The organism is uncultured Mailhella sp., from assembly GCF_944324995.1.
Taxonomy (GTDB): domain Bacteria; phylum Desulfobacterota; class Desulfovibrionia; order Desulfovibrionales; family Desulfovibrionaceae; genus Mailhella.
In genome coordinates, this window is the sequence record NZ_CALUYL010000003.1 from 1 (window position 1) to 115,343 (window position 115,343).

Below are 115,343 nucleotides of genomic sequence, written 5' to 3' on the forward strand. Positions count from 1 at the left end.
CGCGTTTTCGAGTTATGCCCATTTACCCCCGACTTGTCAAACACTTTTTTGCGATTTTTTCATTCTTTTTTCATTTTCATTTGTAACATATCGAGAATACAGCATAAAAAAATCGGGCAAAGATGACTCTCCGCCCGATTTTTTGAGCCTTCCCCGGCGTTTTCTCCCTCAAAGGCCCATTTTTCGGCTTTTTCGAGCTGAAAAACGGAGCAGGCGCGTTGTTCCGGCTTTTTTCCCGCCCTTTTGGCACATTTCTCTCGGTTTCGGCGCGCGAGTTGCCCGGCGTCACGCGCCATCGCGGGCCGCAGGAGCCGTGACCACGCCCTGCTCCGCCGCCCAGAGGCAGACATCCTCCTTGCGGATGGCGGCCGCCATCATGCCCGGAAAGATGTCCGGCGTGCAGGCAAAGCAGGGAATGCCCAGCGCCGACAACTTTCCGGCCAGCGCCCTGTCGTAAAAGGGACTGCCCTCGTTGCTCAGCGCCAGCAGCGTGATGAACTGCACCCCCGACTGCACAAGCTCGTTGGCCCGCTGGAGCAGATTCCGCTCCACGCCGCCTTCGTACAAGTCGGAAATCAGCACCATGACGGTGTTGCGCGGATCGCTGATGAGCGACTGGCAGTAGCCCACGGCCCGGTTGATGTCCGTGCCGCCGCCGAGCTGCACGCCGAAGAGCACGTCCACGGGATCGCGCATTTCGTCGGTAAGATCGACCACCGAGGTGTCGAACACCACAAGGCGCGTCTTCACGGCAGGCAGCGACGCCATGACCGCGCCGAAGATGCTGGAGTACACGATGGAGTTTGCCATGGAGCCGCTCTGATCGATGCAGAGTATGACCTCCCGCTGCGGACGGCGCGCCTTGCGTCCGTAACCGATGAGCGATTCCGGAACCAGCGTGTGATATTCCTTCTGCCAGTGACGGAGATTGGCCTGAATGGTGCGGTTCCAGTCTATTTCCGCATAGCGGGGACGACGACTCCGCACCGCCCGGTTGAGTGCCCCGCTCACTGCCGTGCGCATGGGTTCCTCAAGCTGTTTCAGAAGCTCGTCCACGACCTTGCGCACCACAAGCCTTGCCGTTTCCCGGGTTTCCGGCGGAATGACGCCGTTCAGACTCATGAGCGTGGAAACCAGATTCACGTCCGGCTGCACGGACTCCAGCATTTCCGGCTGCAGAAGCATATCTTTAAGATAGAGGCGGTCGAAGGCGTCCTTCTGCATGGCCCGCACCACCGTGGACGGAAAGTATTTGCGAATGTCGCCGAGCCAGCGCGCCACGCGGGGAGACGACGCGCCGCTGCCGCCGCGAAGCCCTTTTCCGTCGCCGCCGTGATCGTAGAGCAGAGAAAGCGCGTCGCTCATGCCCGCGTCTTCCTCGCTGAGCGTCACCTCCGGGCAGGAACTTCTGGCCTCGTCGCCGAGCGCCAGCACCCAGCGCCGCATGCGTTCCTTTTCAAGGTCGTTATTCATGAGCACCTCGCTCGTTTTCCCCCGCGTGAGGCGCGGCAAGTCCGAGAATCTTCCGCAAAAAAGGCAGCGGAAGCGCCGCGCGAGCCTCGTCCCGGTCGAAAGACTGCGCCGCTCCCGCCCCTCCGCTTCCCGGAGCCCGCCGGGCCCGCTCCGCAAGCTGCCGCCGTTCCGGCGCGGAAAATTCCGTGAACGTGCGGCGAAGCATGGGCAGCACCGACTTGAAGCGTTCCGCAGGAAGCGTCGTCAGCCACTGATCCACAAGGGTCCACAGCATGTCGTCGTGCAGCAGCACCATGGCGCTCTCGCCGAGAAACGACGACAGCCACCCCGCCGACTCTTCCGGCTCCGACGCGGGAGAAAGCGCAAGACTCATGAGCGACGCCACCTCGTCGAGCGAAAGAGACTCGTCGTCGAAAAGAAGCCGGGCGGCCAGACCGCGAAGCACGGCATGCACGCCGCTCTCTTCCGCAAGCAGTCGGCGCAGCGCCTGACGCCACATGAGCGCGAGCTCCTCCCGTCCGGACAGGCGTATGGCCTCATGCGCCGCGCGCAGCGGCGCGGCCAGTTCCGCCGAACTTTCGGCGTTGAGCCCGGAGAGCGCCGCATGAAGTCCCACGGCCACGCGCGGAACCATGCCGTCCACCAGCGCAAGCACCATGCCCGTGTCCGTGCTGCGCACGTCGCCGTAACGAGCCACGCGCACAAGCTCCGGCAGCGTGCGGAGAAGCTGGAGCGTGTCCGTGGTGAGCGCGGCCAGATTTTCCAGCGTGCGCACCAGTCCTTCCACCGCTTCCCCGAGATCCGCCAGAAGCGCCGCGTCCATCAGGGCGGCAAGCTCGGGCAGATTCGCCCGGGAAGCGCGATCCAGCGTGCGGCGCACCGCAGCGTCGAGCAGCGTGCCGCCCCACACGCCCGCCTGAATGATGTCCACAACAAGCTTCGGCTCCCACTGAAGCTGCCACACTTCGTGGAACGTGCCCTTGCCCCCGCCTTCGCGTCTGTCCGTTCCCCAGGGAATGTCCAGCAGGTTCATGCGGTGCAGCATGCGGCTGCGCTCCAGATCCACTTCCTTGCGCAGATCGAGATCCAGCGTTTTCTGCGAGGCTTCCGGCTTGAGCCGGAGCTTTTTCTGCAACCGTTCGATGTCCCGCTGAAGCGGAACCGCAGGCACGCCTTCCGGCACGCGCCCCAGCTTCTCGCCGGTGATGAGCCGCCGCGCAATGAGACGCATGGGCGCTTCCTCGCCCATGCAGACCACGGCCTGCAACGCCTCGCACAGCTCGTGAAGCCCCGCGCCCGGACGATGACGCAGCGCCGCCAGAGACTCGGCCAGCCTCGCGGATTCAATGACGTGCGCGGGCGAGCAGTCCAGCCCTTCCTCGCGAAAGAGCCGGGCCGCCGATGCAAGCCAGCTCACGGCCCGGGATTCCGCCGTTTTTCCGCGCCACAGATGCTCGTACCACGCCGGAGACTCCACCCCCGCGCCGTAGCCGCTCCGCACGCTGAGCCCCGCGTAGGTCCACGGCGCCCAGGTGGCGACCGCCTTCATTTTCGGCAGTCCCTTCAAAAGCGCGTTGTCGTCCCTGGCGGCCACCTTCGCTTCCAGCGCAGGCACATGCCACGCGCCGCACACCACCGCAATGCGCAAAAAGCCTTCCTTCTTCGCCTTGCGCAGGCATGAACGCATGTGCGCCTCGCGCAGCGCCTCCAGGCCCGAAACGGCTCCGTCGCGCTGCTCGCGTTCCTGACGAACGGCCGTCATGGCCTCGCGGATGGCCTCGAAGAGCTCAAGCCCGTCGAGCCGCTCCTCCACCATGTGATTCCACCAGCTCTCCCCGCTTTCGTAGCCTGCGGCTCGGCCCAGCCAGTCCAGCGGATCGGCGACGTCGAACGGAACGCTCTGCTCCTGCTCTGCGGTCTGCTCCCCGTCGCTCCCGGGTTCTTCCGCTCCCGCTTCATGCGACGCCGTTTGCTCCGCCCCGGTTTCGTCCGGCGATACCTTCTCCGTCGTCGCTTTCTCCGGCGCTTCAAGCTGCGCCGTCCGCGTTTCGCCTTCCTGCGCCATCTCCGGCGATTCGCCGTCCGCCTGCGCAGAAGCGTTTTCAGCCGTTTCAGCCGCGATTCTCTGCGCTTCTTCCTCCCTCTTTTCCAGCGCAAAGCGCACGGCCGCCGGCAGATCCATGAAGCGAACCGGAACGCCTTCGGCAAGCGCATAGCGCAGCGCCTGCCATTCGGGAGAAAATTCCGCAAAAGGATAAAACGCCGCGCGCCGGGCATCTTCCTCCGCATACACGAGCAGCGCCACCGGCGGCGTCATGCCTTCGTCTGCGGCCAGCGGCAGCACGCTCTCGCCCTCGGGCGGACCTTCCACCAGAATCACGTCCGGCCGCCACTGCTCAAACGCCCGCACAAGGCTGCGGGCGCATCCCGGCCCGTGATGCCTGATGCCGAATATGCGTATCTGCAAGGATTCGTCCATGGTCATTCCACGTCGCGGCAGGCGCGGTAAAGGTCTTTCCAGTCGCTCCGTTCCTTCATGACGGTTTCAAGATATTCATGCCAGATCACGCGGTCCTGCACCGGATCCTTGACCACCGCGCCCACAAGACTGGCCGCCACGTCGGCCGCGCGCAGGCAGCCGTCGCCGAAATGGGCGGCCAGCGCCATGCCGCTGTTGACCACGGAAATGGCCTCCGCCGTGCTCAACGTGCCGGAAGGCGTTTTCACCTTGAGCTTGCCGTCCTCGGTTCTGCCGTTGCGAAGCTCGCGGAAAATGCGCACCACGCGGCGCACTTCGGCAAGCGCAGGCGGTTCGGCGGGCAGTTCCAGGCTCCGCCCCATCTCCCGCACGCGCTTTTCCACAATGGCCACTTCCTCGTCTTCCGTGGCCGGAACAGGCAGCACCACCGTGTTGAAGCGACGCTTGAGCGCGGAGGAGAGCTCGTTCACACCCTTGTCGCGGTTGTTCGCCGTGGCAATCACGTTGAAGCCGCGCACGGCCTGCACTTCCTCGCCGAGCTCGGGCACGGGCAGCGACTTTTCCGAAAGAATGGTGATGAGCGTGTCCTGCACGTCGGCGGGAATGCGGGTCAGTTCCTCCACGCGGGCGATGCGTCCGTCTTCCATGGCGCGCATGAGCGGGCTTTCCACCAGCGCCTGCCGCGACGGCCCCTTGGCCAGCAGCTCGGCGTAGTTCCAGCCGTAGCGCATCTGTTCCTCGCTCGTGCCCGCCGTGCCCTGAATGATGCGCGTGGAATCGCCGCTCACGGCCGCGGCCAGATGCTCCGACACCCACGACTTGGCCGTGCCCGGCACGCCGTACAGAAGCAGCGCGCGATCGGTGGCCAGCGTGGCCACGGCGATTTCCATGAGACGACGACTGCCGATGTACTTGGGCGTGACCTCAAAGCCGTTGTCGAGCCGGCCGCCCATGAGATAGGTACACACGGCCCAGGGCGACATCTGCCAGTTCTCCGGGCGCGGATGCGAGTCGGCCTTCTTCAGTTCTTCCAGCTCTTCGGCAAACTGCTGTTCGGCGTGCTGACGCAGCACGCGGGCGGAGTCTTTGGAATCTACGGTGCTCATGCAATGCCCTCAATGGTTGACGGTCAGGAAAAATACGCATCCATCGTCCTGCGCTGCAGGGCGACAGAAGAAAAACGATCGAAAATTTCGCGGTTCGGGGAATCCTCCGGCAGCGCGGCCAGAACCTGAAGCGCCTTGTCCAGACGATCCGACGGCAGCGTCATGGCGAGCTCGGCGACAACATAGGACAGGGCGTAGTCCCGACGAGAGGCCGACGCCAGCCGCGCGCCGAGCGCCTGAACGGCCTTGTCCGCCAGCGCGGAAGACATGCGGTAGTCGAGCTCCTGACGGCTGCGCACGTCCTCCAGAAACGCCGTCAGCGTCTCTCCGGAAAGCAGGGATTCCCACGCCCTTTCGCGCTCCTCCCTGTTCAGCAGACCGGCCAGGTAAAAAACGTCGAGCCTGCCGGACGAAGACGGCCACACGTCGCCCTTCTTCATGAACTTCAGCATGGCGCGCGCCCAGTCTTCGTCGCCGAAGCGAAGCTCCGCATCGCCCCAGGCCATCTGCAGAGGCTTCTTCCACTCCGAACGGGCGGAGAGCGCAATCAGCTCTTCCGGCTCTCTTCCGGTGCGCTCCGTCCACCACGACGGCGGCATGACGCAGGCCATCTGATACAGCCATCCGGCGCGCAGCCCGAGCTGCGGAATCGGCGATTTTTCCGCGATGAGATCCTCCGCCCAGCTCTTGTCGTAGCTCTCGGGCGGCGCAATGAAGTCTGCCTTGTCCGCCATGCCCACGGCGGCAGCCGCGGCGCGGAAAAGACCGGAGAGCGCCGACGGCTTCGGCGCAGACAAAAAGCCTTCCATGCAGGCGGCAAGGCGCTCGCCCATGCGCGAAAGATACGCGCTCTTCGGCAGGCGGGAAAGCAGAAGCGCCGCGGTTTTCTTCACCTCGCGGCTGCGGTCCTTTTTGAGCAGCCGCTCCAGCAGCTCTTCGTCCCCGCCGGACAGGCCGTGCGAAAAAAAACCCAGCAGCGCGGCGCGCTCCGAAGCGTCCATGGAAGCCATGTCCTTTTCAAAGAGCTCCCTCGCCTGCGCGGGATCCTTCGTGCGCGCGGCAAGAAAAAAGGCCTGCCGCTGCATGGGACGGCCGTGTTCCCAGGCGTCCTGATCCGGCTCTCCGTCGGACGAGGCGGCAAACATGCGCCAGTCGGGGTTCAGCGAGGCAAGCCACAATCCGCGCTCGCCCGCCGTGCGCGCAAGCAGCGGACGCAGCGCAGGCGCGCCGCGCCCCATGACCAGCGCAGGCACGAGCAGCGAATGAGGCAGCACCATGTTTTTCTTCTCAAGATGCGCAAGCGCCTCCCACTGCAGCCGCAGCGGCCCGCCCCGAAAAATTTCTCCCATCACGTCCGTCACCGGAACGCCTTCCGGCAGAGATGCGCGCGTTTCTTCCGGGCACGGCCGGGGCGTCTCCGGCGCGCTTTCCATGGATGCGGGGCGATGCCCCGCCAGATTGCACACAAAGAGCGCTCCCGCGCCGCAGAGCAGCACGCGGGAAAGCGCTTCCGGCGAAGCGTCCGAGGCGTCGGCAAGCTCCCGGATCAGCGAGCCTGCGGGAAACTCGCTCTCGGGAAACGACGGCAGGCGACGCGACGCGCCGATGAGGGCCAGGGAGCCGAACAAACGAAGTCTGGGGTCCATGATGCCTCCCCTACGATGCCGTCTGAGGAAAAACGCCCGCCGGAACCAGCGCGCCGCCGCTCCATTCACCGCAGACAAAGAGCGGGCGTCCGCCGCATGCGGCCAGCATGTTCCAGGCCGCGGCGTCGTCGAGCACCAGCGGGATCAGCCGATTGCCCTCGCACACAAGCTGCCAGCCGCTCTCGGCGCGCGTCAAATTCGCGCCGCCGAAAAACAGCGGCAGCGGCCTCTGCCACGGATTGGCCGCCACGCGCGCAGCCATGTCGGAAAGCGCCTCGTCGAGCGTGCGCTGCGGCAGCGCTCCGCCGGGCTCGGACACAAGATCGCCTGCCACGACGGCCCGAAGCGGAGACGCTCCGGGATAGAAGGCAAGCGTCATGCGAACATGATCGCCCGGCAGAAAGACCGGCTCAAACGAACGGGAGCCGTGGGAGAAATCCAGAACCAGCGCCGTGCGCCCGCTCTGCTTCCCGTAAAGCCACACCCGGCGACGCCACAGCCTGTCCTCTTCCGCCACGCTCACGCCCATGACGCTCCACACGTCGGCAACCGCATCGTTTCCGGCAAGCACGGCCGCCTTGTCGGGAAGAAGGCCCAGCGCGGCGCGCACGTCGGCCTGCTCGGCCGGAGAGAGACCGTCCATGCGGGAAAACGCCTCCGCCAGAAGCTGAAGCTCGCCCATGCGACCGAGCATCTCGGCGGGCCAGTCGTCGCCTGCGTCCGTCAGTGCGGAAAGCTCCCGCACCCTCGCGGCCACGCCGGGCATCTGCGCGTCCACCATGCGGGCGGCCAGCCGGTTCCACTCGTCGTAGCGCCCGGAAAGAGACGACAAGCCCTGACGCACCTGATCGTTCATCCAGCGGACAAGCTCGTCGAGTCCCGCGCGCATGCGCTCAAGCCTCGCGGCCTCCTTTTTGGCAGAAGGCGCGGCGCTCTTTTTGGCGCTCGCTCCCGCTTCCTTTTTCGCGGCCCGCTGCTGCCGGCCTTCCAGCCACTCGCTCACCCAGTCGGGACGGCCGCCCTCCGCAAACGCTCCCTTCTGCTGCGCCAGAAGCAGAAGCAGCGCCAGCGCGTGCTTGCAGGGAATCTTGCGGCTCGGGCAGGAACACGAACACGCAGGCCCCGAAAGGTCCACCTTCGTCTGATAGGGTTTTGATCCGCTTCCCTGACAGAGGCCCCATGCGGAAACCTCGTCAAAGCCGAGCGTCTGCCATTTGCCGGGCGAGGCCAGAGAGCGCGCAGCCTTGACGGAGGCGTCGTCCGGAGCCAGGGCAAGTACAGCGTCCACCGTGATGTCCATATGCTCTTCTCCCGAAGAATGCCGCAGCAAATGCGCGGCTGACAGTCCACATAATATCCATCTGTAACGACAGGGAATTCCTGCGTCAAGCGGGAACGGCGCACACGAGCTCACGTTTTTTGCGCCGCGGGGAGAAAAATCATCTTGTTCCATTCCGGAACAATGGGTGCAGGCTTTACAAGGCCCGCCCCGCCCGGCTACACCCTGAGGATATCGGACGCCGCACGACGGCAGAAACATTCAGGAACGCCCGGCGACACTGCCGACCGTCTCCGCGTCGAAGCGGCTCCGCCGTCATCATTCTTTCACTTCTTTCGGACGCATCATGGAAAAGTCACCGGAAACTCAGAAGGCTCTGGCCGTTCTTGAAAAATTCACCAGCGATCAGTGCTGCGGCAAATGCATTTCCTGCCGGGAAGGCACAAGGCAGATGCAGCAGATTCTCTCCGATTCTCCTCTTCCCTCCCCCTCCCCGGAAGACCTGGCCCTGCTCACGGAGCTCGGAACGCTCATCGATCACACCGCCCGCTGCGGTCTCGGCAAGAGCATCGCACGGCAGGTGCTCTCCGTGCTGGAGCATCAGGGCGGCGAGGAACGCGTCATCGAAGAGTACCTGCCCGGCCCCTATCAGGAACTGATATTCTTCCACATCGATCCCAAGCGCTGCAAGGGATGTTCCAGATGCGCGCGCATCTGCCCGGTACACGCCATCACCGGCGTGGTGAAGCAGCCCTTCGTCATCAACCATGAAATCTGCATCAAGTGCGGCACCTGCATGATGAACTGCAAGTTCGGCGCCATTTCCATCAAGGACTAACCATGGGCAGCATGATCATCGACGGCATCCGCGTCGAATTCACCGATGAAACCAATGTGCTGACGGTCATACGCAACGCGGGCATCGACCTGCCCACGCTCTGCTACGTTTCGGAACTTTCCGTGTACGGCGCCTGCCGTCTCTGCACGGTCAAGGACGAGGAAGGCCGCTATTTCGCTTCCTGCACGGTGCGCCCGCGCGACGGCATGAACATTCAGACCAACACGCCGGAACTGAGACAGTACCGCCGCACCCTGCTCGAACTGCTGCTCGCCTCCCACGACCGCGACTGCACCGTGTGCAACAAGAACGGCGACTGCCACCTCCAGAACCTCGCCGAACGCATGGGCGTGCGCAACATACGCTTCAAGAGCGCGCAGGAACATCACGAGGTGGACAACAGTTCCAACTGCATCGTGCGCACGCCGAGCAAGTGCATACTCTGCGGCGACTGCGTGCGCATGTGCGACAACATTCAGTCCGTGGACGCCCTCGACTTCGCCGGCAAGGGCGTAGCCACGCTGGTCACGCCCGCCTACAACCGCCGCCTCGCCGAAACCGACTGCGTAGGCTGCGGTCAGTGCCGCGTGGTCTGCCCCACAGGAGCCATTTCCATCAAGAGCACCGTGGATCAGGTATGGGCGGCCCTTGCCGATCCGAAGAACAAGGTGGTCGCGCAGGTGGCTCCGGCCGTGCGCACGGCCATCGGCGACAGATTCGGATTCCCCGCCGGAAAGAACGTCATGAACCGCCTCGTCACGGTGATGCACCGCCTCGGCTTCGAGGAAGTGTACGACACCGCCTTCGGCGCGGATCTCACCGTGGCCGAGGAAAGCCGCGAGCTCGAAAACCGCCTCGCCTCGGGAGAAAAGCTGCCGCTCTTCACGAGCTGCTGCCCCGCCTGGGTACGCTTCTGCGAAAAACGGCATCCGGACTTCATTCCCAACCTGTCCAGCTGCCGCTCGCCCATGCAGATGTTCGGCGCAGTGCTGCGCGCCTGGGACGACGAAAAGCCCGACGAACAGGGACGCCGTCTCGTCTCCGTGGCCATCATGCCCTGCACGGCCAAGAAGGACGAAATTCTCCGGCCCGAATCGCGCACCAACGGCCGCCAGGACGTGGACTTCGTGCTCACCACGGAAGAGCTCATCGGCATGATTCAGAGCTACGGGCTCAACCTGAACGGCGCGGACAAGGACGCCGCCGACATGCCCTTCGGCATCACCTCGGGCGCGGGCCTCATTTTCGGCGCGAGCGGCGGCGTCACCGAGGCCGTGCTGCGCAACTTCATTGCGGGGCACAACCGTCAGAAGCTCGACGATCTCAAACGCGTGGGCGTGCGCGAGGAACAGGGCATTCGGGAATTTTCCTTCCATCACAACGGCAGGGACATCCGCGCGGCCGTGGTGAGCGGTCTGCGCAACGCCGACACGGTGCTGAACGCCATCCGCAACGGCGAAAAAAGCTACGACTTCGTGGAATTCATGGCCTGCCCCGGCGGCTGCATCATGGGCGGCGGGCAGCCGGTTTCCTCCTCGGGCAGCATGTTCCGGGCCCGTCGCGATTCCCTGTACGAAACGGACATCAACATGCAGATCAAGAAAACCAACGAGAACCCCCTGCTCGACACGCTCTACGCCACGCTGCTCAAGGGCCGGGAGCACGAGCTGCTGCATCGGAACATGGGCGGCCACTGAGTCCGGTGATCTGAACCAGCAACGAACCTTGAAGGGCCGGGAAGACTCCCGGCCCTTTTCTTCTTCGCCTCACCGAAAAAAAGACCCGCTTCCCACGAGAGGAAACGGGTCTTTGTCGTTCAGAAGCGACGCCTGCAAAAACAGGCTTCGCTTTCTAGTTCTTCAGAAAGCTCGCAAAGGGCGAAATCTTGCGCAGTTCGCTCACGATGTTGGGCATCACTTCGATCACGCGGTCGATTTCGGCTTCGGTGTTGTAGCGGCTCAGGCTGAAGCGCACGGAGCCGTGGGCGTAGTTGAACGGAACGCCCATGGCGCGCAGCACGTGGGAAGGTTCGAGGCTGCCGGAGGTGCAGGCGGAACCGGAGCTTGCGCAGATGCCGTACTGATCGAGCTGGAGCAGCAGGGCCTCGCCTTCCACGCCTTCAAAGGAAATGTTCAGCGTGTTGGGCAGGCGGTGTTCCTGATCGCCGTTGATCTTGCAGTGCGGAATGGCGGCCAGAAGTCCGGCCTGCAGGCGATCGCGCAGCGCGGCGACCTGGGTGCGTTCCTTTTCCATGTTGGCCGCGGCGAGCTCGCAGGCCTTGCCGAGACCGATGATGTAGGGCACGTTTTCGGTGCCGGCGCGACGGCCGCGTTCCTGATGACCGCCCTTGAGGTAGGGACGGAAGCGCGTGCCGCGACGGATGTACAGCGCGCCGATGCCCTTGGGGGCATGCAGCTTGTGGCCGGAAAGCGCCAGATAGTCGATGGGCAGCTTCTTGAGGTCGATGACTTCCTTGCCCACGGCCTGCACGGCGTCCACATGAAGCTGCACGCCGTGAGACTTCACGATTCTGGCCACGTCCGCGATGGGGAAGACGGTGCCGGTTTCGTTGTTGGCGAACATCATGGACACGAGCGCCGTGTCCGGACGGATGGCGCGGTCGAGTTCCTCAAGGTCGAGACGGCCCTTGTCGTCCACGCCGAGCCAGGTCACTTCGTAGCCCTTGTCCTCAAGGTAGTGACCGTAGGCCAGCACCGCGGAATGTTCCACCTTGGTGGTGATGACGTGCCGCTTTTCCGGCTGGGTTTCCGTGGCGGAATACCAGGCGGAGTTGTCGGACTCGGAACCGCAGGAAGTGAAGACGATCTCTTCCGGATCCGCATTGAGAATGCCGGCCACCTGCTCGCGGGCCTTCTGGATGTAGTGGCCCATCTGGCCGCCGAAGGTGTGCATGCTGGAAGCATTGCCGTAAAGCGGGCCGAAGGCGGGCATCATGGCTTCCACCACTTCGGGAGCAACCCGCGTGGTGGCGTTGTTGTCAAGATAAATCACATCAGTACGGTCGGCCATGTTACGCCTCCACAACATTGATGGCGGGATCCACCTGCTCGCGCAGCGTCTTTTCCACCAGGTTCTTCAGCGTCAGCTGGCTGGCAGAGCAACCGGAACAGGCGCCGCGCAGAGCCACCACAACGGTGGTTCCGTCCACATCCACAAGCTCGATGGTGCCGCCGTCAAGGGCGAGGCGCGGAGCAATGTCTTCATTAATGATGGTCATGACCTTCTGCATGCGCTGCACGTTGGTCATGCGGGGCACGGGGCGGATTTCCTCAAGCGGCTTTTCCATGGCGTGCAGCTTGTCGAGAATGGACTGAATGTCGTCCTTGCAGCTGCCGCAGGCGCCGCCGGCCTTGATGAAGTCGGTGACTTCCTCCACCGTGGTGAGGTTGTTTTCCCTGGCCACCTTGATGATCTGCAGATCCGTCACGCCAAAGCACTTGCACACGAGACGGCCTTCTTCCTCCTTCGCCTTGGAGGGAAGTCCCTTCCAGTGACGGACGGCGTCTTCCAGGGCCTCTTCGCCCATGACGGAGCAGTGCATCTTTTCCTTGGGAAGACCGCCGAGATACGCGGCGATTTCCTTGTTCGTGAGCTTGGCGGCCTCGTCCATGTGCTTGCCCTTGATGAGCTCGGTCAGCGCGGAGCTCGAAGCAATGGCGCTCGCGCAGCCGAAGGTCTGGAACTTGACGTCTTCGATGATGCCCTGATCGTTGACCTTGAGCATGAGCTTCAGAGCGTCGCCGCAGGCAAGGCTGCCAGCCTCGCCGATGACATTGGCGTCTTCAAGCACGCCCGCGTTGCGGGGATGCAGGAAGTGGTCACGGACAGTCTCGGTATATTCCCACATGGTTGTACTCCTGATAATGCGAAGTCGGCAACGGTCGTCTTCGCGTTTTCGTCTGGTTTCGCAGCAAGGTTAATCACTTTCCGGGCAATGTCCAGAATCGCCGTCACAAGTTCCGAAAATCTTCCGCGCCCTTCCCATGCCGGAACGCCGGACGAGAAAGGGCGGAGCCGCCTTTCGACGACTCCGCCCCACAGCGAAAAATTTTTTCCGCTACGATGCTGCTTCCCACACCATGTCCGTTTTGCCGAAGCACTTTTCCAGCGCCTTGAGGCAGCGCTTGATCCGCTCCTGCTCCACGGGACAGGGCGCCGTGGCGCGCATGACGAGCGCGAGACCCTGAGCGCGCCGGACGAACGATGCGGACACCACGGCCTGCCGGTGACTCTTGTCCATGGCTTCCGCCAGGGACAGAAACAGCGAAAGATATCTCGCGTGCTCCTGCCAGTCTTCGGCAAGTGTGGCGCAGACCTTGTCCTTGCGGGAATAGCCGTAGCGGTGAAACAGCGCCAGTGCGGCCATGAGCGACACTTCCTTCTGCGTAAAGCCGAGCATCTCGCTGTTCTGGATGAGGTAGTGGCTGTGAACGTTGTGTTTGGTGAAGGAAATGAAGATGCCGATGTCGTGCAGCAGTCCCGCGTAGTGCAGCAGCTCGCGCATGCGCGCGGGGCCGCGGTACAGACCGAGTTCCCGGGCGGAATCGAAAAGCATGAGGGCAAGCTTTGCCACGTGCCGGGAATGCGTTTCTTCAAAGCGGCACAGCCGCGCCAGACGCAGCACGCTCTCGTCGCGCACGGAAAGCCGCCCCTTTTCGGGAAACAGCCGCTCCAGATAGTCGGCCAGCGCGCCGTCGCGCAGTCCGCGGCCGGACACCCGCACGGAATCGAAGTCCAGCTCCTCCATGATGGTCTGAAGAATGGCCGCGCCCTGAATGAGTATGCCCGTGCGGCGGGGATTCATGCCGGGCAGCGACATGCGCTCTTCCTCGTTGCGTTCGCAAAGCGCCTTCACCACGCGCCTAAGCGAGCTGTAGCTGAGCATTTCAGCGGTGTCGCCCGTTTTTTTCCCGCTGTCTCTGGCCATGGCCACGGCCATTTCCGCAAGGCTCTGAATGGTGCCGGAACTGCCCACCAGCTCGCCCGGAGCCTGCGCCTCCATGCGCTGGAGGGGCAAGACCGCGTGATCGCGCACGTACTTCTGCATTTCCGCGTAGCGCTGGGAGCTCACCGGACCGGAACCGGGGAAAAGCCCCGCCAGACGCACCGCGCCGAGCTTGAGCGACTCCAGTTCCAGAATGTTCGAGCCTTCCGCCACGGAAAGCTCGGTGCTGCCGCCGCCGATGTCGATGAACATGCGCTTTCCGGCAAAGGGTTCCAGCGCCACCGACACCCCGCGGCAGATGAGACGGGCCTCTTCCCTGCCGGAGATCACCGTGAAGTCCACGCCGGTTTCCCGGCGCACCTCGTCCATGAATTCCTGACCGTTGGCGGCGTCGCGCACGGCGGCGGTGGCCAGCGCCACAATCTCGTCCACGCCGTAGGAACGGCACATTCCCGCAAAGCCGCGCAGCGCGGCAATGGTGCGGCGCATGGGTTCGGGCTGAAGCCTGTGTTCCCCGAACGCGCCCTCGCCGAGCCTGACCATCTGCTTCACCTGATTGAGCACGCTGGTCACGCGGTTTTCACCGATGCGGACGATCATCATGCGCAGGGAGTTCGACCCCAGATCCATGATGGCGACGGTGCGCCCTCTCCCCGCAGGATTCTCAACCGGCATCCCTGTCACCTTCCTTTCCCTGCGCGACCTCCAGACGTCCGCCGTACAGGTCTTCAAAAAGATCTCCCTTCTTCAGCGCGCGGCGGCATTCGCGTCCGCAGGGCTCCGAGCCGAAGCAGACCAGACGCGCCGCGTGACGGCGAAGACTCACCCGCACCTCTTCCACCGCGCCCTTGTGACGGTAATCCAGGGCGTCGGCTATTCTGAGGATGGCGGATGCCGCGCGGAGCGCCTTGCGATCCTCACGGCAGAGCGCGGCAAAACGCCGATGCCTCATGCTCGGCCAGGCGCGGCGATGATAGCGGGCCAGAAGCGCGACCAGCGGGCGATCCTCCTCCGTCAACCCAAAGGAAAGCGACAGAAAAACGTTTTCCTCGATGATTTCCATGCTGCGCTTGTGATGGCGGCGGCGTCCGCCCGCGGCAAAGCCGAGGTCGTGCCACAGCGCGGCCTGCGCCAGCATTCTTGCCCAGCGCATGTCCAGAGCAAAGCGCGGGGCAAGAGGCTCGAACAGCGCCAGCGCAAGCGCAGCCACGTGACGGCCGTGATGCACGGCCTCAAGCAGCGCCGCGCCGGAAAGCTCCGCTTCTTCCCCGCCGTCCGCGCCGCTCTGCGGGCGCTCCTTCTTCCACTGAAACATCTGCTCCACGGCGGCCTGTTCCAGATCTTCCGAAAAAAGCGCCCCGCGCAGCATGTCGAGCTCGCCGGGAACGCGTTCCCCGGCGGAAGGCTCAGGACGGCATGCAGTCTCAGTCTCCAGAGAGCATGCCGCGGAAGGCTGTTCGAAAGCGTCTTCCAGAGCCTGTTCCGCATCCGGCAGCGCGGTCTCTTCCGGCGCGCGTTCCGCGCCTTCGGGCAAGGCCGACTCTTCGGCGACATCGTCGCACGGCGCGGCCTCTGATGCTGCGTTTGCCGCAGCGTCAGGCGCGGCGTTTGCCGCGTTCCCTTCCGATGCGAAGTCCGAGACGGCGTCAGGTGCGGCGTCCGAGACCACATCCGAAGCAAACTCCGGCGCGGTCTTCTGCGTCACGGTCTGCGCCTCGACGGCATTCGCGACCGCAGCTTCCATGATCCCGGAATCGCTTCCGGCACCCGGATCTTTTGCCGCGGACGCCTCCGCAGGCGTCTGAGCCTTTCTCTTCTCGTCAACGGAAAGAGTCGTCTCCACAGCTGCGACTTCGGCAGCTCTGCCGCGTCCGGCTCTGCGTCCGCCGCCGGATCTGCGCGTTCCGCCGTTCTTTCCTGCCGATCTGACCATAGTTCCTCCCTGAAGAATGCTTCTTCAGCGCTTGAGAAGAATTTCCTGCGAATTGACGGGCTCGCTTCCTTCCGCAGGGGAAAGGCGCACGTATTCGCCGTTGCCGCGCAGCTCCCAGGCCTGCATGTTGTCGGCAAGCTGGAGCCTGAGCACCTCAAGCAGCGTGCGACGTATGTTTTCGTCGAGCACGGGCGTGAGCACTTCGATGCGCCTGTCCAGATTGCGGGACATCATGTCCGCGCTGCCCATGAACATGCACGAGCTGCCGCCGTTGCGGAACCAGTACACGCGGGCGTGTTCCAGAAAGCGCCCCACGATGGAATGCACCGTGATGTTCTCGCTCACGCCGGGCAGTCCGGGCAGCAGACAGCAGATGCCGCGCACGATGAGCCGCACCTTCACGCCCGCCATGGACGCCATGTACAGCGCGCGGATGATCTTTCTGTCCACAAGCTGATTGCACTTCATGATGATTTCGCCTTCGCCTCCGCGGGCGCACACGGCGATTTCGTTCTGAATCTGCTCGATGAGACGGCGGCGCATGGAATTGGGCGAAACGAGAAGTTCGCGATAGTTGTCCTTTTCCGCATAGCCGGTCATGACGTTGAAAAGATCGGCCATGTCGGCGCAGATGTCGGGCTGGCAGGTCAGAATGCCCATGTCGGTGTAGAGTCTCGCCGTGGAGGCGTTGTAGTTGCCCGTGCCTATGTGGGCGTAGCTCACCACGCCTTCCGCCTCGCGGCGCACCACAAGGCAGAGCTTGGCGTGAATCTTCATGCCCACGAAGCCGTACACCACGTTCACGCCTTCGCGCTCCAGCTCCTCGGCCCAGGTGATGTTCCGCTCTTCGTCGAAACGGGCCTTGAGCTCCACCACGGCCGTCACCTGCTTGCCGCGACGGCGCGCCTCGATGAGCGACCGCACGATGGGCGAATCGTTGCCCACGCGGTAAAGCGTCTGCTTGATGGAAATGACGTCCGGGTCTTCGGCGGCCGTCTGCACGAAGTCCAGCACCGGAGAAAAGCTGTCGTAGGGATGGTGCAGAAACACGTCCTGCTTGCGGATGATGCGGAACAGGCTGTCGGTCTGAAGCACCGGGGGAATGGCGGGACTGTGCCCCGGAATCTTGAGGCCGGGCCTGTCCAGACCGTAGAGGGACATGAACTGCGCAAAGGCCAGCGGGCCCTTCACGCGGTACACCTGAAAGGGCTTGAGCCCCAGGCGCTTGATGAGAAATTCCGAAAGATCGGACGACATGCCGCGCGCGGTCTCAAGGCGCACCACGCCGCCGAAGCGCCGCTGCTCCACCATGTCCTGCACGGCTTCGAGCAGATCTTCGCTCTCGTCCTCGTCGATGTCCACGTCGGTGTTGCGGGTGATGCGGAAGAGGCCGTAGTCCACCACGGTGTAGCCCGGGAACAGCAGGCCGAGATGCTCGCCGATGAGTTCCTCAAGCAGCAGAATGTCGGCGTCGCGCACGTTGGCCTTCAGGCCGAGGGAGGCGTAGGTCTTGGCCTCCTTGTTGCGCGGAATGAAGATGAAGCGCGACACGTTGCTCGGACAGCGCAGTCTGGCGAAGCGGGCAATGCCGTCCCTGCCCTGGAGCCGGATGATGAAGTTCAGGCTGAGATTGGAAATGGTGGGAAAGGGATGCCCCGGGTCAATGGCCTGCGGCGTGAGCACGGGATAAATTTCGTCGCGGAAGTAGGACAGCAGAAAACGACGCTGCTTTTCCGTGAGTTCGTCGTAGTGGACGAGATGAACGTCCCGTTCGCGAAGCAGGGGCACGAGCTTCTTCTGCCAGTGCTCGCTTGCCAGAGACAGCAGCGACGAAGCCTTGCGGCGAATCTCGGCAAGCTGACGCGAAGGGGTCATGCGGTCGGCCTCGCAGCTTGCCGCGCCCTCGCGGTACTGACGCAGCACCTTGGCCACGCGCACCATGAAGAATTCGTCGAGGTTGTTGTAGAATATGGATAAAAACTTCGTCTGCTCCAGAAGGGGCAGCCGTTCGTCGAGCGCCGTCTGAAGCACGCGGGCGTTGAAGTCCAGCCAGCTCAGTTCTCTGTTGAGGTAGTAGTCCTGAGCCGTGAGGTCTATTTTCTTCTGACCCGCTTCCTGCGGCTCCGTCATATGCTCTTTGTTTTCGGCCACGGTTACGCCTCCGCACTCTGCCGACCCGCCATGTGATCGGCGATCTTTCTTGAACGATACGCTATTTGCTCGATGGCTCCAAGCACGTCAATGAAGACCAGACCGGATTCGGGAGAGCAGTGTCCGGCGCTCAGGCGGGAAGCGTGGCTTGCCCGCAGCGAGGATTCCAGCTCGCGGATATGATCGGCCAGGGCGTCCAGCGTTTCCTTCTCTCTGGCGGTGAACGGTTCGGAGCCGAACACGTCCAGCGCCAGCCGCACGGCCCGACGCGTTTCAAAAAAGAGCGAACGTATTTCGTTCATGGCCGCAGAAGAAAAGTCGTCGCCCCTCTTTCTGCGGTATTCGTAAAAGTCGATGAGTCTCTTGCCCTTGTCGCCTATGCGTTCGAGATCGCCCGCGCTCACCACGCAGGCTTCCAGCATGTCGGCGTCCTTTCCGTCAAGACCGGTCTGCATGATGTCCGAAGCATAGCTGCGGATCGCCGTTTCCAGCCTGTCGATTTTTTCTTCCAGACGCAGCACTTCTTCCTTCTCGTCGTCCTTCTCCTCGAAGAACACCTTTTCCGTGCGATCCAGAAGTTCGAGCACGATTTCGCCCATGTGACGGCATTCATGCTTCACGGCGCTCACGGCCACCACGGGCGTGCGCTGGATGAGATGAGGATCGAGATAGGCGGCGTCGCGGCGGTCGATGCGGTCCGCGTCGGGAATGATCTTGCGGATGAGCGCCGCGAAAGGCTTGACGAAGGGCAGGAAAAGAATGGTGTTGCAGATGTTGAACATGGTGTGGGCGTTGGCTATCTGATGCCCGATGGACGAGGACGACGCTTCGATGAAGCCGATCCACAGAGGCATGAGCGGCATCCAGATGCACACGCCTATGACGTTGAACAGCACGTGGGCCGCGCAGGCCTGACGCGCGGCGCGTCCCGTGCCGAGCGCCGCCAGCACCGCCGTGACCGTGGTGCCGATGTTGTCGCCGAAAATGATGGGAATGGCCGCTTCCAGGGGAATGAGTCCCTGCGTGCCGAGGGCGATGGTCAGACCCACCGTGGCGGAACTCGACTGCACAAGCAGCGTGAGCAGCGTGCCCGCGGCAAGGCCGAGCAGCGGATTATTGCTGAAGGCGAGGAAAAGATCCTGCCTGTCGCGCAGAAAGGCCATGGAACTTTCCATGGTCTGCATGCCTATGAAGAGCAGTCCGAAGCCGAGCAGCCCTTCGCCCAGATGCTTGAGCTTTCTGGACGGGCAGACGAAAATGAGCAGCACGCCCACGATGACGAACAGATACGCCAGATCCTTGACCCGGAAGGCCAGAATCTGTCCCGTGACCGTGGTGCCGATGTTGGCTCCCATGATGACGCCGATGGCCTGGGTAAGATTCATGAGACCGGCGTCCACGAAGCTCACCGTCATGACGGTGGTCGCGCTGCTGCTCTGAATGACCATGGTGACGGCCGTACCCAAAAAAACGCCCAGAACGGGCGTTTTCGTAAACATGCCTATGATGTTGCGCAGTCTCTCGCCGGCCACCATCTGCAGGGATTCGCTGATGAGCTTGATGGCGTAGAGAAAAATTCCCACGCCGCCTAAAAGCTGCATGGCTGTAAAAAACGACATACTCTCACTCCGTGATCAACTGTCCTGTGATTTCGGAGCAGCATGCCAAACTCATGTGACGTGAGTATTACAGTCTTATGACATCCCGGGACACAATCAGTCCTCAAGCTCGGCGAGCGCGGCGGGATCGCCTTCGCGCACGGCCTGGCAGCGGCGGCAGCACACGCATTCGGGCGCGGCCAGGATGCGGGAGAGCGGAATGGGTTCCCCGCAGTCTTCGCAGAAGCGGTCCTCCCCCGCGCCGCCGAGCGCCAGTCTGCGCAGGGCGCTCAGTCGCCTGGCGCTTCTGTCGGCAAGGGTGCCCGCAAAGCGCACGGACTCCATGTGCAGGGCGTCGTCGAGCTTGTCCGGCATGGATTCGCCCTGAAACAGGCCCCGCAGATACCGCAGACGTTCCTGCTCCTCCTCAAGTTCGGCATTCAGACGTTCAAGAGTTCCCGCTTCCATCATAAAGACCTCCGGATGACAGATTCGGAACCGGTTCGCCGCACAGGCCGCGCACGACCGGCATCGCGGCTCCGCCCGGTTTCGATCAAACCCTAGCAGACCGCCGCGGGAAAAACGATGATACACCGGCAAGGCGGACAACATTATCACGCATGCCGCGCGCCGGAAAACATCAGGAAGCACTCTACCACGCATCCCGGGAAAAAACGTCACGCCGCGATGACGTTTTCATGAAGATATGATGGCAGCGAGAACACGCGAAAATCGCATGCAAAACCGCCGCATCGCCTCTCTCCGGCGCGCCTGCCGAGCCAAAACACATTTCCGGCTTGTCATTTTCTCATCCTTCTTATATCCTGTTGCGAACACTTTTTCCTTCAGGAGTCACACATGTCCCAGCAGGCCTCATCCGATCCTGGCAAAGGCAGTGCCCGCGGCCTCTTTTCCGGCAACATAGGTTTCATTCTCGCCGTGGCCGGCTCTGCCGTGGGCCTCGGCAACATCTGGCGCTTTCCTTATCTCGCCGCCAAGTACGGGGGAGGCATCTTCCTGCTGGTCTATCTCATTCTCATGCTCACCTTCGGCTACTCGCTCATCGTGGCCGAAACCAGCCTCGGCAGAAAGACCAGACTCAGCCCCGTGGGCGCCTATCGCGCCTTCGGTCAGATGCAGCGCAATCCCTTCCTGGTGTTCGGCGGCTGGGTCAACGCCGTCGTGCCCATGCTCATTCTGCCCTACTACTGCCTCATCGGCGGCTGGATCGTGAAATATCTGTTCGAGTACGTCGTGGGCGACGTCAGCCTCGTGGCCGGAGACGGCTACTTCGGCAGCTTCATCTCCTCGCCGCTCGAACCCATTCTCTGGAATCTCATCTTCCTCGGCTGCACCCTCGGCATCATTCTCAAGGGCGTGGAAGGCGGCGTGGAACGCGCCTCGCGCGTCATGATGCCCCTGCTGCTCGTGCTCGCCGTCATCGTGGCCGTCTATTCCATGACCCGTCCCGGCGCGGGCGCGGGCATCTACTACTATCTCGTGCCCGACTTCTCCAAGTTCTCCATCATGACCGTGGTGGCCGCCTGCGGCCAGCTCTTCTTCTCCCTGTCCATAGGCATGGGCATCCTCATCACCTACGGCTCCTACATGAAGAAGGACGTCAACGTCGAAGAAGCCACCTACAGCATCGGCCTCATGGACACCCTCGTCGCCACGCTCGCCGGCTTCATGATCATTCCCGCCGTGTTCGCCTTCTCCGGCGGCACCGCCGAAGCGCTGAACGCCGGCCCCTCGCTCATGTTCATCACCATTCCCAAAATCTTCGAGAGCATGGGCTTCGGCGGCATCATCGGCGCCGTGTTCTTCCTCATGGTGTTCTTCGCCGCCCTCACCTCCAGCATTTCCATCATGGAAACCTGCGTGTCCACCCTCACCGACGAACTTCACTGGTCGCGCAGAAAGAGCGCTCTGTTCATGACCTTTGAAGCCATCGCCCTCGGCGTGCCCTGCTCCCTCGGCTTCGGCGTGTGGGACTTCATTTCCATTGCCGGACTCAGCATCCTCGACATGATGGACTTCCTCGCCAGCCTCATTCTCTGCCCGCTGGCCGCCATGCTCACCTGCCTGCTCATCGGCCGCATCGTGGGCATCGAAAACCTCATTTCCGAAGTGAAGCTCTCCTCCGCCTTCCACGGCGAAAAGATCTTCCGCATCTGCATTTCCTGGCTCGCCCCCCTGCTGCTGCTCGTGGTGCTCGTCTCCTCCGTGGCCGCAGCCCTCGGCATCATCAAAATCTGACCTCGGCGTTGCGCCGGGCATTGTCTTGCCCCGGCGCAACACGCGCGTCTTTGACCTGAACAAAAAGCGCCTTCCCGAAGGAAGGCGCTTTTTGTTTTTCTCCTGTCGTTTTCCGGCGCGCTGCAAACGTTGCCGTTAGTGCAAAGCCGCGAACAGCCGCCGGAAGCGGAACATGCCCGAGGCGCGGGGCATCTCAGCACCTGCGAACCTCTCCGACGTCTGGCGCGGAACATTCCGGCAGGATCGGGCGCATCGCCGCGGCCCTGCCGGGGCGGCCTGGCCTGTTCTCACCCTGCGTTCAGTAGAGCTCGGGTTCCCTGTCGAGAAACACGGGAATGCTCTCCCGCACGCGGCGGACGCGCTCCGCATCCAGTTCCGCCGCAATGACTTCTTCGCCGTCTCCGGCGCAGGCCAGCACCTCGCCGTCCGGCGCAACGATCATGGAATGCCCCGCAAACCGTTCCCCGTCCTCGCCGCCGCAGCGGTTGCAGGCCACCACGTACATCTGATTTTCAATGGCGCGGGCGCGCAGCAGCGTTTCCCAGTGATCACGCCTGACCATGGGCCACTCGGCGCTGACGAACAGAGCCTCGGCCCCGGCCACGGCCAGCTTGCGGATGAGCTCACAGAAGCGGATGTCGTAGCATATGACCAGCGCGCAGCGCATGCCCGAAAACGAAAACAAACACGTCTCCCGGCCCCTGGCCAGAAACCTGTGTTCATCCATCAGGCGGAACAGATGAATCTTGTCGTAGCCGGTCACGTACCGGCCTTCCACGTCAATAACCTGCGCGCGGTTGAACACCTTTCCGCCCTGTTCCGAAAGCACGGAGCCGCCGATAAACGCCGCATGATGCCGCCGCGCAAGCTCTCCGAGAAAAGCGGCATCCTCCCGCCCCAGAGGCGAGGCGAGTTCCCCGGCCCGCTCCAGCGCGTAGCCCGTGGACCACAGTTCCGGCAGCACCAGCGCGTCCGGCGGCCCCGCCAGAGCCGCGGCCTCTGCCGCAAGACGCTGCGCCTTTTCCCGGTTGGCCTGACGGTCGCCTTTGACCACGTCCATCTGCAACACACCAATCTTCACGCCGCACCTCCATGCCTGTTCTGTTCGCTCTCCGGCGTCGCCGCCGTATTACTTCACGCCTCCGTCCGCGCCGTGATGCTTCTGCTCGTGATACGCATGCAGCCGCTCCTGCACCCGCCCGTCCATCCGGCCCTTGAGCCAGAGCTGCGTGGCGTTGAACACGTTCTGCGTGACGGAATAGGCCGCAAGCCCGACCACCACCATGGGATCGAAATACTGAAAGGCCAGCCACATGGCCAGCATCAGATTCTTCTGCGCCAGCGCCTGACCGGCGGAAATGCGCCGGTGATACAGGGAGCCGATCAGCTTGCCCACCAGAAACTGCAGCATGCACACCACCACGCCGCACACGGCCACCACGATTTCCGCTCCGACGTCCTTGCGACCGGGAGAGAGCAGCATGTCGAAGGTGCTGCCCATGAGAATGAGAATCATGGCCACCCAGAGATAATAGGAAACGAAGCTCTTGCGGACTATGCTCTCACACACGCGCGGCGCAAAGGACTGGAGCGCGAGCGCGCAGAAAAAAGGCACGAAGAGAATAGGGCCGACCTTGAAGAACACCGACAGCATGGACGAAAAGAACGGCATGTCCACGTGCCCGGGAGCCATCATGGGCACGAGCAGCGGCGCGGCCACGATGGAAGAAAACGTGCCGAGAAACACGTAGGTCGCCAGAAAACCCACGCTGCCGCCGAGCATGCCGGTAATGGTGGCGGCGGCCGTGGCCGTGGGCACAAGCATGATGAGGCCCACAGTCTGCGCCGCAAGATCGTTCCATCGCACAAGAATCAGATACAGGGCCAGACTTCCCGCCATCTGCAGCGCGAGCAGCATGACGTGCAGACGATGAATGCGCACCGTTCGCAGCGACATGCCGCAGAACGTGAACAGCAGCATGACTATGAGCAGATACGGAGAAAGAAAGGAAAAACAGGAAAAGACGGAGTGCCCCAGCGCACCGGCGATGATGGCCGCCACCAGAGCCCACTGCTTGAGAAAAACAAGAATACGTTTCATGCTTCTGTCCGAAAGGCGCTCGCCCGCCGACGCGGGCGTTTCCAAATACTTTTCAAACCATAGCCGCAAAAGCTCCGCTCCTGCAACCATGCGAAAAAAAGTGAAAACCTCCACAGCAAGCCCATGCCGCAGGCTCCGCGCATCTGCCGACCTCTGCACAGTTCTCTTCAAAAATCACAAAGAACGGCATCGCCGTCTTATTCTCCGCATCTCTTCGTTTGTTCCGCACAAAGCAACATCTTTACTATTCTCCACGACTGCACATCATGGAGCGTTATCATTCACGGATGTTTTCAACAACATGCACGCATAAGAAATAAAAGCATCTTGATTCATGGCAATTTCAACAAAAAGAAGAGGAATTGATTGCATATTCAAAAAAGGCATTGACACTTTTGCGATAATTATGACAATCAATACATGGAAATAATTATTCTTATAGTGCTCATCGTGCTGAACGGCATTTTTGCCATGTCTGAAATCGCCCTCGTGACCGCCCGCAAGGCACGGCTCTCTCCGAGGGCCGCCGCCGGCGACAAGGCCGCACAGGCCGCCATACGTCTCGGCGAACACCCCACCCGCTTTCTTTCCGCCATACAGATAGGCATCACGTCCATCGGGCTTCTGAGCGGCATTTTCGGTGAATCGGCCCTGGCCGGGCCGCTCTCCTTGTGGATGCACGAAAGCCTCGGCGTTCCGACCGCCACGGCGGGCATGCTGGCCACCGTGGTCGTGGTCATGGCGGTCACCTATCTGTCCATCGTGGTGGGCGAACTCGTGCCCAAGCGCCTCGGACAGCTCGCACCCGAGCGCATGGCCTGTCTCGTGGCGCGGCCCATGACGGCCCTTGCAAAAATAAGCGCTCCCTTCGTGCTGCTTCTTTCCTGGTCCACCAGCCTCATTCTGCGCATTCTGGGCGCGCGGCCCGACGAGAGTCAGACCGTCACCGAAGAGGAAATTCAGGCCATGATCGACGAAAGTTCGGAAGCGGGAGCCATCGAAAGCCGTCAGCGCGACATGCTGCGCAACATTTTCCGCCTCGACGACCGTCCGGTAAACTCCATCATGGTGCCCCGCGCCGACGTGCTTTTTCTGGATACGCAGCTCTCCCCGCAGGAAAATCTGAACGTGCTGAAGGAATTCGAGCATTCCTGGCTGCCGGTGTGCAACGGCGGTCTCGGCAATCTGCTCGGCGTCATACGCACCAATCAGGCGCTGCTGCTGTGCGCGGAATCCGCAAACGACGCCGAAACCTTTTCCCGCGAGCTGACCGCCCAGTGTCTTCCGCCCGTGTTCGTGCCGGAAACGCTCACCAGTCTGGAGCTGCTGAAACGCTTTCAGGAACAGCGTCTGCACGTCGTATTCATTGTCGATGAATACGGCACGCTGCAGGGCATCGTCACGCCCCGCGACATTCTCACGGCGCTGGCCGGACAGATCGACACACCGCACGAGGATTCCTGGGCCGTGCAGCGCGAGGACGGCAGCTGGCTCATGGACGGCGGCATTCCCGTGCCGGAACTCAAGGACAGGCTCGGCATTCAGACGCTGCCCGCCGAGGACAAAGGATACTACACCATTCTGAGCGGCATGTTCATGTACCTGACGGGCCGCATTCCCCGCGAGGGCGATCACGTTGTCTGTCAGGGCTGGCGCTTCGAGGTGGTGGACATGGACGGCAACATGATAGACAAGATTCTTGCGGAAAAGTTGCCCGGGGAGGCCAAGGCCGAGGAGAAGGAATAACCCGTTCCGGCGGAGCCACCCGCCGGAAAAAAGCAGCCGGCGGCGGCGCAGACTTCCGTACGCTTCGCAGACCTCGGCGCGAAGCAGCCCCTTTTACGGAATCCTGAGCCGACGACGCCGCGGCCGGACGAGTCATCGTCCGGCCTTTTTTTTCGTGCCTCGTCCTGCGCGAAGCAGCAGGACTGCCGGGCAGATGTTCCACCTGTCCACGCTGGGGAATCGTCCTGCGCGAAGCAGCACGCCCGAAAGTCTGCCGCTCACGCCAAAAGAAACCGGCCGGTTCGTGGAGCTGGGAACCGGCCGGCATGGAAAGGGGGGTATGGAGGAGAAGAGTATGAAAATCTCTGGTTATCCAGGGGAGCTGACAACCTTCGACAGCTCCCTTGTACATGAGCGGGAAGGAAAGTCACGTTTCAAACTCTTTCCCGTCGTGCAACATTTTGCAATGTAGCCTCCCCGGCTCCGCGTTTTTTGCCGCCGCTCTTGCGCGATCCCGGGCTCCCGGCGTAAGCTGAGCGGAAGCCGCCCCTGCGGCAAGGAGGACATCATGAAGAAAATAGGCATCATACGCTGCCAGCAGACCGAAGACATGTGCCCCGGCACCACGGACTTCAAATGCGCAGGCGCGGGAACCATGGCCTTTGAATCCTTTGCGCCCTGCGAAATCGTGGGATTCGTGAGCTGCGGCGGCTGCCCGGGCAAGCACGCCGTCACCCGGGCGAAAATGCTGGTCGATCGCGGAGCCGAAGCCGTGTTTCTCGCCTCCTGCATACGCAAGGGCAGTCCCATAGGCATGCCCTGCCCGAACGCCGAGGCCATGAAGGCAGCCATAGAAAAGAAGCTGGGCGACGCGGTTCCCGTCATCGACTGGACGCACTGATTCTTCGCCGCTTTCCCCTTCGCCGGGCGGCGCGCTCCGGCTCCGGCCGCTTGCGCTCCCCTCGCCGGGGAGGCGGGTTCTTTTGTAATCACTTCCGCTCCTCAATCTCCTGAACATGAAAGGGGGCGACGGAATACTCCGTCGCCCCCTGCTGTTTTCACTTATCCGCCCAGGCGGCGGAACCGCGTTCCGCAGCCTTCGCGCCGCTACGGCGTCACGCGAAGATCATAGGCGCGGTTCAGATCCAGATACTTGCGCGCCGTTTCGCGCAGCGTCTTCGCATCCACGGCCTTCATGGCCTCAAGGCATTCGCGGCCGTAGTCAAGGCCGTGACCGTTCAGAATGTTGGCCGCGCCCTCTCCGGCGCGCATGGCGCGGCTCTGCCTTGCGCGGTAGTAGTTGGCCTCGGCCACGGCCTTGGCCCGCTCCAGCGTTTCCTCCGGGAGCAGATTTTCGTGCAGATCGCGCACGATGGCTTCAAAGGACGCCCTGGCCTTGTCCAGATTTTCCGGCGAGGCGATAATGCCGAAGGCAAGAAAACCCGTATCCTTTCCGGCCCAGTCCACAGGAAACACCGAGTAGCCGAGGCTCTGCTTTTCCCGCAGATCCTGATAAAGCTTGCCGGTGAATCCGCCGAGCGATTCCGAAAGCAGACGCAGCGCCGGTCTGTCGGCATCCTCCGCGCCCGCCGTGGGGAAGAGCATGAGGTACACGGCCTGATTGCGTCCGGGCAGCTTCATGCTCCACGTCTTTTCCTTCGTCCACGCGGGGGCCTCGCTCTCAAGCGCCTTTGCCGAAGGCGCAGGCAGCGACTTCACAAACGCTTCCACCTGCGCGCGGTCGAAGTCGCCCGCCACGGAAAGCACCCACGGACGCTCCTTCTGCCGGTTCCAGAACGCCGCAACGTCCTTTGCCGTGTACTTGGCCACCACGGCGGGATCGCCGTCGTTTCTGTGCGCGTAGGATCCCTTGCCGAAAAGGAAATGCCGCAGATTCCTGCCGAGCAGGCCCATGGCGCTCTGCTCGCTGCTCACGATGGAGGCTATCTGTTCGCGCTTCACGCGCTCCACGTCTTCGTCGCGGAAGGCGGGCTGTTCCAGCACTTCCTTCATGAGCGCGAACACCTCGGGCGCAAACTTTGCGGGGGCGTCCATCTGCACGCTGAACGAACGCAGACCGCTTCCCGCGGAAAGCCCCGCCGCGCGACCGGAAAGGTACACGTTGATGTCGCTCAGACTGCGGTTCTTCGTGCCCGTGGGCAGCGCGGCCGCGGTGAGAGCCGCCAGACCTTCCTCATTGTCGCCTGCCAGAAGCTCGCCGCCGGAAAAGCTCAGCGCGGCGGACACGTACGGCAGCGACCTGTCGGGAAGAAGCACGAGCGTGCGGCCCTCGCCGAGGGAAATCACTTCGGGGCGAAGCGCCGTGTCGGCCTTGTTCTTCTTCGCTTCGGCGGGCGCGGCCTTGCCCGCTTCCGGCCAGCCCTGCACGAGCGCGGCCTTTGCCGCGGCACCGTCCAGCGCCGCGGCTCCGCCCTTTTCTCCCTGCGGAACCAGTGCGGCCACGGTCAGCGCGTCGGGGCGCAGCCAGCGGTCGATGACTTCCTGAATCTGCTTGCGTCCCACGCTGCGCACCGCAGAAAGATAACGCTCGCCGCCCACGCTGGACGGATCATAAAAATATTCCGAGCCCATGGTCTCCGCGACGTCGGCAATGTTCTCAAGGCCGCGCAGGTAATTGTCCTCAAGGTTCAGACGGGCGCGGGCAATCTGCTCGTCGGTGAAGTCCGTCGCCTTGAGCGAGGCCAGCGTTTTGCCCAGGTCGCGCAGATATTCGGGCGTCTTGTCGGCGTCGAGCTGCGCCAGAATCATGAACGCGCCCGCCCGCTCAAAGCTCATGGCCGAAGCGCTCACGCTGTCCACCACCGGCTTCTGAATGCGGAACGACACGGGCAGCAGCGCGGTGTCGTCGCCGGAGAGAAGATGCGCCAGCACGTCGGCCGCTGGCAGCAGCTCATCCTTCATGCCCGGCAGCGGGAAAGACAGCGACACGAACGCCTTGTCCCAGGGCCCGGCCTCCACATCGACCACCAGCCCCTGCGCCAGATCGGCAGGATCAAAGGACGGCTCCACCTTGAGCACGTTGTTGTTCCGGTAGCCGCCGAACAGCGTTTTCGCCTCGGCCAGAATGTCGGACGCCTTCACGTCGCCCGCCACCGAGAGCACCATGTCCCGCGGATCGTAGCGCCGCCGAATGTAGTCGCGCATCATCTCGGGCGTCACGCCGCGCAGCGCCTTTTCCGTGCCGATGACCGGCGTTTCGTAGGGCGTGCCCTTCAGCGTGTGCGCAAGCGCCGTCTGGAAGAGCTTCGTCATGGGGCTGTCGCCGCGCTGCTTCTTTTCCGCAATGACCACTTCCCGTTCCGCGTCCAGATCGGCCTGACGCAGCAGCGGGTCAAAGGCGAGATCGCGCACCGCGGTCATGGCGTCCTTCCACTTTGCGGCGGGCAAATCGGTCAGATAGGTGGTCATGTCATAGGACGTGTAGGCGTTCATGGAGCCGCCCGCGTTTTCCACGCGCTTGTCCACGCCCGGGCCGCTGGTCTTGGAGCCCTTGAACACCATGTGTTCCAGAAGATGGCTCATGCCCGCCTCTTCCGGCTTTTCCCAGGCCGAGCCGGCCTTCACGAAAAGACGCACCGAAACCAGCGGAAAACGACTGTCTTCCCGCACCAGCACGGTCAGTCCGTTTTCCAGACGGAATATCTGTATGTCGGAAACGGCCTGCGCCGCTCCCGTGCCGCCCAGCGCCAGGCATACCGCCAGCGCCACGTTGGCGCACCATTTAAAAAAACGCATAGTCACCTCGTATGCTCACCCGGCCGTCGGCCGGAACAGTTCAGCGCTTCCGCGCGATGCTCGTTCGGCGTCGATGACAACGCCGCGCCGTCCTCAACGCGTCCGCGGCCCGCTTCCCGCCGCGGCGTCTTTCCAGCTGTGGCACAGTCCTTGTTTTTCCGCCATAATTTTTCCGACTCTTTTTCGTGACAAATTCTTGCAACTGCCCGAAAAACTGCGCCGAACGCCCCAGCTCGGGAAACGCTTTTCGCAAAAAAACGCCGCATTGAACAAAAAAGAAATATGACGCGTACCCCGATCAGGCAACCGGGCCGCTTCAAAACGCAAAAAGACGCGCGGCAGTCTGCGCGCCTGACCGGGAAAGTCCGCGAAGGCACGCCGAATCCGACCAGAAGACGAACATCGACCGGCGATATCGCGGCGGACATTCCGCGCCTTCGACATGGAAACGCGCCGCATTGCCTTGGGAGCCTCCGAACGTCGATGGGCAAAAAAAAGCCGGAATATCGTCGAACCCGACCATATTCCGGACAACTCATTTTGCAGGAGCAGCGCTCCTGTCGAAGGGACTACTGCCTGGCGGCAAGAATCACATGCGGAGCCTTGATGGCGGCCAGCACATGCACGCCTTCGGCAATGCCGGCGTCATCTGCGCTGTCCACCGTGCATACGGAGGTCAGACGCTCGCCGTTTTCCAGCTCCACGGCCACGCTGGCCATGATCTGCCCTTTTTTCACGCTCACGACCTTGCCGGGCAGCATGTTGCGCGAAGAAAGAATATAGCCGTCGCTCTCGCGCACAAGCAGAACGTTCACGCCCTTCACCATGGCCAGCACTTCGCGGCCGGGTTCCAGCTTGAGCGTTTCGGTGCTTTGGCAGGTCACGACGGCGGCGACCTTCAAACCGCCCTTGAGGTCGATATCGACCTCATCGTTGACAACGCCTCTTTTTACAGACGCAACCACACCTTCCAAAATATTCCTCGTGGTGACTTTCATGGGGTCGACTCCTTCCTAAGGGGTTTGTTCTAGGATTACTCACCGCCAAAGAGCTGTCAATGCCCTGTTTCCCTGTCTCCCAAAGATTTTCCGCCGTCAGGGCAGGCGGATCGAACGCCCGGGCAATGCCGAAAGTTTACGTGCTTTTGCTGGTGACAATCGCATAAATTTCGGCAGGGCACACCATGCCTGCCGCTGCCAGATGGCATTTTCCCGAGCTCTCCTTCCACGGCGTGCCGAAATCTGAAGGGACGGCGGCCCTTCGACGGCGCTCATGCAAGCATTGCCCCGAATGGACGACATGCCGGTCAAAAGAGGTGCGACACCTACGGCCCCAGGACATCAATCATGCAGTCATCAGGCAGAGCACGTAAAAGCCCTTCCATTCTTGTGGAAAAGCGTTCAAAAAAACTGATGGTCCGGGCGCGTTCCCTGTCAGGCGTCATGTCAGACAAATCAGCGCAGGACAGCCACGACGGACGCCATGACATTTCTTCCAGCAGCGCCATGTGCTGCCTGAAAAACGGGCTGTCACCGTGTTCCCTGAGCGCGTCCACCTCATTTTTTATGTCGCTCAGCATGGTCTGCACGGCTTTTCTGTCATAAAAGTTGCTGCCGTACCAGTCAAAGCCCGCCTTCTGATAGTCAGGGTTACGCTCATTGAGCGACGGGTCACGCCATTTTTCAAGAAAAGGGTACAAATAGCAGTCAAGAACTTCCTCATCCATGGAAAACGAAACGGAGTCGGAAACGCTGCCGCAGAGTCTCTGCCCCGGCTCTGTTCCGTACACCAGAAAAAACGAACCATCCCCACAGACACCATGGCACAACAAAGGCTGACTCACAGGCAGCGCCATGGCCCTGAACCTCAGATACGGCATCTGAGACGCTTCCATGTAACCGGAAAGGGAAAGCCCGTACCAGCCATAAGACGAGTCGACCACGAGTGCAGCGCTGTCGGAAAAACGGAAAACATACCGATACCCGGTATGGCTGTTAGTCTTCATGTCCAGTTCATTTCCCGACAAACGATAGAGAGTGTCCGACTCCTTCTTTTCCACAATAAAAAAGTCCTGGAGATACCTTCCCTTCAGGTACTGACCGAAAAACATGTCGGCATCAAAATTCGGCGTGTTCAGACCTTCCATGCACTGCCGGGGAACGGCATTGACGCTTATCCTCGCTCGCAGATTTTCACCGGGATGAAACTCCAGCGACGTTCCGCCCTCAAAATCAAGAATGAAGGGCTCGCACAGATGAACGGTCCGGGGAATCATGAGATGCCGCCGCGCTTTCTTCAACGCGTCTTCGGAGCGTGCCGTTCCGAGTCTGACAGCATGCTCATGCTCATAACGGGCCATGGCGGAACACGTCATATTACAGGCTGCGCCGATGACTCTGACCCCGGTCAGACGCTTCTTTGCTCCTGTCATGTCTCTGACGGCCCGCACAATACTTTCCGCTCCCACATACTCAGGAGCGCCCCACTCATACCAGTCGAAACGACCGCAAAATGCATTGTTGCCAAACTGCAGTTTCATCGTCTGTTCTCCGCCGGTGAGCACAGGCTCCGGAATGTCAGGCGCCCCGTCCCTTTCCTATCGAATGACACTCAGGAAAAAACAGCGGCAGGCAGGGTCACCGGATAACATGATACCACGCCGTCCAAGAAAAAACAAAAGGGCTTTGATGACGCTAAGCGACAATCAAAGCCCTGGAAATATAACCGTATGGCGGAAAGGGTGGGATTCGAACCCACGTACCGGCTCATCACCGATAACTCGATTTCGAGTCGAGCGCGTTACGGCCTCTTCGCTACCTTTCCACAAACGTGTGTTGTACACGAAGACAGGCCCGCGGGCAAGCCTTTTTTCCGGGCCCCTGCCGCAGAACGGCCGCCCGCACGCTGCCTCCCGCCGCAGACGCAGCAGGACGCCGTGCGCCTCACGAGCATTCAGCCTTTCGGGCAGCCCCCGCCGCGTCCGGTCAGGCGCGGAAGCAGCCTGCGCCGCTGCGGATTAGCCGCCGCCTCGAACCGAAAAAAAAGACCCGCCTTCAAAAAGCGGATCTTTTTTCCAATGTCTTGCAAAGCGGCGCAGGGTCCAGACGAAACGCTGCCGCCGCAGCGCTCAGAGCGGAAGTCTACGGCGCTCGTCCATGTCGGCGTGCAGCTGCGCTATGAGAGCGTCCAGCCCGTCGAAGCGTCGATCCTGACGCAGTTTCGCAAGAAAACGCACTTCCAGTTCCCGGCCGTAGATGTCGCCGGAAAAATCCATGATGTGCGTCTCCAGGGTCAGCGCGGAGCCGTCGAAGGTGGGATTCTTGCAGAAGCTCGTCACGGACATGCGCCACTCTCCCGCGCCTTCGCCGTCCAGCAGACGGGCCGACGTGGCGTACACGGCCGGAGCCGTCATGGCCTGCGTATGGGGCACATCGAGATTGGCCGTAGGTATGCCCAGAAGCGGCCCTCCCCGCCCCTCGCCGTGAACGACTTCTCCCTGCACGGAAAAAGGACGCCCGAGAAGCAGATTCGCCTCGTCCAGCCGCCCTTCGGCCAGCGCCTTGCGGATGCGCGTGGAGCTCACGGGCGCGCCGTCCACAAGCACGGCCTCTACCTGCGTGACGTGCGGAATGCAGGCGCGCAGCGCATCCGCTCCGGCCTGATCCCGTCCCATGCGGAAATCGTATCCGACAAAAAGCTCGCTCACCGCCAGCGATTCCTCAAGCACATGACGACAAAAGTCGTCGGCCCCGCGGGACGCCAGTTCCTTGGTGAACGGCAGCAGAAGCACGGCGTCGATGCCGAGCTCTTCCATGTATTCGAGCCGCTGCGCCGTGGAACACAGTTCCTTGGGAGCGCGGGCCGAAAGCACCGAAACGGGATGAGGATCAAACGTGATCGCCACGGCGGGCACCTGACGCTCGCGGGCGCTATTTACCGTGCTGCTCAGCAGCGCCTGATGCCCGCGATGCACGCCGTCGAAATTGCCGACGGTGGCCGTGCAGGAAGTCCACGCCCCCTGCCTGCGGAGCGCGTTCGGATCGGAAGATACAATCATGAGTTTACTTGGCCGCCGTATGCTTGAGAGCCATTTCCACGGCGTCTATGAAGTTTTCCATGGGAAGCGCGCCGCGCAGCACCATATTGTTCACGAGAAAATACGGCGTGCCCACAAAGCCCAGCGCGTTGGCGTCGGCGGCGTCGCCCGCCATGAGGGCGTCGAGTTCCCTGGCCTTGCTCTTCACCGCGGCTTCCACGGCCTTGGCGTCGAATCCGGCCTCGGCGGCAATGGCGCGCATGGCGGAGAGCACGTCTTCTTCCACTTCCTTCTGACGGTCGAAGGTAAGCGCGTACATCTTCCACGCCTTCGCCCTGTCCATCTGATAGGCGGCAATGAACCACTCGCCGGCCACGCGGCCGGCCTGCGTCTTCGGTATCTGCTTGAACACGAGACGAATCTTGCCCGGATACCGCTTCATCAGATTGCCCACCGTGTAGGCGGCCTGATGGCAGTAGGTGCAGAGAAAGTCGGAAAAGGCGATAATCGTCACGGGCGCGTCGGCAGGTCCGCCCACGGGACGACCTTCCAGCGCCACCTGCTTGGGCTGATCGATTTCCGTTTCCCACTGACGCAGCAGCACGGCGCGACGGCGCTTGTCCGAGCCCTGCTGAACGATGTCGAGCAGCTCTTCGCTGTGATCCTTGAGCACGTTCAGAATAAGTTCGGGATGCTCTTTGAGCAGCGCCTCAAGCTGCGCGTTCATATCGGAGGAAGGCGCGGCCTGAACCGGCGCAGCGACCATAAGTCCGCCGGAAAGCAGAAAAAGCGTCAGACATATATGACGAAGAAAAGACATAATCATCTCCTTTGGCGGGACTATATCTTTTTCATACCGACCTGACAAGCCGCCGCAACGTTGCGGCCCGCAGGCACAGGATTGCAGCGCGGCGGGGCTTTTCTGCATGCCCGCTTCCCGGCGTTTTTTCGTTCAGAGCGCCGAAGCGCCCGGTCATGCATGCGCCTCCCGGCGAAAAGACGCCGCGTTTTCCGGCGCATGCCTCAGGCGGCTCTGCTCCCGCGTCTTCAGCAGGTGACCATGCTCACGGCCAGGCCGCCCATGGAGGTTTCCTTGAACTTGTGGCTCATTTCCCGGCCGGTTTCTGCCATGGCGGCGATGGCGGCGTCCAGGGAAACGCGGTGCGACTCGGGGCGCGTGCCCGTGCTGATGAGTGCCGCGTTGAAGGCCTTGACCGCGCCCATGGCGTTGCGCTCGATGCAGGGAATCTGCACATAGCCGCCCACGGGATCGCAGGTGATGCCGAGGTGATGTTCCAGAGCCACTTCGGCGGCGTTTTCCACGTAGCGGGAAGGATTGCCCTGCGCGTCGGTGAGCATGGCGGCGGCCATGGCGGAAGCCACGCCGATTTCGCCCTGACAGCCCACTTCGGCCCCGGCGATGCTGGCGTTGTGCTTGGCGATGAAGCCCACGGCCGCGGCGGCCAGAAAGCCTTCACGGATGGCGCGGTCGCCGATGAAGAGATCGTGACGCATGGCGTACACGAGCGCGGGCATGACGCCCGCCGAACCGCAGGTGGGCGCCGTGACGATGACCCCGCCCGAGGCGTTTTCCTCCGAGGCGGCAAAGGCGTAGGCGTTGAGTCCGGCAAGGAACTTGCCCGGGGAGGAATGAAGCGCCTGGGCCCGTTCCTGAAGCATGTGCGCCTTGCGCTCCACCTTGAGGGGACCGGCAAGGTAGCCGCTGCCGGCAAGACCGTGCCGCACCGATTCCTCCATTCTGTCCAGAATGTTGTTGAGCTGATCGATGATGGCCGGACGCGACGCCCCGGTGATGGCCGTTTCGTTGGCCAGCATGATTTCGTAGATGTTCAGACCCTGAGTGCGCACGATGTTCCGCAGTTCCTTCATGTTGCTGTACGGATACACCGGATCGCCGAGTTCGGGAGCCTTCCAGCCGTCCCACTGCACGAAGCCGCCGCCCACGGAATAGTAGGCCTTGCTGAACAGCACTTCGCCGCCGGCGTCGAGCAGTTCGGCCACCAGCGTGTTGCTGTAGGGATAGTTGTGAACCACGGCGTCGTGAACGACGTCGGCCAGGGAAACCAGCGCGCTGCCCACGCCGAGTTCCACCTTGTGATCCTTGAGCGGCTCTTCGGACAGGCGGGCCAGATAGCCGGAAGGACAGTCTTCAGGACGCACGCCGAGCAGGCCCGCCAGCACGGCGGCGTCGGTGCCGTGCCCCGCGCCCGTGGCGCTCAGAGAGCCGAAAAGGCGCACCCGTATGCGGGAGGCGCGGGCAAGTATTTCGCGGGGAAGCTCGGCGCACGTGGAGGAAAAAAGACGACCGGCCGTCATGGGACCGATGGTGTGCGAGCTCGACGGGCCGGGGCCCACCTTGAACAGGGAAAAAAGCGATGTTGTGATGGGCCGCATGACGAGGCTCCTCATGACTGTGTTTTGCGCGGCGCTCCCAAACCGGAGTGTCGCCGCAGGAAAAGGGCGGCCAGAGGCCGCCCCGAAAAGACATGTCCCCGTGTCCGGCACAGGGGCGGAAAACTACGCCTGCGCGTCTTCGTTCTTTTCTTCCGCTTCCAGATCTTCGGTGTGCTTGAGGAGTTCCTCAAGCTGAATGTCGCCGCAGAGCACGCCCACGATTTCATCGTTGTCGTCGGTCACGGCCTGCGACACGGAAAGAATGAGCGCTCCGGTGTACTGCGACTGATACACGTCGGTCACGTGTAGTTCGCCGTCCTGCATGGGCATCTTGAACCAGCCGCGATCGGAATAGTCGTAGCCGGGATCGGGCAGATGGCCGTACTTAGGCGCGTTCTCCTCATCCGTGACCACGGCCTGCAGGAGCTTGCCCCTGGCGTCGGTGAGCGTGATGAACTGGATGTAGGGATAGTGATCGGCAAAGCTCTGCATGGCGTTGCAGCGTTCCTGATCCGTGCGGCTTGCGCGGCAGGCCGCGGCCAGACGGGTCATGATGCCCGAAGCCAGACGACTGGCGATTCTCTTGAGCTTCTGCAGTTCGGAAACGAAGAGCTCGGGCATGTACTGCTTGACGAGGGCGAGCATTTCCTTGTTGGAAAACGAGGTGTTTCGTCCGGCCTCGTAGGCCTGCATGATGGCGTTGTAGATCTGCCCCACGGCGGGATGCTTCTTGGTGACCTTGCGGCTGTCGTCGAGCTCGAGCTTGCTGTTGATCCAGTAGGCCACGCCCGCGCGGCCGGACTTGTCGGTGATGATGATGGGCACGGGCCGATTGAGGATCTTGGCCGTGTCGAAGATGTTGTAGATTTCCTCGTTCTTGGACAGACCGTCCACGTGGACGCCCGCGCTCGTGGCGTTGAAGTCGCTGCCCACGAAGGGATAGTTCGGCGGAATGGTGTAGTCGAGTTCCTTGGCGAAGTACTCGGCGATTTCGGAAATGACCGTGGTGTCGGCCACGTCGTCGTTGCCGGTGAGGGAAATGTATTCCATGACCAGCGCTTCCACGGGAGTGTTGCCCGTGCGTTCGCCGAAGCCGAGCAGCGCGCCGTTGACGGAGGCGCAGCCGTAGAGCCAGGCGGTGACGCCGTTGACCAGCACCTTGTGGAAATCGTTGTGACCGTGCCATTCCAGCCACTGACCGGGCACGCCGGCCTCGTCGGTGAAGGCGCGCACGATGCGCTGCACCGACCGCGGAAGGGCCGCGCCCGTGTAGGGCACGCCGAAGCCCATGGTGTCGCACAGACGAATCTTCACCGGCATGGAGGCCTTGCGGGCGAGTTCCATGAGCCTGGCGGCGAAGGGCAGGCAGAAGCCGTGGATGTCCGCGCGGGTGACGTCTTCAAAGTGGCAGCGCGGCACGATGCCCCATTCGAGGGCGCGTTCCACGATGCGCAGATAGTCGTCCATGGCCTGCTGACGGGTTTTGCCTAATTTAAGGTAGATATGATAGTCGGACACGCTGGTGAGCAGGCCCACCTCGTCGAACTCCATGTCTCTGGCGAGGCGCAGATCGTTTTCGTTGGCGCGTATCCAGCCCGTGACGCGGGGAAAGCGGTAGCCGCGGGCCCGGCAGGTGTCGATGGCCTTGCGGTCCTTGGCCGAGTACATGAAGAATTCCGAAGCCTGAATGAGGCCGCTCTTGCCTCCCAGCTTGTGCAGGAGATCAAAGATATGGGCGATCTGCTTCACCGTGTACGGAGGTCGGGCCTGCTGGCCGTCGCGGAAGGTGGTGTCGGTGATGAAGCAGGGATCAGCGGGACTGGGCGTGATGATGGTGCCGTCGAATCCAATGCGCCCTATCTTGGTATAGGGGAAAAGTTCGCGGTAGAGCTGGGGTTCGGCCCTCTCTTCCAGACGAAGGCTGCGCTCAGAACTTTTCTTGAAAAGAATCATTGTACCTCCGAATATGGCCTCAAACTGGCAGGCCCTTTTGATAGGGGATGACGAATCGTATCTGTTAATGCTGGAAAAATAAAGTATTATGCCTCCTTTAAATTTTCCGCGCTCTCCGGCCCCGCCGAAGGCCTTTCCAGGAAAAAATAAATGGTCCGTCCTTGTTGGCTTGTTCTTTTTTTCTCTTGGTTTTTGCCTTGTCATCCAAGCTTCAAACATTTTTGTATAAAAATTTAAGTCTGGTATTTCAATAAATTGAGAAGTCGACTCCGAAATGATTTTTCGTAAATCCCCTGCGCTCGTTCCGTTTAGGAACCATCCGCAGACGCGAAAAAGGGGGGAGAAATCCCGTTTTCATGCTTTACCCATTGAAAATACAGCATTTTCAGCTTTTTTTTCGATTCCTCCCGCCCGGGTGGCTTGTGAACAGAACCGGAGCTATTGTGCTCAAGTTCAAAATAGGGTAGGTACGGAGTACACACTGTAAGGCCGGGACTGTACTGTGCCCTCGCACATCCGGCCAGGTTTTGGTGTATCAGGGGTCGCTCTGTCTGAACGGAAAGTTTTTCCGGCTCATTGGTTGGCAAAGCGACAGACCCATAATCAACCATGTGGAGGTAAGGCAATGGCGAAACATGCAACCCCCCTGTTGGACCAGCTCGAATCCGGGCCCTGGCCCAGCTTTGTATCTGATATCAAGCAGCTTGCCGAAAGCAGAGCTAAAAACGCTCAGGGCTTGGATTATCAGATTCCCAGCGACGCTCCCGAGGACCTGCTGGGCATTATGGAACTTTCCTACGAAGACAAGGAAACCCACTGGAAGCACGGCGGCATCGTCGGCGTGTTCGGTTACGGCGGCGGCGTTATCGGCCGTTACTGCGACCAGCCCGAAAAGTTCCCCGGCGTGGCCCATTTCCATACCGTCCGCGTGGCTCAGCCTTCCGGCAAGTTCTACAGCACCGAATATCTGCGCGGCATCTGCGACATCTGGGATCTGCGCGGCTCCGGCCTGACCAACATGCACGGTTCCACCGGCGACATGGTGCTCATCGGCACCCAGACTCCTCAGCTCGAAGAAATCTTCTACGAACTGACCCACAAGATGGAAGTGGACCTCGGCGGTTCCGGTTCCAACCTGCGTACCCCCGCCGCCTGCATGGGCATGTCCCGCTGCGAATACGCCTGCTACAACACCCAGCTCGCCTGCTATCAGCTGACTCAGGACTACCAGGACGAACTGCATCGCCCCGCGTTCCCCTACAAGTTCAAGTTCAAGTTCGACGGCTGCCCCAACGGCTGCGTGGCTTCCATGGCCCGTTCCGACTTCGCCGTCATCGGCACCTGGAAGGACGACATCAAGATCGATCAGGAAGCCGTGAAGGCCTATGTGGCCGGTGAAGAAGGCTTCAAGCCCAATGCCGGCGCCCACTCCGGCCGCGACTGGGGCAAGTTCGACCTCCAGAAGGAAGTCATCGACCTCTGCCCGACCCACTGCATGAGCTGGGACGGCAACAAGCTGTCCATCGACACCGCCAACTGCGTGCGCTGCATGCACTGCATCAACACCATGCCCCGCGCTCTGCACATCGGCGACGACCGCGGCGCCTCCATCCTTGTCGGCGCCAAGGCCCCCATCCTCGACGGCGCTCAGATGGGCTCCCTGCTCGTTCCCTTCATCCCCGCGGAAGAACCCTTCGACGAAATCAAGTCCATCATCGAAAAGATCTGGGACTGGTGGATGGAAGAAGGCAAGAACCGCGAACGTGTTGGCGAAACCATCAAGCGTCTCTCCTTCCAGAAGCTGCTTGAAGTGACCGAAATTCCGGCCATTCCTCAGCACGTCATCGCGCCCCGCACGAACCCCTACATTCTCTTCAAGGAAGAGGAAGTGCCCGGCGGCTGGACCCGTGACATCGCTGCTTACCGTCAGCGTCACCTGCGCTAATCAGAGAGGAGAGCAAAAATGGCTTTTATTTCTTCCGGTTACAATCCTGCAAAACCCATGGAAGGTCGTATCTCCGATATCGGACCCCGCAAGTACGACTCCTTCTTCCCTGAGGTCATTGCCAAGAACTTCGGCAAGTGGCTGTACCACGAAATCCTGGAACCCGGCGTGCTCATGCATGTGGCCGAAAGCGGCGACAAGGTGTACACCGTCCGCTGCGGCGGCGCCCGTACCATGACCACCGTGCACATCCGCGAAATCTGCGAAATCGCCGACAAGTACTGCGGCGGTCACGTTCGCTGGACCACCCGTTCCAACGTGGAATTCATGGTCACCGACCTTGAAACCCTCAAGGCCCTCAAGGAAGACCTGGCTTCCCGCAAGTTCGCTGCCGGTTCCTACAAGTTCCCCATCGGCGGCACCGGCGCCGGCGTCACCAACATCATCCACACGCAGGGCTGGCTGCACTGCCACACCCCCGCCACCGACGCCTCCGGCCCGGTGAAGGCTCTGATGGACACCGTGTTCTCCGACTTCCAGAACCATCGTCTGCCCGCCCCCGTGCGCATCTCCCTGGCCTGCTGCCTCAACATGTGCGGCGCCGTGCACGTGTCCGACATCGGCATCGTGGGCATCCATCGCAAGCCCCCGATGATCGACCAGGAATGGGTTGATCAGCTCTGCGAAATTCCTCTGGCCGTCGCCGCCTGCCCCGTGGCCGCCGTGCGTCCCGCCAAGGAAGACTTCAACGGCAAGAAGATCAATACCGTGGCCATCAAGCAGGAACGCTGCATGTACTGCGGCAACTGCTACACCATGTGCCCCGCCCTGCCCATCTCCGACGGCGAAGGCGACGGTGTGATCATCATGGTCGGCGGCAAGATCTCCAACCGCATCAGCCGTCCCAAGTTCTCCAAGGTCGTCGTTTCCTACATCGAAAACGAACCGCCCCGCTGGCCCACGCTGTGCGCCACTGTGAAGCGCATCCTCGACGTCTACGCCGAGAACGCTCACAAGTACGAACGTCTGGGCGACTGGGCTGAACGCATCGGTTGGGAAAAGTTCTTCGAACTCACCGATCTGGAATTCACCCCCCAGCTCATCGACGACTTCCGCGAACAGGCCTACTTCAGCTGGCGTCAGTCCACCCAGTTCAAGTTCTCTGAACTGGCCGCCGAAGCCTACAAGGGCGCCGAAGCCCACGCTGAAGCTGCCAGCGCCGGCGTGACCGAAGAAGACAAGGCCCTGGTGTACAACTGGCTCGTCGAAAAGACCAGCAAGCCCGGCGCCAAGACCAAGTTCTACTTCAACCAGTTCCTCGAACTGTTCCCCGGCGCCAGCCCCCGCAAGGTCAAGAACGTCCTCACCGCTCTGGTGGACGACGAAAAGGTGGCTTACTGGTCCTCCGGTTCCACCACCATGTACGGCCTCAAGGGCGCCGGCAAGCAGGGTGCCACTGAAGAAGGCGAATAATATCGCCCCCGCCTCGGCGGGATTCCGACGGGCCGTTTTCTAGGCGGCCCCGGCACCTTTCCAGCAAGCTGGAACTTCAAGGGGAAGATCTTTCGGGATCTTCCCCTTTTTCCTTACCTTTTTTCCTTTTCTTCCCATGCAGCAGCCTCGACTCGTCATTTCCGGACTCTCCGGCGGAAGCGGCAAAACTCTGGTTTCTCTCGGGCTCTCCCGCCTCTTCACCCGGCGGGGACTCTCCGTGCAGCCCTGCAAAAAAGGGCCGGACTACATCGACTACGCCTGGCTCTCCCTGGCCGCGGGACAACCTGCCGCCTGCCTTGACCCGTACTTTCTGAGCGACGAGGCCCTCGAACGTCAGTTCTGCCGCGTCTGCGCCCGGCGCAGGCCCGACATCGCCGTCATTGAGGGCAACCGCGGCCTGTTCGACGGTCGCGATCTTCAGGGCTCCTGCTCCACGGCGCATGTGGCGCGTCTTCTGAAGGCCCCCGTGGTGCTCACCATGAACTGCGCCAAAATGACCCGCACCGCGGCGGCCATCGTCTCCGGCATGGCGAATTTCGAGAAGGATCTGCACCTTGCGGGCGTCATTCTGAACAACGTGGCCGGAGAGCGTCACGGCTCCATGCTGCGCCGGGCCATCGAAAGCTATACCGACATTCCCGTGCTCGGCATTCTTCCCCGCCTCGGCAGCAATCCCCTGCCGGAGAGGCACATGGGCCTTTCCCTGAACACGACCGACACGTCCGTTCACGCCGTGCTCGACAAGTTGGCCGACACGCTGGAAGAACACACCGATGTGGGCGTTTTTCTCTCCCTTGCGCGCACCGCGCCGCCGATTCCCGACGTTACCGAAGACGACGCTCCGGTGAGCGTTCCCGCCGAACGCCCCCGCATAGGCTATGTGCAGGACAGAGCCATGTGGTTCTACTACGAAGAGAATCTTGAGGCGCTGCGCGACGCGGGTGCCGACCTTGTCCGCTTGGATCTCTTTGACGACGCCCCCTGGCCGCAGCTCGACGGACTCTACCTCGGCGGCGGATACCCGGAACTGTTTGCCGACGCCATCAGCGCCTCGCCCCATCTCAAAGAGATCCGAGCGCTGTCGCTGGCAAATCGGCCCATCTACGCCGAATGCGGCGGCTTCATGCTGCTGTGCCGCGCTCTTCTTCTCGACGACGGCGAACATCCCATGGCAGGCCTTCTGCCCGCGCAGCCCCGCTTCTACCGCCGCCCGCAGGGTCTCGGCTACGTCACGGCCCGCGTAGTTGCGGAGAATCCCTTTCACCCGCTGGGCAGCGTGTGGCGCGGACACGAATTCCATTACTCCCGCTGCGAATGGCCCGATAACCGGCGTCCGTCCTGCTGCCTCACCCTGTCCCCGGGCACGGGCATGTACGAAGAACACGGCACGCACTGCGACGGTCTGCTCGTTCGCCGCACCTTTGCCTGCTGGACGCACCTTTTCGCTCCCGCCGTCCCCCACTGGGCAAAAAACTTTGTTGAGGAATGCAGGAAGTAGGGGAGATGAGCGGGGGAAGGAGGAAACCCTTTTGAAAAAGGGCTTTCCTCCTTCCCCCGCACCCCCATCCTCTTTCCGAAAACTTTTATCGGGGCAACGGGGAGTTCTGTCAGTCAGGGCGTAAGCGGCAATGAGAGTGCTCGGCAGTGCCTGTTCGGGCTGGGGAGCTCGGGCGGCAAGTCCAAGGCGTTGAGGGCACTGTAAGCAAAAAGGCAGAGGTTCCCGCAACACGGGCGGCGTTCTGTTTCGGCTGCCTCAGTTTTCGTGTCGAAAGTCTAAAAAATGCGGGCCGCTTTTGCTTCCGCAGATATCGAAAGTCTAAAAAAGCGTCCGGGCGATTCCGTCCGGACGCTTTTTCAAAGATGGATAGGAAAGAGAAGGTAACGAGCTGCAAAAAGCGGCGTCCAGCCCCTCTAGGATCGGTCGACGGAAGTGCCTCGGCGTCAGAATTCCCGCCGCTCCATGCGGCGGCCGAGCCACGCCCAGAAGCAGGACACGCCAAGGTACAGGGCTGCGGTGACGATCCAGAGTTCAAAGGTCATGCGGGAAACGGCCATGACCTCAAGGCTCTGAAACGTGAGCTCGGGCAGGGAAATGGCCGACGCCAGCGCCGTTTCCTTGAACACGGAAATGCATTGCCCCGTGAGCGGCGGAGCCATGATGCGGAAGGCCTGCGGCGCAATGACCCAGCGCAGCTGCTGCCACGCGTTCATGCCGAGCGAGGCCGAGGCGTCCCACTGCGTTTCGTCCACGGCTTCCAGCGCGCCGCGCACTATTTCCGCCACGTACGCGCCCGAATACAGCCCCAGCGTGAGCACGGCCGCCGCCATGCGGTCCATCTGCCCCGCCGGGGCGAACAGGGCGGCGCAGGTCTGCTGCGCCCATGCGGGCAGCGAAGCCACGGCGTCTTCCACGCGCAGAAAGGGTTCCGTGAAAAAGGATCCGGCAAAAAAATACACCAGAAACAGCAGCACCAGCGGCGGCGTGTTGCGGAGCACGGTAATGTAGAGCGTGGCGGGCCAGGCCGCAAAGCCCCGCTGCCTGGCGGAAAGCGCTCCCACAAGGCCGCCGGAGACAAGCGCGACGAAAAGCGACCAGAAGCCCAGCCGGAGCGTGCCGAAAAGCCCCTTGAGCAGCATGCCCGCCTGCCACGCGCCGGAAGCGTCGCACGACACAAGATACGGCCACAGCGCGCTCCAGTTCCAGTCGTGCTGCGTCACGCTCGCGGAACGCCAGCAGAACGCCGCTGCCAGAAAAACGGCGGCGAGCACAAGCACGGCGTCCCACGAATTCAGCTCACGCCAGCTGCGGGCCCCGCAATGCCCGGGAATGCGGTTCAGTTGAGCCTGCTCTGCCATGCGTCGGACTTGAACCAGTAATCGCGGCGTTCCTGCAGCCAGCCTTCCTCTTCCACAAGGCGGATCCAGCCGTCGAACACGTTGAGGGTGTCGAAATCGCCCTTGGGCACGGCAAAGGCCACGGGCTGCATGGCAAGGCCAGTTTCAAACTTCTGCACCAGCGTGTCGCCGTGCTTCAGCGTTTCCATGGCGGGCAGCGGCGCGCTGGAAACAAAGGCGTGCGCCCGGCCGGAAAGCACTTCCTCCACCGCCGGAGCCTCGTCGTTGAACATGCGCAGCGTCGCCTTCGGGAACAGCTTCGTTGCAGCCGCGGCCGCCGTGGTGCCAGTGCGCACGGCAATGACGACGCCTTCCCGGTTCAGGTCCTCAAGCCGGTTGATGTCGCCGGACTTTTCCTTGTTGAGGGTAAGATCCACGTAGGCGTGATCGTAGGGAATGGAGAAGTTCACGGACAGAAGGCGCTGCGGCGTGATGCTCATGCTGCCGATGATGACGTCGAACTTGCCGGAAAGCAGCGCAGGAATGATGCCGTCCCAGCTGGTGGGCACAAGCTGCAGCTTGACCCCGAGATCGGAAGCCAGACGCTCGGCCACGTCGATTTCAAAGCCGATGTACTTGCCTTCCTTGTCCTGCATGGCCCACGGCACGAACGAGGAAAAGCCCACGCGCAGCGTGCCGCGCTGCACGACCTTTTCAATGACGGAATCGCGAGGAGCCGCACTGCCCGAGGAAGGCAGACAGAACGACAGACCGAGAGCCAGCAGAAAGGCGATGAACAGATGTTTCATGAGTGCTCCTTTCGTTCCAGAAGCCGGGCAGGAATGCTGACCAGCGAGGTGAGAACGAGATAGACGGCCGCAGCAAGCAGCCAGAGTTCAAAGCTCAGAAAGGTGTCGGTAATGACCACGCGGGTGCGCATGGTCAGATCCGCCACGGCAATGGCGCTCACCAGGGAAGTATCTTTGATGAGCGAAACAAGTTGTCCGGCCAGCGCGGGCAGTCCCTGCCTGACGGCCTGCGGAATCACGACCAGCCTTGCCGCCATGCCCACGGGCATGCCGAGGCTCAGGGCGGCTTCCCACTGACCGCGGGGCACTCCCATGACGCCGGCGCGGAAGATTTCCGCAATGTACGCGCCCTCGAAGAGACCGAGGGAGAGCACCGCCGCCGCAAACGGCCCCATGCCGAGCGCGGGAGCCGCCACGAAGTACACCATGAAAAGCTGCATGAGCAGCGGCGTGTTGCGCAAAACGCCCAGCGCCATGCCGGAGAACGTGCGCGCCGCAGGCGAAGCGGAAAGACGCATGGCGGCCAGCGCGGCGCCCCACAGGAGAGCCAGCGCCAGACTGACCAGCGTCAGTTCCAGCGTCACGCCGAGAGCCTGCGTGAGCACGCCCGGCGTGAACGATCCGTCTTCCCACACGCCGACGTAGCGCCACACCCGATACCACTGCCAGCGGTACTGTTCCGAGGCGGCGTCAACAAACCACCAGACCAGGGCCGCCATGACCGCAAGCAGCAGCAAAGGCCGCCACAAGGCCCTGAGGCGCGCTTTTCTGGCAAATACGACGCAGGAATCGGGCATGCGGCCTCCGCTTCCGTCAATGGCTCAGCGACGTCTGCCGGAGCGAAGAGCCTTCCTCCAGCTTGCGATGCACGGTACGGCTGTCCGCCGCTTCCGTCATGGTGGACTGTCCCTGGAGAAATTCCATGACGTTGGTCTCCACGAGTTCGCCGCCGGAAGCGTCGTTGCGCACGGTCACCCGGCTGTACACGTGGTCGAGCACCATGAGCACGTACGGCTTGAGCACGGGCGTCGTGAGATTGATGATGACGAGATAGTATTCCCGGAAGCGCTGCGGCGTGTCGGTGTAGCCGGTGCGGCAGTTCACCAGCCAGTCGTCCACGCCGTCGTTGTTCCAGTCGGTCACGGCCACAAGTTCCAGACTCACGCGGTTCATGCCCTGCTCGATGACGGCCTTGTTGTCCTGATACTTTACCCTGGCGTCGGGCGTGAGCATGGCCCGGAACGTGGGCGCCACGGCCAGATGCGAACCCGGGAAACGGAACGCCGGAGAGAGTCTGTCCACCAGCGTCTTTCCCGCGTCGGCGGGACGGGAGGAAAACATGGGCGAATACCAGTCGCCCTTGTCATCGACAATGTTCTTCTTCAGCATCACCGGACGCATGGCCCGGGACATGGCCACAAACTGCCCGCCGTCCAGAGCCTCCACCAGGCGGCTGTTCTGGGGGGCACACCCCGCGGCAAGAGAAAGACAGGCCGCCAGGGCCAGGCAGGCATAACGCTTGTTCATGAGCTACAACCTTCTTTGATGAACGAATCGGGGCGCAGGGCCGCGTCCGTTATTTGCGGTTAATGTCGGTTATTTTTTCCGCACGGGCGGTTCGGGCGGCGTTTTCACGCCCTTGCGCGGGCACAGATCGTAAAGTTCGCACTCGGAGCAGGCAGGACGGCGCGCGTCGCACACGTCGCGGCCGAACCAGACCAGCCGGTGATTCACGTCCCCCCACTCTTCGCGGGGAAAAATCTTGATGAGATCCTGCTCTATCTTCACAGGCTCGGTGTTCTTCGTGAGCCCGAGCCTGAAGGACAGGCGCTTCACGTGCGTGTCCACGGCAAGCCCCTCGTTGATGCCGAACCCGCCCCAGAGCACCACGTTGGCGGTTTTCCTCGCCACGCCGGGCAGGGTGACGAGCTCTTCCAGGGTGTGCGGCACTTCGCCGCCGTAAGCCTCGACGACGCGCTTTGCCGCGCCGATGAGATTTTTCGCCTTGCTGTGATAAAAGCCCGCCGCATGTATCACGTCTTCGAGCTCTTCCTGCGGGGCGCGCGCCAGCGCCGCGGGATCGGGCCAGCGGCGGAACAGTTCCGGCGTGATGGTGTTCACGCGGGCGTCGGTACACTGGGCGGCCAGCACCGTGGCCACGAGCAGCTCCCAGGGATTTTTGTGATCGAGCATGGTTTCCGGCTCGGGATAGCGCTTTTTGAGGCGCGCCAGCACGGCCATGGCGCGATTTGTCTTTTCCGTTGCTTTCATCGAAATCCTCCGCGCCTGAACTGTTCCCTGCTCCGCCTCCGGGGCGGACGACGGCATGCGGCGCGGCATGCGCGTTCTTTTTGCGCCGCGGCGCGGAAAACGTCCGCCACCCTGCGGTGCGGACTCGGGAATCAATGCCCTCTTTCTGCCACAATATCGCCCGGCGGGCAAGAAAGCCCCATGCTCCCTGCGCAGAGCATACTTGTCAAATCCCCCGCACTGCCGTTAAAACCAAAAGAAAACAACCATGCCCGGCGGCATGTGAATCTACCCAACGGAGTCCTGCATGATCCACGTTTCCGGTTCCCTCGCCTTTGACCGCATCATGACCTTTCCCGGTCACTTTGAAGACCATATTCTTCCCGAAAAGCTGCACTTTCTGAACGTGTCCTTTCCCATCGACCGCCTTGAGGAAAAAATGGGCGGCACGGCGGGCAACGTGGCCTATTCCCTGGCGCTGCTGAACGAGCGTTCCGTAATCTACGGCGCCGTGGGCAAGGACTTTGCCGACTACGGTCGCCGCCTCGCCGACATGGGCATAGACCTCGCCGGCGTGAAGGTCGACGACGGCGACTTCACCGCCTGCTGCTACATCATGACCGACAGAAGCAGCAACCAGATCAACGCCTTTTCGCCCTCGGCCATGAAGACCGCCGTGTTTCCGGAAAAAACGCCCGTCGTGCATCAGGGCGACTGGGGCCTCGTGGCACCCGGCAACGTGGACGACATGGTGAACCTGCCCGCGTTCTACAGAGAACACGGCATTCCCTACATTTTTGATCCCGGCCAGCAGATCACGGTGCTCGGCGGCGATCAGCTCGCCTCCGGCCTCACCGGCGCGCATGTGCTCATCGGCAACGACTATGAAATCGACCGCATCGAAAAGATGACGGGCCTCAGCCGCGACGCCCTTCTCGACCGCGTGGAATTTCTCATCGTGACCTTCGGCGGCAAGGGCTCCGTGATCCTGCACAAGGACGCCCGCCCCTACGACATTCCCGCCGTGCCCGTCGAGCACGTGTCCGATCCCACGGGCGCGGGCGACGCCTACCGCGCCGGTCTGCTCAAGGGCCTGCACAGCGGCATGGGCATGGCCTTCTCGGCCAGACTCGGCACGGTGACGGCCAGCTTCTGCGTGGAACAGTACGGCACCCAGCTGCACTCCTTCACGCCGGAAGAATTTCAGGCCCGTTACGAATCCTGCTTCGGCCCCATGCCCGTGCTGAAGTAGTCCCCGGCAGCCGCAGGGCCTTTCTGCAAGAAGCAGACGGGCTCGCGCGGCGGCAGCGCCGCTCGCCGTCTCACGAAGGCTCCGCCTTCTGGAAGGCTTCATCAGGCGCGCGCATCACGCAATCACACAAAAAGCCCGGCGATCCCTGCGGATCCCCGGGCTTTTTTTCCTCCGCGAAGCCTTCGCCCGCGAAAAACAACGACCTCGCCTAGCGCGCGGCGTCCACGTCCACAAACGCGAATCTCTCCACGTCGAACAGGCCGCGGGCCGTGAGCTTGATGCTCGGAATGACCGGCAGCGCCAGGAAGCTGAGCGTCATGAATGCGTCCGCGCCTTCCCAGATGTGATAATGGGACGACGCCAGTTCGAGCAGCTCGTTCAGCTTCGCGGACACTTCCGCGGCCGGGCGCTCGCTCATGAGGCCGCCCACGGGCAGCGGCAGTGCCGCCAGCACGCGCCCTTCCGAAACCATGACTATGCCGCCCTGCAGGCGTTCCACTTCCCGCACGGCGGCCAGCATGTCGGATTCGCTGTCGCCGGCCACCACGATGTTGTGCGAATCATGGGCAATGGTGGTGGCGATTGCGCCGTTTCTGAGGCCGTAGCGGCCGTCGAGAAGGCCCACGCCCATCTTGCCCGTGGCGTGATGACGCTCCAGCACGGCTATCTTGAGAAGTCCCGGATTGCGGGCAAGCTCCACCTCGCCGTCCGGGCCCGTTTCCACCGAACGCAGCAGGCACTCCGTAATGAGGGAGTGCGGACGCAGACCGATGACCCGCGCCCGGCCCGACGGCACGCACACGGAAAACGGACGCTCGGGCAGCGGAGCCACGGACACGCTGGCGCACAGATCGCCGGGGTCGCGCATGGGCAGCGAACGCAGCATGCTGCCGTTTTGCGCCACAAGCTCGCCGCCCGCCCAGCAGGAAATCACGCGAAAATCCTTCAAATCCTCCACCAGCACGAGATCCGCGCGACGCCCCGGGGCAATGCCGCCGCGGTCGCGCAGGCCGTAGCATTCAGCCGCGTTCAGCGTGGCCATGCGCACCGCGCTCACGGGATCCAGTCCGAAGCGCACCGCCATGCGCACGTTGTTGACGATGTGCCCGCGCTCGATGATGTCGGAAGGCTGTCTGTCGTCGGTGCAGAACAGGCAACGGCGCTGATTGGCAGGCGTGAGCCCCGGCAGAAGATGCAGAAGATCGCGCGAGGCCGAGCCCTCGCGCAGCAGCACGTACATGCCGCGCGCAATGCGTTCCTCCATTTCCTCCACGGTGGTGCATTCGTGATCGGTGCTCACGCCGAGCGCCGCGCACACGTCGAGCGTTTCCTTCGACACCATGGGCGAATGCCCGTCTATCACCTTGCCCGCGGCCAGCGTGCGCTCAAGCTTGTCCAAAACATCGTCGTCGCCGGCCACAAGGCCGGGCACGTTCATCATTTCGGCAAGGCCGCCCACCTTGTCGTCGGCAAGCAGAGGCGCAATGTCGCCCGCGCGAAGCATGGCTCCGGCGTCCTCCACGGGCAGCGCGGGCACGCACGAAGGCAGCATGACGCGCACGTCGAGCGGCAGCTCGCGCGAAGCCTCCAGCATGTAGCGTATGCCCTCCATGCCCTTGACGTTGGCTATCTCATGCGGATCGGCCATCACGGTGGTGGTGCCGAACGGCAGCACGAGCGCGGCAAAGCGCGCGGGGCACAGCATGGACGATTCAATGTGTACGTGACCGTCGATGAATCCGGGCAGAAGGAAGGCTCCCCTGCCGTCCACCACTTCGCGGGCCTCCAGCGCGCCGAAGCCGAGTATGCGCCCCTGCCCCACGCTCACGGAGCCTTCCCGGATTTCTCCGCTGAACACGTCCACGATGCGCACGTTGTCGATGCGGAAGTCGGCGGGCGTGCGTCCCGTCGCCATGGACCAGAATTCCTTGTTCATAGCTATCCTCTGCTCTGTGTGTTTTTCATGCGGATTTCCCTGTCCACAAGCTGCGCGAGCAGCAGGGACATCACCGTAAGTCCGGCGCCGAAGAGAAACACCGACTGGTATCCCCAGCTCGTCCACATCCATCCGCCCAGGGCGGGAATGGTCACGGCGGGAATATGGTTGATGGTCTGGGCTATGGCCATGTTGGGCGCGGCGTCTTCGGGGAAGGCGATCTTCTGGAAGAAGGTGCGCACCGCAATGGAAAAGTTGAAGGTGAGGCTGTCGAACACGTACAGCAGCACGATGAGGTATTCGTTCTTCGTGCAGGCGTAGCCGAGGAAAATGACGAAGGCCGAAATGTACTCAATGGTCATGAGCCGCCGCTCGCCGAGACGGTTGATGATCTTGCCCACCATGGGATTGAACATCCAGTTCACGGCATAGTTGAACATGAACATGAGCGACACGCTGCGCACGGAAAAGCCGAACTGCTCCACCATGAGAAACACGGCGAACACGGAAAACACGATGCGGCGGCCGCCCATGAGCAGGTTGAGCACGTAGAACAGCCAGTAGCGCTTCTGAGGCAGCATTCTCTTGCGCTGCTTCGGCGGACGGCTGCCCGTGAGCGGATGCACGAGGCCGAAGAATCCGAGCGCGAGGCCCACGGCTCCGGGCACGAAGAACAGCCAGACAAAGCTCAGCTTTTCGGAAAAGAGAAACACGAACACGGAAATCATGAGACTGCCGCCCGCCACCAGGCCGCGCAGCCGTCCCATGACGATGGGCGTCTGCTTAAGATCGAAGTGCTGAATGGCCAGGGAATTGTTCAGGGCTTCAAAGTAGTGGAAGCCGAAGGACATGAGCATGCTGGTGAAGATGATGGGCACGAAGGACGGGAAAAATCCGGTGAGCATGGTGCCGAGGCCCGCGGCCATGACGGAAAGGGCCGCCAGACGGTGTTCCTTGATGAAGAACAGAAAAAAGATGAGCGTGACGCCCAGAAGGCCGGGCAGTTCCCGCAAACCCTGCACAAGACCGCTCTGCGCGGGCGTGAGCCCGGCATAGTTGACCACGAAGTTGTTGTACAGCATGGTCCAGCCCTGCATGGCCACGGTGGAGCCGAAATTGAGCATGGCCATGAAAAGAAGCACGTGTTTTTTGGATGCGGGAAGTCCAGTAAAAAGCGCCATATGTCGCACCTGCCCTTGATTGAGGCGTTGTTCGGCCGCGCCTTTCCGTCTCGCGACGGAAGTTCGCCGGAATCCGCAACGCGAAAACGTTCAGCGAACCCCGTTCCGAGGAAAATAAAGTTCAGGTGTATGCCTTATCGGCCGACGCGTCAAAGGGCGACAACGCAAGGGGCTTCAGCACGCGGAAACACGGCAGGAAAAGAGAGAATACGGCAAGAATGCGGCAGTATCGAGTCTATGTTTTTCGCCTCCGCGCGCCTATACCGTAGGAACACTCAATATCACAAGGAGTTTTCCATGAACAACGTCATGATACTCTTCGGAGCCGGTCAGATAGGTCTAGCCATAGCCAGACGCACAGGCAGCGGCAAAAGCATCGTCATTGCCGACAAAAAACGGGAGTACGCCGAAGAGGCCGCCTGCGTCATGCGGAACGCAGGCTTCAACGCCACGGCGGAAGAGGCGGATCTCTCCTCCCGCGACTCCGTGCTCGCACTGCTCGACAAGGCGCAGCGACTCGGCCCGGTGACCATGCTTGTGAACGCGGCCGGCGTGTCGCCGAGTCAGGCTTCCGTGGAAACCATCCTCGCCGTGGATCTGTACGGCACGGCCATGCTGCTTGAAGAGACGGGCAAAATCATTGCTCCTGGCGGCGCAGGGGTCACCATATCCAGCCAGTCCGGGCATCGGCTGCCCGCGCTCGGCGCAGACGTCGATGAAGCGCTGGCCCTCACGCCTGCGGACAAACTGCTCGAACTTGACGTGCTGCGTCCCGAAAACATCCGCGACACCCTGCACGCCTATCAGCTCGCCAAGCGCTGCAATGTGAAGCGGGTCATGGCGGAAGCCGTCGCCTGGGGCAGACGCGGAGCGCGCATCAACTCCATCTCTCCCGGCATCATAGTCACGCCGCTTGCCATAGACGAATTCAACGGGCCGCGCGGAGCCTTCTACAAGGACATGTTTGCCCGTTGTCCGGCCGGACGCCCCGGCACGCCGGATGAAATAGCCAATCTGGCGGAACTGCTTTTGAGCGACCGGGGCTCCTTCATCACGGGCGCGGATTTTCTGGCGGACGGCGGAGCCACGGCCTCGTGGTATTACGGACCTCTGCGGCCGAACGCATGATCCGCCCTCGGCGCGCTTCACGCAACCTGCACGCTACGACGCCGCGACATGAGTTTTTTTGCTCTCAGTCATGACAACTCCCTGAAAAGACACTACGCTTTGTCATAAGACGGTGCAGTTCCGCGCCGCCTTTCAACCAAGGAGAACCGTCATGGACGCACAGGTGGAAGCGCTGCTGAAGGATCAGATCAACAAGGAACTCTACTCCGCCTATTTTTATCTGGCCATTGCCGGATTCTATCAGGGCCGGAGTCTGGACGGCTTCAGTCACTGGTTCGCCCGGCAGTCGCAGGAAGAACAGGGGCACGCCATCAAAATTCTGAACTATCTTCAGGACAACAGGGTGGACGTGGAATTTGCCGCCATCGCCGGGCCGGTCACGGACTTTCAGAACAACCGCGAGCCCCTGGAAGCCACGCTCAGGCACGAGCAGTACATCACGTCGCTCATTCACGATCTTTACCGCGAAGCGCGCGACGCCGACGATTTCCGCACCTGTCAGTTTCTGGAATGGTTCATTGCCGAACAGGGCGAGGAAGAAAAGCAGACCGGCGATCTCATTGCCAAGTTCGATCTTTTCGGCGACGATGCCCGGAGTCTGTATCTGCTGAACGCGGAACTCAAGGGCCGGGCCTAGGATTCGGCGCAGCGCGGGCAGGACGCTCCGCATTTCCCCTGTCGGCGGGGGCATGATGCGGGCACGCGCGTCCCGCGGGGCATCTTTCGGGCCGACCGCCGACGCGCCACCCGCCGAAGCAGCCCCGACCGGGCCGCAACGCAGCGTTTGCGGAAGGCGCTGCGCAGTCTCTTTTGTTCCGGCGCATTTTCTCAGACATTCCACAAAAGCACACAAAAGGGGAAGCGACTCTCATCGCTCCCCCTTCTTTTTACGCTTCCGGCAAAGAAAACGCCGGTTCTCCGGCGCGGCGTCCGACGAATCTTCCGGCAGACCGCGCCTGTTCAGGCCGCCGGAAAACGCGCGACTCGTCTTCCGGCATCAGGCTAAAGATTCACGTATTCCAGCAGGCCCTCGCCGCGCACGAGCTCCCGCAAAAAGGCGTTGTTGTGACCGTGACCGGAGCAGGACACCGTAAAGGCTCCCTGCAGCGGCGTGCCGAGCATGGCCATGTCGCCGATGAAATCCAGCATCTTGTGACGCACGAATTCGTCGGGGAAACGCAGCCCTTCCTTGTTGATGACGCCTTCATCGCCCACCACGACCACGTTCTGCAGCGAGCCTCCGCGCGCAAGGCCGCGGCTGTGCAGGTATTCCACTTCCTTGAGGAAGCCGAAGGTGCGGGCGGACGCCACTTCCTTTTCAAAGGATTCCGGCGTGACGTTCAGCGCAAAGTGTTCCTCCCCGATGACCGGATGCGGGAAACGGATGGTGTAGTCCACGTAAAAGCCGTCGAAGGGACGCGCAACAATGGATTTTCCGTCCTTTTCCAGCGAGAACTCGCGCGCCACACGCGCCACGCGACGGGGCGCGTTCTGAGAACGAAGGCCGACGCTGAGCAGAGAATCCACCACCACCATCGCCGAACCGTCGAGAATGGGAGCTTCGCCGCCGAAGACGTGAACTTCCACGTTGTCCACGGCAAGGCCGTTCAGGGCGGCGAGCACGTGTTCGATGGTGGCCACGCTGACCTTGCCGTCGCTGATGGTGGTGGCCAGTTCCGTGGTGCTCACGGCTTCCGGACGGGGCGAAAGCAGATGCACGCCGTCGTCGGAATGAATATGAAAAACAATACCCGAATTTTCCGCAGCAGGACGGAACTCCACGCTGACTTCATGGCCGGAATGCAGGGAAATTCCCCTGCAGGTGACAGTGCCGCCAAGAGTGGTCTGGGGCATGACGATCTCCTGAGCGCCCGGCGGAACATTCCGCCGCGGCTTTCCCCGGTCAACCGGGGGTTTACGCGCACGAACGCCTCACCGCAAAAAGGAATCTGTCCTTTCCGGCGAGGTCGCGTCCCGTGCGCATATCCTTCCAGTACGCGTCCGAACACAACGCCCGGCACGCATCGCCCTGAAGGCATCCATGCTCCATGAGCAGCAGGCCGCCTTCCTTCAGCAGGGCGCGGGCCGCCGCTTCCACCGCGCGGGGATGTTCCAGACCCGAAGGCCCGGGCACCAGCGCGGAGCGCGGCTCAAAATTCCTGACGCCGGGATCGAGTCCGGCGTATTCTTCTTCACTCACATAGGGGGGATTGCTGACGACAAGATCAAAACTGCCGCAGGCAAAGGGCAAAGGCCCGGTGAAATCGGCCTCAATGAAGGTGACGGCGTCGGCTGTGCCGTTTGCTTCGGCGTTTTTTCGGGCCGTCTTCAGCGCGGCGGACGAAATATCCACGGCCGCGCCGCGCCATGTCGGCCTCTCCGCGGCCAGCGTCACGGCGATGCAGCCGCTGCCCGTGCCGAGGTCAAGAAAGCGCACGTCCTGCCGATCGCCGAAAAACTCCAGCGCCGCGTCCACAAGATGCTCCGTTTCGGGGCGGGGAATGAGGGTGCCGGAATCTACAAAGAAATCGCGACCGTAAAATTCGCGGCGGCCGATCAGGTAGGCCGCGGGCTCTCCGGCCAGACGGCGCGCCAGAAGCGCTTCAAGCCGACGCTCCGCGTCGGCCGGCACCTCTTCTTCGGAATGGGCCACAAGCGCCACCTTGTCTATGCCGAGCACATGACAAAGCAGAAGAGCGGCTACCGTTGCCGGAGCTTCCGTGCCGGCAAGGCGGGCCGTCGCGCGTATTTTCCATTCACGTCGGGTCATAACGGCACAAGTCTAACACAGGATGTCCGGCAGGACAAGACGAGGGCGCAACCCTCTTTTTTTCCACATTTCTTTTGGCAAAAAGCACGCGCAAGAGCCTTGGAGAAGCCGCCCGCGGCCTCTTCCGCTCCGAAGGCGGCGGGCGCAAGAAAGCCGCGGCGAACGCAACTTCTTCTGCGTCCGCCGCGGCAAGGCATTCATCAACGCCGCTCCAAAGAGCAACGCCCTCACTTCCGCCTTCCGGCGCGCTGCTGTACGCGGGTAAAGCTTGGCCGCAACGCCTCTGCGGGGAACGTGAGGGAATCTTGTGCGCGGCACAGCAAAGCCGCGCGTCAAATCCTGCCTGCGCAAGGCCGGAACGCACGGGCACGTTCAAAAGCGCCGGACGGGCTCGCTTTGCGGAATCGAAACGCCGACCCGCAGAAACCTCCCGGACGGCCATGAGCCCGGCGGGCCCGGCGTGCGCCCCGCGCGTCTGCGGGTCGAATTTATCTCATTGCTGAGCATCTGCGGGAGCGATAGTGCGCCCCGCGCATCCGCGGGCCGCATGACCGTCATCAAAGGCGGTCGCCCGCAACGAAAGCGGTGCTCACCGCTTCCGCAGGTCAAACGCTAGTCGGAAAAGCCCACGTCCTCGGGCAGATCCTTCCGGGAAGCCTCCGTTCGGGCCAGCTCGTCGCAGCGCTCGTTTTCCGCGTGCCCAGCATGGCCCTTGAGCCAGTGAAAGCGAACCTCGTGCCGGGAAAGAAGCTCGGGCATGCGCTTCCAAAGGTCCTGGTTCTTCACCGGCTTCTTGGCCGAAGTCAGCCAGTTGTTGCGCAGCCAGCCCGCCAGCCAGCGGTCCTTGATGGCCTTGGCCACGTACTGCGAATCGGTGTAGAGCTCGACCACGCAGGGCTCGCGAAGCGCGCCGAGCGCCTCCAGCACGGCCAGAATCTCCATGCGGTTGTTCGTGGTGCGGGCAAAGCCGCCGCTCATTTCGCGTCTGGCCGGGCCCTTCGCGCCCTCGCACGTCAGCACGGCGGCCCAGCCGCCCGGGCCGGGATTGCCGAGGCAGGAACCGTCGGTATGAATGGTCACGGTCTTCATGGCTTATTTTCCCGCGTCCTTTGCCGCGGCGCGCGCGGCCGCAATGCGATCCTTGCCGTTGTTGTGCAGGAGGTACTGCGACGTGTAGTAGAAATCCATGAGCTTCTGCCGCATGGACGCCGCCCTTTCCGGTTCCTCGGCCCGCAGATCGCGGGCGTTGTTGTCGGGCGTGCGCTCGTCCAGACGGTACAGGGCGTCGCCCTTCGGACGCACGGCGTACACGTAGCCGTCTTCCAGCAGGTAGTGAACGCTGTCGGTATCGCTGATGAAGGCCACGGCGTCGGCGTCGTTGGCGGGGTCGAAGAGATTGCGGCCCAGCGTGTTGGTGTAGAAGTCCAGACCGGCCAGCGCCGCCATGGAAGGCAGAACGTCCGGCTGAATGTGCGGAGCCGGATTCACGCCCGGCTTCACCTGACCGCCCGGCGCGTAGATGAGCAGCGGAATATGCCACGCCTGAAGATTGCACGCGCGCACGGCGGGCGTGATGTTGGTGGAATTGTTGTTCAGGCCGTGATCGCCCATGATGACGAACACGGTGTCGTTGAACCACGGCTGCTTCGAGGCCTTGTCGAAGAAGCGGCGCAGGGCGTGATCGGAAAGGTGCAGGGAACGGAATTCCTCGGCGCTTTCGTAGCCGTACCAGGCCAGAGCCTCGGGCGAGGGATCGGGCGGAGACACGTAGCCTTCGTTGTCGTCGGGAATGGTGTAGGGCCGGTGGAACGAGGCCGACTGAATCACGGAAATGAAGGGCTTGTCGCTGCCGGAGAGCACGTCCACGGCTTCGCGGAACATGGCGATGTCGGACACGCCCCACACGTCGGTGTTGGGGGCTTCCCAGGCCGATTCCTCCAGAAGGTGCAGGTCTTCCACGTTGTGCTGAAGCATGCCGCGGATGTTGGCCCAGTTGGCGTTTCCGCCTATCATGTAATACTTTTCGTATCCCGCGAATTCATTGAACACCGAAGACTGATCCACCAGCTTGGGATTGCGCGACGTGGTGCCGCCGGAATGGTTCACGTCCGGCACGCCGCTGATGGTGGTGAACACGGCGCGGGCCGTGGTGCGGGTGGGCGAATAGAAATTGGGGTAATAGAGGCTCTTCGGGGCCAGTTCCCTGAGAAACGGCGTGGGATCAATGTCCGGGCCGAGGGAAGCGGGCATGGAAGGCGCGAGGGACGTGCGCTCCCAGCACATGGATTCCATGATGAGAATCACGATGTTCGGGCGCTTTTCCATGGCCCTGCCGGGGAAATGCCGCACGTAGGTGAGCGGCTCCGCGCCTTCGGGAACGCGCAGATACGCGGCCATGCGGGGCCAGGCCTCGCGGGTGGCCTCGATGTTCGGCGGAAGCGCCTTGCCGTAGTTGCGGGTATCGTAAAGGTTCTGGATGGGATTCACGGCCAGAATGGCGATGTTCTTGTCCGAACTGAAATAGGCGTTGCTCCAGCGCAGGGGGAAGAGGTTGGAGCTGATCTGCCCGTAGCCCACGATGAAGAGCATGACGAGCGAGGCCGTGGTGATGAAGGCGCGCCACTTGCGGGTGCAGCCTTCCCCGCCATGCTTCGGACGGATGGGGAATGCCGCGTGGGAGCGCAGAAAGCGCGCAAACAGCCACACGTAGAGCGCTTCCGCCACGGCGAAGGCCGCCACGATGAGCGGCACGGGATAGCTCTGCCACACCATGCGCACGGATTCCGAGGGGTCTTCCAGAAAGACCTTCGCGCCCATGTCGATGTGCTGATGCAGATAGAAGAAGAAGCCGAAGTCGAACACATAGACGAGCATGGCTCCGGCGGCCATCAGACCGGTGACGAGGCAGAGCACCTTCCGCGCAAACGACGCTCCCTCGCGCGAAACGGCGCGCTCAAGGCGCGGCCAGAGCAGGCAGAAGGCCAGAGGCAGCGCCATGAACACCGCCATGCGCGCGTCGAACTTGAGGCCTATGTAGAGAGCTTCGGGAATGTGCCCGCGTTCGGTGATGTCAGGCAGAAGAAAGTAGAGAAGCGCCAGTCGGGCGGCAAAGAACAGCGCCGTGTTGACGAGAACGAACAGCGCGATGTCCACAAGCGGCTGAAATGCCGCAAACGAAGAACGGCGAGAGCTCATAGTTGCTCCTTGGGCGGAAGGCCGCCGGAGGGGCGTCTCCCGCAGAGAGGCTACACGCGGTCGGCGTACAGCCGTTCGAGGAATTCTTCCATCACGTCGTCCATCTGGCTGATGAACTGCTTGAGCGGAAAGGTGCGGCGGCAGGCGGAACACTGCATGTACGCCTCATGACAGGTGCGGCGGATGTCCAGCGGCTTTCCGCAGTCGGGGCAGGTCAGCGTGGTTCTCGCCTCGCGGGGGGCAAAATAAAAGGCCATGACATCTCCATGACGTTGACATTCGTGTGAGGCCGGGAAGCGCCCGGCAAACGCGCGGCCTGCGGCCGCTACAGAGCCTGACGGTAGCGCAGCGACTGGCGCAGCGTTTCCCTGTCCATGTATTTGACTTCGGCACCCAGCGGAATGCCCTGGGCAAGCCGCGTGACGCGCACCTCGGGAAAGCGCGCGCTCACCTGCTCCTTCACGAAGGTGGCCGTGGCTTCGGCTTCGGCCGTGGCTCCGAGGGCGAGAATGAGCTCCTTCACCCGGCCTTCGGCAAGGCGGGCGCGCAGACGATCCATTTCCAGCGTCTCCGCGGGGCTGTGATCGAGCGGCGCAAGAAGGCCGCCGAGAATCATGTAGTACCCCTTGTAGAAGTTGCCCTCTTCCATGGTGAGCATGCTGTCCCACTCGGCCACAAGGCAGAGCTGGGTTTCGTCGCGCTCGGGATCGGCGCAAATGGGGCACGGATCGGAATCGGAAAGGCCGCCGCAGCGGCTGCACAGATGAAGCGTGTCGCGCAGCTCGTACACGCCTTTGCCCAGTCGGCGCACTTCGGCTTCGGGCCACTTGAGCAGAGTCATGGCGGCGCGCATCGCGGACTTGGGCCCGAGCCCGGGCAGGCGGGCGAGCTGGTCCACGAGATTTTTCAGAGGTTCGGGAATTCGCTGCACGAAAGCATCCTTCCGAAGGTTGACATTGCAAGGCCGGCAACGGACACGGGCAGCCTGAGCGGCCGCGCGGGCGACGCGCCGGAGCGTTCAGGGGCGAGAGCCCTGTTCAGAAAAACAACGGCTCTCCCGAAGCGGCGCGTTCCGGGAGAGTCGCCCCGAAGGGGAAAGGTTTCGGCCCGCTATTTGACAAGATGGCCGAGGCGGCCGAGACGCGGCGTATGGGTGTCGCCGTCCCACGACCAGTAGATGCGCCAGGCCTTGCCGTGAATGTAGGAGCGCGGCACGCAGCCCCAGGCGCGGGAATCCTCGGAATTGTCGCGGTTGTCGCCCATGACGAAGTAGGAATCCGGGGGTACGGTCACGGGGCCGATGTTGTCGAGTCTGCCGATCACGTTGGGGTAGAGCTGCTGAATGTAGTCTTCCTTCACGGGTTCGCCGTTGCGGTAGAACTGCTTGTTGCGCATTTCAATGACGTCGCCGGGAAGCCCCACCACGCGCTTGATGTAGTCGGTGCTGGGGTCGCCGGGATACTTGAACACGATGATGTCGCCTATCTGCGGATCGGCGCCGCGGAACAGGTATTTGTCGGTAAAGGGAATCTTCACGCCGTACACGAACTTGTTGACCAGAACGTAGTCGCCGATCTGCACGGTCTGCAGCATGGAGCCGGAAGGAATGGTGTACGGCTGAAACAAGAAGGTTCGGATGACAAGAGCCAGCACCACTGCCGTCAGCAGCGCTTCGCCGTAGTCGCGAAACATGGAACTGCCTTTCTTTCCAGAATTTTCAGACATGGGGGTCACAAGGGCGCAAGGCCGGGTTGAAGGTCTGGGGGCGTTCGCAAAGAACGAGCGGAGATTAGCACGGCGGGAAAGCTCGCGCAAGAAGGCTCTTTCCTTCCCGGTACGAAAAAAAATTTTCTGCATCACGGCAAGGGCCTCCTTTTTCCGTCTGTTTTGGCACGAAAAATGCATCGGAAAAACATATCTTTTCCGACACCCCTTACCAAGGATCATCCATGACAGACATGTTCTCTCCTCTCAGCATAGGCAATCTCACGCTGAAGAATCGCTTTCTGATGGCCCCCATGGAAAACGGCATGGCCCACAAGGGCGGCATGGTGAGCGAGCGGCTCATCAACTTCTTCAAGGAACGCGCCCGCAAGGAAGTCGCACTCATCGTCACGGGTTCCATCGCCGTTTCGCCCGAAGGCGCCGGCCTGCCCTCCCAGCTCGGCATCTATTCCGACGACTTTCTTCCCGGTCTCTCCGAACTGTGCAAGGCCGTCCATGACGCCGGCGGCCGCATCGGCGCGCAGCTCTATCATGCGGGCAGACAGGCCACCGAGGCGGTGACCGGACTCACTCCCATAGCGCCCTCCGCCATGCCCTGCGCCGCAGTGAACAGCCACCCCCGCGCCATGACGGTGCAGGACATGGACGACATGGTGCGCAAGTTCACCGACGGAGCACGCCGCGCCATTGAAGCGGGCTTCGACCTTGTGGAGGTACACTTTGCCCACGGCTACCTGCTGCACAGCTTTCTCTCTCCCCACAGCAACAAGAGAACCGACGAATTCGGCGGCTCCCTAGAAAACCGCTGCCGCTTCCCCATGCGCGTGCTCAACGCCGTGCTGAATGAAGTGGCGGGACGCGTGCCGGTAAGCATCCGCATTTCCGCCGATGAATTTCTCGACGACGGCCTGCACTTTGATGAAGTGCGCACCATCTGCCGCATGGCGCAGGACGTCGGCGTCAGCGCCGTGGGCCTCTCTGCAGGCAGCTATGACGCCCTGCCCTACAGCATTCAGCCCATGTTCATTCCGCAGGGCTTTCTCGCGCCCTACGCCGAAACGCTGAAAAAAGAGCTTTCCGTACCCGTCATCGTGGCGGGACGTCTGAACAGCGCCGAACTCGTCAAGGACATTCTGACCACGGGCAAGGCCGACGCCGTGGCCATCGGCCGCGGACTGCTGGCCGACGAGGATTTCGTGCTGAAAATGAAAAGCGGCCGCTGGGAGGACATTCGCTACTGCGTGGCGTGCAACCAGGGCTGCGCAGACGGCATCATGTCCGGCAAGTCTGCGGAATGTCTTGTCAATCCACGCTGCTCCTTTGAAGAAGAAAGAACGGTGGAACCGAGCCCCGATCCCGGCCGCGTCGTCATCATTGGCGGCGGTCCCGCCGGCATGGAATGCGCCAGAGTGGCCGCCATGCGCGGACATACCGTCATTCTCTGCGACGCAAAGCCCGAACCCGGCGGCAAGCTCGACATCGTCGCCGCACCTCCGGAAAAGGAATCGTTCCTGCTCTTCGAGCGCTACCTGCGCACCCAGCTGAAAGAGCTGAACGTCACGCAGATTTCCGGTACCGTCACCTCGCCGGACGACATCCGCGCTCATCACCCCGATCATGTCGTGCTCGCCACCGGAGCCAGACAGACACTTCCCCCCATACCCGGCGTGGACAAGCCCATCGTCGTCATGGCCGAAGACGTGCTCTCCGGCGCCGTGGAAACCGGTCACAACGTAGTCATCATAGGCGGCGGACTTGTGGGCGTGGAAACGGCCCACTTCCTCGGCGTCCGCAACAGGAGCGTCACCATTCTGGAAATGGCCAACGAGATCGCCCGCGGCTGCGGCGGCACCTTCCTGACACATATTCGCAGCAATCTTCAGCATTTCGGCGTCACCGTCCATACCGGAGCCGCCGTCCAGTCCATTACGGATGAAGGCGTCGTGTGCAACGGCAGCCTGATTCCGGCCGACACCGTGGTCATTGCCGCGGGCTACCGCTCCGACACCTCCCTGCTCGAACCCCTCAAGCAGGCTTTCGGCCAAGTGCATGTCATCGGGGACGCACTCGCTCCCCGCAAGATTCAGGACGCCACGCGTGAGGGCTTCCTCTGCGCCTGTTCCCTCTAACCATTGGAGAATTATCATGATCATCGATTTTCGCGTACGTCCGCCCTACGAAGGCAATCTTTCCCTCGGCATTTTCGGCAGCTGCTGGACCCCGCCCGCCGATCCTGCGGAAGAGATGTTCACCACCGCCGGAAGAGATCCCATTCCTTCGGCCGACCAGCATTCCGTTCCGCTGCTTCTCCAGGAACTTGAGGAAGCGGGAGTGGCGGCCTCCGTACTCATGGGCCGTGTGAGCGAAGTGGGAACCTCCCATTCCTCCACCACCAACGACGACGCACTGCGTCTGAGCCGCGAACATCCCGGCAAGTTCTTCCCCTTCGTAGCGCTGGAACCCCGCTCCCCCCACGTCATGGAAGAACTGGAACTCCGCCGCAGTCAGGGCTTTGTCGGCGCCTGCATCGATCCGAGCTTCAGCAATCCTCCGCTGTACGCGGATGATCCGCTCATCGACCCCATCTACGAGTACTGCCAGAATCACGGCATGATCATGTCCATCATGCAGAGCGGCCTCTACGTCAAGGACCTCACCTACACCCATCCCATCCACGTGCAGCATGTGGCGCAAAAGTTCCCGCGCCTCAAAATCGTTGTCCCCCATGCCTGCTGGCCCTATCTGCAGCTCATGACCGGCGTGGCCATGATGCACACCAACATCTGGCTCATTCCCGACTGCTACGCCTACATTCCCGGCATGTTCGGCGTGAACGACTTCGTCAACACCGCCAACACGCTGCTGCGTCACCGGGTGCTCTTTGCCAGCTCCTATCCCGTCCGCGGCATCGCCCAGAGCATAAAGATGTGGAAAGACCTGCCCTTCACCCCCGAGGCCCTTCAGCTCACCATGCACGACAATGCGGCCCGTCTGCTCGGGCTCTGAGGAACGGCCATGGACGCCATCAAGGAAATCGCGTCATTCGTCCGCGGAACATCCTTCGACGATCTTCCCGACGCGGTCGTGAAGCACGACAAGGAACTCATCCTGGACACGATCGCCTGCGGTCTGGCGGGATCCGCAGCTCCCGGCTGCCGGGAACTCGCCCGCTGGGCCATCGATACCGGCGGCTCGCCGCAGGCCTCGCTGCTGGTGTTCGGAGGCAAGGTGCCCGCCATCCATGCAGGCATGGTCAACGCCACGCTTTTTCAGGCGCTGGACTTCGACGACACGCACGACAGGGCCATTGCCCATACCCACTGCACCTGCCTTGCCGCCGCCCTCGCCGTTGCGGAATACGCCGGAAACATCGACGGCAGGCACCTGCTTGCGGCCGTGACTCTCGGTGCGGAAGTCATGGGGCGCACAGGCCGGAGCATACACGCTCCTCTGCGCTTCAACCGCACGGGAACCCTGGCCTATTTCGGCGCCGTCACCGCGGCGGGAAAACTCATGGGACTCTCGGAAGACGAACTTGTCGCCGCCTACGGCATCGCCTTTGCCCAGACGGGGGCAACACTGCAATCCAATATCGACGGCGCACTCGTCAAGCGCATGCATCCCGGCTTTGCCGTGCGCAGCGGCATTACGGCCTGTCAGCTCGCCCGGCTCGGCATTACCGGCCCCGTCAACGTGCTGGAAGGCCCCTACGGCTATATGTCTCTCTATGAAAACGGCAACTACAGCCGGGTGGAAATGCTGCGCGGCCTGGGAACCGAATGGGACATGCTGAATATCGGCCTCAAGCCCTATCCCTGTGCCCGCGACGCCGCCGGCGCGCTGGAGGCGGGCATGATGCTCCATGCGCAGGGCGTGGATTTCCGCCATGTCCGGTCCGCGGAAATAGCCATGCCCGAAGTGGCCTGGCGCGTATCCGGCAAGCCCTACGACGCCATAACGGGCAATCCCGTGGTGGAAAGCATTCTGAGCGGTGCCTGGTGCGGAGCTCTCGGTCTGGTCAAGGGAACGGCCATGCTCGAAGACTTTACCGAAAAGGGCGTGCAGAACCCCGAAGTCCGGCAGGTGGCCCGCAGCATATCGCTGCGAACCGACGACGGCGCTCCGGCCGCCTCCATGGTACCCGTCACCATGACCGTCACCATGACCGACGGCACCACGCGTTCCGCCGTGTGCCGGGAATTGAAAGGCTCCTGGAAAAACCCCATGACGCAGGAGGAAATGGAGCATAAGCTGTCGATGTGCGCGAAATCCTCCATCCGCCCGATTTCCGAAGAGCGGCTCCGGGAACTCGCTCATACCGTCAGCACTCTGGAAGATCAGGAAGATGCCGCAAATCTCATTCGCCTCATGACGCCCGAAGAAGTCTGATCAGTCCCGGTCCGCCGTTTTTTGCGCGGCCGTGGGAAGCCGCCTTCACACGGCCGCCCTGCCGGCGCCGACCCCTCTGCCGACACCCATCTCAACGGAGGCCTCATGGAACAGCCCGCCCCCTTTCTCACCGTCGATCAGGAACGCTGCACAGGTTGCGGCCTTTGCGAAAAGGCCTGCCGCCGCTTCATCTTTGAAAAATCCCCGGAAAACGGCAAAAGCACCATTCGTCAGGACAAGGTTTCGCTCTGCATGCACTGCGGCCAGTGCCTGGCCATATGCCCCGCCTTCGCCATACGGCTGGACGGCGCAACCGGCAAAGATCTGCCCGAAGATCACGGCCCCTCAGTCGATTCTGAACAGCTTTCCGCCCTCATGAAGCGCAGACGTTCCACAGGCTGCTTTTCCCCCAGACAGCCTGAACGGTCGCTTCTTCTGGATGCCGTGGCGGACGCGGCCTACGCTCCGTCGGCCTCCAACCTGCGCAGCGTGCGGTGGAAGATCATCGACAGCCCGCAGCAGCTTGAAAGCATCAGGCAGGAGCTGCTCCCCTATTACCGCGACGGCAGCACCGAAAAGGTGCGCAGCCATTACGTGAACGCCGAAGAGGGCCGCGACAGCCTGCTGCGCGGTGCCCCCTGCGTGATTCTGGCCATGGCTCCCGCCGAAGCGTCGTGGGGATGCACCGACTGCGCCGCCGCCGTCAGCTATCTGGAACTTGCCCTGCTTGCCCGGGGTATCGGCTCATGCTGGGCCGGAAGCATCGTGCAGGCAGCCCGCAGCCGCCCGCTGGCCTCCCTCGGACTGCCCGAAGGCCATGTGCTGCACGGCGCACTCATGGCCGGATATCCGGCCGTACACTGGCGCCGCCTGCCGCTGCGCAGCCCCGGCCGCATACTGTTCAACGAAGACGCTTCCCTGTAATTCCGGCGGCCCCTGCGGCCGCCTTTTTTACAACCCCATCTGAATGAAGTTCTTCTTTTCCCCGCCCTCCGGCGCATCATAAGTAAGCCCGTATTTTTTGAGCTTGCGCAGCACCGTGGTCTGATCGCAGCCCAGCACCTGCGCCGCCTTGCGGCTGGAGGGATACTTCAGCATCGTTTCCGCAAGCAGCTTTTTTTCACAAGCCTCCGTGGCCTCCTTGAGTGTCATGACTTCGCCCTCCCCCTTTTTCTGAAGAGCGTCGGTAATGTACTGCGGCACGAACTGCGGCCCTATGATGGCAAAAGGACACAAGGCCACGGCATGTTCCACCGTGTTTTCCAGCTCGCGCACGTTGCCGGGCCAGGAGTAGGCATGGAATATCCGCTGCACGGCCTTGGAAAACTGCTTCTTCGTCTCGTACTTCTTGTTGAACTGCCCGAGAAAATGACGCGCCAGAGGCATGATGTCCTGGTAGCGTTCCCGCAGCGGGGGTATGATGAGCTTGATGACGTTCAGCCGGTAGTACAAATCCTCTCTGAACTTCCCTGCCGCCACCATCTCTTCCACGGGCTGGTTGGTCGCCGTGATAAAGCGCACGTCAAGGTTGATCATCTTCTTGCCCCCCACCCTCAGTATCTGCCGGTTCTGAATGCATCGCAGCAGCTTCACCTGCACGGCAAGCGGCATGTCGCCCACTTCGTCGAGAAATATGGTGCCGTGATTGGCCATTTCAAACAGCCCCATCTTGGATGACGTGGCATTGGTGAACGCGCCTTTTTCATAGCCGAACAGCTCGGATTCTATGAGGTTTTCAGGAATGGTCGCGCAGTTGATGACCACATAGGGCTGATCGGCCCTGCGGCTGAACTTGTGCAGCCGGTAGGCTATGCCGTCCTTGCCCACGCCCGATTCTCCGCGAATCATGACCGTGGCATCGCTCCTTCCCAGCCGCTCAAGCGATTCCATGATAGCGCGCATCTGGCTGCTCACCGCGATGAAGGGTTCCTTCAGCTTTTCCTCTATGTGTATGGGCGAAGAGCTCTCCTCCTCTGCGTTGTCCTCCCGGTCTCCGCTGATGTCGCCCACAATGCGGCTTATGCCGACAACACGCCATAACTTACCGTTTTTCTTAAAAAAAGGATAACAGATAATCGATACTTTCTTTCCTATTTTAGTCACGCACTCGGCCTTGCTTATGGCCCGGGTGCGCAGAGTTTCCGGCAGACTCTGCCCGCTGGCAAGACCTGTTTCCACCAGCTCCGTGGAGTTGTGTCCCAGAAGGACGGCAGGATCGACTCCGTACTGCTCCCTGACTCCCCGGCTGGCATACAGAATCTGCCCATCCCCGGAATTGATCCACACGCCGACATTCTGATCGTCGGCCAGTATTTTCAGCATTTCCATATTTCGGGCCATAAAATCTTCCACGAGGTCCATATTGCCGCTCCTTCCCTGACGGGCTTTTTCATTTTGAGGCTTTTTTGCATCACACCTTTTGCGGAGTTAACTTGAATTTTTTATATAATATATTGAAATATTATATATTTTTTTAAAAATAAAGTTTTTGTTTTTGAGGCTTTTTTACTGATGAAAAATGGCACAAATGAAGCATTATCATATTTTATATCATATTATCAAATAATTATCATAATACTCCGTACATCAAAATTGATGCATTATTACCTCATCTTGGCCATTTCGGCAAGTTTTTTCACCTTTTTTTCTCCCTCCGCTTCGCTCCCAAATTCCTCTTCCCTCGCATGAATTCTCACCCCATGCATTTTTTTTCACGCTTACGGCATGCTTTCGATATGGCATACTTCTTGCATACTCAAAAATATACCATCATCTTACCCTTTCCACCATGAACGTATTTCCCTTTCAACATGTCAATATCGGGATACCATTATGATTATTGATTTCAGAGTAAGACCACCTATTCCAAGCTATCTTGAATCCGGTGCTTTTGAAGTCTGGGAAAATCCACATTCTCCTTACCGCAATCAATGGGAAGGTAGAATAAAAACTCCGTCCATGAACGGAGATATGGATGCATTTGTCCGTGAAATGGAAGAAGCCGGTATTGACATCAGCGTCATTATCGGACGGATGACAAAGGTTCAGGACAAGGGAAGAGGCAACGTAACGGCCGATGATCTTGATGCCATCATCAGGAAGTACCCCGGTAAATTCGCAGGCATGCCCGCCGTGGATCCTCTGGATCCCGATGCCATGGAACAGATAGAGCGTGCTGCCGACATGGGCATGGCCGGCATATGCATAGAGCCCTTCTGGAGCTCCGAGCACATGTTCCTCAACGACAGCCGGCTCTTCCCGCTCTACAAAAAAATAGAATCCCTCGGGCTGCTCTTCACCACCACGCTGAACTTCAACTGTGGCGACAGCACGAAGTGGAACTCCCCCTATCATGTGGAACAGATAGCCATGGCCTGCCCCGACATGCCCCTGCTCATCACGCATGCCTGCTGGCCCCGTCTCACCGAACTCATGGCCATAGCCGTGCGCTACCCCAACGTCTATCTGATTCCCGACTGCTACTTCTACTTCCCCTTCATCGACACCGCCAAGGAACAGCGCATCATGTACAACCACATGCTGCAGAACCAGGTGCTGTTCGGCAGTTCCTATCCCATCCGCGGGTTCAAGCAGTCCGTGGAGCTTTCCCTGGAACAGGGGCAGTGGCTCCCCGAACCCAAAGAAAAATTCTTCTGGAAAAACGGCGCCAGACTTCTTCATCTGGACATCGCCTGATCTCCCCTATTCCACAGATCTCATCCGCAAGGAGCACAATCATGATCATCGACTTCCGCATTCGTCCTCCGTTCAAGAGCTTCCGGGAAACCGGTCTGTTCAAGGCCTGGAACAATCCGCCGAGCTCCGGCGCCTTCGCCCTCATGGCCGAAGGCCGCGAGCCCGTCATTTCCGCGAAGACCGGTGACTACGGTCAGTTCATGGCCGAACTCGACGAGGCCGGCATCGATCTCGGCGTCATCGTCGGCCGCTTCACCAAGACCGATTCCGTCGGATCCGGCAACGTCACCCCCGAAGAAATTCTGGACTTCATGAATCTGTATCCGGGCCGCTTCATGGGCATGCCCGCCCTTGATCCCACTGCCCCCGACGCTCTTTCGCAGATCCGCCGCATGAAGAGCCTCGGCATGAAGGGCATCTGCGTCGAACCTTTCTGGCTCGACAAGTGCTACCGTGTCAACGATCCCTGCCTCATGGACTTCTACCGTGCCGTCGAAGCCGAAAATCTCACCCTGGTCATTACCCTGAACTGGCTCTGCGGCAACGACACGAGCTGGAACGAACCCAAGGATATCGAAGACATCGCCATCGCCTGCCCGAACCTGAACATCGTGGTTCCGCATTCCTGCTATCCCAAGCTGGTGGAATTCATGGCCATCATGGTTCGCTACCCCAACATCTACTCGCTGCCGGACAGCTATTTCTACTTCCCCTTCATAAATACGGTGGACGATCAGATCCTCATGTATAACCATATGCTGCAGGATCAGGTGCTCTTCGCGAGCTCCTACCCCATCCGCGGCGTGGGTCAGGCCCTCAGAGAGTCGCTGGACCGCCCGTGGATGCCCGTTCCCAAGGAGAAGTTCCTCTGGAAGAACGCGGCCAAACTCCTCGGCATCGATACCGCTTCCGCATAGTACCGGGAGGGCCCGGAATTCCGGGCCCTCGCCCCGCCGGCATCGACGCCCAACCGCAACCGACCAGAGGCATCTATGAAGGTCATTGCATTCAACGGCAGTCCACGAAAAAACTCCAATACCGCAACCCTTCTCAGGCACGCCCTGGAAGGCGCCGCAGAGGCGAAAGCGGAAACCTCTCTTGTTCATCTGTACGACATGTCATTCAGCGGATGCCGCAGCTGTCTGGCATGCAAGAGCCGGAACCGGCCGCGCACCGGCCTGTGCGTTCTGCGCGACGCCGCAACTCCCTACCTCGAAGAAGCTCTGAACGCCGACGTCATTCTGCTCGGCAGTCCCATCTACTTCTACACCGAATCCTCTTCCATGAGAGCTTTCATGGAACGTCTGCTCTTTCCCGTCACCCGTTACGAGAAAGAACGTTCTCTCCTGAAGAGAACCATCCGAACCGCACTGTTCTACACCATGAACATCACCGAAGCGGAAATAGCCAGGCGCAATCCTCCGTTTCCAGAGAACTTCTCCCTCTCCGTCATCGAACAGTCGGCTTTTTTCATGAAGCGCGTTTTCGGTCACTGCGAAACGCTTCTCTGCACCGATACCATGCAGGTTCAGGACTACAGCAAGTTCTATATGGACATCTATGACGGCGCGGCCAAAAAGCAGCGGCACGACGAGGTGTTTCCCCTCGACTGCCAACGCGCCAGAGAGCTCGGACGCCGTCTTGCCTCCGCTTCCGACCTGCAAGACAAGGAGTCTTCATGAACAAGCTTCTGCAATGTCTGGACACCGTCATCAACCGTATTGGCGCTTGTGTTCTGATCATGCTCATCATCATTTCCTTTCTCCAGGTCGTGTTCCGCTATTGCTTCAACAATGCGCTGAGCTGGCCTGAAGAAGTATGCCGCTACCTTTTCATCGCTCTTGCCTATGCCGGAGCGGCGCTCACCATGCGCAGCAACGGTCATCTGCGCGTGGATGTGGCCCTCAGCTTCTCCGGTCCGACGATGAAAAAAATCTTCAACATCATCACGCACGCATGCTCTCTCTTCTACTGCATTGCCTGTACGTACCTCTCCTATGACATGATGCTCGAAGTCAAGGGCATGGAGCAGCATGCCTCCAGCATCGACATGGAGGTATGGATCACCTGGATACCCATTCCGGTAGGATTCGTTCTCATGGCCTTCTACGCGGCTATTCTGCTGGCGAAGACCATCATGAACAAACCCGTCCCGGGTGGAACGGAATAAAGGAGCATCTATGGATCCCGTTCTCGTCACCATGTTCTGGGTACTCATCATCGGGCTTGCGCTCACCCTGCACATAGGCACTGCCATAGGTCTCTCCGTTCTTGCCGCCATCTTTGTGGGAGATCTGCCCTACGCGCTCTTCACCCAGAAACTGTACACCACGTTCGATTCCTTCCCCCTGCTGGCCCTGCCGTTCTTCATCTGTGCAGGTGACATCATGCAGCGCGGCTCCATGGCCGGTTCGCTGCTCAAGCTGGCCAAAACCCTTGTAGGCCATATTACCGGCGGTCTTTCCCTGGTCTCGGTTCTGGCCTGCGCGTTCTACGGTTCGCTCTGCGGCTCCCCGCCCGCCACTACGGCGGCCATCGGCGGCATCATGATTCCCGCCATGCAGAAGGAAGGCTACCCCCGCACCTTCTCCACCGCCGTCAACACCGCCTCGGGCACGCTCGGCGCCCTCATTCCGCCCAGCACCGTGCTCATCATCTACGGCGCCACCGCGGGCGTATCCATCGGTGACCTGTTCATCGCCGTCATTCCCACGGGCATTCTCACCATGCTGGTCTTCATGGGCGCGAGCATGTTCATCTCCGCCCGCAAAGGCTACGGACTCAAAACCCTGCGCGCCGGCGCCAGGGAACGCCTCGCCGCCGTATGGGAAGCCAAATGGGCCCTCATGGTTCCCGTCATCGTGCTCGGCGGCATCTATACCGGCATCACCACCCCCACCGAAGCCGGCGTGGTCGCCGTGGTGTACGCCCTGCTTGCCGAAACCTTCATTACCAAAACCATGACCTGGAAGAAGTTTCAGGAAATCCTCTTCTCCACGGTCAAGACCACCGGCATGATGTTCTTCGTCATCACGGCCGCGGGAGCCCTGGGCATCATTCTGGTGTACTTCAACGCCGACGCCGTGGTTGCCGACCTCCTGAACGGCATCACCACCAACAAGCACGTGCTCATGTTCCTCGTCGTGACGCTGCTCATCATCCTGGGCACGTTCATGGAATCCGTGGCCATCGTGCTCATCATGACCCCCATTCTGCTGCCCATGATGGTGCAGGTGGGCATGGATCCCATTCAGTTCGGCGTGCTCATCGCCTACGGCGTGGTTCTCGGCAACATCACTCCTCCCGTGGGCATGAATCTCTATGTAGGCTGCGCCATAGGCGACATTTCCTTCGCCCAGCTCAGCAAGGCCATACTGCCCTACATTATCTCCATGGTTGCCGTGTACTACATCATAGCCTATGTTCCCTGGCTTTCCCTCTGCCTCGTCAGATAACCCAGACGCAAAGGAGTTCTTCATGAACAAACTGTTCCGTATCTCCTGCCTGTGCCTTCTCACCGCCCTTATCGGCACCTCTCCCGCCCAGGCCGCTCCCATCCCCGTCAAGATCACCACGCACGCCACCACTTCCATGGCCATCTGCCGTTCTCTGGAAACCATGAAGAAGTACGTGGAAGAAAAAACCAACGGCAAGTACCGCATCGACATCTACGATCAGTTCAAGCTCGGTACCATGGAAAGCGCCTATCAGGGCATGCAGCTCGGCATGGTGCACTTCCTCGTGGAAGGGCCTTCCAACCTGAGCAACTTCATGCCCATATTCTCCATGTTCGACCTCGGCTACATTTTCCCGGATGCCGACACCGCCGATGAAGTGCTGAGCGGCCCCGTAGGCAAGAAGATTCTGGCCGCCGCGGCCAACAAGGCCGTGACGCCCCTTACCTTCATCCGCTACAGCAACCGCAACATCTACCTCAACAAGCCCGTGCACAGCCTTGCCGACCTCAAGGGCGTGAAGGTGCGCGCCTCTTCCTCCCCCGTGCATATCGCCGTGCTCAAGGCCATGGGCCTCAACCCCACCCCGATGCCCGGCTCCGAAGTCTATACCGGTCTTCAGCAGGGCGTAATCGACGGCGTGGACGTCGATATCACCTACCTCGTCAAGGGAAAGTGGGACGAAGTGTGCAAGTCCGTGGTATTCACCCAGCACACCTACCTGCCCCAGGTCATCTACACTTCCACCAGATGGTGGAACAAACTGCCCGAAGCCGACAGAGTCATCTTCCAGGAAGCTCTCGACCTCTACGTGCAGGAACAGCGCAAGAACATTCTTGAAGACGAAGCCGAGTGCATGCAGGCCATCAAGGACAAGAACCTCAGCGTGTACACTCCCACTCCCGAAGAGATGGCCGCCCTCAAGAAGAACACGTCCGAAATCTACAAGGAATTCCCCAAGATCGACGTCAATCTGCTGAATGAACTCAAGGCCGAAGCCGCACGCGTGGCCGCAGCAAAGAACAAATAGCATTTGTCCTCACTACCGGAAGGAGCCGGTGCCCCCGGGCAGCGGCTCCTTCCGGTTTTAACCGGCCGGGTTCCGGCATCTTTTTCTCCGGTCCCCGCTTACCTTGCACCTGCCCGGCAAGTGTGGCAGATTGGAAAGGCATTTTCCAAAGGAACGGAGAACTTTCCATGATCCAGATACCTCAGGGCTTCCGCCTCGCCGCGGCCAACGCCGACTTCCGGGGCAAGCATCTCGACCGCAATGATCTTTCCCTCGCCTTCAGCGACGTGCCCGCCACCGCCGCAGGCGTGTTCACCACCAATCTTTTCCGGGCCGCCCCCGTGCTCGTTTCTCAGGAAAACATCAAGCATTCCGACGAAAAGGGCGTGCGCGGCGTGCTCTTCAACTCCGGCCAGGCCAACGCCTGCACCGGCGAACAGGGGCGGGAAAACTGCCTGCGCACCCTCGACATGGTGAGCGCCGCCCTGCGCGAAGCGGGCGAAAACGTTTCCGCCGACGAGCTGCTTCCCGCCTCCACCGGCGTGATCGGCGCACAGATGCTCATGGACAAGTGGGCCGCCGCCGTTCCCGCCCTCGTGGCCTCGCTCGGCAAGGTGGACATCGAGGGCCTCGCCCGCGCCATGATGACCACGGACGCCTATCCCAAGATGTCCGGACGCGAGCTTACCCTTTCCGGCGGCACGGTGCGTCTCGCCGGCGTGGCCAAGGGCGCGGGCATGATCTGCCCGAACATGGCCACCATGCTCTCCCTCGTGATGTGCGATGCTTCCGTGGAGCCCGAAGTCTGGCGCGCCATGTTCCGCCGCGCCGCGGACGCCACCTTCAACCGCGTGAGCGTCGACGGCGACACCTCCACCAACGATTCTCTCTACGGCCTGGCCAACGGAGCCTCCGGCGTGACCGTGACCGAAGACGAACTGCCGCTTCTGGAAAGCGCCCTCACCGAAGTGCTCGGCGAGCTCGCCTACATGCTCGTGAAGGACGGCGAAGGCGCGACCAAGGTCATGCACATTCACGTGACCGGCGCCGCCTGCGACGCGGACGCCGAAAAAGTGGCCCGCACCGTGGGTCATTCCCAGCTCGTGAAGACGGCCATGTTCGGCCGCGATCCCAACTGGGGCCGCATCGTGGCCGCGGCCGGCCGCGCAGGCGTGGATTTCGATCCCATGGCGCTGCGCGTCACTCTGTGCGGCGTGGAGCTCTTCCGCAACGGACGCCCCACCGATCTGGACTTCGACGCCCTGCTCGAAGAGCCGCTCAAGAAGGTTGATCTGCCGCTCGACATCGTGCTCGGCGACGGTAAGGGCGAAGCCCGTCTGCTCGCCTCCGACCTTTCCCACGGCTACGTTTCCCTCAACTCCGACTATCGCTCCTGACAAGGCGCACGGCATGGTCATAGGCGTTCTCACCGTGGAATACGCCCTGCACGGCAACGACTCCCTCAAGGGAAAGCGCCGTGTGGCGAACAGCCTCAAGCAGAAGGTGCGCAACACCTTCAACGTGGCCATCGCCGAGGCCGGAACCGAAGAATCGCTGGTCAGGCTCCGGCTTCAGGTCGTATCGGTAAGCAACAGCGAAAGGCACATGCAGTCACGCATGGACAAGTGCCTGCTCATGATGGAAGCCGTGTGCGAAGAAGAAATGGTCTACAGCGACCTTGAGTTTTTCTATGACGACTGAAACCACTCCCGTTCCCGAAGAAGTGCTTTCCGCGCTCCGGAAGCACAAACGCGTGCTCATCGCCGCGCATGCGCATCCCGACCCCGACGCCATGGGCTCAAGCCTTGCCATGGCCTGGGCGCTGCGCGCCATCGGTCTGGACGCGCTCGTGTTCAACGAAGACGGCATGGCTCCCTGCCTGAAGTTCCTCACTCTGCCCGGCCCGGTGCTCTCCAGACTGGACAAGCTGCCCTGCGAGCCCGACCTCGTGGTCTGCCTCGACTGCGGCGACAGGGCGAGACTCGGCGAGAGCATCCAGCCTCTGCTCGACCGCGTGCCCACCGTGAACATCGACCATCACCTGGCCAATCCGCGCTTCGGCACCGAAGCCAACTGGGTGGATCCCGACATGGCCGCCACGGGCGAAATGGTGGCCCACATCGCCAAGGCGCTGCGCGTGACGCTGAACGGCGCCATCGCCGAAGCGCTGTACGTGGCCATTTCCGCCGACACCGGCAACTTCAGCTACGGCAACACCACGCCCGGAGCCCTGCGCCTCGTGGCCGAAATGGTGGAACAGGGCCTCAAGCTCTCGCATCTGCGCGAGTGCATGGAAAACAACTGGACCGAATCCCGCCTGCGCCTGTGGGGACGCGCCATGCAGAACGCGCGCATTCTCGAAGACGGGCGTCTTGCCGCGGCGCTCATCACGCTTGAGGATCTGCGCGAATGCAACGCCAGCCGCGAAGACTCGGAAGGCATTGTGGAGCAGCTGCGCCGCCTCTCCGGCGTGCGCGTGGCGCTCATGCTGCGCGAAGAGGAAAAGAACGGCAAGGTGGAAGTGAAGGCCAGTCTCCGCTCCTCGGGCAAGGACAACGTGCGGGACGTGGCCGCCCAGTTCGGCGGCGGCGGTCACCGCAACGCCGCCGGAGCCACGCTTCCGCTCACGGCGGAAAAGGCGCTCACCGTCATGCAACCCTATATCCGGTTCGTGTGGAACCGGCTTCAGTAAAAACTCTTAGGGCCGCACGCGCGGCCCTTTCGGACAACTGCCATGAAAGACATACGCTTCCATAAAATGCACGGCTGCGGCAACGACTTCATTTTCATCGACAACAGAGAAGCGGGCGTGAGCGTGCCGCAGATGGCCTCGTGGGCCGTCATTCTGTGCAACCGCAAGACGGGCATAGGCGCAGACGGCCTGCTCTTCCTCGACAAGACACCCGCAGACCGCGAAGGCGACTTCATCTGGCACTTCTACAACGCCGACGGCTCCCGCGCCGAAATGTGCGGCAACGCCTCGCGCTGCGCCTCGTGGCTGGCCGTGGATCTCGGTCTTGCGGGCCGCAAGCAGTGCTTCGGCACCGACGCCGGCCTCATCCACGCCGAGGTGGACGTGGAAAACCGCCGCGCCCGCGTGGAACTCACCCATCCCGAAGGCATGGTGCTGCACACTCCCCTCGAAGCCGACGGCAGGACCTGGGACGTCAATTTCGTGAACACCGGCGTGCCGCACGCCGTCATCGTGTGCGAAGACTGCGACAAGATCGATGTTGACCGCCTCGGCCGCCTCTTCCGCTATCATGAACATTTCTCGCCCAAGGGCACCAATGTGAACTTCATCACCGTCACCGGCAGGGACGCCATTCACGTGCGCACCTACGAACGCGGCGTGGAAGGCGAAACCCTGGCCTGCGGCACCGGCGCGGCGGCCTCCACTTGTATCGCTCATGCACTTGGGTTGACGGACGCCTGCGTCAATGTCACTACTTCAGGTAAGGAGCTCTTGGGCATTGAACTTGCGGGAGATTCGGTCTTTCTGTCCGGCGCCGTGGCCCGCGTCTTCACGGGCGTCCTTGATCCCAGCATGTTCAGCCTGTTGAAATTCTGACCGTCCGGGGCCCAGTCGTCTGGAAATCTTTCTTCATCCAAATTTATCCCGCTCGGAGAAAAACATGTTTCACGGTACGATAACTGCTCTGCTTACCCCGTTCAAGAATGGCACCATCGACGAAGAGGCCTACCGCGCCCACATTGAATGGCAGATTGAACAGGGCGTGAACGGCGTGGTGCCCTGCGGCACCACCGGCGAATCCGCCACCATGACCCATGCCGAACATGAATCCGCCATCCGCATCTGCGTGGATCAGGTGAAGGGCCGCGTGCCGGTCATCGCCGGCGCAGGCTCCAATAATACGGTGGAGGCCATCAGCCTCACCCGCTTCGCCAAAAAGGCCGGCGCCGACGCCGCCCTGCTCATCTCCCCCTACTACAACAAGCCCACGCAGGAAGGCATCTTCCAGCACTTCAAGGCCATCAACGACGAAGTGGCCCTGCCCATGTTCGTGTACAACGTGCCCGGTCGCACCGGCTCCAACGTGCTGCCCGCCACCCAGGCCCGCATGGCCCGCGAACTTGAGCACGTCATCGGCTGCAAGGAAGCCACCGCCAACCTGGTGCAGATCTCCAACATCCTTGAACAGTGCCCGGCCGACTACATTCTGCTCTCCGGCGACGACTTCACCGTGCTGCCCACCTACGCCGTGGGCGGCAAGGGCGTGATTTCCGTGACGGCCAACGTGCTGCCCGACATGATGTCCGCCCTCACCGCGGCCTGCGAACGCGGCGACTACGAAGAAGCCCGCCGCCTGCACTACAAGCTCGAACCCATGAACCGCGCCATGTTCGCCGAAAGCAATCCCATTCCCTGCAAGACGGCGCTCTCCCTCATGGGCCGCATGCAGCCCGACGTGCGCCTGCCGCTGTGCAGCGCCAGCGAAAAGACCGTCGCGCTTCTGCGCGAAACGCTCGCCTCCTACGGCAGAATCTAAGCTTTCGGCTTCGGCCTGAACGCATAAGCGCCTTCCCTTTCCGGGGAAGGCGTTTTTTTTTGCGCCGCAGCCGCCTGCTTTGCAAAAAAGCGCAGGAATTTTCCCGTCGGGGAGGCGCAAAACCCGCGATAACTTCACTCGACGCTTTCCCCCCATTTTCTATTCAACCCATTGAATCAGCTCATGTTTTCATAAATTGGAATGAGGATTGAAAATTAATTTTTCTCCTTATTAGGAATTATTCTTGACAAGAGATGAGATGATGTTCATACTGTGTTCAACAACAATGCTTCGGATGGGCGATTCCGCCGCCGATCCGAGTTTTCTCCCCGTAAGGAGTTGACCATGCTGTACAATACCCCCGATCAGCTCAAGGCCTTCAGCAGCCTTCCCATAGAATGGAATCTTGACCCCGCCGATGCCGTTACCCTCTACCTCGAATGGGGAAACAACGACTGGACAGCCGAGCATCCTCCGGTGCGTTCCAAGGACGATTTCGCCCACTACTTCGTGCTCGACAACTGGACCGATCATCCGACGCTGCGCCTTGTCATGCGCAACTCCGAAGCCACGGAAGACCTCTGGGTGTACCCTCTTCCCAAGGAACTCGAAAACAACTTCCGTCAGGAATTCGGCACGCTGAAGGGCGTGTTCATGCCCTCTCCTCCCATGAAGAAGTGGCTGCAGGACAAGCTTTACGCCGCATGAGGACAAAGGCCCTGCCCTGCGCAGGGCCTTTGCCTTTCACAGGCGTCCCGGCGCGGCAGGCCGGAGTGCCCCCGAAGGCGCAGGATTCTTTCCGCTTCTCCTTACATCCCGCTTTCGGCCCTTCGCTCCGTCCCGCCGCGCCGCGCAACTTCGATGCCGCGCGGCGCTTCCGCATGCCGCGAATAAAAGCGCGCCTCCGGTTCTTCTCCGGCGCAGGGCGTCCTTTGACTTCTCCCGCGCTTCGAGCCCGCTGAAACCTCCCTCCCGCTGCTCAGAAAAGAGCCTCCGCAAGACGGAGCCGAAGGGCTCCCCCCATCGCCTCTCCGACGCGCAAAAACGCCGCGCCGCAGGGCCCGGACGGGCGCTCTTCCTCTTGCCTACGGCGCAAAGCTGTGTTAAATTCATCGCCTTGCAGTATATGGCTCTTTCGTGCGAGAGTGGCGAAACTGGCATACGCACTGGATTTAGGATCCAGCGGAGCAATCCTTGAGAGTTCAAGCCTCTCCTCTCGCACCAGCCTTTTGCGCCATTTCCTCCGCCGGCATGCAAGTTTCGGCGGATCATTCATAAGGAGTTTTACCGATATGGCTCACAGCATCGAAGTCGTTTCCCCCGTCTCCCGCAAGATCAGCGTGACCGTCCCCGCCGAGGAAGTCAACGCCGCGCTTTCCGCCGCAGCCCGCGAAGTGGGCGCTTCCGTCACGCTGCCCGGATTCCGCAAGGGCAAGGCTCCCGCTTCCGTCATTGAAAAGCGCTTTGCCGGAGAAGTGATTTCCCGTGCCACCGAAACCCTGGTGGAACGCCGCGTGGCCGACATTCTGAAGGAAGAGGACCTCAAGCCCATGTCCCGCCTCGACTACGAAGGCGGCCAGATCACCCGCGGTCAGGATCTCTCCTTCTCCTTCACCTTTGAAACCCTGCCCGACGACGTCAAGCTGCCCGAAGACCTTTCCGCCCTCACCGTGGAAATGGATTCCTCCGAAGCCACCGAAGAGGAAGTGGCCGCCTTCACCAAGCGCCTGCTGAAGAGCACCGCCACCCTTGAGGAAGTGAAGGAAGCCCGCCTGCCCGAAAACGGCGACATCGTCACCATCGACGTGGACGGCGACGTGGACGGCAAGGCCGTGCCCGGCATGAAGGTGGAGAACTACAGCATTCAGCTCTCCGAACCCCAGGACGGCAAGGAACTCTCCGAGCTCGACAAGATCATCCGCGGTCTGCACGCGGGCGAGGAAGGCACCGGCTCCATGGTCTGCCCCGAAGATCACATCGACGAGACCCTGCGCGGCAAGACCGTGAACCTGCGCGTGAAGCTCAACAAGATCAGCCGTGAAATCCTCCCCGAACTCGACGAGGACTTCGCCAAGAAGATCGGCTTCCCGGATCTCGATTCCCTGAAGAAGATGATTGCCGATCAGGCCAATCACAACAAGCTCACCTCCTCCCGCGCCGAAGCCGAACGCAAGCTCATGAGCAGCGTGCTCGAAGGCCAGACCTTCGCCCTGCCCGAAGCCGTGGTGAAGGCTCAGCAGGAAGAGTATGAAAACGAAGTGCGCGAGTACCTCAGCCAGCAGGGACTCGACAATGCCGCCATCGACGAGAGCATCAAGAACATGGGCGAAGACAGCCGCAAGCAGGCCGAAGAACGCGCCCGCGTGCAGGTGTTCCTCACCGCTCTCGCCCGCCGCGAAAAGATCGAAGTGTCCGCCCAGGAAGTGGACATGCAGATCATGCAGATGGCCCGTCAGTACAATCAGGACTTCCACAAGCTGCGCGAAGCCCTGTACCAGAACGGCGCCGTCAATGAAATTCAGGACCGCATGGTGAACACCAAGGCCATGAACCTCATGTTCGACAAGGCCCAGAAGGTGTCGCCCGCCGAAGCCAAGGCCGAATAACGAATCAGGAACACGGAACGATTCCCCGGCCCCCAAGGCTGGGGAATTCCTTTCTTAAGGAGTCCAGACGTGACTATACCCTTTGTTATCGAATCCACCGGACGCGGAGAACGTTCCTACGACATCTACTCCCGTCTGCTCAAGGACCGCATCGTGCTTTTGTGCGACGAGGTCAACGATGCCACGGCGTCTCTCATCTGCGCCCAGCTGCTCTTTCTGGAATCGCAGGATCCCGAAAAGGAAATCAGCCTGTACATCAACAGCCCCGGAGGGTCGGTCACGGCGGGCATGGCCATCTATGACACCATGCAGTTCATCGCCCCGCCCGTGGCCACCATGTGCATCGGTCAGGCCGCCAGCATGGGCGCGTTCCTGCTGGCCGGCGGCGCCAAGGGCATGCGCTACAGCCTGCCCAACAGCCGCATCATGATCCATCAGCCTTCCGCCGGCGTGCAGGGCCAGATCACCGACATGGACATCCATGTACGCGAAGGCCTCCGCCTCAAGAAGAATCTGAACCGCATTCTGGCCGAGAACACCGGCAACAGCCTCTCCCGCGTGGCCGCCGCCACGGAGCGCGACAACTTCATGTCCGCCGAAGAGGCCCTCAAGTTCGGTCTTATCGACCGCATCCTCAGCTCCCGCCACGACGTGGCGGCCCTTGCAGGAAAACAGTCATGAGCGACGAAGAAAAGGAACTGCACTGCTCCTTCTGCGGCAAGAGCAACACTCAGGCGCGCCACTTCGTGGTGCAGGGCGACGTGTGCATCTGTGATTCGTGCGTGGCCGCCTGCGCGCAGATCATGGCCGAACAGGACGCCGCCGAAGGCGCTTCCGCTCCCGCGCCCGGCGAACTGCTCACCCCGCAGCAGATAAAGGCCCGTCTCGACGATTACGTCATCGGTCAGGAACGCGCGAAGAAAATCCTTTCCGTGGCCGTGCACAACCACTACAAGCGCGTGTTCCACACCGGAGCCATCGAAGGCGTGGAACTCGAAAAGAGCAACATTCTTTTGCTCGGCCCCTCGGGCAGCGGCAAAACCCTGCTCGCCCGCACCCTCGCGCGCATCCTCAAGGTGCCCTTCGCCATCGCCGACGCCACCACCCTCACCGAGGCAGGCTACGTGGGCGAAGACGTGGAAAACATCCTCGTTCAGCTTCTGCAGAACGCCGACTACGACCTTGACGCCGCCTGCAAGGGCATTATCTATATCGACGAAATCGACAAGATTTCCCGCAAGGCCGACGGCCCGTCCATCACCCGCGACGTTTCGGGCGAGGGCGTGCAGCAGGCTCTTTTGAAAATCATCGAAGGCACCGTGGCCAACATTCCGCCCAAGGGCGGGCGCAAGCACCCGCAGCAGGAGTTCATCCGCATGGATACGTCGAACATCCTGTTCATCATGGGCGGCGCGTTCATCGGGCTGGAAAAGCTGGTGGAATCGCGTTCGCGCGGCACCAGCATGGGCTTCGGGGCGCACATCGAAAAGAAGACCGAACACCGCATCGGCGAGCTGCTCGACAGAGTGCTGCCCTCCGATCTCGTGCAGTTCGGGCTCATTCCCGAATTCATCGGCCGAATTCCGGTCATCACCCACGTGGAAGAGCTCGACGTGAACGATCTTCTCCGCATCATGACCGAACCGAAGAACGCGCTGGTCAAGCAGTACCAGAAGCTCTTCGAGCTCGACGGCGTGAAGCTGCGCTTTGAAGACGAGGCCCTGCGCGCCGTGGCCGAAAAGGCGCTCCAGAACAAGACCGGCGCCCGCGGCCTTCGCAACGTGCTGGAAAACGTGATGCTCGACATCATGTACGAACTCCCCACCCTCAAGGACGTCACCGAATGCGTCATCACCCGCGGCGTCATCGAGGGGACGGACAAACCCGTGCTGAAGCGCTCCGCCGAAGACCGGTAACGGTCGCCGCGGGGCATTTCAACCGAAGCGCGCCGGCCCTGCCGCCGACGCGTCACGGAATAAAAACACTTTCCCGGGGATCGCTCCCGGTCCCAGGTTTTGCGTTCCTGTCCGAACTTCCGGGCAGGAACGCAATTCCGTCACGGGAATATCGAGGTTCCTATGGCTGAACAGACTCCGCTGGAATTGCCCATCATCACTTTGCGTGAAGTGGTGATGTTCCCTCACGCCGTCATGACGTTCCATGTCGGGCGTTCGGCGTCGGTAAGCGCCATCAACAGCGCCGTCACCGAATACGACAAACAGATATTTCTGGTCGCGCAGACCAGTTCCGCCATCGAGCGGCCCGGCCCTGAAGACCTGTTTCAGATGGGCGTGGTCAGCCGCGTGCTGCGCGCCGACCGGCTTCAGGACAACACCATCAAGCTCGTGTGCGAAGGGCTGTACCGCGCTTCGTGGCTGCCGCTGAACGCGAGCTCCGCCTTCGGCGACCGGGCTTTCCCGCGCCTGCGCACCGTGCGCGTGGAAGAAACCCTCGCGAAGGACGAAGAACTGCCCGCCGTGGTGGAGGCCCTGCAGGAATCCCTTTCGGAAGCCTGCCGTCAGAACCGCCGCATCACGCCCGAACAGCTCGCGGCCTTTGCGCTCATTGAAGATCCGGGCACGCTGGCCGACGCCGTGGCTCCCTGCCTCAAGGTGGACTACCTGCACAAGCAGGCCATCCTGGAAATGCTGGATCAGGGCCAGCGCCTGCGTCAGGTCTATGAATATCTCGGCGGCGAGCTCATCTCCTCCGGCATAGACAAGACCATCAAGAGCCGCGTCAAGGCTCAGATGGAGCAGAATCAGAAGGAATACTATCTCACCGAGCAGCTCAAGGCCATCAACAAGGAGCTCGGTCACGACGACATTCAGGCCGAAATTCTCGAACTTGAGGAAAAGCTCAAGGTCAAGAACATGCCCGAAGACGCAAGGGAACGCGCCCTGCGCGAAGTGCGCAAGCTCCGTCAGATGCCGCCCGCCTCTTCGGAATACGTGGTGGCCAGAAACTACGTGGACTGGATCATCGACCTGCCCTGGAACGAGCTCAAGAAGATAGACATCGATCTCGACAAGGCCCGCGCCGTGCTCGACGGCGGTCACTACGGTCTGGAAAAGGCCAAGACCCGCATTCTGGAATACCTCGCGGTGCAGAAGCTCTCCGGCGGCCTCAAGGGTCCCATCCTCTGCCTCGTGGGGCCTCCCGGCGTGGGCAAGACCTCTCTCGCCAAGTCCATTGCCGAGGCCACGGGCCGCGAATTCGTGCGCATCTCCCTGGGCGGCGTGCGCGACGAAGCCGAAATCCGCGGCCATCGCCGCACCTACATCGGCGCGCTGCCCGGCAAGATCATCATGGCGCTGAAAAGGGCCAAGTCCAACAATCCGCTCTTCTGCCTCGACGAAATCGACAAGATGACCGTGGACTTCCGCGGCGATCCGGCTTCCGCGCTCCTCGAAGTGCTGGACCCCGAACAGAACTGCGCGTTCAACGATCACTATCTCGACATGGACTACGACCTCTCGCAGGTGTTCTTCATCACCACGGCGAACTCCATGCAGAGCATTCCCGCGCCGCTTCTCGACCGCATGGAAGTGCTGGAACTCTCGAGCTACCTTGAGGGCGAAAAGATGCACATCGCGCGGGAGTTCCTGCTGCCCCGGCAGTGGAAGCTGCACGGCCTCAAGCCGGAGAACATGAATCTCTCCGACGAGGCGCTGCTTGAGATCATCCGCTCCTACACGCGCGAATCCGGCGTGCGCAATCTGGAACGTCAGGTGGCCGCGCTCTGCCGCAAGACGGCCATCCGCCTTGTGGACGCGGGCGACACCTCCCTGTGCGTAAACATCGAGAGCAAGGATCTTGAGGACTTCCTCGGCGTGAAGAAGTACCGCTACGACGAGAAGGAAAATCATCCGCAGCCCGGCGTGGTGGCCGGACTCGCCTACACCGGCGCAGGCGGCGACATTCTGTACATCGAAACCGTCATCATGCCCGGCAATGGCAAAATCCAGGTCACGGGCAAGCTCGGCGACGTGATGAAGGAATCGGCCCAGGCGGCCTTCTCCTACATCCGGTCGCGCTCCAGCCAGCTCGGCCTGCGCCCCGACTTCTACAAGGACGTGGACATTCACGTTCACGTGCCCGAAGGCGCGGTGCCCAAGGACGGCCCCTCGGCGGGCATCACGCTCGCCACGGCCATCGCCTCCGCCCTGCTCGGCATTCCCGTGCGCGACGACGTGTGCATGACCGGCGAAATCACGCTGCGCGGCCGCGTGCTCGCCATCGGCGGCCTGCGCGAAAAGCTGCTCGCCGCCAGCCGCTCCGGCATGAAAACCGTGCTCGTGCCCGCGGACAACGAAAAGGATCTCAAGGAAGTGCCCGAGGAAATCCTCAAGGCGCTCGACATCCATTTCGTGCGCGACGCCGACGAAGTGCTGCCCCTTGCGCTCATGGCCTCCAGGGAGGAAATCTTCTCCGGCGAGGCCTCGCAGGCCCTGACCCATTCCCTGCGGGCTTCCCGCAGCCTGAGCCGGGACCTCGGCGGCGCCGTGCTGTAGCGCCTTTGCGCATGCTCTGAAACCACCGCTGAAAAAAGCCCGGTCGGGATATCCCGGCCGGGCTTTTTCGGCAGAATCAGGCAAGAATTCAAGAGAAACGGCCATGTACTCCCGTCTCTTCGTCCAATACTTTTAAGCAGGCGTCGCGCCGAACCCGCGCAGAACGCCGGAACCCGGGCGTCGCCCGGCAGAACGGAGAGCATCATGCAGTACATCACCCTGAACAACGGCGTCAGCATGCCCATGCTGGGCTACGGCGTCTATCAGATTCCCGACGCGGATATCTGCGAATCCTGCGTGAGCGCGGCCCTCGCCGCCGGATACCGGCACATCGACACCGCCGCCGCGTACGTCAACGAAGAAGCCGTGGGCAAGGCGCTGCGCCGCAGCGGTCTGCAACGCGACGAAGTGTTTCTCACCACCAAGCTGTGGCTCCAGAACATGGGCTACGAAGAAACGAAGGCGGCCTTTGCCTCTTCGCTGAAGCGCCTCGGCACGGACTACGTGGATCTGTACCTCATCCATCAGCCCTTCGGCGACGTGTACGGCTCCTGGCGCGCCATGGAGGAACTCTACAGCGAAGGAAAAATCCGCGCCATCGGCGTGAGCAACTTCCCGCCCGACAGACTGGTCGATCTCATCATTCACAACAGCGTCGTACCTGCCGTGAATCAGGTGGAAACGCATCCCTTCTGTCAGCAGAGGGAGGCCTCGGCCGTCATGGAGGAATACGGCGTGCGCATGGAATCGTGGGGCCCCTTTGCCGAAGGCCGAAACGATCTGTTCCGCAATCCCGTGCTTCTGGACGTAGCCAGAAAGCACGGAAAAACCACGGCGCAGGTGGTGCTGCGCTGGCTGAATCAGCGGAACGTGGTCGCCATTCCCAAAACCGTGCGGCCGGAACGCATGGCTGAAAACTTCGACATCTTCGACTTCACCCTGGATACGGACGACATGGACCTCATCGCCTCGCTCGACACCGACAAGAGCCTGTTTTTCGATCACAGGGATCCCGCCGTGGTGAAGCGGCTCTGCTCCATCCGCTACGACATCTGAGAGCGCCGCGCGGGCGTCTCGCAAAGCCTGCGCGCCTTCCCGGCAGAGCGCAGAAAAAAGCCCCGACAACATTGTTGCCGGGGCTTTTTCATTCCTCGATGCCGCAATCAGCGGAAGGTTCTCAGGCGCAGGGCGTTGAGCACCACGGACACGGAGGAAAGCGACATGGCCGCGCCCGCCAGCATGGGCGACATGGCCGGGCCGCCGAACAGGAGCAGCACGCCCGCCGCCACCGGCACGAGCAGCACGTTGTAGGCAAAGGCCCAGAACAGGCTCAGGCGGATGTTGGAGAGCGTGGCGCGCCCGAGGCCGAGCGCCGTCTTCACGCCGGGCAGGCCGCGCAGAAGCACCACGTCTCCGGCCTCCATGGCCACGTCGATGCCCGAACCCATGGCCATGCCCACGTCCGCGCGGGCCAGCGCAGGCGCGTCGTTGATGCCGTCGCCCACCATACCCACGCGTCTGCCTTCGGACTGCAGCCGGGCCACCACCTTTTCCTTGCCGTCGGGCAGCACGCCCGCCACCACGTCGTCGATGCCCGCCCGCGAGGCCACGGCCCGCGCGGTGCGCTCGTTGTCGCCGCTCAGCATCATGACGCGGCAGCCCATGGCGCGCAGATCGCGGATCACGCCGGGCGTTTCCTCGCGCAGCGGATCGGCCACCCCGAGCACGGAGACAAACGCGCCGTCCCGGGCCAGCAGAAGCGGCGTCTGGCCGTCGTCGGCCAGCGAAACCACAAGGGCCTTCTGTTCGGAGGAAAGCGTCACGCCGTGATCGGCAAGCAGGCGCTCATTGCCGAGCAGAAGCTCATGCCCGTCCGCGCGGCCGATCACGCCGGAGCCGCCCACGGCGCGAAAGTCCTCCACGGCCGAGGTCGCAAGGCCGCGCTTTTCCGCTTCGCCGAGCACGGCCTTCGCCAGCGGATGTTCGGAACCGGCTTCCAGCGAAGCGGCCAGCGCCAGCGCTTCGTTTTCGTCCATGCCCTCGGCGTGCAGGCTGACCAGGCGGGGGCTGCCTTCCGTCAGCGTGCCCGTCTTGTCGAACACGATGGTGTCGAGATGGCCGGACGCTTCCAGAGCGGTGCCGTTCTTCATGAGCACGCCGAGCTGCGCGCCGCGTCCCGTGGCCACCATGATGGACATGGGCGTGGCAAGGCCGAGCGCGCAGGGGCAGGCCACCACGAGCACGGCCACGAACACGCGCAGCGCGTCGCCGAAGGGCAGATCGCCGAAGAACAGCCACGCGAGCGCCGCCGCCGTGGCCACGGCCATGACCGCGGGCACGAAATACAGACTGATGCGGTCGGCCAGCCCCGCAATGGGAGCCTTGGAGCCCTGCGCCTCGCGCACCAGATGAATGATGCGGGCAAGGGCCGTGTCCGAACCCACGCGGCGGGCTTCCATGACGAAGGCTCCGCTGATGTTCAGGGTGCCGGCGTTGACTTCGTCGCCTTCCGCCACGTCCACGGGCATGGATTCGCCCGTCAGGCTCGACATGTCGAGCGACGACGCGCCGGAATCCACCACGCCGTCCACGGGAATGCGCGAGCCGGGCTTGATGAGCAGCCTGTCGCCGGGCATGACCGCCCGCACGGGAATTTCCTTCACGCTGCCGTCGGGCAGCATGCGCTCCACCTGCTCGGGCGTGAGCTCCATGAGCCCGCGGATGGCTTCCGAGGTTCTGGTGCGGGAAACGGCTTCCAGATACTTGCCCAGAGAAATCAGGGCGATGAGCATGCCTGCGGATTCGTAGTACAGGCCCATGACGGCCTGATGAGTCTCCTCGGACGAGGCGGCCGCAGCGATTTCCAGCGTGCTCCACAGGCTGTAGAGCAGCGCCGCGCCCGTGCCCATGGCCACGAGGGAATCCATGTTGGGAGCGCCGCGCAGAAGCAGCGGAATGCCGTGACGGTAAAAATCGCGGCCCGACCAGATGATGGGCAGCGTTAGCAGAAGCTGGAACAGGGCAAAGATCAGCGGGCTGTCGTGGGGAGAAAGCCACGCAGGCAGCGGCATGCCCCAGTGACTGCCCATGGCCACCACAACGAGCGGCACGGCAAAAATGAATTCCGTGACGAGATGACGGCGGCGCACGGCAAGGTCGGCTCTGGTCTTTTCCTGCTCGCTTTCCCACAAGTCGTGTTCGTCCACGTCCGGAGGAAGATAGGACGCCTTGAAGCCGAGCTTGTCCACTCTGTCCGTGACTTCCTGAATAAAGGCGTCCAGACCGTTGTCCAGCGCGCCCTCCGCGGGACGCACCTGGGCGGTGCCGTCGGCAAGACTCACCGTGGCGCTGTCTATGTCCTTCATCTTGCAGAGCGCCTTCTGCGAGCGGGCGGAACAGGCGCCGCAGGCCATGCCGTCGATGCGGAACCTGAGTATCTCGGGATTGTTGTTCATGGAGCACTTCTCTCTTGATGACGGTCGCTCTTTTGCAGCGCCGAAGGCGCGGAAACGATTCGGCGGACCGGAGAGCACCGGCTCGCCGCAAAAATATGCCTGCGTCCGCCTTCCGCGAGCGACAAAAACGACGCCGAGGCACGCGGGCCACAAGTTCGGATGTTCAAAAACGCAGGACGGCAGGATCGCCGAGACCCGCGCCGAAGAGTTTTCGGGGCCGGTTGCCGCAGGGAAAGGGCGACCGGCCCCGACGTGACGCATGCGGTCAGGCTGACGTTTTCTTCCGGCTCAGGCCGAACGCCGTGCAAGGCACAGCTTCCGCCGGAAAAATCGCGTTACGCCTGGCGGATCTGCCTGACTTCAAAGCCGAGGTCGTCCACGGCATTCCTGAGAGCGTCGTCGGACACGGAATCGTCGGCTTCCACCGTGGCGGTCTTGGCTTCAAGTTCCACCTTCACGTCGCTGACGCCGGAAATGCCGCGCAGAGCCTTTTCCACGTTGGAAGTGCAGTGGCCGCAGCGCATGCCTTCAATGCAAATGACTTTCTTCATGGCGAATCTCCTTTTTTCCTTTCGGAGAGCCGCAGCGCGTGGCCGCGGCTTCGTTTGACTTACGTTTCTTGTATAGCTATGAATATTTTATAAGCAAGAACGTACTTTTTCGGTATATAGTATCCTGGAGGATACCGTTATGACGGCAATGAACACCTGCTGCTGCGCCCAGCCCGCGCCGACGGCCGACTCCGAGCGCCACTGCCCTGTGGAAGCCACGCTCGGCATGATAGGCGGCAAATACAAAACGCTCATTCTCTGGAAGCTGATTTCTTCCGGCCCCATGCGCTTTTCCGAGCTGCGCCGCGCCGTGCCCGCGGCCACGCCGAAAATGCTGACCCAGCAACTCAGGGAACTCGAAGGCGACGGTCTCGTGCACCGGGAAATCTTTCCCGTCATTCCGCCGCGCGTGGAATACTCCCTCACCGAATTCGGTCGGAGCATACGTCCCGTGCTGGAATCCATGTACGAATGGGGCAGCCGCTGCCTCGAACGCAAGGGCCTTTGCGCCAACTGCTCCATGGAGCCTCTGCCCTGACGCCTTTTCCCGGGCAGCACACGGCCTGCACGCGCTTTCTCTTCCGACGCTTCACCGAGAAAACGCGCACGCCTTTCGCCGCCTCGGAAAAATCTTCGGACGCCTCGCGAGGCTGTGCGGCAATCCCATTGCCGTGTCCGCCTTCTTCGGCTAGAATGACGCGCATTAACCTTCAACCCCGGCCCTGCCATGACCGCCCTCATCATCACCATCGTTCTCGCCCTGTCCATTTCCGCGCTCTGCTCCACCATGGAAGCCATGCTTTACTCCATTCCGTGGACCACCCTTGAAAAAATGAAGGAATCAGGTTCGCGCTCCGGCAAGATCCTGTATCACATGCGCTCCAACGTGGATCAGCCCATTTCGGCCATTCTCACGCTGAACACCATTGCCAACACCGCGGGCGCATCGCTCGCGGGCGCGCTGGCCGCCTCGGCCCTCGGGCCGGAAAACATGCCCTACTTCGCCGCGCTCTTCACCGTGCTCGTGCTGCTCTTCGGCGAAATCATTCCCAAGACGCTGGGCGTGTCCTATCCCGGCGCGCTCGGCCGCCTGCTGGCCCTTCCCCTTCTCGGCATGACCGTCGTGCTGCGCCCGGCCACCTGGCTTTCCGGGCAGATCACCCGGCTCATCACGCCCAAGAAGTCCGGCCCCGAAGCCACCGAAGACGACATCAACGCCATGGCCCGCATCTCCCGGCAGGCGGGCGTGATTCAGAGCTATGAGGAAACGGCCATCCGCAACATTCTCGCCCTCGATCAGAAGCGCGTCCACGACGTGATGACCCCGCGCACCGTGGTGTTTTCCCTTTCGGAAAACTGCACCGTGGACGAAGCCCACGCCATGCCCTCCTTCTGGCATTTCAGCCGCATTCCCGTGTACGCCGAGGACAACGAAGACATCGTGGGCCTCGTGCTGCGCCGCGACGTGGTGCTGCATCGCGACGCCCACGAAGGCAACATGAAGCTCGGCGAGATCATGCAGCCCGTACACTTCGTGCTCGAATCGCTCACCCTCGACAAGGTGCTCGCCGAATTTCTGGAACGGCATCAGCACCTCTTCGCCGTGCTCGACGAGTACGGCGGACTTGCGGGCGTGATATCCCTTGAGGACGTCATGGAAGAGATGCTCGGCCGAGAAATCGTGGACGAAAGCGACGTGGCCGCCGATCTGCGCGCCGTGGCCAGAAGCCGCCGCGCCAAGACCACGGCCTCGGCGCGAAACGAACACATCGATACGCACTAAACAGGAACAATTCCTACTTGCAAGAGCGCATCAAATCTGTCAGAGTTCTCACGGAACGAAATAATATTCTTTCGTTCCGCCTTCCCCGGTGATCCAGATCACTGAAAACGGCAGCAGCCTGACCGATGCTTGAGGCATCCTCAGGAGGTGAAACATGTCCACGAAAAACAATCTCCGCATCTATCTCACGGCTTTCGTTCTCCTGGCCGGAGGCGTGGGATTCATGCTCTGGTCTGCCCTGTCCGAGGGCAGCATGTATCATCTCAACGTATCCGAGGCGGTGGCCATGCCTTCGGAAAAACTGAAGTCCGCCAGACTGTTCGGCGTGGCCTCCGACGACATCGTCAAGGCGCAGAACGGCCTCGGCGCGAGCTTTACGCTGCGCGATCTGGAACAGCCCGAAAAGGTCATCCGGGTACACTATCGCGGCGCGCTGCCGGACACCTTTGAAAAAGGCGCGGAAGTCATCGTCGAAGGCCGCATGGAGGGGCGCGACTTCGCGGCGAAGACGCTCATGACCAAGTGCCCCTCCAAGTACGAAAAAAGCAATCGGGAGCACGCCTGACAACAAGGGAACGGCCTGAAACCGTTCCCTTGTTGTCGTCCCGGCTCCCTCACGCCCGTTTTCCTTCCGTCTTTCAGGAGTTTTCATGTATCTTGCCGCCTATATCTGTCTTCTCGTCACCCTGTTCTGTTCTCTGGCGGGCGCAGCCATCGGCACGGCGCAGCTCTGGCAGGGCAGGCATTCCGAACTGCGCTGGCTCGAATACGCCCAGGGGCTCGGCTCCCTCTGTCTGCTCGCCGCCTCCGGCGTGCTGATGTACGCCCTCGTGGTCAGCGACTTTTCCGTGGACTACGTGGCAAGCTACACCGACAGGGCCCTCTCGCTCTTCTATCGCTGCACCGCCTTCTGGGGCGGGCATGAAGGCTCCCTCATGTTCTGGGCCCTCATGGTTTCCGTGTGCGGCACCGCCTTTCTCTTCACCCGCACCTACCGCAGCCTCTCCCTGGAAACCAGAAGCTGGTTCCTCGTGTTCTTCCTCGCCATCATGGCCTTCTTCGGCCTGCTGCTCTCCACCTGGAGCAATCCCTTCCTCATCACCGTGCCCGCTCCGGCCGACGGTCAGGGCCTCAATCCTCTGCTCCAGAACCCCGGCATGATCTTCCATCCGCCGCTGCTCTTCCTCGGCTACGGCGGCTTCGTCATTCCCGGCTGTCTGGCCCTCGCCCAGGCCATGAGCTCCGAAAAGGATCCCATGCACTGGCTCGACGTGGCCCGTCCCTTCACCCTCACCGGCTGGCTCTTCCTCACCGCGGGCATCGTGCTCGGCGGCTGGTGGGCCTACATGGAACTCGGCTGGGGCGGCTACTGGGCCTGGGACCCCGTGGAAAACGCCTCCCTGCTGCCCTGGCTCATCGGCACGGCCGCCCTGCACACCGGCATTGTGGAAACAAGGCGCGGCAAGCTGCATCGCGTCAACATCTTCCTCATGAGCCTCACCACGGTTTCGGCCTTCTTCGCCACCTATCTCGTGCGCGGCGACGTGGTCAATTCCGTTCACGCCTTCGGCGGCAACGGCACGGGCCCCTATCTGCTCTTCTTCGTGCTGGCCTTCCTCGTCATCATCACCTTCATCTCCGCGCTCGCCAAAGATGAAAACAACCGCGAGCTCGGCGGCCTCGAAACCCGCGAAGGCTTCGTGGTCATGACCGTGTGGCTGCTCATGGCCCTCGGCCTCATCATTCTGCTCGCCACGCTCTGGCCGGTCATCAGCAAGCTCTGGACCGAACGCCCCGTCGGTCTGGATCAGCACTTCTACAACCGCGTGTGCCTGCCGCTCTTTACCGTGATGCTGGCCATTCTCGTGACCTGCCCCTGGCTGCGCTGGCAGGGCGGTCTGCGCAACTGGCGCAAGATGCTCATCGTGCTCGCCGCCTTCTTCGGCGCGCTTATCGTGTTCTGGCGCACGGGCGTGCAGCAGGCGCTGCCGCTCATGAGCGCCTCGCTCAGCGTGGCCCTTCTGGTCAGCATGGCGCTGCTGCTCGCGGAAAAATCCACCCGCGCGTGGATGCCTTCGCTCATGGCCTGCCTCGTCCACGTCAGCGTGGCGCTCGTGGCCCTCGGCATTTCCTTCTCCGGCCCCTACAAGCAGGAAGTGGAACTGGAACTCGCCCGCGGCGCTGCGGCCCAGGTGGGCCCCTACACCGTGACGCTCTCCAATCTCTACGAAGGCCGGGACGCCACCTTTGAATTCATTGAAGCCGAGCTCCAGCTCTCCCGCGACGGCAGCGTGGTGGGCACGGTGTCGCCGCAGCGCCGCCTGTACGACAAGTTCCCGCGCTACGCCTTTTCGGAAGCCACCACGCATCCTTCCCTCGGCAGCGAATTCTACGCCACCCTGCTCGGCGTGAACGGCACGAAGGCCGTGCTGCGCATGAGCTCCAATCCGCTGGTCAACTGGCTGTGGATAGGCGGCGCGCTCATGAGTCTGGCTCCGCTGCTCGGCCTGCGCCGCAGGCGTCGTCCCCAGGACGCGGCAGATCAGCCGGAAGGCGCGGACAACTGACATGGACGAGGTTCGCCCTCTTCTGGAACTTCGCGGCGTGGCCAAGGCCTTCGGGCCGAGGCTGCTGTTCCGCCGCGTCGATGTGGCGCTCATGCCGGGCACGCTCAGCCTGCTGGCCGGAGCCAACGGCGCGGGCAAATCCACGCTCATGCGCGTGATGGCGGGCCTCACGAAGCCGGACGCCGGTTCCGTGAAGCGCCTCGTGCCCGAAGCAAAGCTCGGGTACATGGCGCACGCCACCTTCCTTTATCCGGGGCTGGACGCGGAGGAAAATCTGCTTTTCTGGGCCCGGGCCGCAGGGCTCGACCGGCCCGTGGAACGCGCCCGCAGGGCGCTGGAAACCGTGGGACTCGCCAGACATGCCCATGAGAGGGCGGGCATCTTTTCCCGGGGCATGGCGCAGCGGCTCAATCTTGCCCGTCTGCTGCTCTCCGAGCCCTCGCTCATTCTGCTCGACGAACCGGCCACCGGCCTCGACGTCTCTTCGCGCCGCATGCTCATGGAACTCATGCTGAAGGCCAGAAGCGAAGGCGCGGCCGTGCTCTGGATAAGTCACGACACGGCCTCGGACGCCCGTCACGCCGACCGCATACTCACGCTGGAAAACAGGTCTCTCAGGGAAGAGGCGGGAGGACTCTCATGCTGAAGTGCGCTCTCGCCCTCTGCGGCAAGGATCTGAAGCTCGTTCTTTCCCGCGGCGCAGGCCTCATGCAGGCGCTGCTGCTCGGCCTGCTGCTCGTGTTCCTGTTCAGCCTGTCGCTGAACGCCGGAGACAGACTCAGTCCGCAGGCGGCCGCCGCCATGTTCTGGCTGGCCTCGGCCTTCTGTCAGGTGCTCATCTTCAACATGCTCTACGCCGTGGAGGAAACCGCTCAGGCAAGGCTCGGCCTCGTGCTGCTTCCCGCGCCCGTGCAGGGCGTGTGGCTCGGCAAGGCTCTTGCCGGGCTGCTGCTCATGGCCGTGGCGCAGTGCGTGTTCGTGCCCGCGGTGTTCGTCTTTCTCGGTCAGCATCTCGGCTCCGCCTGGCTCTTCGCGCTGATCGGCATCGCCCTCGGCGACGTGGGCATGGCGGCGTCCGGCTCCCTGCTCGGCGCGCTCTCCGTGGGGCGCGGCGGAAGAGAGTCGCTGCTGTCCATCGTGCTTTTTCCCCTGCTCGTGCCCATGCTGCTTGCCGGCGTGCGTCTTGTTTCCATGGGCATCGACCCCGACCCCATGCTCGACGACGCCCTGCGCTGGATCGGTCTTGCCGCCGCCTTCGACGGCCTGTTCCTCGCCGCCGGGCTTCTTCTTTTCCCCTTCGTTTACAGCGGAGACGACTGATGCTTCATTCCCGCACCGCCATTCTCGCCCTTTTGGGCGGATTTGCCCTGGCCGCGTGTCAGTGGCTCATTTTTGTGTACGCCCCTGAAGAACAGGTCATGGGCATGGCCCAGAAAATCTTCTACATTCATCTGCCGCTGGCCTGGTGGGGGCTCATCAGCTTCGGCCTTGCCTGCGTCGCGGGCGTATTGTACCTGAAAACCCGCGCCCCGAAGTACGATCTGCTTTCCGCCTCCGCCGTGGAGCTGGGCATGCTCTTCTGCACGCTCACGCTCATTACGGGCTCCATCTGGGGGCGGCACTCCTGGGGCGTGTGGTGGACGTGGGATCCGCGCCTGACCACGGCCCTCATCCTGTGGTTCATCTACGCGGGCTGCATGGCGCTGCGCTCCATGCCCATGCCGGAAAACCGCCGCGCGGCGCTCTGTTCCGTGGTGGCCATCGCCGGTTTTCTCGACGTTCCGCTGGTGTTTCTGTCGGCCAGACTGTGGCGATCCATTCATCCTGCGGTGTTCGCCTCGCAGGGCGGCGGACTCGAACCTGAAATGGCCGTGGCCGTCATCGCATGCGTGGCGAGCTTCGGCGTGCTGTGGCTCGCCCTGCTTCTGGTGCGCTACCGTCAGATGGCGCTCGGCCGCAGGCTCGACGCCCTGATGTTTGAACGTATGATGGCCGATTCCGAAAACGAACAACTCTGATACTGCGCCGAAAGGCGGGGAGACATACCACATGACTGCGGTTTCCTGGCTCATGGCGGCAAACGCCGCGCTCTGGATAGGACTCGGGCTTTACACGGCCTTTCTTGCCGCCTCACAGAAGAGGCTTGAACGTCGTCTTTCCCAGTGGGAGGCCGACCATGACTAATTCCTCCCGCCGCATCGTTCTGGGGGCTCTCGGGCTCGGCATCGTGGTCATGTTCGCGCTCTCCATCGCCTGGCGCATGGGCGATCATCCGCTCATCCGTCAGCGCGCCGCACAGACTTCCGCCGCCGCGGACGCGCCGCGCAGCATGATGGAACAGGGCGCGGACTCCCCGCAGGGGCAGGCCGTGATGAGCCTCATGCAGAAAATGAAGGACAACCCCAACGACGTGGACACGCTGCTGGAAATCGCCCGCATCTTCGCCGAGCAGGGCGACAACGAAGGCGCAAAGAGCATGACGGAACGCGCGCTCGTCGCCGCGCCGTCGGACGCGAGACCGCCCTACATCATGGGCGTGCTTCTCTCCCGCGAAGGCGCGTGGGACGAAGCCGCCAAACAGCTTGAGCGCTCCATCAGCCTGAAGGACGACGCCGCCACCCGCTACAGCCTGGCCGTTATCTACCGCTATCACCTCAAGCAGGAGAACAAGGCCCGCGAAAACTATGAAATCGCGGCCCGCATCTGCGAAGATCCGGCGCTTGCCTCCATGATCAAGGCGGAGCTCGACAAATGAGCGCCGGCGGACATTTCGAGGCGGCGGACACCATAGCGGCGGTGGCCACGGCTCCCGGAGCCGGCGGAGTCGGCGTCATACGCCTATCCGGCCCGAAGTCGCACGACATTCTGCGCGCCATGTTCCGCCCTGCGGGCAAGAACTTCCGGGACTTCACCCCGCGCATGCTGCATCACGGTCACGTGCTCGACGCCGAGGGCCGCGAAGCGGACGACGCGCTCGTGGTGTTCTTTCCCGGACCGCATTCCTTCACCGGCGAAGACTGCGCCGAAATTCAGGGTCACGGCGGCCCGGCCGTGCTGGCCGCGCTGCTCGACTCCGTGCTTTCGCGCGGCGCGCGCATGGCCGAACGCGGCGAGTTCACCCGGCGCGCCTTTCTGAACGGACGCATGGATCTCTCTCAGGCCGAAGCCGTGGCCGAAATCATTGCCGCGCCCTCGCGCGAAGGGGTGTACCTCGCGTCGGCCAAGCTGGACGGCCTTCTCGGCCGCCGGGTGGAGGCGCTGCGGGAAAGGCTCGAATATCTGCGGCAGCGCGTCTGCCTCGCCATCGACTTTCCCGACGAAGAAGGCGAATGCCTGCCGCCGCAGGAGTTTACCGCCATTGCCGACGAAGTGGCCGCGGGCATTCGCGCGCTGCTTGCCGGATATGAAAGGGCCCGCTGCTGGCGCGAAGGCGCGCTCGTGGTGCTGGCCGGCCGGGTGAACGCGGGCAAGTCGAGCCTCATGAACGCCTTTCTCGGCCGCGAGCGCGCCATTGTCACGGAAAAGCCGGGCACCACGCGCGACTATCTGGAAGAACAGACCACGCTGGCGGGGCTTCCCGTGCGCCTTGTGGACACCGCAGGGCTGCGCGATCACAGCGAAGACAGCATCGAGCTTGAAGGCATGCGCCGCGGCCGCGAACTCGCGAAGAACGCGCGCTGCGTGCTGCTCGTGCTCGACGGCTCGCTCTCCCGCGAAAATGCAGACCTCGACGACGCCTTCCGCGCCGAAGGCGCGCTCGTGGACGAACTGGGGCCGGAACGCTGCCTCGTGGTCTGGAACAAGGCCGATCTCTGCCCGCTGCCGGAGAGAGCGCGCCGCTTCCACGGTGCAGACGTGCTGCCCGTGAGCGCGCGCAGCGGCGAAGGCGTGGACGAGCTTGCCGCCGCCATCCGCCGCCTCTGCCTCAAGGACGAAACGCCGGAAGAAGGCGACATTGCGCCCAATCTCCGTCAGGCAAGTCAGCTCCGCCGGGCGCTCGAAGCGCTCGAAGCGCTGAAAAAGGCCATCGCCCTGTCCGTGCCGCCGGATCTTTGCAGCATCCATCTGGAAACGGCCAGCGCGCATCTGGCGGACATCACCGGTCTGAACAGCACGGAAGACACGCTGAACGCCATTTTCTCTTCCTTCTGCATAGGCAAGTAACCCGGCAAAACAGCGCGCAACCTGGCCTCTCATGAAGGCGACGTTGCCGGAAAAAACAGGCATGCTGCCGCAGCGGCTTTCCTGCCGAATGTTGAAACGCGGCGGAATCGCCGCAAGAACGCCCTGCGCGATTCTTGAAGACGGCGTCATCGACGCGTTTTTCCGCCTCCGGACTCTCATCGGCGTCCGGAGGCGGAATATTTGTCTTCAATCTCTGCAACGCATGAGCCTCCCGCGAGGCAACAGACGACGAACAGCGCATGCAGGAACGCTTGCCGCCTTCGCGCTCCGGCAATACCGGAGAAAACGAACGCATGACGGCAACTTTTTGCATAACGTGTCGTTATTTTTACCGTAACTGTCCGGCGGAACATACGTTCCCTCACGGACTCCGCCAGAGCGGCAGCAGACGGCTTGCCCCCTCTGTCTTTCCATGCTAGTCTCGCCAGAAAGGTATTATTTATGTCCGGCAACAACGCATCTTCCCCGTCCCGCGCTCCGCATCGACAGTCGCTCTCGCCCGTCGTTCTTCAGCCGTCCCTGAGCAAGGAGGAAATCAATCTTCTCCCCCTCCGCGCCTGGGAAGGGCCCGTCGTGCTCGTGCAGGACGAAGACGCGCTGGCCGCGGCGCTGAACGATCTGTGGCAGGAGAACGTGCTCGGCTTCGACACCGAGACCCGTCCCACCTTCACCAAGGGCAAGACCTGCCGCCCGGCCCTCATTCAGCTTGCCACGGCGGAAACCGTGTACCTCATTCAGCTCACGCATACGCCCTTTTCCGAAGCCGTGGCCGAACTGCTGTCCTCCCCCCGCGTGCTGAAGGCCGGCGTGGCCATTCACGACGACATGAAGGCCCTTGCCCGCATTCATCCCTTTGTGGCCGACGGCGTGGCGGATCTTGCCGCCATGGCCCGCGCGCGCGGCATTCAGGCGCAGGGCCTGCGCACCCTGGCCGCCAATCTGCTGGGCTTCCGCATCAGTAAAAGCGCCCAGTGCTCCAACTGGGAAAACCACGAACTCACCGTGCAGCAGATAAAATACGCCGCCACCGACGCCTGGGTGGGACGCGAACTGTATTTCCACATGCTGCGTCAGGGCGGCAGTCAGCCGCCGCGTCAGCGCAAGGTGAAAAAATCCGCCTGATTCTAACGCAGGGCGCATTTTTCTCATCTGTGCCCACGCCCGTCCCGGGAAAAGGGCCGCGCGCCAGACAGGCGCGACAACAGGCCGGGACACGGCAGCCCGAATGATGCTCGCGCCCAAGACGCGGAACTCCGGACAAGATGTTCCCAACACGCAGCGCTCCAGGCGAGCGGCTCCACGGACGAGACACTCCCAGAAATGCGGCGCTGCCCCCTCCGACGGCGCGCTCACAAACACGATTCACGCTCGCAAACCGCAGCGCGCGTTGCCGAACGCCGAAGCACATTTCCGACCTCCGCCCCCCTGAAAAACGCGATTTTTCCCCCGCCGTGACGGTCTGCCGCGTTTGCCCATCTCCGGCGCGCCGAATGTTCCCGCGTCCGACGCCCCGAACACGGCCCCTCTCTTTCCTCTTTTCCCTCGCCTTTTCCCGCGCCCCTCTGCCGCAGCTTCTCTCCGGCTCTCCCCGCAACGCTCCCGGCCCGCCGGGCGACTCCGCCGACGCGCCGCTTCTCTTTCCCCGTCTTGACTTCCTGACGTTTCGCCCGAAAATATCAGTCGCAACGCCGCGCGTCACTCAAGCAAAGGACTCCCATGAACACGAACGCCAAAAAAATCATCCGCCTGCTTCCTCCCGAACTCTCCAACCAGATCGCCGCCGGCGAAGTGGTGGAACGTCCGGCCAGCGTGGTCAAGGAACTTGTGGAAAACAGTCTCGACGCCGGTGCTACCAGCGTGCTGGTGGAACTGGAAAACGGCGGTCAGACCATGATCCGCGTGACCGACAACGGCCGCGGGGTGAGCGGCGATCAGCTTGAGCTTGCCGTGACCCGTCACGCCACCAGCAAAATCGCCGACGTGGCCGATCTCATGAACATCCGCTCCTACGGCTTCCGCGGCGAGGCCCTGCCCAGCATTGCGTCCGTGTCGCGCTTCCGCATGACGTCCGCCCCGCTGGAAGACGACGGCTCCACCGGCGAGGCCTTCTGCATCGACGTGCTTTACGGCTCCATCCGCTCCGTGGCCCCGGCGGCGCTCAATCAGGGCACCGTGGTGGAGGTTTCCGAGCTGTTCTCCAACATTCCCGCACGACTGAAATTTTTGAAAACGCCCGCCACGGAACAGAAAAAAGCGCAGGAACTCTTCACCAGGCTCGCCCTCGCCCGCATGGACGTCGGCTTCACGCTCAAGGCCGGTTCCCGGGAGCTCGTCCGCTTCGAGGCGGGGCAGACGCTCGCGCAGCGCATGGCCCTGCTGTGGCCGCCCGCCGTGGTGGACGCCCTGCGTCCCTTCGACGTGACGACGTCGGGCATGCATCTGCACGGTCTCACCTCCGATCCGCGCTCCTCGCAGCCGCGCGCCGACCGCATGCTCTTCTATGTGAACGGCCGCGCCGTCAACGACAGACTGCTCATGCGCGCCGTGCGTCAGGTCTATCAGGGCCGTCTCACCAGCCGCGACTATCCGCAGACCGTGCTGTTCATCGACATGCCGCCCGAGGAAGTGGACGTCAACGTGCATCCCGCCAAGAACGAAGTCCGCTTCCGCGACGAGCAGACCGTGTTCGCCGCCGTGCTGCGCGCCGTGGGCAGCGCGCTGGCGGGCGTGCCGCTCGCATCCGAACGCTTTGCCGAACGCGCGGACGCCACCGCCCCGCAGGACAAGGAACGCCCTGCTCGCCCGCTGGGCTTCTGGGGCGAGGCCGACGCCGTGCGCGTGATGCCGAAGCAGAAAACCCCGCCCCGCTCATCCTTTGACTTTCAGGACGACGGCCCCGCGGGACTTCGCGAACGCAGCATGCCCGAACGGGACTTCGTCACCGGGCGATTGAACAAAAGCGTCGTCCGCGAAAAGACGGGCTTTGCCGTGCCGCATCCGCGCTCCGCATCCGTGCCGCCCCTGCCCGTGAACCGGGAGCCGGAAGACGCCGAACCTTTTGTCGAGTCCTCGGAAAGCCAGCCCTCCGAAGCGCAGCCTGCGCCCTCCGCGCCCGTTGCGACGCCTGCGGAGGCAACAGCGACTGCGCCGGAAATCAAGGCCGCGCCGAAGCCTCTCGATCTCCCGCTGCCGGAGACGCGGCCAGAGCAGAGCGCGGACGTCTCGCCCCTGCGCGGCTTCCGCTATCTCGGTCAGGTGGCCCGCACCTATCTCGTGCTTTCCCAGAACGACGACACGCTGCTGATTCTGGATCAGCACGCCATGCACGAACGCATCTTCTATGAAAAGTTCCGCAACGGCGGCTCGCGCGGCGTGGCGCAGCCGCTGCTCGTGCCGCTCAAGATGGATCTGCACCCCGCGGAAACGGAACGCCTGCTGGAGATTCGGGACAACCTGCTCAGGCTCGGCTTTGAAACCTCGTGCCGGGGCAATCAGTGCCTCGTGCAGACCATGCCCCCGGAAATGGACCGCGCCGAAGCCTCGGCCTTTCTGCGCGAGGCGCTCTCCGGGCGCGTGGACGATCTGGAGAGCGTGTGGATTCATCACGCCTGCGCCACGGCCATCCGCGCGGGGCAGCATCTCACGCCCGACGACGCCATGCATCTCATCCGGCAGTGGCTGCGCACGGAATCGCCGGACTTCTGCCCTCACGGCAGACCCTGCGCCGTGACGCTGGAAAAGGCCGATCTCGAAAAGCTGTTCAAGCGGCGGCAGTCCTGACCTTCGCCGGAAGAAGCGCGCCTTTTTGCCGAAGCGCCTCCGCTTCCTTCGGCGCGCACGGTCCGCGGCGGCAGCCCCCCTGCCGGTTCTCCGCTTGCGCGCCGAGCGCCGTGCAGCCAGCCAAAAACTGCCCGCCCCCGAAACCTTCCTCCGTCTGAGCGCCGATGCCGCGTGCCGCCTCTTTCTTGCATAACTCCTGCGCCGTCCGCCGCTCCCCCGCCCGACTCGCGCTGCCGTCAATCGGCCGCCTTTCCGCGCCAGCCCGCGCCGAAAGCGGCTCAGCCGCCCTTTTGGCGGCTCCGTGCGCCGCAAAACCGCCCGCCGCGCGGAACGCACCATTCACGACTTCATTCACAAGCTCAGACACACAAGTATAATTCACTCATATCACTCAACATTTATTTTTCTTCCGATATTTCTACCCGCCCGCCCTTTCCGCAGGGGATGCGCTCTGAGGCGCACTGATTCCGGCGATCTGAGGCATATTTCTTCTCCTCTCCAAAAAATATCTGAAATTCTCTCCAGATTTCTTTCCGACACGGCGTATTTATTTGCAATAACAGGGGAAAAAAGAACTTTCCGGGCTGATAAAATGAGAAAAAAATACCAAAGACGCATTGACTTGATCTTGCCGTTGGGGCATAGCTGATAGACAGGAGAGACACTCTGGGCAATCGGTTTGCCGGAGCAGGGTGTGGGTTTTAGATTTCTTTTGTGTGAGGTTTTTCTCATGGCCAAGTCTATTTATGTCGGGAATCTTCCCTGGTCCGCCACCGAAGAGCAGGTTCAGAATCTTTTTGCCCCCTACGGCAACGTGCTCTCCGTAAAGCTGGTGAGCGACCGTGAAACCGGGCGCGCCCGTGGTTTTGGTTTTGTCGAGATGGAAGATCCCGCGGCCGCTGCCGCCATTGAAGCTCTGGACAACACCAGCTTCGGCGGACGCACCCTGCGCGTGAACGAAGCGAAGCCCCGTGCTCCCCGTCCCCGCTACTAGTCACTGAGGCTGTCCAAGCAGCCTTGTTCCACCCCGGCTTGCCGGGGTCTTTTATTTAATGTCCGCGCCGTTCACCGCGCTTTTGCCCGCGCGCAGAACGGACGCAACTTTCCCCTCCGACCGCGCAGGGCGGGCCGGATTTTCCGCGCGCAGACGCAGCGCAAGGCGTTCTTAACTGGACATTCCCCGCAAGCTGGTTATGATGGAAGCACTCTTGTTTCCATTTCGTCTTTACAGGAGACTGTTATGCGTTTTCGTAAGTCGTCGGCCCTGATTCTGGCCGCAGCCATGGCGGTCGCCCTTCCCGCGCTTCCGGGATGCGGACCGCAGCTCGGCGGTTACGACTACAACGCCGGTGAAGCGCGTCAGTCCTTTACCGTGTACCGCGCCACGGCCACGGAAGTCAGGGAAGTCAACATCAACAGCGGCGCAAGCTCCAAGCAGACCGTCGGCGGCGTCATCGGCGCCATTGCGGGCGGCGTCATCGGCAGCACCATAGGCAGCGGCTCCGGCCGCACCCTCGCCACCGTGGGCGGCGCGCTGCTCGGCGGCGCGGCAGGCGCGGGCGCGGGCAATCTCGCCTCGCAGCAGACAGGCCTGCAGATCACCGTGCGCTACGACAACGGCAGCGAAGAAGTCATCGTTCAGGGCAAGGATCCCTACATCACTCCCGGCCAGCGCGTGCGCATCGTCGTGGGAGCCAACGGCACCCGTCGCGTCGAACCTGAATACTGATCCTCCGCAGGATCCATATTTATCCTTTTCCGTAACACCATCTACTCTGGGAGGACCAGATGCTTGATCCGAAACAGTGCGTTCTTTTCAGCGGCGGCGCTGCCGGTGCTGAACAGTTCTTTGGAGCTCAGGCCGAAGCCTGGGGCATCGAAGAGGTCAACTACAGCTTTGAAGGCCATCAGATAGAGCGCACGCGCGGCGTTCGCGTGCTCACTCAGGACGAACTGGCGCTCAAGGACGTCAGCATGACCTATGTTTCCCGCCTCATGGGCCGCGAATACACCCGCGCTCCGCTGTTCCGCAAAGTCCTCCAGTCCATCTGCTGGCAGGTCAGCAGCGGCAGCGAAGTGCTCGTCGTCGGTGAAATTCAGGAAGACAAGACCGTCAAGGGCGGCACCGGCTGGGGCGCGGAATTCGCCAAGCTGTGCAACAAGCCCCTGCTCGTCTTCGATCAGAAGAAGGACGCCTGGTTCCGCTGGATCAACGACGAATGGGTGAAGAAGGACGATCCCATCATCAAGCATTCGCGCTTCACCGCCACCGGCACCCGCTTCCTGGAAGCCAACGGCCGCCGGGCCATCGTGGAGCTCTACGCCCGCTCCTTCAACCGCTAGTTCTTCCGGCCTCGTCTTCGGGCCGTCCGCGTCGCGGACGAAACGTTCCGAAGCGCCTTTTCGTTTCACGCGCAGTCCGCTCTTCCGCCCCACCGCGGAAGAGCGGACTTGCTGGTTACGGACGCTGCGCCGCCGGAAGCCAGGCGCTCCCTCTGCGCTGCCGCAAGGCGACGCAGGCCGGAAGACAGGCAGGCGGCCAGACGGACGCGCACCAGCGCCCCGCCTCCTCCCGCGCCGCGAAAGCGTCAGTTTCGGCCGAAAGCGTTCGGGGAGCCGACGGGCGCTTGCCCGAGACGGCGAAAGACGCCTCTCATCGGTGTTTCCGCCGCACCGACGCCTTTGCCGGAAAACGCCCGTCCTTCTTTCACGCCCGCCTGAAACATTTGCCCCGCAGCGCGCCCGACCGTCAGTTTTCATGATGCATCTTCACCTCTCCTTCATGCCCAGGGAATGCACCGGCTCCTGCGCGGGAACCGGCGCAGGTCTTGCCGCCCATCTTCTGTGGGGGCTCGCCGTGCTGTTCTGGCCGCTGCTCGGCTCCCTGAATCCCATTTCCATCATGGCCCACCGCATGATCTGGACCGTGATCTTTCTCGGCGCCGTGCTGGCCGTCACCCGTCAGTTTCCGGCCGTGCGCGCCGCCTTTGAAAGCAGACGCACGCTGCTTTCCCTCTTTCTTGCCGCCGCGCTGCTCGGCCTGAACTGGAGCGTCTATCTTCTCGCCGTCACCACCGGGCGCATCGTGGAATCCTCTCTGGGTTACTTCATCACCCCTCTGCTCAACGTGCTCATGGGGCGTCTTCTGCTCGGCGAAACACTGTCGCGCGCGCAGGGAGCCGCCGTCGCCCTGGCCGTCGTGAGCGTGTCGGCAAGCGTTCTCGCCTACGGCCACATTCCGTGGATCGGCCTCACCCTCGCCTTTTCCTTCGCCTTCTACGGCTACGTACAGAAAACCCTGCGCATGCCTTCCGCGCCCAGCCTCTTCGTGCAGGCGCTCATGCTCATGCCCCTCTCCCTGCTCTGGCTCGGCTTCACGGAACCGGGCTTCGGCATTGTCGGCTACGGCCCCCTGCGTCCGGTGCTGCTCGCCTGCACCATCGCCTTCACCGGTCTGCCGCTGCTCATGTTCGGCTACGCGGCCCGCCGCGTCACCCTTGCCACCATAGGCATTCTGCAGTACGTCAGCCCGTCCATTTCCTTTCTGCTGGCCATCACCGTGCTCGGAGAAAGCATGAAGCCCTCCGACATGATCTCCTTCCCCGTCATCTGGCTGGCCCTTGTCATCTACACCTGGGACGCGCTACACCATCTGCGCAGCTTCAAGGAGAAAGCATGAACGCTCCCCACAGAAATCACACCCGGCAGCTTCGGCTCGGCAACGTGCTCATCGGCGGCGGCGCGCCCGTCGTGGTGCAGAGCATGACCAACACCGACACGCGCGACGCCACCGCCACGCTGGAACAGATACAAAAACTCTGCGACGCAGGCTGCGAAGTGGTGCGCCTCGCCGTGCCCGACGAAAAGGCCGCCTCTGCCCTGAAAACCATTGCCGACAGCTCTCCCGTGCCCCTTGTGGCCGACATTCACTTCGACTACCGCCTCGCCCTCGCCGCGCTCGACGCAGGCCTCAAGGGGCTGCGCATCAATCCCGGCAACATCGGCGGCGAAGGCCCGGTGGACAGCCTGGCCGCGGCCGCCAAGGCCAACGGCGCGGTGATCCGCGTGGGCGTGAACAGCGGCTCCGTGGAGAAGGATCTGCTGGAGCGCTTCGGCGGCCCCACGCCCGAGGCGCTGGTGGAAAGCGCGCTCTCCCACGTGCGCATGCTGGAGAAGCGCGGCTTCTACGACATCAAGGTTTCGCTCAAGTCCTCCTCGGTGACGGACACCATTGCCGCCTACCGTCTCATGGCCGAACGGGCGGATTATCCGCTGCATCTCGGCGTGACCGAGGCGGGCACGCCCATGCGCGGAACCGTAAAATCCGCGGTGGGTCTCGGCCTTTTGCTTTTTGAGGGCATCGGCGATACCATACGCGTCTCCCTCACGGCCGATCCGGTTCGGGAAGCGGCCGTGGCCTGGGAAATTCTGCGCGCCGTGGGCCTTCGCAGCCGCGGCCCGGAAATCGTTTCCTGCCCCACCTGCGGCCGCACGGAAATCGACCTCATCGGCATGGCCGAGAAGGTGGAGGAATACGTGCAGTCCCATCCCGCGGCGGCCGCGAGCCGTCTCAAGATCGCGGTCATGGGATGCGTGGTCAACGGCCCGGGAGAAGCCCGCGAAGCCGACATCGGTCTGGCGGGCGGGCGCGACAAGGGCGTCATATTCCGCAAGGGAAAGGTGCTGCGTTCCGTGAACGGTCAGGACGCTCTGCTTGCGGCTTTTCTTGAAGAACTCGACAAACTTCTTACCCAAAGCAACTGAAGGATCCTCTATGCGCTGGAGCCGTTACTACATCCCCACCCTGAAGGAAGCCCCCGCCGACGCCGAAGTCATCAGCCACAAGCTGCTGGTGCGCGCGGGCATGATTCGCAAGCTCACGAGCGGCATCTACACCTGGCTGCCTCTCGGCCTCCGCACGCTGGAAAAGGCCAAGGACATCGTGCGCCGCGAAATGAACGCCGCCGGAGCCATTGAAGTGCTGCTTCCCATGGTGCAGCCCGCCGAACTGTGGCAGGAATCCGGCCGCTGGAAGAAGTACGGCAAGGAACTGCTGCGCTTCCAGGACAGGCACGACCGCGACTACTGCCTCGGCCCCACCCATGAAGAAGTCATGACCGATCTTCTGCGCGGCGAAGTGAAGTCCTATCGTCAGCTGCCCCTGAACCTGTATCAGATTCAGACCAAATTCCGCGACGAAGTGCGTCCCCGCTTCGGCCTCATGCGCGGCCGCGAATTTCTCATGAAGGACGGCTACTCCTTCGACGTGGACGACGAAGGCGCGAACAGAAGCTACGCTTCCATGAAGGAAGCCTATCACAAGATCTTCAGCAGCATGGGCCTCGATTTCCGCCCCGTGGAAGCCGACTCCGGCGCCATCGGCGGCAATTTCTCCCATGAGTTCATGGTGCTCGCCGAAACCGGCGAAGACGCCATTGCCGCCTGCACCAACTGGCCGGACTGCACCTGGGCCGCCAACGTGGAGCGCGCGCCCATCAGCACGACCTTCACGCAGGATGAAACGCCCTGCCCCGCCATGGAAGAAGTGGCCACGCCCGGCCAGCACACCATTGAAGAAGTGTGCGCCTTCCTCGGCGTTTCCGCCGACAAGCTCGTCAAGACGCTGCTCTTCATGGCCGACGGCAAGCCCGTGGCCGTGCTGCTGCGCGGCGACCGCGAACTCAACGAAATCAAGCTCGCCCACCTCATCGACGCCGACGACATTCAGTTCGCCACGCCCGAACAGGTGCAGGCCATGACCGGCGCTCCCGTGGGCTTTGCCGGCCCCGCCGGACTCAAGGGCGTGGACAGGATCTACGCCGACAAGGAACTCATGGCTTCCAACGACTGGATTGCCGGAGCCAACAAGGCCGACGCGCACGTGCGTCACCTGAGCCTCGTGCGCGACGTGACGCTGCCCATCGAATGGGCGGATCTGCGCAACGCCGTGGCCGGCGATCCCTGCCCCTGCTGCGGCCGTCCGCTGGAAATCAAGCGCGGCATCGAAGTGGGCCACATCTTCAAGCTCGGCACCAAGTACAGCGAAGCGCTGCACGCCGTGTTCCTTGACGAAAACGGCAAGGAAAGACTCATGATCATGGGCTGCTACGGCATCGGCGTGTCCCGCGTGGTGGCCGCCTGCATCGAACAGAACTTCGACGAGCACGGCATCATGTTCCCGCCGCAGCTTGCGCCCTTCGACGCGCACATCGTGTGCCTTGATCCCAAGAACGCCGACGTGTCCGCCAAGTGCGACGCCATCGACGCCTATCTCACCTCCCTCGGCATGGAAACCCTGTACGACGACCGCGAAGAGCGCCCGGGCGTGAAGTTCAAGGACGCCGACCTCATCGGCATTCCCATGCAGATCACCGTGGGCGGCAAGGGCCTTGCGCAGGGCGTGGTGGAAGTGAAGAACCGCCGCACCGGCGAAAAGTCCCCCCTTCCCGCCGACAGCTTCGAGCAGGCCTTCCCCGCGTGGCGGCAGTCCGTGCTGGACAGCTGGAAGCGCTGACGACGAGGGCCGCCCGGATCTTCGGTTCCGGGCGGCCTTTTTTCTCCGCGCAGAGCGCGCAAACACGGAAGACGTGCTGACGCGCCGCGCCGGACCGGACGGCGCATCGGACGCCGAGCCTGACGCCGAAACTTTTACGCGTTCGCCGCGCCGGACGCGGGGCGAACAGGAGGCGCGCGGGCGCTTTTCCGAGGGTACGCGCATGTTCGCAGGCCGCGCCCGCTTATGCGCAGGTGGGCGCGAAGCGTGCGCGCAGGCTGGCGAGAGCGACGCGGCAAGCGCGCTGCGCCGTTCAGGCGCATTTGCGGCAGAATCGCCCTTTTCCGGTCACAAATCACGACGGCACATATTGTCCGCTCCCGGAGGCTATCGACATGGACGCCATTCTCAGCGTGCGGCAGGTCACGGAACGACTGCGTCAGACCGTGGAAAGCCGCTTCCCGTACGTGTGGGTTCAGGGAGAAGTGACCAACCTTTCCCGCCCCTCGTCGGGGCACGTCTATTTTTCCCTGAAGGAAGACGACGCGCTTTTAAACTGCGTATGGTTCAAAAGGCAGCAGAAGGACGAGGCCTTTGATCCGCTCACCGGCGAGGTGTGGGAAGACGGGCCGCGCCCCAGTCTCGCCCGCACCATGGAGAACGGACAGACCCTCGTGTGCGCCGGTCGCCTCACCGTGTACGGCGCGCGCGGTCAGTATCAGATGATCGTCGATCTGGCGCAGGCCGCCGGGCTCGGCCTGTGGCATCAGGAATTTGAGGCGCTCAAGCGCAGGCTGGCCGCCGAAGGCCTGTTCGACGCGGCAAGAAAGCGCCCCCTGCCCCGCGAACCACGCCGCGTGGCCGTGATCACCGCGCCGAGCGGGGCCGCCATCCGCGACTTCATCCGCATCAGCTCAACTCGCGGTCTCGGCGCGGAAATCCGCATTCATCCCGTGCCCGTGCAGGGCGAAGACGCGCCGCCGCGCATCGTGGAGGCGCTCGAAGAGGTGGGACGCGAAGGCTGGGCCGAAGTGGTGGTGCTCATCCGCGGCGGCGGCTCGGTGCAGGATCTGTGGGCCTTCAACGACGAGCGCGTGGCCCGCGCCGTGTACCGCTGTCCCATTCCCGTGCTTACGGGCATCGGGCATGAAATCGATCACAGCATCACCGACTTCACGGCCGACTACGCCGCAGCCACGCCCAGCCACACGGCGCAGATTCTCTGGCAGGAGCGGCACGTGCTGGCCCAGCATGTGGACGGCCTGGAAACGGCCCTGCAAAACGCCCTCGACCGTCGGCTGAACGAACTTTCCCTGCGCCTGCGGCATGCGGCCCGGGCGCTTGATCTGCTCTCGCCCCGGGAGCGCCTGCGCGCGCAGTCGGAACGGCTCGACGACGCGACAAGGCGCATGCAGGCGGGCCTGAACGCCCTGCTGGAAAAGCGCGCCCGCACGCTGGAAACGCTCTTATCCGGCCTGCGCGATCAGAAAGGGCGCCTCGACGCGCGCGAAGCGGAGCTCGAACGCCTGGCCCTGCGCCTGCGCGGGGCCGGAGAAGCGCGCCTTCAGCGCGCGCAGGCGCAGGCGGAACGCGCGCAGGCCGCGCTTTTACCCCTCGGCCGCATGATCGGCCTTGCCGAAGAGCGCAGCCTCACCCGTCTGGAACTTCGCTTGCAGACGCTTGATCCCTTCGAGCCGCTGCGCCGGGGCTACGCCGTGGCCTTCGACGACGAAGGCCGCATTCTCCGTTCCGTGTCGGACACCGCGCCCGGCCGCATGTTTTCCGTCACCCTTGCCGACGGCCGCGTCGTCGGCTCCGTCACCGCCGTCACGCCCGAGCCGCCGGACAAAAGCTCCCGGTCGTGACCTCCGCAACCTTCGTCAGAGACACGCTCATGAAACGCCTTGTTCTTCTTGCCGCGATGCTTCTTTCCCTTGCCGGATTCGCGCAGGCCGCGGAATTTTCCGTGCCTGCAACGGTCAGTCAGGGACACGCCTTTCCGGTTTCCGTTGCCGACGCCGCTCCCTTTGAAGCCGTGTTTTCCTGGCGCGGCGAACAGTTCCGGGTTCCCGCCACGCAGGAGGGCGCGCTCTGGAAGGCGGAACTTCTTCTCGCCATGCCCATGGACGCCAAAGGCCGCCATACCGTTTCCCTGCGCGTGAACGGCGAAAAGCGCGACTTTTCCGTAACGGCCGCCTCCGTGCCGTGGCCGAAAAGCATCCTGAAGGTGGCTCCCAAGTACGTCGAACCGCCGCGCGAGGTGCAGGAACAGATTGCCCGCGACGCGGCGAGCAGCCGCAAGGCGCTTGCCTCGCGCACGGAAAAAAACTGGACGCTGCCCCTGAAAAAACCGGTACCCGGCGGCGTGACCAGTCCGTTCGGCGGCCGCCGCGTGTTCAACGGCAAGCCCCGCGCCCCGCACAAGGGCACGGACATGCGCAGCCCGGAAGGCGCAAACGTGCTCGCCGTGGCCGACGGCACGGTGCTGCTCGCCGAACCGCAGTATTTCGGCGGAAACACCGTGTACATCGATCACGGTCAGGGCGTGATAAGCACCTATGCCCACCTTTCCGCCTTTGACGTTTCGCCCGGACAAAGCGTAAGAAGAGGACAGGTCATAGGACGTTCCGGCTCCACGGGCCGCGTGACCGGGCCGCATCTGCATCTCGGTTTTCTGGTGCAGGGCGTGGCCGTGGACGCCATGCCGCTGTTTCAGGATCCGCCCTCGCTCGTCGGCGGCCCCACCCGCAGCATTTTCGATTCCGCCCCCAAGGCCAAGAACCGGAGTTCCCGATGAAGAAAAAAGAACCCACCTTTGAAGAACGTCTGGCGCGTCTTCAGGCCATTGTGACCACGCTGGAAGCGGGCAACAGCCCGCTGGAGGAGAGCGTGGCCCTGTACAAGGAAGGACTCGCCCATGCCGCCGCCTGCCGCGAACAGCTCGAAAAGGCCCGGCACGACATACGCCTCTGCACCGAAGCAGGCACCGAGCCCTTCGACGCCGGCAGTCAGGAAGACGACGAATAACCCGTACCGCGCAATCCGGCGGCCCCTTTCCGGGGCGGCACATCACAAGGGGGACATATGCCCGCAGATCTTCGCGGCAGAGTGGAACAGTATCTCTCCGCCTCTTTTCTCGACAAGGAAATACCTTCCCGGCTTTCCGACGCCATGCGCTACAGCCTGCTTGCCGGAGGCAAGAGACTGCGTCCCATGCTCTGCCTGGCCGTGGCCCGCGCCTGCGCCAAAGACAGGGCCGAAGACATCACCGAGGCTCTGCTGCCCTTTGCCGCAGGACTTGAAATGATTCACACCTACTCACTCATTCATGACGATCTGCCCGCCATGGACGACGACGATCTGCGCCGGGGGCATCCCACCTGCCACAAGGCCTTCGACGAAGCCACGGCCATTCTCGCGGGCGACGCCCTGCTCACCAACGCCTTCAGCCACATGGCGCGCGCCCACGCGCCCGCCGACGTGCTGCTCGAAGCCCTGCGCCTCACCGCCGACGCCGCCGGAGCCGCGGGCATGGCGGGCGGTCAGATGCTCGATCTGGAAGGCGAAGGAAAAAAACTTTCTCTGGAAGAACTGCGCATTCTCAACGAAAAGAAAACAGGAGCCCTGTTGCTGAACGCCTGTGAATGCGGCGCGGTTCTTGCCCAGGCCTCGCCCGAACAGCGACATGCGGCGCGCTGTTACGGCAGTGAATTGGGCATTGCGTTTCAGATTACCGATGATATACTTGACGTCGTCGGTGATGAGGCCACGGTAGGAAAAGAAGTGCGTCACGACGCGGAAAGCGACAAAGCCACCTGGCCGTCCCTCGTCGGTCTGGAAGAGGCCCGCCGCCTGGCCCGCGTTCACTGCGAGGCCGCCGAAAAGGCGCTGGGCGATCTGTTCTCCGGCCCCGACGCCGACTTCCTCCGCGAAACCGCACGCAAACTTGTCAACCGCACGCACTAGCCGCCTCAAGGATTCCCATGACCGACACGTCTCTGCTCTCCAGCCTGCATCTGCCCGAAGACGTTCCCGGGCTTTCCCTTTCCCAAAAGCAGGAACTGGCGCAGGAACTGCGGAACACCATCATCCGCGTGGTCACGAACAACGGCGGTCATCTGGCTCCCTCGCTGGGCGTGGTGGAACTCACCATTGCCCTGCTCTCCTGCTTTGATCCCGCCCGCGATCCCATCGTGTGGGACGTCGGGCATCAGAGCTATCCCTGGAAAATTCTCACCGGCCGCGCCGACCGCTTCGACACCCTGCGCCGCTACGGCGGTCTTTCCGGCTTTCCCAACCGCTCCGAAAGCCCCTACGACTACTTCGGCGTGGGCCACGCCTCCACGTCCATTTCCGCGGCCCTCGGCATGGCCGCGGCGCGCGATCTGCGCGGAGGCAAGGAACACGTGGTCGCCGTCATCGGCGACGGCGCGCTCTCCGGCGGCATGGCCCTCGAAGCCCTGAACCAGGCAGGCGGCATGGGCAATCGCCTCATCGTCATTCTCAACGACAACAAGATGTCCATTTCCGAGAACACGGGCGCGCTTTCCCGCTTTCTCAGCCGCAACCTCTCCCACAGCACGGTCATGCACATCAAGCAGCACGTGGCCAAGGTGCTCTCCCGCCTGCCCAAGGGCGACTCCATCGTGGACATCATCCGCAAGGGCGAGGTCAGCTTCAAGTCGTTCTTCACCCCGGGCATGCTCTTCGAGGCCTTTCAGTTCAACTACATAGGCCCCATCAACGGCCACGACATCGCCCAGCTGGAACGTCATCTCGAAGCCGCCAAGCAGCTCGACATGCCCGTGCTTCTGCACATCCGCACGCTCAAGGGCAAGGGCTACGGCCCCGCGGAAAACGATCCTTCGCACTTTCACGGCATTTCCGCCTCCGTGGCCGACGAAATCAGCGTGCCTCCCCAGCCGAACGGCTGGGAGCCCTCCGGCCCGGGATTCAGTCAGGCCTTCGGCAGCACGCTCTGCACGCTCGCGGAAAAAAATCCGCGGCTTTTTGCCATCACCGCGGCCATGCCCGACGGCACCGGTCTTCAGGAATTTCACCTCCGCTTCCCCGAACGCTTCGCCGACGTGGGCATCTGCGAGGAACACGCCGTCACCTTTGCCGCAGGCCTCGCGTCCCGGGGCTACCATCCGGTGGTGGCCATCTATTCCACGTTCATGCAGCGCGCCTACGATCAGATCATTCACGACGTGTGCCTGCAAAATCTGCCCGTCACCTTCTGCCTCGACCGCGCAGGCCTCGTGGGCGAAGACGGCCCCACCCATCACGGGGCCTTCGATCTTTCGTGGCTGCGCGTGGTGCCGAACCTCACCCTCGGCGCGCCCCGCGACGAAGCGGCCCTGAGCGCGGCCCTCGCCATGGCCACAAGCATGGACCAGCCCGTGGCGCTGCGCTATCCGCGCGGCTCCGGGCGGAAGCTCGACGCCTCGAACATGAAATTTGCCGACGCCATAGTAAAAAACGTCGGCTATCCCGCGCCCGGCGAAGGACAGCTTCTGCTGCGCGGCAACACGCGCGTGACCGTGCTCGTGGCCGGACAGCGCGCCGTGCCCTGCATGGAGGCGGCCCTGCTTGTGGCGCAGAACACCGGGCTGCTGGCCTCGGTATTCGACGCGTGCTGGGTCAAGCCGCTGCCGGAAAAGCAGATTCTCGACCTCGCCGCCGAAAGCGACGCCCTGCTGATCGTGGAGGAAAACAGCCGCATCGGCGGCTTCTCCTCCGCCGTGCTGGAACTGCTGGCCGACAACGACCGCCTCGGCCGTCTGAAAATACGTCGGCTCGGCCTTCCCGACCGCTTCATTCCCCACGGCCCGGTACGCCGACTGCGCGCCGATGTGGGAATCAACGTTTCCGGCATAGCCTCGGCGTTGAAAGAGCTTTTGCCGTCGTCCGCATCCGCCCATGAAAAAACGTAGGTCCTTCTTCCCCCGCAGACGAAAGAGTCCCGGCCGCTACGGACTGGAAGCCGCCATTTTATGCGTGCTGCTCATGGTTGCGGCCTATGTGAGCAACGCCGATTGGTCGCCGAACGCGCCGACCACGCCCGCCAGAGCGGAAAAACAGGTGGCCGATGCCCAAAAGGCCATCTTCAACAGCATCAAGAACATCCGGGCCTCCTCCGCAGGGAAGTCCGCGCCCGTGGCCGACGAGCGGGAATACCGCCTCGTGCGCGCCTCCGACGGCGACAGCTTCGTGCTCAAGGACGGCAGCGGACGCACCCTCCGCGTGCGCCTCTACGGCATCGACGCGCCGGAAAGCCGCCAGCCCTACGGCAAGCAGTCGAAGGCCCACCTGCTCTCCCTCATTCAGGATCGCCCCCTGCGCCTGAAAACCATGTATCTGGACAACTACAAGCGCACCGTTTCCCTGGTCTATCTCGCAGACAGAAACGGCATCGACGAGCTGTCCGTCAATCAGCGGCAGGTGCAGGCCGGCATGGCCTGGGTGTACGACTACTTCTGCACAAGCGACATCTGCAAAACCTGGAAGCTCGAAGAGGCCATGGCCCGCAAGGAACGCCTCGGCCTCTGGCAGGACAGCGATCCCACGCCGCCCTGGCAGTGGCGTCGCGAGCAGAAAAAGAAGAAAAAGTAGATTGATGCACGGGCGATGCGGCCCTGCCTTCGCATTTCGCCGAAGCGCCGCCGAAACGCGCCTTTTCCCGCGGCCTGAGGCGGGCAGGCCTCTGCCGACAGGGCGGTCACGCTCTCTACTTTTGCGCCCTTGCAGGTCGCCCTTTCCGCCCGAACCGTGCGCCTTTGCGTCGCGTCTTTCCCGAGCCGCCCGCAGTCTGAGCAAAGCGCCTGACGCCTTCCGCCGGGCACCCGTCTCCGCATCCATCCGCCGGGCGGGCCCCGGCCACTCGCCCCGCGTGCCCCGGCGGCATTCCACAACGCCGAGCTCGCGCCCCGGCAACTTCAAAAGTGCGGCGTCCGCGCAGCGCAGGCGAAAACTCCGCAGCCCTCCGCCCTCTGCCCACGGGCGCAGCGCTCGCGCATTGCAGGCGAAACGTGCCCCCTCCGCCGCCTGCCGACAATCGCAGCGCGCCCTTCTCCCGAACGAGGCACCCTTCCTGCCGCCGTCGCCCGGCTGTGACATCTTTGCAAAAAGCGCGAAACGCAAACTTCGCTTGACGCTTCTCGGCGTTCCCGTCTATTCTTTCCACATTTCCCGCGAGTACGCTTCTCGCACCGTTTTCCGCTCCGTGCGTCAACCCTCTTTGCATCGAGGCGACTGTGAACCATATTGTCATCTCTGTCATCGGACGCGACTGCCCCGGCGTGGTCTATGCCATCTCCAGCGCCCTGTCCAAGGAAAAGTGCAACATCGAAGAACTGAGTCAGACCATCCTGAAAGGTCAGTTCGCCTCCATCTTCATCGTCTCCGCGCCGGAAGACGTCAGCGAGGAAGACATTCAGCGCGTGGTGAGCCTCAGTCTCGAAGCCCGTCACATGGATCTGACCGTGGCCGCCCGCACCTTCGAGACCGACACCTTCTCCAGCGGCGAGGAAACCGAACCCTTCGTCGTGACCGTCAACGGTTCCGACCGGCCGGAAATCATCGCCATGATCTCCGGCATCTTTGCCGAGCAGAAGGTGAACATTGAAAATCTGAAGGCCATCCGCATGGATGAGGACAGCAACGAATGCGTGCTGATGTTTGAAGTGGCCCTGCCGCTTTCCATCAACCGCAACGCCTTCCGTCAGATGCTTCAGGCCAAGGCCCGCAGCGTGGGACTTACCATCAGCATCCAGCACGAAAACATCTTTGAAGCCATCCATCGCGTACCCATCGTCTAACCCGGATCACAGGTCTGCCCCATGCTCACTGAACGCGAAGTGCTCAGCACTATCAACATGCTCCGCAACGAACATCTCGATGTTCGCACCGTTACCCTCGGCATCAGCCTCTTCGACTGCGTCAGTCACGACTTCGACGTGTTCTCCTACAAGGTGCGCGCCAAAATCGCCAAATACGCCGCCCACCTCGTGGAACACTGCAACGAAGTCGGCGCGCGCTACGGCATTCCCGTGGTGAACAAGCGCATCAGCATCAGCCCCATGGCCGTGGTCGGCGCGGGATTCAACGCCGAAC

The 115,343-nt window shown here is 62.3% G+C and carries 96 protein-coding genes, 2 tRNA genes and 1 pseudogene (1 of these 99 running past the window's edge); 60 read left to right on the plus strand and 39 right to left on the minus strand.

Annotated features, from left to right (window positions below):
- Positions 1–285: 285 nt before the first annotated feature.
- Genes Q0K02_RS02605 through Q0K02_RS02625 form a run of 5 tightly spaced genes read right to left on the minus strand, consistent with a single transcriptional unit; the run spans position 286 to position 8,004 of the window.
- Positions 286–1,473 carry a VWA domain-containing protein gene (locus tag Q0K02_RS02605; RefSeq protein WP_294484823.1) on the minus strand — a complete coding sequence of 396 codons (1,188 nt, stop codon included), beginning with the start codon at positions 1,471–1,473 and terminating at the stop codon, positions 286–288.
- Complete coding sequence (locus Q0K02_RS02610; protein WP_294484825.1) at positions 1,466–3,952, minus strand: DUF5682 family protein; 2,487 nt, start codon at positions 3,950–3,952, stop codon at positions 1,466–1,468. Before Q0K02_RS02610 ends, Q0K02_RS02605 begins: the two co-directional genes overlap by 8 nt.
- A 2-nt stretch (positions 3,953–3,954) precedes the next feature.
- Positions 3,955–5,058, minus strand: a complete 1,104-nt coding sequence (locus Q0K02_RS02615) for an AAA family ATPase (protein ID WP_294484827.1) — start codon at positions 5,056–5,058, stop codon at positions 3,955–3,957.
- Positions 5,059–5,081: 23 nt separating this feature from the next.
- Positions 5,082–6,704, minus strand: a complete 1,623-nt coding sequence (locus tag Q0K02_RS02620; protein WP_294484829.1) for a DUF5691 domain-containing protein — start codon at positions 6,702–6,704, stop codon at positions 5,082–5,084.
- A gap of 10 nt (positions 6,705–6,714) precedes the next feature.
- A complete protein-coding gene (locus Q0K02_RS02625; RefSeq protein ID WP_294484831.1) occupies positions 6,715–8,004 on the minus strand; it encodes an SWIM zinc finger family protein in 1,290 nt (429 codons plus the stop codon).
- 325 nt (positions 8,005–8,329) lie between these two features.
- On the opposite strand from Q0K02_RS02625, the gene Q0K02_RS02630 reads away from it, so the two are divergent.
- On the plus strand, positions 8,330–8,821 hold the full coding sequence (locus tag Q0K02_RS02630) for an NADH-ubiquinone oxidoreductase-F iron-sulfur binding region domain-containing protein (protein WP_294484833.1): 492 nt from the start codon (positions 8,330–8,332) through the stop codon (positions 8,819–8,821).
- 2 nt (positions 8,822–8,823) lie between these two features.
- The gene (locus tag Q0K02_RS02635) at positions 8,824–10,518 is read left to right on the plus strand and encodes a [FeFe] hydrogenase, group A (RefSeq protein ID WP_294484835.1); all 1,695 of its coding nucleotides are present in this window, start codon (positions 8,824–8,826) and stop codon (positions 10,516–10,518) included.
- A gap of 154 nt (positions 10,519–10,672) precedes the next feature.
- On the opposite strand, the gene nifS is transcribed toward Q0K02_RS02635, so the two are convergent.
- The 7 genes from nifS to Q0K02_RS02670 form a co-directional block, all read right to left on the minus strand.
- Positions 10,673–11,851 (minus strand): cysteine desulfurase NifS, encoded by a 1,179-nt coding sequence (nifS, locus tag Q0K02_RS02640; protein WP_294484837.1) that lies wholly within the window; start codon positions 11,849–11,851, stop codon positions 10,673–10,675.
- Position 11,852: 1 nt separating this feature from the next.
- Entirely contained in the window at positions 11,853–12,689 is an 837-nt protein-coding gene (nifU, locus tag Q0K02_RS02645) for a Fe-S cluster assembly protein NifU (RefSeq protein WP_294484839.1), read from the minus strand.
- 210 nt (positions 12,690–12,899) lie between these two features.
- Positions 12,900–14,462, minus strand: coding sequence for a Ppx/GppA phosphatase family protein (locus Q0K02_RS02650; RefSeq protein ID WP_294484840.1), 1,563 nt, complete (start codon positions 14,460–14,462; stop codon positions 12,900–12,902).
- Positions 14,452–15,321, minus strand: coding sequence for a hypothetical protein (locus Q0K02_RS02655; protein ID WP_294484841.1), 870 nt, complete (start codon positions 15,319–15,321; stop codon positions 14,452–14,454). The genes Q0K02_RS02650 and Q0K02_RS02655 overlap by 11 nt, the downstream gene beginning before the upstream one ends.
- 423 nt (positions 15,322–15,744) lie before the next feature.
- A complete protein-coding gene (ppk1, locus tag Q0K02_RS02660) occupies positions 15,745–17,871 on the minus strand; it encodes a polyphosphate kinase 1 (protein WP_294484842.1) in 2,127 nt (708 codons plus the stop codon).
- Positions 17,872–17,873: 2 nt separating this feature from the next.
- Positions 17,874–19,490, minus strand: a complete 1,617-nt coding sequence (locus Q0K02_RS02665) for a Na/Pi cotransporter family protein (protein WP_294484843.1) — start codon at positions 19,488–19,490, stop codon at positions 17,874–17,876.
- A gap of 96 nt (positions 19,491–19,586) precedes the next feature.
- On the minus strand, positions 19,587–19,940 hold the full coding sequence (locus Q0K02_RS02670) for a TraR/DksA C4-type zinc finger protein (RefSeq protein ID WP_294484844.1): 354 nt from the start codon (positions 19,938–19,940) through the stop codon (positions 19,587–19,589).
- 387 nt (positions 19,941–20,327) lie between these two features.
- Here Q0K02_RS02670 and Q0K02_RS02675 point away from each other — a divergent pair, with 387 nt between their 5' ends.
- A complete protein-coding gene (locus Q0K02_RS02675; RefSeq protein ID WP_294484845.1) occupies positions 20,328–21,728 on the plus strand; it encodes a sodium-dependent transporter in 1,401 nt (466 codons plus the stop codon).
- A gap of 298 nt (positions 21,729–22,026) precedes the next feature.
- Here the strand turns inward: Q0K02_RS02675 and Q0K02_RS02680 are convergent, their stop codons facing one another.
- Both Q0K02_RS02680 and Q0K02_RS02685 read right to left on the minus strand, forming a co-directional pair.
- Entirely contained in the window at positions 22,027–22,809 is a 783-nt protein-coding gene (locus tag Q0K02_RS02680) for a carbon-nitrogen family hydrolase (RefSeq protein WP_294484846.1), read from the minus strand.
- Positions 22,810–22,857: 48 nt separating this feature from the next.
- Positions 22,858–23,829 carry a symporter gene (locus Q0K02_RS02685; RefSeq protein WP_294484847.1) on the minus strand — a complete coding sequence of 324 codons (972 nt, stop codon included), beginning with the start codon at positions 23,827–23,829 and terminating at the stop codon, positions 22,858–22,860.
- A gap of 420 nt (positions 23,830–24,249) precedes the next feature.
- On the opposite strand from Q0K02_RS02685, the gene Q0K02_RS02690 reads away from it, so the two are divergent.
- The gene (locus Q0K02_RS02690) at positions 24,250–25,575 is read left to right on the plus strand and encodes a hemolysin family protein (protein WP_294484848.1); all 1,326 of its coding nucleotides are present in this window, start codon (positions 24,250–24,252) and stop codon (positions 25,573–25,575) included.
- 547 nt (positions 25,576–26,122) lie between these two features.
- Positions 26,123–26,455 (plus strand): CGGC domain-containing protein, encoded by a 333-nt coding sequence (locus Q0K02_RS02695; protein ID WP_294484849.1) that lies wholly within the window; start codon positions 26,123–26,125, stop codon positions 26,453–26,455.
- Between the two features lie 206 nt (positions 26,456–26,661).
- Here Q0K02_RS02695 and Q0K02_RS02700 read toward each other — a convergent pair whose 3' ends face one another.
- The 8 genes from Q0K02_RS02700 to Q0K02_RS02735 form a co-directional block, all read right to left on the minus strand.
- On the minus strand, positions 26,662–29,310 hold the full coding sequence (locus Q0K02_RS02700) for a pitrilysin family protein (RefSeq protein WP_294484850.1): 2,649 nt from the start codon (positions 29,308–29,310) through the stop codon (positions 26,662–26,664).
- Positions 29,311–29,879: 569 nt separating this feature from the next.
- Complete coding sequence (locus Q0K02_RS02705; RefSeq protein WP_294484853.1) at positions 29,880–30,308, minus strand: TOBE domain-containing protein; 429 nt, start codon at positions 30,306–30,308, stop codon at positions 29,880–29,882.
- A gap of 326 nt (positions 30,309–30,634) precedes the next feature.
- Positions 30,635–31,849, minus strand: a complete 1,215-nt coding sequence (locus tag Q0K02_RS02710) for a hypothetical protein (protein ID WP_294484855.1) — start codon at positions 31,847–31,849, stop codon at positions 30,635–30,637.
- Positions 31,850–32,039: 190 nt separating this feature from the next.
- Positions 32,040–32,133, minus strand: a tRNA-Ser gene (locus tag Q0K02_RS02715).
- A gap of 304 nt (positions 32,134–32,437) precedes the next feature.
- The gene (gene ribF, locus Q0K02_RS02720; protein WP_294484857.1) at positions 32,438–33,367 is read right to left on the minus strand and encodes a riboflavin biosynthesis protein RibF; all 930 of its coding nucleotides are present in this window, start codon (positions 33,365–33,367) and stop codon (positions 32,438–32,440) included.
- Positions 33,368–33,371: 4 nt separating this feature from the next.
- Positions 33,372–34,166 carry a thioredoxin domain-containing protein gene (locus tag Q0K02_RS02725; protein WP_294484858.1) on the minus strand — a complete coding sequence of 265 codons (795 nt, stop codon included), beginning with the start codon at positions 34,164–34,166 and terminating at the stop codon, positions 33,372–33,374.
- 227 nt (positions 34,167–34,393) lie between these two features.
- Positions 34,394–35,776: an L-serine ammonia-lyase gene (locus Q0K02_RS02730; RefSeq protein ID WP_294484860.1), complete on the minus strand. Its 1,383-nt coding sequence runs from the start codon at positions 35,774–35,776 to the stop codon at positions 34,394–34,396.
- Positions 35,777–35,884: 108 nt separating this feature from the next.
- A complete protein-coding gene (locus Q0K02_RS02735) occupies positions 35,885–37,714 on the minus strand; it encodes a cache domain-containing protein (protein WP_294484862.1) in 1,830 nt (609 codons plus the stop codon).
- Positions 37,715–38,339: 625 nt separating this feature from the next.
- On the opposite strand from Q0K02_RS02735, the gene dsrA reads away from it, so the two are divergent.
- The 4 genes and pseudogenes from dsrA (at position 38,340) to Q0K02_RS02755 (ending at position 42,651) form a co-directional block, all read left to right on the plus strand.
- A complete protein-coding gene (gene dsrA / locus Q0K02_RS02740) occupies positions 38,340–39,659 on the plus strand; it encodes a dissimilatory-type sulfite reductase subunit alpha (protein ID WP_294484865.1) in 1,320 nt (439 codons plus the stop codon).
- A gap of 18 nt (positions 39,660–39,677) precedes the next feature.
- A pseudogene (gene dsrB, locus Q0K02_RS02745) lies at positions 39,678–40,820 on the plus strand (dissimilatory-type sulfite reductase subunit beta); the annotation flags it as partial.
- An 84-nt stretch (positions 40,821–40,904) separates the two neighbouring features.
- Positions 40,905–41,132 carry a dissimilatory sulfite reductase D family protein gene (locus Q0K02_RS02750; RefSeq protein ID WP_273525181.1) on the plus strand — a complete coding sequence of 76 codons (228 nt, stop codon included), beginning with the start codon at positions 40,905–40,907 and terminating at the stop codon, positions 41,130–41,132.
- A gap of 136 nt (positions 41,133–41,268) precedes the next feature.
- On the plus strand, positions 41,269–42,651 hold the full coding sequence (locus Q0K02_RS02755; protein WP_294484868.1) for a cobyrinate a,c-diamide synthase: 1,383 nt from the start codon (positions 41,269–41,271) through the stop codon (positions 42,649–42,651).
- 443 nt (positions 42,652–43,094) lie between these two features.
- Here the strand turns inward: Q0K02_RS02755 and Q0K02_RS02760 are convergent, their stop codons facing one another.
- The 5 genes from Q0K02_RS02760 to nth all read right to left on the minus strand — a co-directional run bounded on the left by Q0K02_RS02760 (position 43,095) and on the right by nth (position 47,068).
- Positions 43,095–44,009, minus strand: coding sequence for an amino acid ABC transporter permease (locus Q0K02_RS02760; protein ID WP_294484871.1), 915 nt, complete (start codon positions 44,007–44,009; stop codon positions 43,095–43,097).
- A complete protein-coding gene (locus Q0K02_RS02765) occupies positions 43,988–44,797 on the minus strand; it encodes a transporter substrate-binding domain-containing protein (RefSeq protein ID WP_294484873.1) in 810 nt (269 codons plus the stop codon). The genes Q0K02_RS02760 and Q0K02_RS02765 overlap by 22 nt, the downstream gene beginning before the upstream one ends.
- On the minus strand, positions 44,794–45,594 hold the full coding sequence (locus tag Q0K02_RS02770) for an amino acid ABC transporter permease (protein ID WP_294484875.1): 801 nt from the start codon (positions 45,592–45,594) through the stop codon (positions 44,794–44,796). The genes Q0K02_RS02765 and Q0K02_RS02770 overlap by 4 nt, the downstream gene beginning before the upstream one ends.
- A gap of 16 nt (positions 45,595–45,610) precedes the next feature.
- Positions 45,611–46,324 carry a hypothetical protein gene (locus Q0K02_RS02775; protein WP_294484877.1) on the minus strand — a complete coding sequence of 238 codons (714 nt, stop codon included), beginning with the start codon at positions 46,322–46,324 and terminating at the stop codon, positions 45,611–45,613.
- A gap of 69 nt (positions 46,325–46,393) precedes the next feature.
- Positions 46,394–47,068, minus strand: a complete 675-nt coding sequence (gene nth, locus Q0K02_RS02780) for an endonuclease III (protein ID WP_294484878.1) — start codon at positions 47,066–47,068, stop codon at positions 46,394–46,396.
- A 286-nt stretch (positions 47,069–47,354) separates the two neighbouring features.
- On the opposite strand from nth, the gene Q0K02_RS02785 reads away from it, so the two are divergent.
- Positions 47,355–48,299, plus strand: a complete 945-nt coding sequence (locus tag Q0K02_RS02785) for a carbohydrate kinase family protein (protein ID WP_294484879.1) — start codon at positions 47,355–47,357, stop codon at positions 48,297–48,299.
- A gap of 208 nt (positions 48,300–48,507) precedes the next feature.
- Here Q0K02_RS02785 and ade read toward each other — a convergent pair whose 3' ends face one another.
- A complete protein-coding gene (gene ade / locus Q0K02_RS02790) occupies positions 48,508–50,235 on the minus strand; it encodes an adenine deaminase (protein ID WP_294484881.1) in 1,728 nt (575 codons plus the stop codon).
- Positions 50,236–50,237: 2 nt separating this feature from the next.
- Entirely contained in the window at positions 50,238–51,416 is a 1,179-nt protein-coding gene (locus Q0K02_RS02795) for an MFS transporter (RefSeq protein WP_294484883.1), read from the minus strand.
- A gap of 297 nt (positions 51,417–51,713) precedes the next feature.
- Between Q0K02_RS02795 and Q0K02_RS02800 the strand changes: the two genes are divergently transcribed.
- Positions 51,714–52,544 carry an SDR family oxidoreductase gene (locus Q0K02_RS02800; RefSeq protein WP_294484885.1) on the plus strand — a complete coding sequence of 277 codons (831 nt, stop codon included), beginning with the start codon at positions 51,714–51,716 and terminating at the stop codon, positions 52,542–52,544.
- Between the two features lie 151 nt (positions 52,545–52,695).
- The gene (locus tag Q0K02_RS02805; protein ID WP_294484888.1) at positions 52,696–53,181 is read left to right on the plus strand and encodes a ferritin; all 486 of its coding nucleotides are present in this window, start codon (positions 52,696–52,698) and stop codon (positions 53,179–53,181) included.
- Between the two features lie 365 nt (positions 53,182–53,546).
- Here the strand turns inward: Q0K02_RS02805 and lpxC are convergent, their stop codons facing one another.
- From lpxC to lepB, 7 genes are all read right to left on the minus strand, one after another.
- On the minus strand, positions 53,547–54,398 hold the full coding sequence (gene lpxC, locus Q0K02_RS02810) for a UDP-3-O-acyl-N-acetylglucosamine deacetylase (RefSeq protein ID WP_294484889.1): 852 nt from the start codon (positions 54,396–54,398) through the stop codon (positions 53,547–53,549).
- Positions 54,399–54,459: 61 nt separating this feature from the next.
- Positions 54,460–55,314, minus strand: coding sequence for a peptide chain release factor N(5)-glutamine methyltransferase (gene prmC / locus Q0K02_RS02815; RefSeq protein WP_294484891.1), 855 nt, complete (start codon positions 55,312–55,314; stop codon positions 54,460–54,462).
- A gap of 612 nt (positions 55,315–55,926) precedes the next feature.
- Positions 55,927–56,403, minus strand: a complete 477-nt coding sequence (rnhA, locus tag Q0K02_RS02820; RefSeq protein ID WP_294484893.1) for a ribonuclease HI — start codon at positions 56,401–56,403, stop codon at positions 55,927–55,929.
- Positions 56,404–56,406: 3 nt separating this feature from the next.
- Positions 56,407–58,509 (minus strand): alkaline phosphatase family protein, encoded by a 2,103-nt coding sequence (locus tag Q0K02_RS02825; protein ID WP_294484895.1) that lies wholly within the window; start codon positions 58,507–58,509, stop codon positions 56,407–56,409.
- Positions 58,510–58,559: 50 nt separating this feature from the next.
- A complete protein-coding gene (locus tag Q0K02_RS02830) occupies positions 58,560–58,766 on the minus strand; it encodes a dual CXXC motif small (seleno)protein (protein WP_294484896.1) in 207 nt (68 codons plus the stop codon).
- 68 nt (positions 58,767–58,834) lie between these two features.
- Positions 58,835–59,440, minus strand: coding sequence for a recombination mediator RecR (gene recR, locus Q0K02_RS02835; protein WP_294484898.1), 606 nt, complete (start codon positions 59,438–59,440; stop codon positions 58,835–58,837).
- A gap of 179 nt (positions 59,441–59,619) precedes the next feature.
- Positions 59,620–60,234 carry a signal peptidase I gene (gene lepB / locus Q0K02_RS02840; protein ID WP_294484900.1) on the minus strand — a complete coding sequence of 205 codons (615 nt, stop codon included), beginning with the start codon at positions 60,232–60,234 and terminating at the stop codon, positions 59,620–59,622.
- Between the two features lie 224 nt (positions 60,235–60,458).
- Here lepB and Q0K02_RS02845 point away from each other — a divergent pair, with 224 nt between their 5' ends.
- From Q0K02_RS02845 to Q0K02_RS02860, 4 genes are all read left to right on the plus strand, one after another.
- Positions 60,459–62,363 (plus strand): NAD(P)/FAD-dependent oxidoreductase, encoded by a 1,905-nt coding sequence (locus tag Q0K02_RS02845; protein WP_294484902.1) that lies wholly within the window; start codon positions 60,459–60,461, stop codon positions 62,361–62,363.
- A gap of 16 nt (positions 62,364–62,379) precedes the next feature.
- Positions 62,380–63,240 (plus strand): amidohydrolase family protein, encoded by an 861-nt coding sequence (locus tag Q0K02_RS02850; protein ID WP_294484903.1) that lies wholly within the window; start codon positions 62,380–62,382, stop codon positions 63,238–63,240.
- Between the two features lie 9 nt (positions 63,241–63,249).
- Positions 63,250–64,623, plus strand: a complete 1,374-nt coding sequence (locus Q0K02_RS02855) for an MmgE/PrpD family protein (RefSeq protein ID WP_294484904.1) — start codon at positions 63,250–63,252, stop codon at positions 64,621–64,623.
- Positions 64,624–64,728: 105 nt separating this feature from the next.
- Complete coding sequence (locus Q0K02_RS02860) at positions 64,729–65,547, plus strand: nitroreductase family protein (protein ID WP_294484905.1); 819 nt, start codon at positions 64,729–64,731, stop codon at positions 65,545–65,547.
- 27 nt (positions 65,548–65,574) lie between these two features.
- Here Q0K02_RS02860 and Q0K02_RS02865 read toward each other — a convergent pair whose 3' ends face one another.
- Entirely contained in the window at positions 65,575–66,984 is a 1,410-nt protein-coding gene (locus Q0K02_RS02865; RefSeq protein ID WP_294484906.1) for a sigma 54-interacting transcriptional regulator, read from the minus strand.
- Positions 66,985–67,593: 609 nt separating this feature from the next.
- Between Q0K02_RS02865 and Q0K02_RS02870 the strand changes: the two genes are divergently transcribed.
- The 18 genes from Q0K02_RS02870 to Q0K02_RS02955 all read left to right on the plus strand — a co-directional run bounded on the left by Q0K02_RS02870 (position 67,594) and on the right by Q0K02_RS02955 (position 85,470).
- Positions 67,594–68,319, plus strand: coding sequence for an amidohydrolase family protein (locus Q0K02_RS02870; RefSeq protein WP_294484907.1), 726 nt, complete (start codon positions 67,594–67,596; stop codon positions 68,317–68,319).
- 41 nt (positions 68,320–68,360) lie between these two features.
- Complete coding sequence (locus Q0K02_RS02875; RefSeq protein ID WP_294484908.1) at positions 68,361–69,236, plus strand: amidohydrolase family protein; 876 nt, start codon at positions 68,361–68,363, stop codon at positions 69,234–69,236.
- Positions 69,237–69,311: 75 nt separating this feature from the next.
- Positions 69,312–70,001 (plus strand): flavodoxin family protein, encoded by a 690-nt coding sequence (locus tag Q0K02_RS02880; protein ID WP_294484910.1) that lies wholly within the window; start codon positions 69,312–69,314, stop codon positions 69,999–70,001.
- Positions 69,998–70,489 carry a TRAP transporter small permease gene (locus Q0K02_RS02885; RefSeq protein ID WP_294484912.1) on the plus strand — a complete coding sequence of 164 codons (492 nt, stop codon included), beginning with the start codon at positions 69,998–70,000 and terminating at the stop codon, positions 70,487–70,489. Before Q0K02_RS02880 ends, Q0K02_RS02885 begins: the two co-directional genes overlap by 4 nt.
- Positions 70,490–70,499: 10 nt before the next feature.
- Positions 70,500–71,774, plus strand: a complete 1,275-nt coding sequence (locus Q0K02_RS02890) for a TRAP transporter large permease (RefSeq protein WP_294484914.1) — start codon at positions 70,500–70,502, stop codon at positions 71,772–71,774.
- Positions 71,775–71,796: 22 nt separating this feature from the next.
- Entirely contained in the window at positions 71,797–72,804 is a 1,008-nt protein-coding gene (locus tag Q0K02_RS02895; protein WP_294484916.1) for a TRAP transporter substrate-binding protein, read from the plus strand.
- A gap of 167 nt (positions 72,805–72,971) precedes the next feature.
- Positions 72,972–74,180 carry a bifunctional glutamate N-acetyltransferase/amino-acid acetyltransferase ArgJ gene (gene argJ / locus Q0K02_RS02900; protein WP_294484918.1) on the plus strand — a complete coding sequence of 403 codons (1,209 nt, stop codon included), beginning with the start codon at positions 72,972–72,974 and terminating at the stop codon, positions 74,178–74,180.
- 13 nt (positions 74,181–74,193) lie between these two features.
- Positions 74,194–74,484: a DUF503 domain-containing protein gene (locus Q0K02_RS02905; RefSeq protein ID WP_294445729.1), complete on the plus strand. Its 291-nt coding sequence runs from the start codon at positions 74,194–74,196 to the stop codon at positions 74,482–74,484.
- Positions 74,474–75,475, plus strand: coding sequence for a bifunctional oligoribonuclease/PAP phosphatase NrnA (locus Q0K02_RS02910; protein ID WP_294484919.1), 1,002 nt, complete (start codon positions 74,474–74,476; stop codon positions 75,473–75,475). The genes Q0K02_RS02905 and Q0K02_RS02910 overlap by 11 nt, the downstream gene beginning before the upstream one ends.
- Before the next feature lie 42 nt (positions 75,476–75,517).
- Positions 75,518–76,354: a diaminopimelate epimerase gene (gene dapF, locus Q0K02_RS02915; RefSeq protein ID WP_294484920.1), complete on the plus strand. Its 837-nt coding sequence runs from the start codon at positions 75,518–75,520 to the stop codon at positions 76,352–76,354.
- 64 nt (positions 76,355–76,418) lie between these two features.
- The gene (gene dapA, locus Q0K02_RS02920) at positions 76,419–77,294 is read left to right on the plus strand and encodes a 4-hydroxy-tetrahydrodipicolinate synthase (protein WP_294484921.1); all 876 of its coding nucleotides are present in this window, start codon (positions 76,419–76,421) and stop codon (positions 77,292–77,294) included.
- A gap of 345 nt (positions 77,295–77,639) precedes the next feature.
- Positions 77,640–78,002 carry a DVU0772 family protein gene (locus Q0K02_RS02925; RefSeq protein WP_294484924.1) on the plus strand — a complete coding sequence of 121 codons (363 nt, stop codon included), beginning with the start codon at positions 77,640–77,642 and terminating at the stop codon, positions 78,000–78,002.
- Between the two features lie 431 nt (positions 78,003–78,433).
- Positions 78,434–78,518, plus strand: a tRNA-Leu gene (locus Q0K02_RS02930).
- Positions 78,519–78,586: 68 nt separating this feature from the next.
- Positions 78,587–79,900: a trigger factor gene (gene tig, locus Q0K02_RS02935; RefSeq protein WP_294484926.1), complete on the plus strand. Its 1,314-nt coding sequence runs from the start codon at positions 78,587–78,589 to the stop codon at positions 79,898–79,900.
- Positions 79,901–79,969: 69 nt separating this feature from the next.
- On the plus strand, positions 79,970–80,581 hold the full coding sequence (clpP, locus tag Q0K02_RS02940; protein ID WP_294484929.1) for an ATP-dependent Clp endopeptidase proteolytic subunit ClpP: 612 nt from the start codon (positions 79,970–79,972) through the stop codon (positions 80,579–80,581).
- Positions 80,578–81,816: an ATP-dependent Clp protease ATP-binding subunit ClpX gene (gene clpX, locus Q0K02_RS02945; RefSeq protein WP_294484930.1), complete on the plus strand. Its 1,239-nt coding sequence runs from the start codon at positions 80,578–80,580 to the stop codon at positions 81,814–81,816. The genes clpP and clpX overlap by 4 nt, the downstream gene beginning before the upstream one ends.
- A 162-nt stretch (positions 81,817–81,978) precedes the next feature.
- Complete coding sequence (gene lon / locus Q0K02_RS02950; protein ID WP_294484932.1) at positions 81,979–84,414, plus strand: endopeptidase La; 2,436 nt, start codon at positions 81,979–81,981, stop codon at positions 84,412–84,414.
- A gap of 204 nt (positions 84,415–84,618) precedes the next feature.
- Positions 84,619–85,470 (plus strand): aldo/keto reductase, encoded by an 852-nt coding sequence (locus Q0K02_RS02955; RefSeq protein ID WP_294484934.1) that lies wholly within the window; start codon positions 84,619–84,621, stop codon positions 85,468–85,470.
- A gap of 107 nt (positions 85,471–85,577) precedes the next feature.
- Here the strand turns inward: Q0K02_RS02955 and Q0K02_RS02960 are convergent, their stop codons facing one another.
- Positions 85,578–87,869, minus strand: a complete 2,292-nt coding sequence (locus tag Q0K02_RS02960; protein WP_294484937.1) for a heavy metal translocating P-type ATPase — start codon at positions 87,867–87,869, stop codon at positions 85,578–85,580.
- 335 nt (positions 87,870–88,204) lie between these two features.
- The gene (locus Q0K02_RS02965; protein ID WP_294484939.1) at positions 88,205–88,420 is read right to left on the minus strand and encodes a heavy metal-associated domain-containing protein; all 216 of its coding nucleotides are present in this window, start codon (positions 88,418–88,420) and stop codon (positions 88,205–88,207) included.
- Between the two features lie 148 nt (positions 88,421–88,568).
- Here Q0K02_RS02965 and Q0K02_RS02970 point away from each other — a divergent pair, with 148 nt between their 5' ends.
- The 26 genes from Q0K02_RS02970 to Q0K02_RS03095 form a co-directional block, all read left to right on the plus strand.
- Entirely contained in the window at positions 88,569–88,958 is a 390-nt protein-coding gene (locus tag Q0K02_RS02970) for a helix-turn-helix domain-containing protein (RefSeq protein ID WP_294484994.1), read from the plus strand.
- 189 nt (positions 88,959–89,147) lie between these two features.
- Positions 89,148–90,203, plus strand: a complete 1,056-nt coding sequence (locus tag Q0K02_RS02975) for a hemolysin family protein (protein ID WP_294484940.1) — start codon at positions 89,148–89,150, stop codon at positions 90,201–90,203.
- 154 nt (positions 90,204–90,357) lie between these two features.
- The gene (locus Q0K02_RS02980; RefSeq protein ID WP_294484941.1) at positions 90,358–90,768 is read left to right on the plus strand and encodes a cytochrome c maturation protein CcmE; all 411 of its coding nucleotides are present in this window, start codon (positions 90,358–90,360) and stop codon (positions 90,766–90,768) included.
- Between the two features lie 85 nt (positions 90,769–90,853).
- Positions 90,854–92,770 carry a cytochrome c biogenesis protein CcsA gene (gene ccsA, locus Q0K02_RS02985; RefSeq protein WP_294484942.1) on the plus strand — a complete coding sequence of 639 codons (1,917 nt, stop codon included), beginning with the start codon at positions 90,854–90,856 and terminating at the stop codon, positions 92,768–92,770.
- 1 nt (position 92,771) lies between these two features.
- On the plus strand, positions 92,772–93,416 hold the full coding sequence (locus Q0K02_RS02990) for an ABC transporter ATP-binding protein (protein WP_294484945.1): 645 nt from the start codon (positions 92,772–92,774) through the stop codon (positions 93,414–93,416).
- Positions 93,410–94,090 carry a heme exporter protein CcmB gene (locus Q0K02_RS02995; protein ID WP_294484946.1) on the plus strand — a complete coding sequence of 227 codons (681 nt, stop codon included), beginning with the start codon at positions 93,410–93,412 and terminating at the stop codon, positions 94,088–94,090. The genes Q0K02_RS02990 and Q0K02_RS02995 overlap by 7 nt, the downstream gene beginning before the upstream one ends.
- Positions 94,090–94,788: a cytochrome c biogenesis protein CcsA gene (gene ccsA, locus Q0K02_RS03000; RefSeq protein WP_294484948.1), complete on the plus strand. Its 699-nt coding sequence runs from the start codon at positions 94,090–94,092 to the stop codon at positions 94,786–94,788. The genes Q0K02_RS02995 and ccsA (Q0K02_RS03000) overlap by 1 nt, the downstream gene beginning before the upstream one ends.
- Before the next feature lie 31 nt (positions 94,789–94,819).
- Complete coding sequence (locus Q0K02_RS03005) at positions 94,820–94,954, plus strand: CcmD family protein (protein ID WP_294484950.1); 135 nt, start codon at positions 94,820–94,822, stop codon at positions 94,952–94,954.
- Complete coding sequence (locus tag Q0K02_RS03010; protein WP_294484952.1) at positions 94,947–95,525, plus strand: tetratricopeptide repeat protein; 579 nt, start codon at positions 94,947–94,949, stop codon at positions 95,523–95,525. The genes Q0K02_RS03005 and Q0K02_RS03010 overlap by 8 nt, the downstream gene beginning before the upstream one ends.
- A complete protein-coding gene (gene mnmE, locus Q0K02_RS03015) occupies positions 95,522–96,934 on the plus strand; it encodes a tRNA uridine-5-carboxymethylaminomethyl(34) synthesis GTPase MnmE (RefSeq protein ID WP_294484953.1) in 1,413 nt (470 codons plus the stop codon). Before Q0K02_RS03010 ends, mnmE begins: the two co-directional genes overlap by 4 nt.
- Positions 96,935–97,396: 462 nt before the next feature.
- Entirely contained in the window at positions 97,397–98,077 is a 681-nt protein-coding gene (locus Q0K02_RS03020) for a 3'-5' exonuclease (RefSeq protein ID WP_294484955.1), read from the plus strand.
- A 594-nt stretch (positions 98,078–98,671) separates the two neighbouring features.
- Positions 98,672–100,735: a DNA mismatch repair endonuclease MutL gene (gene mutL / locus Q0K02_RS03025; protein WP_294484957.1), complete on the plus strand. Its 2,064-nt coding sequence runs from the start codon at positions 98,672–98,674 to the stop codon at positions 100,733–100,735.
- A gap of 730 nt (positions 100,736–101,465) precedes the next feature.
- Positions 101,466–101,729 carry an RNA-binding protein gene (locus Q0K02_RS03030; RefSeq protein WP_294484960.1) on the plus strand — a complete coding sequence of 88 codons (264 nt, stop codon included), beginning with the start codon at positions 101,466–101,468 and terminating at the stop codon, positions 101,727–101,729.
- Between the two features lie 246 nt (positions 101,730–101,975).
- A complete protein-coding gene (locus Q0K02_RS03035) occupies positions 101,976–102,464 on the plus strand; it encodes a glycine zipper 2TM domain-containing protein (protein ID WP_294484962.1) in 489 nt (162 codons plus the stop codon).
- Positions 102,465–102,523: 59 nt separating this feature from the next.
- Positions 102,524–103,078: a hypothetical protein gene (locus Q0K02_RS03040; RefSeq protein WP_294484963.1), complete on the plus strand. Its 555-nt coding sequence runs from the start codon at positions 102,524–102,526 to the stop codon at positions 103,076–103,078.
- 415 nt (positions 103,079–103,493) lie between these two features.
- Entirely contained in the window at positions 103,494–104,414 is a 921-nt protein-coding gene (gene rarD, locus Q0K02_RS03045; RefSeq protein ID WP_294484965.1) for an EamA family transporter RarD, read from the plus strand.
- Positions 104,411–105,499, plus strand: coding sequence for a flavodoxin-dependent (E)-4-hydroxy-3-methylbut-2-enyl-diphosphate synthase (ispG, locus tag Q0K02_RS03050; RefSeq protein ID WP_294484967.1), 1,089 nt, complete (start codon positions 104,411–104,413; stop codon positions 105,497–105,499). The genes rarD and ispG overlap by 4 nt, the downstream gene beginning before the upstream one ends.
- 10 nt (positions 105,500–105,509) lie before the next feature.
- Positions 105,510–107,249: a proline--tRNA ligase gene (locus Q0K02_RS03055; protein ID WP_294484968.1), complete on the plus strand. Its 1,740-nt coding sequence runs from the start codon at positions 105,510–105,512 to the stop codon at positions 107,247–107,249.
- 374 nt (positions 107,250–107,623) lie between these two features.
- Positions 107,624–109,093, plus strand: coding sequence for an exodeoxyribonuclease VII large subunit (gene xseA, locus Q0K02_RS03060; RefSeq protein WP_294484969.1), 1,470 nt, complete (start codon positions 107,624–107,626; stop codon positions 109,091–109,093).
- A 29-nt stretch (positions 109,094–109,122) separates the two neighbouring features.
- Positions 109,123–110,025, plus strand: coding sequence for a M23 family metallopeptidase (locus Q0K02_RS03065; protein WP_294484970.1), 903 nt, complete (start codon positions 109,123–109,125; stop codon positions 110,023–110,025).
- Complete coding sequence (gene xseB, locus Q0K02_RS03070; RefSeq protein WP_294484971.1) at positions 110,022–110,255, plus strand: exodeoxyribonuclease VII small subunit; 234 nt, start codon at positions 110,022–110,024, stop codon at positions 110,253–110,255. The genes Q0K02_RS03065 and xseB overlap by 4 nt, the downstream gene beginning before the upstream one ends.
- Before the next feature lie 57 nt (positions 110,256–110,312).
- Entirely contained in the window at positions 110,313–111,194 is an 882-nt protein-coding gene (locus Q0K02_RS03075) for a polyprenyl synthetase family protein (RefSeq protein WP_294484972.1), read from the plus strand.
- Between the two features lie 17 nt (positions 111,195–111,211).
- The gene (dxs, locus tag Q0K02_RS03080; protein WP_294484973.1) at positions 111,212–113,164 is read left to right on the plus strand and encodes a 1-deoxy-D-xylulose-5-phosphate synthase; all 1,953 of its coding nucleotides are present in this window, start codon (positions 111,212–111,214) and stop codon (positions 113,162–113,164) included.
- The gene (locus tag Q0K02_RS03085; protein WP_294484974.1) at positions 113,151–113,843 is read left to right on the plus strand and encodes a thermonuclease family protein; all 693 of its coding nucleotides are present in this window, start codon (positions 113,151–113,153) and stop codon (positions 113,841–113,843) included. Before dxs ends, Q0K02_RS03085 begins: the two co-directional genes overlap by 14 nt.
- Positions 113,844–114,484: 641 nt before the next feature.
- Positions 114,485–115,048, plus strand: coding sequence for an ACT domain-containing protein (locus Q0K02_RS03090; protein ID WP_294484975.1), 564 nt, complete (start codon positions 114,485–114,487; stop codon positions 115,046–115,048).
- 21 nt (positions 115,049–115,069) lie between these two features.
- On the plus strand, positions 115,070–115,343 hold the 5' portion of the coding sequence (locus Q0K02_RS03095) for a PFL family protein (protein ID WP_294484976.1). The gene runs 1,097 nt beyond the window's last position; 274 of the gene's 1,371 nt are visible here — the first part of the coding sequence; the start codon lies at positions 115,070–115,072; the stop codon falls past the right edge of the window.

Coding starts and splice junctions, on each gene's coding strand:
- Q0K02_RS02605 (WP_294484823.1), bottom strand. CDS start 1,473: ATGAATAACGACCTTGAAAAGGAACGCATGCGGCGCTGGGTGCTGGCG.
- Q0K02_RS02610 (WP_294484825.1), bottom strand. CDS start 3,952: ATGGACGAATCCTTGCAGATACGCATATTCGGCATCAGGCATCACGGG.
- Q0K02_RS02615 (WP_294484827.1), bottom strand. CDS start 5,058: ATGAGCACCGTAGATTCCAAAGACTCCGCCCGCGTGCTGCGTCAGCAC.
- Q0K02_RS02620 (WP_294484829.1), bottom strand. CDS start 6,704: ATGGACCCCAGACTTCGTTTGTTCGGCTCCCTGGCCCTCATCGGCGCG.
- Q0K02_RS02625 (WP_294484831.1), bottom strand. CDS start 8,004: ATGGACATCACGGTGGACGCTGTACTTGCCCTGGCTCCGGACGACGCC.
- Q0K02_RS02630 (WP_294484833.1), top strand. CDS start 8,330: ATGGAAAAGTCACCGGAAACTCAGAAGGCTCTGGCCGTTCTTGAAAAA.
- Q0K02_RS02635 (WP_294484835.1), top strand. CDS start 8,824: ATGGGCAGCATGATCATCGACGGCATCCGCGTCGAATTCACCGATGAA.
- nifS (WP_294484837.1), bottom strand. CDS start 11,851: ATGGCCGACCGTACTGATGTGATTTATCTTGACAACAACGCCACCACG.
- nifU (WP_294484839.1), bottom strand. CDS start 12,689: ATGTGGGAATATACCGAGACTGTCCGTGACCACTTCCTGCATCCCCGC.
- Q0K02_RS02650 (WP_294484840.1), bottom strand. CDS start 14,462: ATGCCGGTTGAGAATCCTGCGGGGAGAGGGCGCACCGTCGCCATCATG.
- Q0K02_RS02665 (WP_294484843.1), bottom strand. CDS start 19,490: ATGTCGTTTTTTACAGCCATGCAGCTTTTAGGCGGCGTGGGAATTTTT.
- Q0K02_RS02670 (WP_294484844.1), bottom strand. CDS start 19,940: ATGATGGAAGCGGGAACTCTTGAACGTCTGAATGCCGAACTTGAGGAG.
- Q0K02_RS02675 (WP_294484845.1), top strand. CDS start 20,328: ATGTCCCAGCAGGCCTCATCCGATCCTGGCAAAGGCAGTGCCCGCGGC.
- Q0K02_RS02685 (WP_294484847.1), bottom strand. CDS start 23,829: ATGAAACGTATTCTTGTTTTTCTCAAGCAGTGGGCTCTGGTGGCGGCC.
- Q0K02_RS02690 (WP_294484848.1), top strand. CDS start 24,250: ATGGAAATAATTATTCTTATAGTGCTCATCGTGCTGAACGGCATTTTT.
- Q0K02_RS02695 (WP_294484849.1), top strand. CDS start 26,123: ATGAAGAAAATAGGCATCATACGCTGCCAGCAGACCGAAGACATGTGC.
- Q0K02_RS02700 (WP_294484850.1), bottom strand. CDS start 29,310: ATGCGTTTTTTTAAATGGTGCGCCAACGTGGCGCTGGCGGTATGCCTG.
- Q0K02_RS02705 (WP_294484853.1), bottom strand. CDS start 30,308: ATGAAAGTCACCACGAGGAATATTTTGGAAGGTGTGGTTGCGTCTGTA.
- Q0K02_RS02710 (WP_294484855.1), bottom strand. CDS start 31,849: ATGAAACTGCAGTTTGGCAACAATGCATTTTGCGGTCGTTTCGACTGG.
- ribF (WP_294484857.1), bottom strand. CDS start 33,367: ATGATTGTATCTTCCGATCCGAACGCGCTCCGCAGGCAGGGGGCGTGG.
- Q0K02_RS02725 (WP_294484858.1), bottom strand. CDS start 34,166: ATGTCTTTTCTTCGTCATATATGTCTGACGCTTTTTCTGCTTTCCGGC.
- Q0K02_RS02730 (WP_294484860.1), bottom strand. CDS start 35,776: ATGAGGAGCCTCGTCATGCGGCCCATCACAACATCGCTTTTTTCCCTG.
- Q0K02_RS02735 (WP_294484862.1), bottom strand. CDS start 37,714: ATGATTCTTTTCAAGAAAAGTTCTGAGCGCAGCCTTCGTCTGGAAGAG.
- dsrA (WP_294484865.1), top strand. CDS start 38,340: ATGGCGAAACATGCAACCCCCCTGTTGGACCAGCTCGAATCCGGGCCC.
- Q0K02_RS02755 (WP_294484868.1), top strand. CDS start 41,269: ATGCAGCAGCCTCGACTCGTCATTTCCGGACTCTCCGGCGGAAGCGGC.
- Q0K02_RS02760 (WP_294484871.1), bottom strand. CDS start 44,009: ATGGCAGAGCAGGCTCAACTGAACCGCATTCCCGGGCATTGCGGGGCC.
- Q0K02_RS02765 (WP_294484873.1), bottom strand. CDS start 44,797: ATGAAACATCTGTTCATCGCCTTTCTGCTGGCTCTCGGTCTGTCGTTC.
- Q0K02_RS02770 (WP_294484875.1), bottom strand. CDS start 45,594: ATGCCCGATTCCTGCGTCGTATTTGCCAGAAAAGCGCGCCTCAGGGCC.
- Q0K02_RS02775 (WP_294484877.1), bottom strand. CDS start 46,324: ATGAACAAGCGTTATGCCTGCCTGGCCCTGGCGGCCTGTCTTTCTCTT.
- nth (WP_294484878.1), bottom strand. CDS start 47,068: ATGAAAGCAACGGAAAAGACAAATCGCGCCATGGCCGTGCTGGCGCGC.
- Q0K02_RS02785 (WP_294484879.1), top strand. CDS start 47,355: ATGATCCACGTTTCCGGTTCCCTCGCCTTTGACCGCATCATGACCTTT.
- ade (WP_294484881.1), bottom strand. CDS start 50,235: ATGAACAAGGAATTCTGGTCCATGGCGACGGGACGCACGCCCGCCGAC.
- Q0K02_RS02795 (WP_294484883.1), bottom strand. CDS start 51,416: ATGGCGCTTTTTACTGGACTTCCCGCATCCAAAAAACACGTGCTTCTT.
- Q0K02_RS02800 (WP_294484885.1), top strand. CDS start 51,714: ATGAACAACGTCATGATACTCTTCGGAGCCGGTCAGATAGGTCTAGCC.
- Q0K02_RS02805 (WP_294484888.1), top strand. CDS start 52,696: ATGGACGCACAGGTGGAAGCGCTGCTGAAGGATCAGATCAACAAGGAA.
- lpxC (WP_294484889.1), bottom strand. CDS start 54,398: ATGCCCCAGACCACTCTTGGCGGCACTGTCACCTGCAGGGGAATTTCC.
- prmC (WP_294484891.1), bottom strand. CDS start 55,314: ATGACCCGACGTGAATGGAAAATACGCGCGACGGCCCGCCTTGCCGGC.
- rnhA (WP_294484893.1), bottom strand. CDS start 56,403: ATGAAGACCGTGACCATTCATACCGACGGTTCCTGCCTCGGCAATCCC.
- Q0K02_RS02825 (WP_294484895.1), bottom strand. CDS start 58,509: ATGAGCTCTCGCCGTTCTTCGTTTGCGGCATTTCAGCCGCTTGTGGAC.
- Q0K02_RS02830 (WP_294484896.1), bottom strand. CDS start 58,766: ATGGCCTTTTATTTTGCCCCCCGCGAGGCGAGAACCACGCTGACCTGC.
- lepB (WP_294484900.1), bottom strand. CDS start 60,234: ATGTCTGAAAATTCTGGAAAGAAAGGCAGTTCCATGTTTCGCGACTAC.
- Q0K02_RS02845 (WP_294484902.1), top strand. CDS start 60,459: ATGACAGACATGTTCTCTCCTCTCAGCATAGGCAATCTCACGCTGAAG.
- Q0K02_RS02850 (WP_294484903.1), top strand. CDS start 62,380: ATGATCATCGATTTTCGCGTACGTCCGCCCTACGAAGGCAATCTTTCC.
- Q0K02_RS02855 (WP_294484904.1), top strand. CDS start 63,250: ATGGACGCCATCAAGGAAATCGCGTCATTCGTCCGCGGAACATCCTTC.
- Q0K02_RS02860 (WP_294484905.1), top strand. CDS start 64,729: ATGGAACAGCCCGCCCCCTTTCTCACCGTCGATCAGGAACGCTGCACA.
- Q0K02_RS02865 (WP_294484906.1), bottom strand. CDS start 66,984: ATGGACCTCGTGGAAGATTTTATGGCCCGAAATATGGAAATGCTGAAA.
- Q0K02_RS02870 (WP_294484907.1), top strand. CDS start 67,594: ATGGATGCATTTGTCCGTGAAATGGAAGAAGCCGGTATTGACATCAGC.
- Q0K02_RS02875 (WP_294484908.1), top strand. CDS start 68,361: ATGATCATCGACTTCCGCATTCGTCCTCCGTTCAAGAGCTTCCGGGAA.
- Q0K02_RS02880 (WP_294484910.1), top strand. CDS start 69,312: ATGAAGGTCATTGCATTCAACGGCAGTCCACGAAAAAACTCCAATACC.
- Q0K02_RS02885 (WP_294484912.1), top strand. CDS start 69,998: ATGAACAAGCTTCTGCAATGTCTGGACACCGTCATCAACCGTATTGGC.
- Q0K02_RS02890 (WP_294484914.1), top strand. CDS start 70,500: ATGGATCCCGTTCTCGTCACCATGTTCTGGGTACTCATCATCGGGCTT.
- Q0K02_RS02895 (WP_294484916.1), top strand. CDS start 71,797: ATGAACAAACTGTTCCGTATCTCCTGCCTGTGCCTTCTCACCGCCCTT.
- argJ (WP_294484918.1), top strand. CDS start 72,972: ATGATCCAGATACCTCAGGGCTTCCGCCTCGCCGCGGCCAACGCCGAC.
- Q0K02_RS02905 (WP_294445729.1), top strand. CDS start 74,194: ATGGTCATAGGCGTTCTCACCGTGGAATACGCCCTGCACGGCAACGAC.
- Q0K02_RS02910 (WP_294484919.1), top strand. CDS start 74,474: ATGACGACTGAAACCACTCCCGTTCCCGAAGAAGTGCTTTCCGCGCTC.
- dapF (WP_294484920.1), top strand. CDS start 75,518: ATGAAAGACATACGCTTCCATAAAATGCACGGCTGCGGCAACGACTTC.
- dapA (WP_294484921.1), top strand. CDS start 76,419: ATGTTTCACGGTACGATAACTGCTCTGCTTACCCCGTTCAAGAATGGC.
- Q0K02_RS02925 (WP_294484924.1), top strand. CDS start 77,640: ATGCTGTACAATACCCCCGATCAGCTCAAGGCCTTCAGCAGCCTTCCC.
- tig (WP_294484926.1), top strand. CDS start 78,587: ATGGCTCACAGCATCGAAGTCGTTTCCCCCGTCTCCCGCAAGATCAGC.
- clpX (WP_294484930.1), top strand. CDS start 80,578: ATGAGCGACGAAGAAAAGGAACTGCACTGCTCCTTCTGCGGCAAGAGC.
- lon (WP_294484932.1), top strand. CDS start 81,979: ATGGCTGAACAGACTCCGCTGGAATTGCCCATCATCACTTTGCGTGAA.
- Q0K02_RS02955 (WP_294484934.1), top strand. CDS start 84,619: ATGCAGTACATCACCCTGAACAACGGCGTCAGCATGCCCATGCTGGGC.
- Q0K02_RS02960 (WP_294484937.1), bottom strand. CDS start 87,869: ATGAACAACAATCCCGAGATACTCAGGTTCCGCATCGACGGCATGGCC.
- Q0K02_RS02965 (WP_294484939.1), bottom strand. CDS start 88,420: ATGAAGAAAGTCATTTGCATTGAAGGCATGCGCTGCGGCCACTGCACT.
- Q0K02_RS02970 (WP_294484994.1), top strand. CDS start 88,569: ATGAACACCTGCTGCTGCGCCCAGCCCGCGCCGACGGCCGACTCCGAG.
- Q0K02_RS02975 (WP_294484940.1), top strand. CDS start 89,148: ATGACCGCCCTCATCATCACCATCGTTCTCGCCCTGTCCATTTCCGCG.
- Q0K02_RS02980 (WP_294484941.1), top strand. CDS start 90,358: ATGTCCACGAAAAACAATCTCCGCATCTATCTCACGGCTTTCGTTCTC.
- ccsA (WP_294484942.1), top strand. CDS start 90,854: ATGTATCTTGCCGCCTATATCTGTCTTCTCGTCACCCTGTTCTGTTCT.
- Q0K02_RS02990 (WP_294484945.1), top strand. CDS start 92,772: ATGGACGAGGTTCGCCCTCTTCTGGAACTTCGCGGCGTGGCCAAGGCC.
- Q0K02_RS02995 (WP_294484946.1), top strand. CDS start 93,410: ATGCTGAAGTGCGCTCTCGCCCTCTGCGGCAAGGATCTGAAGCTCGTT.
- ccsA (WP_294484948.1), top strand. CDS start 94,090: ATGCTTCATTCCCGCACCGCCATTCTCGCCCTTTTGGGCGGATTTGCC.
- Q0K02_RS03005 (WP_294484950.1), top strand. CDS start 94,820: ATGACTGCGGTTTCCTGGCTCATGGCGGCAAACGCCGCGCTCTGGATA.
- Q0K02_RS03010 (WP_294484952.1), top strand. CDS start 94,947: ATGACTAATTCCTCCCGCCGCATCGTTCTGGGGGCTCTCGGGCTCGGC.
- mnmE (WP_294484953.1), top strand. CDS start 95,522: ATGAGCGCCGGCGGACATTTCGAGGCGGCGGACACCATAGCGGCGGTG.
- Q0K02_RS03020 (WP_294484955.1), top strand. CDS start 97,397: ATGTCCGGCAACAACGCATCTTCCCCGTCCCGCGCTCCGCATCGACAG.
- mutL (WP_294484957.1), top strand. CDS start 98,672: ATGAACACGAACGCCAAAAAAATCATCCGCCTGCTTCCTCCCGAACTC.
- Q0K02_RS03030 (WP_294484960.1), top strand. CDS start 101,466: ATGGCCAAGTCTATTTATGTCGGGAATCTTCCCTGGTCCGCCACCGAA.
- Q0K02_RS03035 (WP_294484962.1), top strand. CDS start 101,976: ATGCGTTTTCGTAAGTCGTCGGCCCTGATTCTGGCCGCAGCCATGGCG.
- Q0K02_RS03040 (WP_294484963.1), top strand. CDS start 102,524: ATGCTTGATCCGAAACAGTGCGTTCTTTTCAGCGGCGGCGCTGCCGGT.
- rarD (WP_294484965.1), top strand. CDS start 103,494: ATGATGCATCTTCACCTCTCCTTCATGCCCAGGGAATGCACCGGCTCC.
- ispG (WP_294484967.1), top strand. CDS start 104,411: ATGAACGCTCCCCACAGAAATCACACCCGGCAGCTTCGGCTCGGCAAC.
- Q0K02_RS03055 (WP_294484968.1), top strand. CDS start 105,510: ATGCGCTGGAGCCGTTACTACATCCCCACCCTGAAGGAAGCCCCCGCC.
- xseA (WP_294484969.1), top strand. CDS start 107,624: ATGGACGCCATTCTCAGCGTGCGGCAGGTCACGGAACGACTGCGTCAG.
- Q0K02_RS03065 (WP_294484970.1), top strand. CDS start 109,123: ATGAAACGCCTTGTTCTTCTTGCCGCGATGCTTCTTTCCCTTGCCGGA.
- xseB (WP_294484971.1), top strand. CDS start 110,022: ATGAAGAAAAAAGAACCCACCTTTGAAGAACGTCTGGCGCGTCTTCAG.
- Q0K02_RS03075 (WP_294484972.1), top strand. CDS start 110,313: ATGCCCGCAGATCTTCGCGGCAGAGTGGAACAGTATCTCTCCGCCTCT.
- dxs (WP_294484973.1), top strand. CDS start 111,212: ATGACCGACACGTCTCTGCTCTCCAGCCTGCATCTGCCCGAAGACGTT.
- Q0K02_RS03085 (WP_294484974.1), top strand. CDS start 113,151: ATGAAAAAACGTAGGTCCTTCTTCCCCCGCAGACGAAAGAGTCCCGGC.